At 55.8% G+C, this 103,467-nt stretch carries 104 protein-coding genes, 1 tRNA gene and 1 other RNA gene (1 of these 106 only partly in view); 42 read left to right on the top strand and 64 right to left on the bottom strand.

Annotated elements, in window-relative coordinates:
- Nucleotides 1-55 carry the end of a hypothetical protein gene (locus AC2FF7_RS06820; RefSeq protein ID WP_247742620.1) on the top strand. 200 nt of this gene lie to the left of the window's left edge, so the window shows 55 of its 255 coding nt (coding positions 201-255); the start codon falls outside the window, past its left edge; its stop codon occupies nucleotides 53-55.
- A 35-nt stretch (nucleotides 56-90) separates the two neighbouring features.
- Here the strand turns inward: AC2FF7_RS06820 and AC2FF7_RS06825 are convergent, their stop codons facing one another.
- On the bottom strand, nucleotides 91-1,632 hold the full coding sequence (locus AC2FF7_RS06825; protein ID WP_480865510.1) for a helicase HerA-like domain-containing protein: 1,542 nt from the start codon (nucleotides 1,630-1,632) through the stop codon (nucleotides 91-93).
- A gap of 437 nt (nucleotides 1,633-2,069) precedes the next feature.
- Here AC2FF7_RS06825 and AC2FF7_RS06830 point away from each other — a divergent pair, with 437 nt between their 5' ends.
- Complete coding sequence (locus AC2FF7_RS06830; protein ID WP_170751172.1) at nucleotides 2,070-2,666, top strand: invasion associated locus B family protein; 597 nt, start codon at nucleotides 2,070-2,072, stop codon at nucleotides 2,664-2,666.
- 57 nt (nucleotides 2,667-2,723) lie between these two features.
- Here the strand turns inward: AC2FF7_RS06830 and AC2FF7_RS06835 are convergent, their stop codons facing one another.
- From AC2FF7_RS06835 to AC2FF7_RS06850, 4 genes are read right to left on the bottom strand one after another with little or no spacing between them, the layout of a single operon-like run.
- The gene (locus AC2FF7_RS06835; RefSeq protein WP_480495711.1) at nucleotides 2,724-3,932 is read right to left on the bottom strand and encodes a beta-ketoacyl-[acyl-carrier-protein] synthase family protein; all 1,209 of its coding nucleotides are present in this window, start codon (nucleotides 3,930-3,932) and stop codon (nucleotides 2,724-2,726) included.
- A 9-nt stretch (nucleotides 3,933-3,941) separates the two neighbouring features.
- Complete coding sequence (locus AC2FF7_RS06840) at nucleotides 3,942-4,199, bottom strand: acyl carrier protein (protein ID WP_170354151.1); 258 nt, start codon at nucleotides 4,197-4,199, stop codon at nucleotides 3,942-3,944.
- 32 nt (nucleotides 4,200-4,231) lie between these two features.
- Nucleotides 4,232-5,323, bottom strand: coding sequence for a UDP-3-O-(3-hydroxymyristoyl)glucosamine N-acyltransferase (lpxD, locus tag AC2FF7_RS06845; RefSeq protein ID WP_496905408.1), 1,092 nt, complete (start codon nucleotides 5,321-5,323; stop codon nucleotides 4,232-4,234).
- Between the two features lie 33 nt (nucleotides 5,324-5,356).
- Nucleotides 5,357-6,958: a L,D-transpeptidase family protein gene (locus tag AC2FF7_RS06850; RefSeq protein ID WP_496905409.1), complete on the bottom strand. Its 1,602-nt coding sequence runs from the start codon at nucleotides 6,956-6,958 to the stop codon at nucleotides 5,357-5,359.
- Between the two features lie 356 nt (nucleotides 6,959-7,314).
- Here AC2FF7_RS06850 and mepK point away from each other — a divergent pair, with 356 nt between their 5' ends.
- Nucleotides 7,315-7,884 (top strand): peptidoglycan L,D-endopeptidase MepK, encoded by a 570-nt coding sequence (gene mepK / locus AC2FF7_RS06855; RefSeq protein ID WP_170354148.1) that lies wholly within the window; start codon nucleotides 7,315-7,317, stop codon nucleotides 7,882-7,884.
- A gap of 294 nt (nucleotides 7,885-8,178) precedes the next feature.
- On the opposite strand, the gene rpsI is transcribed toward mepK, so the two are convergent.
- From rpsI to AC2FF7_RS06870, 3 genes are all read right to left on the bottom strand, one after another.
- A complete protein-coding gene (gene rpsI / locus AC2FF7_RS06860; RefSeq protein WP_170388395.1) occupies nucleotides 8,179-8,664 on the bottom strand; it encodes a 30S ribosomal protein S9 in 486 nt (161 codons plus the stop codon).
- 6 nt (nucleotides 8,665-8,670) lie between these two features.
- The gene (rplM, locus tag AC2FF7_RS06865) at nucleotides 8,671-9,129 is read right to left on the bottom strand and encodes a 50S ribosomal protein L13 (RefSeq protein ID WP_170354147.1); all 459 of its coding nucleotides are present in this window, start codon (nucleotides 9,127-9,129) and stop codon (nucleotides 8,671-8,673) included.
- A gap of 162 nt (nucleotides 9,130-9,291) precedes the next feature.
- Nucleotides 9,292-10,695 carry an aminotransferase-like domain-containing protein gene (locus AC2FF7_RS06870; protein ID WP_496905410.1) on the bottom strand — a complete coding sequence of 468 codons (1,404 nt, stop codon included), beginning with the start codon at nucleotides 10,693-10,695 and terminating at the stop codon, nucleotides 9,292-9,294.
- Nucleotides 10,696-10,794: 99 nt separating this feature from the next.
- On the opposite strand from AC2FF7_RS06870, the gene AC2FF7_RS06875 reads away from it, so the two are divergent.
- A complete protein-coding gene (locus tag AC2FF7_RS06875; RefSeq protein ID WP_170751163.1) occupies nucleotides 10,795-11,022 on the top strand; it encodes a DUF1127 domain-containing protein in 228 nt (75 codons plus the stop codon).
- Between the two features lie 57 nt (nucleotides 11,023-11,079).
- Here the strand turns inward: AC2FF7_RS06875 and AC2FF7_RS06880 are convergent, their stop codons facing one another.
- Nucleotides 11,080-11,523 (bottom strand): PaaI family thioesterase, encoded by a 444-nt coding sequence (locus AC2FF7_RS06880; protein ID WP_480865504.1) that lies wholly within the window; start codon nucleotides 11,521-11,523, stop codon nucleotides 11,080-11,082.
- Nucleotides 11,524-11,581: 58 nt separating this feature from the next.
- Between AC2FF7_RS06880 and AC2FF7_RS06885 the strand changes: the two genes are divergently transcribed.
- The 4 genes from AC2FF7_RS06885 (at nucleotide 11,582) to gluQRS (ending at nucleotide 15,492) form a co-directional block, all read left to right on the top strand.
- On the top strand, nucleotides 11,582-12,367 hold the full coding sequence (locus tag AC2FF7_RS06885) for an enoyl-CoA hydratase (RefSeq protein ID WP_480865503.1): 786 nt from the start codon (nucleotides 11,582-11,584) through the stop codon (nucleotides 12,365-12,367).
- Between the two features lie 257 nt (nucleotides 12,368-12,624).
- Nucleotides 12,625-13,965, top strand: coding sequence for a methylenetetrahydrofolate--tRNA-(uracil(54)-C(5))-methyltransferase (FADH(2)-oxidizing) TrmFO (trmFO, locus tag AC2FF7_RS06890; protein WP_496905411.1), 1,341 nt, complete (start codon nucleotides 12,625-12,627; stop codon nucleotides 13,963-13,965).
- A 37-nt stretch (nucleotides 13,966-14,002) separates the two neighbouring features.
- Nucleotides 14,003-14,617, top strand: coding sequence for a class I SAM-dependent DNA methyltransferase (locus AC2FF7_RS06895; protein WP_353389689.1), 615 nt, complete (start codon nucleotides 14,003-14,005; stop codon nucleotides 14,615-14,617).
- Complete coding sequence (gene gluQRS, locus AC2FF7_RS06900; RefSeq protein WP_480865498.1) at nucleotides 14,614-15,492, top strand: tRNA glutamyl-Q(34) synthetase GluQRS; 879 nt, start codon at nucleotides 14,614-14,616, stop codon at nucleotides 15,490-15,492. Before AC2FF7_RS06895 ends, gluQRS begins: the two co-directional genes overlap by 4 nt.
- Here gluQRS and hisI read toward each other — a convergent pair.
- The gene (gene hisI / locus AC2FF7_RS06905) at nucleotides 15,478-15,867 is read right to left on the bottom strand and encodes a phosphoribosyl-AMP cyclohydrolase (protein WP_480865497.1); all 390 of its coding nucleotides are present in this window, start codon (nucleotides 15,865-15,867) and stop codon (nucleotides 15,478-15,480) included. The two genes, gluQRS and hisI, sit on opposite strands and share 15 nt — an antisense overlap.
- Nucleotides 15,868-15,915: 48 nt before the next feature.
- Between hisI and AC2FF7_RS06910 the strand changes: the two genes are divergently transcribed.
- Entirely contained in the window at nucleotides 15,916-16,368 is a 453-nt protein-coding gene (locus tag AC2FF7_RS06910) for an iron-sulfur cluster assembly scaffold protein (RefSeq protein ID WP_480865496.1), read from the top strand.
- A gap of 58 nt (nucleotides 16,369-16,426) precedes the next feature.
- Nucleotides 16,427-17,065 (top strand): MarC family protein, encoded by a 639-nt coding sequence (locus tag AC2FF7_RS06915; protein WP_170751151.1) that lies wholly within the window; start codon nucleotides 16,427-16,429, stop codon nucleotides 17,063-17,065.
- Between the two features lie 184 nt (nucleotides 17,066-17,249).
- On the opposite strand, the gene AC2FF7_RS06920 is transcribed toward AC2FF7_RS06915, so the two are convergent.
- From AC2FF7_RS06920 to sciP, 5 genes are all read right to left on the bottom strand, one after another.
- Nucleotides 17,250-17,372, bottom strand: a complete 123-nt coding sequence (locus AC2FF7_RS06920; protein WP_280635687.1) for a hypothetical protein — start codon at nucleotides 17,370-17,372, stop codon at nucleotides 17,250-17,252.
- A 101-nt stretch (nucleotides 17,373-17,473) separates the two neighbouring features.
- On the bottom strand, nucleotides 17,474-19,564 hold the full coding sequence (gene recG / locus AC2FF7_RS06925; protein WP_496905412.1) for an ATP-dependent DNA helicase RecG: 2,091 nt from the start codon (nucleotides 19,562-19,564) through the stop codon (nucleotides 17,474-17,476).
- Nucleotides 19,561-21,687: an NAD-dependent DNA ligase LigA gene (gene ligA / locus AC2FF7_RS06930; protein WP_496905413.1), complete on the bottom strand. Its 2,127-nt coding sequence runs from the start codon at nucleotides 21,685-21,687 to the stop codon at nucleotides 19,561-19,563. The genes recG and ligA overlap by 4 nt, the downstream gene beginning before the upstream one ends.
- A gap of 124 nt (nucleotides 21,688-21,811) precedes the next feature.
- Nucleotides 21,812-22,528, bottom strand: coding sequence for a response regulator transcription factor CtrA (gene ctrA, locus AC2FF7_RS06935; protein WP_170354134.1), 717 nt, complete (start codon nucleotides 22,526-22,528; stop codon nucleotides 21,812-21,814).
- Nucleotides 22,529-22,610: 82 nt separating this feature from the next.
- A complete protein-coding gene (gene sciP, locus AC2FF7_RS06940) occupies nucleotides 22,611-22,904 on the bottom strand; it encodes a CtrA inhibitor SciP (RefSeq protein ID WP_496905414.1) in 294 nt (97 codons plus the stop codon).
- A gap of 128 nt (nucleotides 22,905-23,032) precedes the next feature.
- Between sciP and mnmA the strand changes: the two genes are divergently transcribed.
- Complete coding sequence (gene mnmA / locus AC2FF7_RS06945; protein ID WP_496905415.1) at nucleotides 23,033-24,178, top strand: tRNA 2-thiouridine(34) synthase MnmA; 1,146 nt, start codon at nucleotides 23,033-23,035, stop codon at nucleotides 24,176-24,178.
- 3 nt (nucleotides 24,179-24,181) lie between these two features.
- Here the strand turns inward: mnmA and AC2FF7_RS06950 are convergent, their stop codons facing one another.
- From AC2FF7_RS06950 to AC2FF7_RS07025, 16 genes are all read right to left on the bottom strand, one after another.
- Nucleotides 24,182-24,757 (bottom strand): hypothetical protein, encoded by a 576-nt coding sequence (locus tag AC2FF7_RS06950; RefSeq protein WP_170354131.1) that lies wholly within the window; start codon nucleotides 24,755-24,757, stop codon nucleotides 24,182-24,184.
- Nucleotides 24,758-24,761: 4 nt separating this feature from the next.
- Nucleotides 24,762-25,916 (bottom strand): lipid-A-disaccharide synthase, encoded by a 1,155-nt coding sequence (gene lpxB / locus AC2FF7_RS06955; protein ID WP_496849212.1) that lies wholly within the window; start codon nucleotides 25,914-25,916, stop codon nucleotides 24,762-24,764.
- A complete protein-coding gene (locus AC2FF7_RS06960) occupies nucleotides 25,916-26,710 on the bottom strand; it encodes an LpxI family protein (RefSeq protein ID WP_496905416.1) in 795 nt (264 codons plus the stop codon). Before AC2FF7_RS06960 ends, lpxB begins: the two co-directional genes overlap by 1 nt.
- A gap of 4 nt (nucleotides 26,711-26,714) precedes the next feature.
- Complete coding sequence (gene lpxA / locus AC2FF7_RS06965; protein ID WP_209197038.1) at nucleotides 26,715-27,500, bottom strand: acyl-ACP--UDP-N-acetylglucosamine O-acyltransferase; 786 nt, start codon at nucleotides 27,498-27,500, stop codon at nucleotides 26,715-26,717.
- Entirely contained in the window at nucleotides 27,497-27,970 is a 474-nt protein-coding gene (gene fabZ, locus AC2FF7_RS06970) for a 3-hydroxyacyl-ACP dehydratase FabZ (RefSeq protein ID WP_170354127.1), read from the bottom strand. The genes lpxA and fabZ overlap by 4 nt, the downstream gene beginning before the upstream one ends.
- Nucleotides 27,971-28,042: 72 nt before the next feature.
- On the bottom strand, nucleotides 28,043-28,573 hold the full coding sequence (locus AC2FF7_RS06975) for an OmpH family outer membrane protein (RefSeq protein ID WP_269149602.1): 531 nt from the start codon (nucleotides 28,571-28,573) through the stop codon (nucleotides 28,043-28,045).
- 61 nt (nucleotides 28,574-28,634) lie between these two features.
- A complete protein-coding gene (gene bamA / locus AC2FF7_RS06980; protein WP_170751132.1) occupies nucleotides 28,635-30,995 on the bottom strand; it encodes an outer membrane protein assembly factor BamA in 2,361 nt (786 codons plus the stop codon).
- Between the two features lie 376 nt (nucleotides 30,996-31,371).
- Entirely contained in the window at nucleotides 31,372-32,724 is a 1,353-nt protein-coding gene (gene rseP / locus AC2FF7_RS06985) for an RIP metalloprotease RseP (protein ID WP_170354124.1), read from the bottom strand.
- A 4-nt stretch (nucleotides 32,725-32,728) separates the two neighbouring features.
- Nucleotides 32,729-33,901, bottom strand: a complete 1,173-nt coding sequence (gene dxr, locus AC2FF7_RS06990) for a 1-deoxy-D-xylulose-5-phosphate reductoisomerase (protein ID WP_496905417.1) — start codon at nucleotides 33,899-33,901, stop codon at nucleotides 32,729-32,731.
- Nucleotides 33,901-34,683, bottom strand: coding sequence for a phosphatidate cytidylyltransferase (locus AC2FF7_RS06995; RefSeq protein WP_170751126.1), 783 nt, complete (start codon nucleotides 34,681-34,683; stop codon nucleotides 33,901-33,903). Before AC2FF7_RS06995 ends, dxr begins: the two co-directional genes overlap by 1 nt.
- Nucleotides 34,680-35,411, bottom strand: a complete 732-nt coding sequence (gene uppS / locus AC2FF7_RS07000; protein WP_170354121.1) for an undecaprenyl pyrophosphate synthase — start codon at nucleotides 35,409-35,411, stop codon at nucleotides 34,680-34,682. The genes AC2FF7_RS06995 and uppS overlap by 4 nt, the downstream gene beginning before the upstream one ends.
- A 7-nt stretch (nucleotides 35,412-35,418) precedes the next feature.
- Nucleotides 35,419-35,982 carry a ribosome recycling factor gene (gene frr, locus AC2FF7_RS07005; protein ID WP_170354120.1) on the bottom strand — a complete coding sequence of 188 codons (564 nt, stop codon included), beginning with the start codon at nucleotides 35,980-35,982 and terminating at the stop codon, nucleotides 35,419-35,421.
- 186 nt (nucleotides 35,983-36,168) lie between these two features.
- Nucleotides 36,169-37,164 carry an acryloyl-CoA reductase gene (gene acuI, locus AC2FF7_RS07010; protein ID WP_170751122.1) on the bottom strand — a complete coding sequence of 332 codons (996 nt, stop codon included), beginning with the start codon at nucleotides 37,162-37,164 and terminating at the stop codon, nucleotides 36,169-36,171.
- Nucleotides 37,165-37,264: 100 nt separating this feature from the next.
- Nucleotides 37,265-38,368, bottom strand: coding sequence for a dimethylsulfoniopropionate demethylase (locus AC2FF7_RS07015; RefSeq protein WP_496849218.1), 1,104 nt, complete (start codon nucleotides 38,366-38,368; stop codon nucleotides 37,265-37,267).
- A 209-nt stretch (nucleotides 38,369-38,577) separates the two neighbouring features.
- The gene (locus tag AC2FF7_RS07020; protein WP_170354117.1) at nucleotides 38,578-39,282 is read right to left on the bottom strand and encodes a DUF1326 domain-containing protein; all 705 of its coding nucleotides are present in this window, start codon (nucleotides 39,280-39,282) and stop codon (nucleotides 38,578-38,580) included.
- Nucleotides 39,283-39,286: 4 nt separating this feature from the next.
- A complete protein-coding gene (locus AC2FF7_RS07025) occupies nucleotides 39,287-40,078 on the bottom strand; it encodes a DUF2182 domain-containing protein (RefSeq protein WP_496849219.1) in 792 nt (263 codons plus the stop codon).
- Between the two features lie 86 nt (nucleotides 40,079-40,164).
- Between AC2FF7_RS07025 and AC2FF7_RS07030 the strand changes: the two genes are divergently transcribed.
- The 6 genes from AC2FF7_RS07030 to AC2FF7_RS07055 all read left to right on the top strand — a co-directional run bounded on the left by AC2FF7_RS07030 (nucleotide 40,165) and on the right by AC2FF7_RS07055 (nucleotide 44,106).
- Complete coding sequence (locus AC2FF7_RS07030; protein WP_170354115.1) at nucleotides 40,165-40,896, top strand: FadR/GntR family transcriptional regulator; 732 nt, start codon at nucleotides 40,165-40,167, stop codon at nucleotides 40,894-40,896.
- A gap of 10 nt (nucleotides 40,897-40,906) precedes the next feature.
- Entirely contained in the window at nucleotides 40,907-41,269 is a 363-nt protein-coding gene (locus AC2FF7_RS07035; protein ID WP_170751115.1) for a DUF4345 family protein, read from the top strand.
- A gap of 35 nt (nucleotides 41,270-41,304) precedes the next feature.
- Nucleotides 41,305-41,651, top strand: a transfer-messenger RNA (tmRNA) gene (ssrA, locus tag AC2FF7_RS07040).
- Between the two features lie 91 nt (nucleotides 41,652-41,742).
- On the top strand, nucleotides 41,743-42,174 hold the full coding sequence (locus tag AC2FF7_RS07045; RefSeq protein WP_170751113.1) for an ester cyclase: 432 nt from the start codon (nucleotides 41,743-41,745) through the stop codon (nucleotides 42,172-42,174).
- A 147-nt stretch (nucleotides 42,175-42,321) separates the two neighbouring features.
- Nucleotides 42,322-43,575, top strand: a complete 1,254-nt coding sequence (gene chrA, locus AC2FF7_RS07050; RefSeq protein WP_496905418.1) for a chromate efflux transporter — start codon at nucleotides 42,322-42,324, stop codon at nucleotides 43,573-43,575.
- 75 nt (nucleotides 43,576-43,650) lie between these two features.
- Nucleotides 43,651-44,106 carry an SspB family protein gene (locus tag AC2FF7_RS07055; RefSeq protein ID WP_170354111.1) on the top strand — a complete coding sequence of 152 codons (456 nt, stop codon included), beginning with the start codon at nucleotides 43,651-43,653 and terminating at the stop codon, nucleotides 44,104-44,106.
- An 8-nt stretch (nucleotides 44,107-44,114) separates the two neighbouring features.
- Here AC2FF7_RS07055 and AC2FF7_RS07060 read toward each other — a convergent pair whose 3' ends face one another.
- Nucleotides 44,115-44,678, bottom strand: a complete 564-nt coding sequence (locus tag AC2FF7_RS07060; RefSeq protein ID WP_480865477.1) for a hypothetical protein — start codon at nucleotides 44,676-44,678, stop codon at nucleotides 44,115-44,117.
- A gap of 206 nt (nucleotides 44,679-44,884) precedes the next feature.
- Between AC2FF7_RS07060 and fumC the strand changes: the two genes are divergently transcribed.
- The 4 genes from fumC (at nucleotide 44,885) to AC2FF7_RS07080 (ending at nucleotide 47,335) form a co-directional block, all read left to right on the top strand.
- Entirely contained in the window at nucleotides 44,885-46,279 is a 1,395-nt protein-coding gene (gene fumC, locus AC2FF7_RS07065) for a class II fumarate hydratase (RefSeq protein ID WP_480865476.1), read from the top strand.
- Nucleotides 46,279-46,455, top strand: a complete 177-nt coding sequence (locus AC2FF7_RS07070) for a DUF4169 family protein (RefSeq protein WP_480865474.1) — start codon at nucleotides 46,279-46,281, stop codon at nucleotides 46,453-46,455. Before fumC ends, AC2FF7_RS07070 begins: the two co-directional genes overlap by 1 nt.
- Nucleotides 46,452-46,667, top strand: coding sequence for a ribbon-helix-helix domain-containing protein (locus tag AC2FF7_RS07075; RefSeq protein ID WP_170354108.1), 216 nt, complete (start codon nucleotides 46,452-46,454; stop codon nucleotides 46,665-46,667). Before AC2FF7_RS07070 ends, AC2FF7_RS07075 begins: the two co-directional genes overlap by 4 nt.
- Nucleotides 46,668-46,732: 65 nt before the next feature.
- Nucleotides 46,733-47,335: a DNA-3-methyladenine glycosylase I gene (locus AC2FF7_RS07080; RefSeq protein ID WP_496905419.1), complete on the top strand. Its 603-nt coding sequence runs from the start codon at nucleotides 46,733-46,735 to the stop codon at nucleotides 47,333-47,335.
- Between the two features lie 6 nt (nucleotides 47,336-47,341).
- Here AC2FF7_RS07080 and AC2FF7_RS07085 read toward each other — a convergent pair whose 3' ends face one another.
- The 4 genes from AC2FF7_RS07085 to AC2FF7_RS07100 form a co-directional block, all read right to left on the bottom strand.
- On the bottom strand, nucleotides 47,342-48,223 hold the full coding sequence (locus AC2FF7_RS07085; protein ID WP_496905420.1) for a fructose bisphosphate aldolase: 882 nt from the start codon (nucleotides 48,221-48,223) through the stop codon (nucleotides 47,342-47,344).
- A 72-nt stretch (nucleotides 48,224-48,295) separates the two neighbouring features.
- Entirely contained in the window at nucleotides 48,296-49,645 is a 1,350-nt protein-coding gene (locus tag AC2FF7_RS07090; RefSeq protein WP_496905421.1) for a cytochrome P450, read from the bottom strand.
- Nucleotides 49,642-50,856: a hypothetical protein gene (locus AC2FF7_RS07095; RefSeq protein WP_496905422.1), complete on the bottom strand. Its 1,215-nt coding sequence runs from the start codon at nucleotides 50,854-50,856 to the stop codon at nucleotides 49,642-49,644. Before AC2FF7_RS07095 ends, AC2FF7_RS07090 begins: the two co-directional genes overlap by 4 nt.
- A gap of 63 nt (nucleotides 50,857-50,919) precedes the next feature.
- Nucleotides 50,920-51,672: a cytochrome c biogenesis CcdA family protein gene (locus AC2FF7_RS07100; protein WP_496905423.1), complete on the bottom strand. Its 753-nt coding sequence runs from the start codon at nucleotides 51,670-51,672 to the stop codon at nucleotides 50,920-50,922.
- A gap of 105 nt (nucleotides 51,673-51,777) precedes the next feature.
- Between AC2FF7_RS07100 and AC2FF7_RS07105 the strand changes: the two genes are divergently transcribed.
- Nucleotides 51,778-52,011, top strand: coding sequence for a sulfurtransferase TusA family protein (locus AC2FF7_RS07105; RefSeq protein WP_170354103.1), 234 nt, complete (start codon nucleotides 51,778-51,780; stop codon nucleotides 52,009-52,011).
- Nucleotides 52,012-52,063: 52 nt separating this feature from the next.
- Here AC2FF7_RS07105 and AC2FF7_RS07110 read toward each other — a convergent pair whose 3' ends face one another.
- The 7 genes from AC2FF7_RS07110 to purC all read right to left on the bottom strand — a co-directional run bounded on the left by AC2FF7_RS07110 (nucleotide 52,064) and on the right by purC (nucleotide 61,107).
- Nucleotides 52,064-54,850 (bottom strand): Rne/Rng family ribonuclease, encoded by a 2,787-nt coding sequence (locus AC2FF7_RS07110; protein ID WP_496905424.1) that lies wholly within the window; start codon nucleotides 54,848-54,850, stop codon nucleotides 52,064-52,066.
- 515 nt (nucleotides 54,851-55,365) lie between these two features.
- Entirely contained in the window at nucleotides 55,366-56,700 is a 1,335-nt protein-coding gene (locus tag AC2FF7_RS07115; protein ID WP_170354101.1) for a sigma-54-dependent transcriptional regulator, read from the bottom strand.
- Nucleotides 56,701-56,712: 12 nt separating this feature from the next.
- The gene (locus tag AC2FF7_RS07120; RefSeq protein WP_496905425.1) at nucleotides 56,713-58,491 is read right to left on the bottom strand and encodes a sensor histidine kinase; all 1,779 of its coding nucleotides are present in this window, start codon (nucleotides 58,489-58,491) and stop codon (nucleotides 56,713-56,715) included.
- A 36-nt stretch (nucleotides 58,492-58,527) separates the two neighbouring features.
- A complete protein-coding gene (gene purQ, locus AC2FF7_RS07125) occupies nucleotides 58,528-59,196 on the bottom strand; it encodes a phosphoribosylformylglycinamidine synthase subunit PurQ (protein ID WP_480865466.1) in 669 nt (222 codons plus the stop codon).
- Between the two features lie 23 nt (nucleotides 59,197-59,219).
- Nucleotides 59,220-59,450, bottom strand: coding sequence for a phosphoribosylformylglycinamidine synthase subunit PurS (gene purS / locus AC2FF7_RS07130; protein ID WP_170374301.1), 231 nt, complete (start codon nucleotides 59,448-59,450; stop codon nucleotides 59,220-59,222).
- Nucleotides 59,451-59,563: 113 nt separating this feature from the next.
- Nucleotides 59,564-60,223 (bottom strand): MarC family protein, encoded by a 660-nt coding sequence (locus AC2FF7_RS07135; protein WP_496905426.1) that lies wholly within the window; start codon nucleotides 60,221-60,223, stop codon nucleotides 59,564-59,566.
- A 128-nt stretch (nucleotides 60,224-60,351) separates the two neighbouring features.
- A complete protein-coding gene (gene purC / locus AC2FF7_RS07140; RefSeq protein ID WP_353389633.1) occupies nucleotides 60,352-61,107 on the bottom strand; it encodes a phosphoribosylaminoimidazolesuccinocarboxamide synthase in 756 nt (251 codons plus the stop codon).
- 185 nt (nucleotides 61,108-61,292) lie between these two features.
- Between purC and AC2FF7_RS07145 the strand changes: the two genes are divergently transcribed.
- Together AC2FF7_RS07145 and bmt are read left to right on the top strand one after the other, a co-directional pair.
- Nucleotides 61,293-61,610 (top strand): DUF1476 domain-containing protein, encoded by a 318-nt coding sequence (locus AC2FF7_RS07145; RefSeq protein WP_480865464.1) that lies wholly within the window; start codon nucleotides 61,293-61,295, stop codon nucleotides 61,608-61,610.
- 117 nt (nucleotides 61,611-61,727) lie between these two features.
- The gene (bmt, locus tag AC2FF7_RS07150; protein ID WP_480865462.1) at nucleotides 61,728-62,741 is read left to right on the top strand and encodes a betaine--homocysteine S-methyltransferase; all 1,014 of its coding nucleotides are present in this window, start codon (nucleotides 61,728-61,730) and stop codon (nucleotides 62,739-62,741) included.
- A gap of 3 nt (nucleotides 62,742-62,744) precedes the next feature.
- Here bmt and AC2FF7_RS07155 read toward each other — a convergent pair whose 3' ends face one another.
- The 10 genes from AC2FF7_RS07155 to AC2FF7_RS07200 form a co-directional block, all read right to left on the bottom strand.
- A complete protein-coding gene (locus AC2FF7_RS07155) occupies nucleotides 62,745-63,521 on the bottom strand; it encodes an enoyl-CoA hydratase-related protein (RefSeq protein ID WP_170354093.1) in 777 nt (258 codons plus the stop codon).
- Between the two features lie 75 nt (nucleotides 63,522-63,596).
- Nucleotides 63,597-64,052 carry a cytochrome c-type biogenesis protein gene (locus AC2FF7_RS07160; protein WP_170751080.1) on the bottom strand — a complete coding sequence of 152 codons (456 nt, stop codon included), beginning with the start codon at nucleotides 64,050-64,052 and terminating at the stop codon, nucleotides 63,597-63,599.
- Nucleotides 64,049-66,013 (bottom strand): heme lyase CcmF/NrfE family subunit, encoded by a 1,965-nt coding sequence (locus tag AC2FF7_RS07165; RefSeq protein ID WP_480865461.1) that lies wholly within the window; start codon nucleotides 66,011-66,013, stop codon nucleotides 64,049-64,051. Before AC2FF7_RS07165 ends, AC2FF7_RS07160 begins: the two co-directional genes overlap by 4 nt.
- 75 nt (nucleotides 66,014-66,088) lie before the next feature.
- On the bottom strand, nucleotides 66,089-66,667 hold the full coding sequence (locus tag AC2FF7_RS07170) for a holin family protein (protein ID WP_496905427.1): 579 nt from the start codon (nucleotides 66,665-66,667) through the stop codon (nucleotides 66,089-66,091).
- Nucleotides 66,658-67,269: a holin-associated N-acetylmuramidase gene (locus AC2FF7_RS07175; protein WP_480865460.1), complete on the bottom strand. Its 612-nt coding sequence runs from the start codon at nucleotides 67,267-67,269 to the stop codon at nucleotides 66,658-66,660. The genes AC2FF7_RS07170 and AC2FF7_RS07175 overlap by 10 nt, the downstream gene beginning before the upstream one ends.
- 112 nt (nucleotides 67,270-67,381) lie before the next feature.
- Nucleotides 67,382-67,828 carry a cytochrome c maturation protein CcmE gene (gene ccmE, locus AC2FF7_RS07180; RefSeq protein ID WP_170354088.1) on the bottom strand — a complete coding sequence of 149 codons (447 nt, stop codon included), beginning with the start codon at nucleotides 67,826-67,828 and terminating at the stop codon, nucleotides 67,382-67,384.
- A 7-nt stretch (nucleotides 67,829-67,835) separates the two neighbouring features.
- On the bottom strand, nucleotides 67,836-68,864 hold the full coding sequence (gene argC, locus AC2FF7_RS07185; protein ID WP_480865458.1) for an N-acetyl-gamma-glutamyl-phosphate reductase: 1,029 nt from the start codon (nucleotides 68,862-68,864) through the stop codon (nucleotides 67,836-67,838).
- A 95-nt stretch (nucleotides 68,865-68,959) separates the two neighbouring features.
- Nucleotides 68,960-69,769: a glutamate racemase gene (gene murI, locus AC2FF7_RS07190; RefSeq protein WP_170751072.1), complete on the bottom strand. Its 810-nt coding sequence runs from the start codon at nucleotides 69,767-69,769 to the stop codon at nucleotides 68,960-68,962.
- Between the two features lie 8 nt (nucleotides 69,770-69,777).
- The gene (locus AC2FF7_RS07195) at nucleotides 69,778-70,656 is read right to left on the bottom strand and encodes a lysophospholipid acyltransferase family protein (RefSeq protein ID WP_170751071.1); all 879 of its coding nucleotides are present in this window, start codon (nucleotides 70,654-70,656) and stop codon (nucleotides 69,778-69,780) included.
- Nucleotides 70,657-70,736: 80 nt separating this feature from the next.
- Entirely contained in the window at nucleotides 70,737-74,156 is a 3,420-nt protein-coding gene (locus AC2FF7_RS07200) for an indolepyruvate ferredoxin oxidoreductase family protein (RefSeq protein WP_496905428.1), read from the bottom strand.
- A gap of 169 nt (nucleotides 74,157-74,325) precedes the next feature.
- Between AC2FF7_RS07200 and AC2FF7_RS07205 the strand changes: the two genes are divergently transcribed.
- The 5 genes from AC2FF7_RS07205 to grxD all read left to right on the top strand — a co-directional run bounded on the left by AC2FF7_RS07205 (nucleotide 74,326) and on the right by grxD (nucleotide 81,046).
- The gene (locus AC2FF7_RS07205; RefSeq protein WP_170354083.1) at nucleotides 74,326-75,231 is read left to right on the top strand and encodes a LysR family transcriptional regulator; all 906 of its coding nucleotides are present in this window, start codon (nucleotides 74,326-74,328) and stop codon (nucleotides 75,229-75,231) included.
- Between the two features lie 278 nt (nucleotides 75,232-75,509).
- The gene (locus AC2FF7_RS07210) at nucleotides 75,510-77,759 is read left to right on the top strand and encodes a mechanosensitive ion channel family protein (protein ID WP_480865454.1); all 2,250 of its coding nucleotides are present in this window, start codon (nucleotides 75,510-75,512) and stop codon (nucleotides 77,757-77,759) included.
- A gap of 153 nt (nucleotides 77,760-77,912) precedes the next feature.
- A complete protein-coding gene (purL, locus tag AC2FF7_RS07215) occupies nucleotides 77,913-80,072 on the top strand; it encodes a phosphoribosylformylglycinamidine synthase subunit PurL (RefSeq protein ID WP_496905429.1) in 2,160 nt (719 codons plus the stop codon).
- Nucleotides 80,073-80,197: 125 nt separating this feature from the next.
- Complete coding sequence (locus tag AC2FF7_RS07220; protein WP_170354080.1) at nucleotides 80,198-80,434, top strand: BolA/IbaG family iron-sulfur metabolism protein; 237 nt, start codon at nucleotides 80,198-80,200, stop codon at nucleotides 80,432-80,434.
- A 249-nt stretch (nucleotides 80,435-80,683) separates the two neighbouring features.
- Nucleotides 80,684-81,046 carry a Grx4 family monothiol glutaredoxin gene (gene grxD / locus AC2FF7_RS07225; protein WP_170354079.1) on the top strand — a complete coding sequence of 121 codons (363 nt, stop codon included), beginning with the start codon at nucleotides 80,684-80,686 and terminating at the stop codon, nucleotides 81,044-81,046.
- Here the strand turns inward: grxD and AC2FF7_RS07230 are convergent, their stop codons facing one another.
- The 3 genes from AC2FF7_RS07230 to AC2FF7_RS07240 are packed head-to-tail and all read right to left on the bottom strand — an operon-like array spanning nucleotide 81,047 to nucleotide 82,583.
- Nucleotides 81,047-81,394, bottom strand: a complete 348-nt coding sequence (locus tag AC2FF7_RS07230; RefSeq protein ID WP_170751063.1) for an MliC family protein — start codon at nucleotides 81,392-81,394, stop codon at nucleotides 81,047-81,049. It abuts the gene before it with no gap.
- On the bottom strand, nucleotides 81,391-81,786 hold the full coding sequence (locus tag AC2FF7_RS07235) for a cell division protein ZapA (RefSeq protein WP_170751061.1): 396 nt from the start codon (nucleotides 81,784-81,786) through the stop codon (nucleotides 81,391-81,393). The genes AC2FF7_RS07230 and AC2FF7_RS07235 overlap by 4 nt, the downstream gene beginning before the upstream one ends.
- Complete coding sequence (locus AC2FF7_RS07240) at nucleotides 81,786-82,583, bottom strand: hypothetical protein (RefSeq protein WP_496905430.1); 798 nt, start codon at nucleotides 82,581-82,583, stop codon at nucleotides 81,786-81,788. The genes AC2FF7_RS07235 and AC2FF7_RS07240 overlap by 1 nt, the downstream gene beginning before the upstream one ends.
- 234 nt (nucleotides 82,584-82,817) lie before the next feature.
- Here AC2FF7_RS07240 and tkt point away from each other — a divergent pair, with 234 nt between their 5' ends.
- A complete protein-coding gene (tkt, locus tag AC2FF7_RS07245) occupies nucleotides 82,818-84,839 on the top strand; it encodes a transketolase (protein ID WP_480865451.1) in 2,022 nt (673 codons plus the stop codon).
- 160 nt (nucleotides 84,840-84,999) lie between these two features.
- Nucleotides 85,000-85,350 (top strand): hypothetical protein, encoded by a 351-nt coding sequence (locus tag AC2FF7_RS07250; RefSeq protein ID WP_480865449.1) that lies wholly within the window; start codon nucleotides 85,000-85,002, stop codon nucleotides 85,348-85,350.
- A 42-nt stretch (nucleotides 85,351-85,392) separates the two neighbouring features.
- On the opposite strand, the gene AC2FF7_RS07255 is transcribed toward AC2FF7_RS07250, so the two are convergent.
- Entirely contained in the window at nucleotides 85,393-86,331 is a 939-nt protein-coding gene (locus AC2FF7_RS07255; RefSeq protein WP_496905431.1) for a DUF808 domain-containing protein, read from the bottom strand.
- Nucleotides 86,332-86,513: 182 nt separating this feature from the next.
- Here AC2FF7_RS07255 and gap (AC2FF7_RS07260) point away from each other — a divergent pair, with 182 nt between their 5' ends.
- The 3 genes from gap (AC2FF7_RS07260) to gap (AC2FF7_RS07270) all read left to right on the top strand — a co-directional run bounded on the left by gap (AC2FF7_RS07260) (nucleotide 86,514) and on the right by gap (AC2FF7_RS07270) (nucleotide 88,816).
- Nucleotides 86,514-87,515 (top strand): type I glyceraldehyde-3-phosphate dehydrogenase, encoded by a 1,002-nt coding sequence (gene gap, locus AC2FF7_RS07260; protein WP_480865445.1) that lies wholly within the window; start codon nucleotides 86,514-86,516, stop codon nucleotides 87,513-87,515.
- Nucleotides 87,516-87,586: 71 nt separating this feature from the next.
- Entirely contained in the window at nucleotides 87,587-87,730 is a 144-nt protein-coding gene (locus tag AC2FF7_RS07265) for a hypothetical protein (protein WP_170354071.1), read from the top strand.
- 81 nt (nucleotides 87,731-87,811) lie between these two features.
- Complete coding sequence (gene gap, locus AC2FF7_RS07270) at nucleotides 87,812-88,816, top strand: type I glyceraldehyde-3-phosphate dehydrogenase (protein ID WP_480865444.1); 1,005 nt, start codon at nucleotides 87,812-87,814, stop codon at nucleotides 88,814-88,816.
- Here gap (AC2FF7_RS07270) and coaD read toward each other — a convergent pair.
- The 3 genes from coaD to AC2FF7_RS07285 form a co-directional block, all read right to left on the bottom strand.
- Entirely contained in the window at nucleotides 88,808-89,299 is a 492-nt protein-coding gene (gene coaD / locus AC2FF7_RS07275; protein WP_480865442.1) for a pantetheine-phosphate adenylyltransferase, read from the bottom strand. The genes gap (AC2FF7_RS07270) and coaD overlap by 9 nt on opposite strands.
- 85 nt (nucleotides 89,300-89,384) lie before the next feature.
- Nucleotides 89,385-89,822, bottom strand: coding sequence for a CBS domain-containing protein (locus AC2FF7_RS07280; RefSeq protein WP_170354068.1), 438 nt, complete (start codon nucleotides 89,820-89,822; stop codon nucleotides 89,385-89,387).
- A 60-nt stretch (nucleotides 89,823-89,882) separates the two neighbouring features.
- Nucleotides 89,883-90,764, bottom strand: coding sequence for a LysR family transcriptional regulator (locus AC2FF7_RS07285; protein ID WP_174821799.1), 882 nt, complete (start codon nucleotides 90,762-90,764; stop codon nucleotides 89,883-89,885).
- Between the two features lie 125 nt (nucleotides 90,765-90,889).
- Here AC2FF7_RS07285 and AC2FF7_RS07290 point away from each other — a divergent pair, with 125 nt between their 5' ends.
- Complete coding sequence (locus tag AC2FF7_RS07290) at nucleotides 90,890-92,389, top strand: CoA-acylating methylmalonate-semialdehyde dehydrogenase (protein ID WP_170354066.1); 1,500 nt, start codon at nucleotides 90,890-90,892, stop codon at nucleotides 92,387-92,389.
- A gap of 162 nt (nucleotides 92,390-92,551) precedes the next feature.
- The gene (locus AC2FF7_RS07295; RefSeq protein WP_496849266.1) at nucleotides 92,552-93,136 is read left to right on the top strand and encodes a L,D-transpeptidase; all 585 of its coding nucleotides are present in this window, start codon (nucleotides 92,552-92,554) and stop codon (nucleotides 93,134-93,136) included.
- 53 nt (nucleotides 93,137-93,189) lie between these two features.
- Here the strand turns inward: AC2FF7_RS07295 and AC2FF7_RS07300 are convergent, their stop codons facing one another.
- Nucleotides 93,190-93,666 (bottom strand): fasciclin domain-containing protein, encoded by a 477-nt coding sequence (locus AC2FF7_RS07300; protein ID WP_170354064.1) that lies wholly within the window; start codon nucleotides 93,664-93,666, stop codon nucleotides 93,190-93,192.
- Between the two features lie 70 nt (nucleotides 93,667-93,736).
- A complete protein-coding gene (locus AC2FF7_RS07305; RefSeq protein ID WP_480865437.1) occupies nucleotides 93,737-94,588 on the bottom strand; it encodes a class I SAM-dependent methyltransferase in 852 nt (283 codons plus the stop codon).
- A 130-nt stretch (nucleotides 94,589-94,718) separates the two neighbouring features.
- Here AC2FF7_RS07305 and AC2FF7_RS07310 point away from each other — a divergent pair, with 130 nt between their 5' ends.
- The 6 genes from AC2FF7_RS07310 (at nucleotide 94,719) to AC2FF7_RS07335 (ending at nucleotide 100,230) form a co-directional block, all read left to right on the top strand.
- Complete coding sequence (locus AC2FF7_RS07310; RefSeq protein WP_480865435.1) at nucleotides 94,719-95,834, top strand: carboxylate-amine ligase; 1,116 nt, start codon at nucleotides 94,719-94,721, stop codon at nucleotides 95,832-95,834.
- A 103-nt stretch (nucleotides 95,835-95,937) separates the two neighbouring features.
- A complete protein-coding gene (locus AC2FF7_RS07315; protein WP_496905432.1) occupies nucleotides 95,938-97,080 on the top strand; it encodes an acyl-CoA dehydrogenase family protein in 1,143 nt (380 codons plus the stop codon).
- Nucleotides 97,081-97,087: 7 nt separating this feature from the next.
- Nucleotides 97,088-98,119, top strand: coding sequence for an enoyl-CoA hydratase/isomerase family protein (locus AC2FF7_RS07320; RefSeq protein WP_496905433.1), 1,032 nt, complete (start codon nucleotides 97,088-97,090; stop codon nucleotides 98,117-98,119).
- 12 nt (nucleotides 98,120-98,131) lie between these two features.
- On the top strand, nucleotides 98,132-99,004 hold the full coding sequence (mmsB, locus tag AC2FF7_RS07325) for a 3-hydroxyisobutyrate dehydrogenase (protein ID WP_353389588.1): 873 nt from the start codon (nucleotides 98,132-98,134) through the stop codon (nucleotides 99,002-99,004).
- A gap of 96 nt (nucleotides 99,005-99,100) precedes the next feature.
- Nucleotides 99,101-99,493 (top strand): hypothetical protein, encoded by a 393-nt coding sequence (locus AC2FF7_RS07330; RefSeq protein ID WP_170751036.1) that lies wholly within the window; start codon nucleotides 99,101-99,103, stop codon nucleotides 99,491-99,493.
- Nucleotides 99,494-99,573: 80 nt separating this feature from the next.
- Nucleotides 99,574-100,230, top strand: a complete 657-nt coding sequence (locus tag AC2FF7_RS07335; protein WP_480865430.1) for a site-2 protease family protein — start codon at nucleotides 99,574-99,576, stop codon at nucleotides 100,228-100,230.
- Between the two features lies 1 nt (nucleotide 100,231).
- Here AC2FF7_RS07335 and uvrA read toward each other — a convergent pair whose 3' ends face one another.
- Nucleotides 100,232-103,090, bottom strand: coding sequence for an excinuclease ABC subunit UvrA (gene uvrA / locus AC2FF7_RS07340; protein WP_496905434.1), 2,859 nt, complete (start codon nucleotides 103,088-103,090; stop codon nucleotides 100,232-100,234).
- 179 nt (nucleotides 103,091-103,269) lie between these two features.
- A tRNA-Asp gene (locus tag AC2FF7_RS07345) sits at nucleotides 103,270-103,346 on the bottom strand.
- Between the last annotated feature and the right edge of the window lie 121 nt (nucleotides 103,347-103,467).

Raw genomic sequence — 103,467 nt, forward strand, 5'->3', positions numbered from 1 at the left:
TCCTCAGGCCGATGCCTATTGCAAGCAGGAAGGCCAGCGCCGACTGAAAGGGTGACCCTTCGGCCGGGAAAGCAGCCTGTTTTCCCGGTTTTACCTGCTTTTGAATAAACCCCCAAGAATTCCGCGGACAATACGCCGGCCAGTGGTTCCTTTCAGCTCTTTGATGACAGCTTCACTCATGGCGGTCGCGAACGTGTCTTTCTTGCGCGATACTCGGGAAGATGAGCGTCCAACACGACTGCCTGAATATCTGCGGGCTGTTGCGAACTCTCGCTCGGCTACGGACTTGGTTTCGATCTCTTCCTCGGCCTGTTGAGCCGCCTCAGCAGCGGCATCCGCCCGTGACTGCAAAATCTCGAACGCCGACTTTCGGTCTTTCAAGTCGCGGTATTTCTGTTGCATGGGCGAAGCATCAATGAGCGTTTGCCGCTCGGCTGAGGTAATCGGCCCAAGGTGAGTCCCTGGCGGGCGGATCAGCGTGCGCTCGACAATTCCGGGCACGCCCTTTTTTTGCAGCATCGAGGTGACAGCTTCGCCGACGCCGACTTCACGAATTGCTGCCTCGGTGTCGAAGGCGGGGTTTTCTCGATATGTCTCTGCGGCCAGACGCAGATTTTTCCGATCCCGTGCAGTGAACGCACGCAGCGCATGTTGAACGCGGTTTCCAAGCTGCCCAAGAATATCCTCGGGGATGTCAGCAGGGTTCTGCGAGATGAAATACACTCCCACACCTTTGGATCTGATCAGGCGTGCGACTTGCTCGACCTTGTCGACAAGGATCTTTGGCGCGTCTTCAAACAGCAGATGCGCTTCGTCGAAAAAGAACACCAGCTTAGGCTTTTCGGGGTCGCCGACCTCGGGCAGTTCCTCGAACAACTCGCTGAGCAGCCACAGAAGGAATGTCGCATAAAGGCGGGGCGACCCCATCAGCTTGTCCGACGCCAGAATGTTGACCATCCCCTGCCCCTGTGCGTCGGTGCGCATTAAATCCGCCAACTCGAGCGCTGGTTCTCCGAACAGGTTGGTCCCGCCCTGATTTTCAAGCACCAAGAGGCGCCGCTGAATAGCTCCGATCGATGCCGTCGAGACATTTCCGAACCGAAGTGACAGTTGCGACCGGTTCTCGCCGATCCAAACCAGCAACGACTGCAGGTCCTTCAGGTCCAAAAGGGGCATTCCTTCATCGTCTGCCACTCGGAAAGCTATATTCAGGATGCCTTCCTGCGCCTCACTAAGATCCATCAGGCGGGACAAAAGCAGCGGGCCCATTTCAGTCACTGTTGTACGGACCGGGTGGCCCTGCTCGCCGAACAAATCCCAAAAGGTAACCGGGCAAGCGCCGTATACGTAATCCGTAAACCCAATACGCTCGGCGCGTTCCTGAAAAGCCCGTTGAAGCTTATGAGTTTCGCTTCCCGCCTTGGCCAACCCGGACAAATCCCCTTTGACGTCGGATAGGAAAACGGGAACGCCGGCTTGCGAAAATCCCTCGGCCAAAATCTGCAATGTCACTGTTTTGCCAGTTCCTGTCGCTCCGGCGATCAGGCCGTGCCGGTTGGCGTATTTCAATGCAAGGGCCTGCGGCTGCCCATAATCCTCACCACCACCGCCCAAGAAGATACTGTTTTCCATAGATTTTCAGCCTTGATTTGAACCGATCTGTCCTCACCATACAAATTTAACATTTGCCTGCGATAGTCTAATCGCTGCCTTCGCGTTTAAGCGCGTGGGTGGCAATCTTCCTCCCTGTCGACTGGCCGCGCCTTATGGCGCGGCTTTTTTGGACAAATCACGCTTTTGAGATTAAAATTTCAGGTTAGCAGTTGACCGTTGCGCTCCCCTTTCGTAACGTCTGCGCATAACTAAGTCGGCCAGTCCGACGGGGAGAAAATTCTATGAAAGGGAGCCGCTCCACCGGCTCCCTTTCTACATCTGGTGCTGGTTTCACGATATCGTATAAACCGGCAAAAATCCGACCAGATTATCGGCTTGGTCCACCTTAGCGACTGACACTGCCGATCAGGGATGCTAGACGAGAAAAAAAGATCAATCACCTGACCGAGGCATTCATGATCAAGAACACTCTATCTTATAGCTTGCTTGCGACCGCGCTCTGGTGCGGTGCTACTTTTGCACAGGAAGCCGCGCAAGACAGCGAAACGCCACAAACACAGGTCGGAAGCGATCTGGACCTGGGCGAAGCCGGCCCGCGCGTGGGCGAGCAATATGTCAAGGAACAATCCGGCGACTGGGATATCACTTGCCTGAAGACAGAAAACGGAGATGATCCCTGCTTGATGCGTCAGGTTCTGAACGGTCAAGAAGGGCAGCCCATTGCGGATATCACGGTCACCAAACTGCCCGAAGGTTCCGCCGCGATTGCCGGCGCAACCGTTCTTGTCCCTCTGGAAGTTCTTCTGCAGGCGCAGATTGCGCTATCAATAGATGGTGCCCCAGGCCGCCGCTATAATTACCACCACTGCAACCCTGTGGGTTGTCTGGCGCAGCTAGGGTTCACGCAAGGCGATGTCGACGCGATGAAAGCCGGAAGCAAGGCCGTGCTCTCGCTGGTATCTGTGGTAGCGCCGACGCAGTTGTTGGAACTAGAAGTTTCTCTGGCCGGGTTCACTGCCGGATTTGACGGACTGCAAGCGCAGCAGAATTGATACCCGATGCAAAAAAGAGGCGGCTTTTCAGATCAGCCGCCTCGAATGTTTAGGGCCTTAGACCTGCTTTAATGCCAGCACAGCGTTAAGACCGCCGAATGCAAACGCATTGCTGAGCGCGACATCAACCTTAGATTCTCGCGCCTCGTTTGGGACTACGTCCAGTGCGCATTCAGGATCGGGTTCTTCGTAGCCAATAGTCGGAGCAATGACGCCGTCGCGCAGCGCCATTATACAGGCCAACAACTCAACCGCACCGGTTCCGCCGATCAAATGGCCATGCATGGACTTGGTGGATGAGATCATCAGATCATCCGCATGTGGACCGAACACATCCGCAACCGCCGCGCATTCTGTTTTGTCATTGGCCGCCGTTCCGGTGCCGTGGGCGTTGATATATCCCACCTGATCCGCATTGATACCCGCATCAGACAAAGCACCCGAAATCGCACGTGCAGCCCCTTGTTTGCTGGGCATGACGATATCGGCCGCATCCGAGGTCATGGCAAAACCGACCACTTCGCACAGGATGTCAGCGCCGCGCGCACGTGCGTGTTCGTATTCTTCAAAGACAAAGACGCCCGCGCCTTCGCCTTGGACCATTCCGTTGCGATTGGCACTAAAAGGACGGCAGGCATCTTTGGACATCACCCGCAGCCCTTCCCATGCCTTGACCCCGCCAAAGCACAGCATGGATTCCGCGCCACCGGTCAACATTGCCGGGGCCGCTCCGCTGCGGACCATCTGAAACGCCAACGCCATGGCATGGTTGGACGATGCACAGGCTGTCGATACGGTAAAGCTGGGCCCCTTGAGGTTATGCTCCATCGAAACATGGCTGGCTGCCGCGTTGTTCATCAACTTTGGCACGACGAATGGATGAACCCGGTTCTTACCATCCTCATAGACCGAGCGGTAATTGTCGTCCCAAGTCGATACACCGCCCCCTGCGGTTCCCAGAACAACGCCTGAACGCGCGGCCAAGTCGCCGTGGAACTCGATGCCAGACTGTTCGATCGCCTCTTTCGCAGCGGTCAGAGTGAATTGCGTGAACCTGTCATACAGGCTCATTTGTTGACGGTTAAAACGGCCCTCGGCTTCGAACCCGCGGACTTGACCGCCAATTTTGATGGCCAGCCGTTCGACGTCACGAAACTCGAGGTCCGAAATGCCGCAACGCCCTTCGCGCATCGCCTCAAGCGTCGCGGGAACGGAATGGCCCAACGAGTTGATCGTTCCGGCCCCGGTAATAACAACGCGTTTCATGATCCTGTGTCAGACCTTTTCCGACACGAGTTTTTCAATGCCCGCGATGATTGCCGCCACGTTCGAGATGTCAAAATCGCTGGCCGACGGTTCGTTCGCATTGAACGGGACCGAGATGTCAAACTCTTCCTCGATGGCGAAAATGCTCTCGACCAGTCCAAGGCTGTCGATTCCCAGATCCTCGAGCGTACTATCGGGCGTCACATCCGAAGGTTCCAGCACGGCCTGCTCGGCGATGATGGCGATGACGCGATCGGTGATGCTCATGTCGATCCTCTGATTATCACATTGAGGATGATTTAATCGCTCGGCGACTGTTTGAAAACAGCCTTTTTCAGCGCCTCGACGTCACGCGCCATGCGCGGCAAACGCCGTTGAGCTTTGTATACGTCCGTATGAGTTTCCATCTTGATACCCGGATACCCCATGATCACACGGCCTGCTGGTACGTTGGACAAGATTTTTGTACCGCCGCCCGAAATCACCCCGTCACCGATAAATATGTTGTCGGCAACGCCGGTCTGACCGCCCAGAACAACATTATTTCCAATATCAACCGATCCAGATACGCCGGTCTGACCGCACAGAAGGCAATCGCGACCAACCCGCGTATTGTGGCCGACATGCACAAGGTTATCCAGTTTGGAGCCATCGCTGATCCGGGTGTTCCGGATTGTGCCATTGTCCACGGTGCAATTCGCTCCGACCTCGACATCATCCCCAATCTCGACGGCACCAAGCGAGTGGATGCGCAGCCAGCTTTGCGCGCGCGCATCGCCCTTGTCGCCCATAGTCTTGCGTACGTTTTCGACGTCCGAGACCTCGGGGGTCACAAAGCTGAACCCGTCCCCGCCAATCCGTGCGCCTGGTTGCGCGATAAAACGGTCCCCAATGACAGCACGGGCCCCTATGCTGACCATCTCGCGCAGCAAGGCGTTTTTGCCAAGAACAGCGTCCATACCAACGACGCAATGGCTGCCAATCACTGAACCATCGCCGATCTTCGCTCGCGCTCCGATCACTGCGAGAGGGCCAACCGATACATCTTCCCCTAGCTCTGCCGACGGGTCGACAACGGCTGAGGGGTGAATGCCCGGGTCAATCCCCTGCCCGCGATCCAACATCGCAGTAATACCAGCCATGGCCATACGAGGGCGTGGAACAAAGATCGCGGCGGACAATCCCAAAGCCTGCCAATCGGCCCCTTCCCACAACACCGCCGAACGGGCCGCTCCGCCGCCAAGTGCCTCGGCATATTTGGGTGACATTGCCATTGCCAGATCATTCGAGCCCGCATCTGCGGGTTCCGCGGCGCGTTGGATCGTCAGCGATGTGTCGCCCTCGCAGGTCGCGCCCAAAGCGTCGGAAATCTGCTGGATGGTATAGTTCATGTCGGGTTCCCCGGATTAAGGATAACCCGGTGATTACCCCTGAACGTCCGGCAGGGCTACCCCTGCTTTCTGCAGAGCCTCCCAGATTTTCTGATCGCGGCCGTAAACGTCACGGCGATACTGCACATCCCCTTTCGGGCCGATATAGGCTGTCCGGTAAATCAAGTGAACCGGCACATGCTGTTTGAGCGGAACAGTTATTTCCTTACCGGTGGACAAAACACGTTGAAAGAATGCTTTGGGATCTTCTTCCTGCTTGGCCAGCAACGCATAGGCAAACTCGAACGGTTGGGCCAGTCGGATGCACCCATGCGAGAACGCGCGCGTTTCCCGGGCAAACAGGCTTTTCTGCGGCGTATCATGAAGGTAGATGTTGTACTGGTTGGGGAACATGAACTTCACCAACCCCAACGCATTGCTTTTGCTGGGGGGTTGACGCATCGCGAATGGGAAGTTCCGTGCCGTGTATTGCGAAAAATCAACTGCTCCACGATCGATCTGACGACCACTGCGATCTGTAATGTGGATATGATTAACTGCATTCGGGTTGGATTGCAGTTGCGGTAAATATTCCTTGGTGATGATCGAGCGCGGCACATACCAGCTGGGGTTGATCACCATATGCTCCATCTTATCCGAGAATTCCGGGCTCCGACGATCGTGAACATTTTTGCCAATAACAGCGCGGGTTTCAAAGGTTACCAGCCCATCATCCACAATTTTGGCGGAAAAATCCGCCTGATTTACCAGGATATGACGCTCTCCCCGCTCGCGGGGCAACCAGCGTTCGCGTTCGAGCGCTACATATACGGATTTCAGACGGTCTGACGCGCTTCGGTTCAACTCGGTGATCGTGCCCTGCCCGGCCACCCCATCCGATGCGAGACCATGCGCGGTTTGGAAAGCCTTCACTGCTGCAAGTAGTTCTTTGTCAAACTTGGGGCTTGCCGACGGTTTCATATATCCCATCGTGATCAGCCGATTGCGCAGCTTGATGACGTTTGGCCCGGTGTCACCGAATTCCAACTTGTCGATGGGCACACCAGCGCCCCATCCGCCCTGATCCACCAATGTCTGCAGGGCTAGCTTTTGCTTCATCAATGCGCGGTATTGCGCAGTCTGGGGCGGCAAACCGTCTATATAGGACGCACCGCCAGCAATGACGCCGCGCAAATGATCTTTGGTTGATCTTCTCTGGACTTTACGCACCAGACCGTCGTCAATTTCGGAAGGGCGCAACGCCCCCGAGTACATGTCATTTGCATAGCGAACAAAAGCACGGGTCAACGAGATCTCGATTGCGCCGATTTCGCGCAGAGAACGAGCATTTTCCATTTTGGCCATAAGGCCCTGCGCGCCATATTTGTCTTCCGGCAACCCGTGTAAATGTACCGAAGTCAATGCCCGCATTAAATGCGCGCGGCGCGTTTGGTGTTCTTTCGACGTCCCTGTCCAGATTGGCGCGAACCCGGTTTCTCGATAGAAGTCCGCAATACCAGATCCCGCAGGTGCAAACTCGGCAACGGCCATTTGAAAGCTGGTCGCAGGCGCACGTTCCGCATGCGCAAAGCTGACAGATGCGGTCACACAAGCCGCGACTACAAAACCGGTATAAGCACGAAAAAACGTTCGCATGGGATGACCTTGACTAAACAATGACTTATGCGTCGCACTGGACGCGTTCAGACAATATGGTTTTCCTCATAACCTTATGTCCATTCACAAATACCTCAATTTGACGCTTCTTTATCCGCGTGATGCGCGTTTGCATCGGACACCCAAAAACCGAAGTAACCTGCCCTAAGTTTAAACAGAAAAGCGTCATCTGCGCAAAAAACTGCCGAAAATTCCCCCTTGAAAAGATGAATATGAAAGACTTCTTGGCGCTCTTCCGCGACTGTGCCATAAATTCGCCACCTGGGATGGGAAAAAATTAAGAACGCGCGCGTAACATCGTGTGCAGGCAGGAACAGTACGGGACGAAACATAAAATGACTACGAGCAGTTCCTCGGGCATGACCCGGCGGGCCCTATTGGGCGCATTTGCGGCAACAGCAGTGGTTGCAGCACCGACATATTCAAACGCAGCAGGTTTCCTCCGCGGTGGCGGCGATATTCGTCGTATCCGTATGTATTCCGGTCGCACAGGCGAGCGGATCGATATGATATATTGGGTTGATGGCAAGTACATCAAGGACGCTGTCAAAGAAGTGAACCACTTCATGCGTGACTGGCGGACGGACCAAGTCAAAGACATGGACCTGCGCACTATCGACATCATGGCCGCTTCGCATAATCTGCTGGACGCAAACGAACCTTATATGCTGCTGTCGGGATACCGGTCGCCACAGACAAATGCTATGCTGCGGTCTCGCTCGCGTCGCGTGGCAAAGAACTCCCTTCACATGAAAGGCCAGGCTGCAGATTTGCGTCTTGCTTCTCGGTCGGTTTCGCAGATGGCGAAGGCTGCGATTTCATGCCGTGCGGGCGGTGTCGGTAAATACTACCGTTCGAACTTTGTTCATATGGATTGCGGCGAGGTCAGGTCCTGGGGCGGTTGATACCTGCTAAAGACCATGTCTTCTCTAGCTGGCAGGCGCGATTCTTTCGCGCCTTTGTCTTTGCCGGGTCATCCAACCGAGATACCGACCAAGTGTTTGGCCTGAATTGTTCTGGTTGACGTAAAATCGGCCCCGTTGCGCCTTTTTCGACGCTACAAACAAGTTACTTGCCGATGATTCAGCGCGGGGGTGCTGTCATCTGCACATCGAAAACCGGCCACACCTCGCAAAAGGTTTCGACAAAAAAACGGCCGCAATTTCTTGCGACCGTTCGGAAATCGGAGTTCGAAACGATTAACGCTTCGAGAACTGGAACGAACGACGAGCTTTGCGCTTACCGTATTTCTTACGTTCCACAACGCGGCTGTCGCGGGTCAGGAAGCCAGCGGCTTTCAGAGCGCCACGCAGCGAGGGATCGTACAGTTGCAGCGCTTTCGAGATGCCGTGCTTGACCGCACCGGCCTGACCGGTCAGGCCACCGCCTTTGACGGTTGCAACAACGTCGAACTCACCTTCCACACCGGCAACCTGGAACGGTTGGCGCAGGATCAGCTGCAGAACGGGGCGAGCAAAGTACTTGTCCTGATCTTTGCCGTTCACGGTAACCTTACCGGAACCCGGCTTGATCCAAACGCGGGCAACAGCGTCTTTACGCTTGCCGGTGGCGTAGGAACGGCCCAGCTCGTCACGGACGGGCTCGCGCGCGATGACTTCTTCAGCCACGGTTTCAACGCCTGCGACGGCGCTCAGCTCTTCGAGAGTATTGATCTGATCAGCCATCGGTCATTAGCTCCGGGTGTTTTTCTTGTTCATGGACTTCACGTCCAGAACTTCGGGCGCTTGCGCCTCGTGGGGATGCTCGGCACCAGCGTAAACGCGCAGATTGGTCATCTGCTTGCGCGCCAGACGGTTGCCCGGCAGCATGCGCTTGACCGCTTGGGTTACGACGCGCTCGGGGTGTGCACCTTCCAGGATTTGCTGTTTGGTGCGCGACTTGATGCCGCCCGGGTGGCCAGTGTGCCAGTAGAAGTTCTCTTCGCGCTTCTTGCCGGTCATCTGGATTTTGTCAGCGTTGATCACGATGACATTGTCGCCCATGTCCATGTTCGGGGTGAACGACGCTTTGTGCTTGCCACGCAGGCGCATGGCGACGATCGAGGCAAGACGGCCCAGAACAACGCCCTCAGCGTCGATCAGGATCCATTTCTTGTCGATGTCTGCAGGTGTTGCAGAAAAGGTTTTCATGGCAGGATAGTCCTGTTTGATGTGAAAGACCGCCCCAAGTCAGAGCGGTCCGAATTCGATGGAGCGTATTTAGAGGGGAGTGTGGCGCAGGTCAACAACAGCAATGTCTTTTAAATCAAGCAATAACAGAGACTTATAAAATAGGTATTATTTTACCCCAATCTAAACGCTGATTTGCTCGGGCGGATTGTCTAGTAGGTTGCGCAGGCGTTGCATTGCGTCCTCGAACCTTTCCAATGAGACATGGCCGTTCATTGCAATACGCACTGCGTTCGGCGCACGACCATCCCGTAAAGCAAATTCATCAGCCGAACGCAGTTGGATGCCTTCCCGCTCCGCCGCACGACTGAACGCTGCGGCGCGCCAACCGGAGGGCAGGTTTAGCCAGACAAAAGGCACGTCCGGTGCCCAATTCAGGTCAAACCCTCCCAAAGCATTCACAGTCACGCGAACATATTCACCCATTTTCAGTCGAACATCGCGTGCAATGCGCCGCGTGCGGGGGTCGGACAACATTAACCGAGTTAACTCGGCAAGCGGCTGCGCAAGACCGAAATAACCGTATTCAGCCGACCGACGCAGATCTACACTTCGTTCGCGCGGCGCAATAGCGAAACCAACACGCAGCGCGGGCGTCAGCGTCTTGGAGATGGAGGACACGTGCCACCCCCGCTCTGGTGCAAGAGCGCGATAGCTGGGTTCACGCGCTTCGCCCATTCGGTAGCAATCATCCTCGATGATTTGTAGATCAAAGCGTCGCGCGATTTCGACAACCTCTTTCCTTCGCTCAAGTGGCGTATGCGCGCCGGTGGGATTTTGCACTTCAGGTGACACGCAAACAGCCTGGGCAGGGTTCTGGCGCAGAACGTGCTCCATTGCGCTGGGGTCGATTCCCCACTTGTCCATCTTTACGCCGACCACTTCAGAGCGCATGAGTTCCCCGGCTCTGCGGAATCCCGCGTAAGACAAGTCTTCCACCAAAACGATGGGCTTGGGTCCTCGCAGGATGGTTTGGAAGACAAGGCAAAGGCCGTTCTGCCCCCCGTGCGTAAGTACAATGTCATCATGGGACAATGCGCCCAAGGGCAGATCCGACAACCACTCGACCACCGCCTGACGCATGGGTTTGTAAGCATCTCGGGTGGGGTAGTTCAGAAACAATCCCGGATCCGCATGCGAAACTTTTTGCAAGCACTCGCGGATCAGGGCCACTTGCCCCACATCGGCTAAGCGTGGGCTGAACAGGCTGACATTTGCGCTATACTTGGCCTCGCGCAAATGCAGTTGCCGTGCCCAAACGTCGTCCAGTATCGGCGATTTTGGAGGGGCGACAAATGTACCACGCCCCACCTCGGCATGCAGCAACCCCTCATCGGTCAGAATAGTATAGGCGCGCGCCACAGTGCCCGGTGTGATTTGTAACCGATACGCCAGCTCCCGGACCGGAGGCAACTTGGCTCCGACTTCCAGTAAATTGTTATCAATAGCTTTTCGAATTGTATCGGCCACCAGAGTATACTTGGGGCATTTGGATTTCGGCAGTGATTCCGGCCAAATTGTATCCATTACAATTCTTCCTTTGATTTTAATACAATGTGGAATGTATCAATCACACATACCGAACATATTACGTTTGTGTCAATACAATTTGAAAGGATACCCAAGATGACACGCGCAATGCACACCCCTGCCCTTTTGTTGCTGAACGACAGCCCTCGGTTGCCGCTGATCGCATCGCTGGCCGTGCGGTTTGCGGCGACTGTCACCAAGTGGGAGCGACAGCGCCGCAGCAGGGTAAATTTGTCAAAGCTGGATGATCGGTTGCTGCGTGACGTCGGGTTGACCCGCCATCAGGCCGACCGCGAAATCAATCGCCCGTTCTGGCACGGGTAGCAAATCCCCAGTCCCATTTGGGACCTCTTCCTTGGCCGGGCTTGACCCGGCCAATTTTTATCCGAATGCTGCTGCAGCCGAGCCTTCTGGGGGCAGAGAATAAGTCATTGTCGCACGGGCCACAGGTTTATCTGAGCCCTCCGAAAACATCAGCACATCACCAACGGCCAAAGTTTTTCCAAGTTTCAGCAAGGTGCAATGTGCGATCATGTCCCGCGCTCCATCTGGTTTGCGCATAAAATCCATCGAGCAACCTGTGGTAACAGCCAGAGACTGTCGGCCTTTGCGTGCAAGAATAATCGCGTAAACGCAGACATCCGCCAGACCGAACATCGACGGACCCGACACAGTTCCCCCCGGCCGCAAATGACGGTCTTCAACGACCAGCCGCATGGTGATTTTGTCTTCGGTCAGATCTTCGACTACGAAATCGCGATGAACTTGCGGAAAGATCTGATGCATGTAGTCGCTTAACTCTGCCCGGTTCAGAACCAATGACATACTTCCCCTCCTCGATTTGCCGACCTAGAGTTGGCCCCACATCAGATCGGAGGGCAAGATGGGAATTCTGGAACGTCGCGACACGGGTGCGGTTGCAAGGTTGAAAATGAACGCACCAGAGCGGCTTAATGCCCTGAGCGACGAAATGCTGACCGCCTTGCAGGATGAGTTCGACACGTTGCGCGAAGACCAGACGATCCGCGCTGTTGTCCTGTCGGGCGAAGGCAAAGCGTTCTGCGCAGGGCATGACCTAAAACAAATGACTGCCGGTCGTCAGAGCGAAGACGGAGGCAAAGCGTATTTCCAGGATCTTTTTGCCAGATGCGCGCGAATGATGTTGTCGATCCAGTCCCTACCCCAACCCGTCATTGCGCAGGTTCATGGTATTGCGACCGCGGCCGGGTGCCAATTAGTGGCCACCTGCGATCTTGCCGTCGCCGCCGAAGGCACAAGGTTTGGCGTAAATGGGGTAAATATCGGGCTGTTCTGCTCGACGCCGATGGTGGCGCTCAGTCGCAACATTCCGCGAAAGAAGGCGTTTGAAATGCTGACCACAGGCGATTTCATATCCGCTGAGCGCGCAACAGAGCTTGGGCTGGTCAACCGCGTCGTCCCTGAAATGCTGCTTGAACACGAAAGTCAGGCACTGGCGGAAAAGTTGGCAGACAAGCTTGGGTCGGCGGTCAAGATCGGCAAACAAGCTTTTTACCAACAACTCGATATGCCAATCGAAAAAGCCTATGACTATGCCGGTGAGGTAATGGCGCAGAATATGCTGCATCGGGATACCGAGGAAGGAATATCAGCATTTATCGAAAAAAGACCGCCAAATTGGCAGCAATAACGCAAATGTTCTTAAGTATTTTATACACTGTTCGCATTTTTGGACTTTTCAAAAGGGCAACACTGTGGCAATGCTGAGACAAGGCTAAGGCCGAATTACGTATTTTGGGTCGCCGTAGGCGGAAGGTCCCTCCGAGCTGGTCTCTCTCACCAGCGTTGACATTCCCGCAGCGGCGACCCCAAAATTTCCCAGAAAATGTAAGAGTTCCGCCCCATGAGGGTTTGCGTTGCTTTGTGCTGTGCCCTATGTGGCAGCGCATGACACAGAAATTGCATATCGTGGGCGGCGGCATGGCCGGGTCCGAGGCAGCCTGGCAGGCTGCGGAAATGGGCGTTGACGTGGTGATCCATGAAATGCGACCCAAAGTGGGCACCTTTGCGCATCAGACTGGAAATCTGGCCGAAATGGTGTGTTCGAACTCGTTCCGATCCGACGATGATGAGCAGAACGCTGTGGGTCTGTTGCATTGGGAAATGCGGGCAGCCAACGGATTGATCATGACAACCGCAGACACTCATCGCTTGCCTGCGGGCGGAGCGTTGGCCGTGGACCGCGACCCTTTTGCCGAGTCTGTCACAGACAAGCTGCACGCCCATCCACGTGTCGAAGTGACCGGAGAAGAAGTTACTGCCCTGCCCGATGACGGCCATTGGATCATTGCAACCGGTCCACTGACCTCGGCCGCGCTTAGCGAGTCGATCCGTTCTGAGACAGGGGCCGAGTCACTGGCGTTTTTCGATGCCATTGCTCCTATCGTCTACGCGGACAGTATCGACATGAGCAAAGCCTGGATGCAGTCGCGATATGACAAGGGCGAGACCGAGGAAGAGCGGACCGCATATCTCAATTGCCCCATGGACCGAGACCAGTACGATGCATTCATCGACGCTCTGCTGGCTGCCGATAAGACCGAATTCCACGAGGGCGAAACGGCGGGCTATTTCGATGGATGTCTGCCGATCGAAGTCATGTCCGAGCGTGGCCGGGAAACGCTGCGCCATGGCCCGATGAAGCCGGTCGGTCTGACCAACCCGCATCAGCCCGAGGTCAAGCCGCATGCGGTTGTACAATTGCGTCGGGACAATGCGCTGGGGACGTTGTTTAACATCGTCGGCTTCCAGACCAAGATGAAATACGGCGCGCAAACGGACGTCTTTCGGATGATCCCCGGGCTTGAGAATGCCAGTTTTGCCCGTCTGGGCGGCATTCATCGCAACACGTTCATCAACTCTCCAACCCTTTTGGATGAGCAGATGCGTCTGAAATCACGCCCTAATATCCGGTTTGCGGGACAGATCACCGGTGTCGAAGGTTATGTCGAAAGTGCAGCCATGGGGTTGTTGGCAGGACGGCTCGCCGCAGCAGAGATGCTGGGTCGCACCCTTCCTGACGTTCCGCAGGACAGCGCCATGGGGGCCCTGATCCACCACATCACAGGTGGGGCCGACGCCAAGACGTTTCAGCCTATGAACGTGAACTTCGGCCTGTTCCGTCCTGTCGACGGTCTTAAGGGCGGACGTCGGGGGCGCAAAGATCGCTACAAGGCTTATACGGATCGCGCCAAGGCGGCTTGGACTGACTGGCTCACCCAATGCTGACTGGACGTGTGACGCTGAACAAGCCTAACATGGTGATATGAGCGATGATTATCTAAAGGACGTCTATGGCCTCGACACGCCCGAGGCCACGCGCGATCACTATCAGAAATGGGCCTCATCCTATGATTCAGAAGTCGAGGCGCACGGGTATGCAACCCCCGGCCGCGTGGCCGAGGCGCTCTGGTCCAAGCTTCCCGAACCTCAGACGCCAATTCTGGATTATGGATGTGGAACTGGCCTGTCTGGCGAGGCCCTGAACGCTGTCGGATTTCAGGTGATTGACGGCATCGACCCAACGCCGAAAATGCTAGAAGGCGCAAAGGCCAAAGGCGTTTACCGAACCCTAAGCACTTTTGATATCGCGGATCCAAACCCGTTGAAAGTCGGAGGCTACAAAGCCATCGCGGCAATCGGTGTAATAAGTGTAGGCGCCGCGCCGCCCGAGACGTTTGATATGCTGATGAATGCTTTGCCCACAGGCGGTCTACTCGCATTCTCCTTTAATGATCATACGCTTGAGGATCACACCTATACATGCCGCCTGAACGATTGGCTTGATATGGGGGCCGCGCGGCTGCTATTGCGCGAATATGGTCCGCACCTTCCTGGAATGGACCTTAAATCCGACGTCTACATTGTTGAAAAAGCGTGACATTCACAACCAGGTTTGCACCTTCTCCGACCGGCCCATTACATCTTGGGCATGCCTATTCGGCACTGCTGGCCAGCGATATGGCTACGGATCAGCAAGGCGTATTCCTGTTGCGGATCGAAGATATCGACCGATCCCGCTCTAGAACGCATTGGGAAGATCAGATTTATGATGATCTTGAGTGGCTTGGATTAAGCTGGCCAAGCCCGGTTCTGCGTCAGAGCGAACGCCTGCACGTATATGAAGCAGCACTTGAGGACCTCTGGTCGCAAGGCCTGCTGTATCCTTGCACATGTAACCGCAGGGATATCGCCGCAGCTGCCAGCGCACCGCAGGAGGGTGCTCCTCTCTTAGGGCCGGACGGGCTTGTCTATCCCGGAACCTGTCGTAACGCAGCCATTCGGACGGGTGCTATGCCGCGAAAGGTTCCTCTGCGATTGGATATGGAACAAGCCGGTCGGGTCGTCCCCCCCGAAATCGAGATGAGTTTCCTGGAAACCGGCTTTGGACCGAACCGTGAAACCGGGCAAATTTCATTCAGCCGGGCAGATTTGGTTAATACGATTGGAGATGTCGTTCTCTCGCGCCGAGATATGGGTACGTCTTATCACCTATCGGTGGTTCTGGATGATGCCGAACAGGGAGTAACGCGGGTCGTGCGTGGGCGCGATCTGTTCGAGGCAACTCGAATCCATATTCTTCTACAAATTCTTCTGGGGCTGCCGCGCCCCTCTTATCACCACCACAGCCTGATCCGCGACGATATCGGTAAAAGACTGGCCAAGCGGGATGATGCCCGCGCTATTTCCAAATACCGGGCTGATGGAGCCAGCCCGGAAGACATTCGTGAGATGGTGGGCCTACACCATCGGTGACATCAGCTCGACCTCGTCACCGTCACGAACTGCAGTGTAAAAACAGCTGCGCCTGTTCGTGTGGCAGGCCGGTCCTGATTGTCGCACGACGACCAGCAGGCAATCCCGATCACAGTCGACGCGAAAATCAACCAACTCCTGCACATGGCCCGAGCTTTCGCCCTTGATCCAGAAGGATTGCCGGGATCGAGACCAATAAGTTACGCGCCCGGAGGACAGCGTTTTTTCAACCGCCTGCATGTTCATCCAGGCCATCATCAACACCTCGCCCGAGTTTTCGTCCTGGGCAATGGCGGGGATTAAACCGGCCTCGTTGTATTTTAAGGTGGAAGGGTCGAAGGCGACTGTTCCTGTCATGGTAAAAACCTTTTGCATCCCGATGGATGCTGACTATGTATGGGGAACAGTCAATGAGGGAAAGCCATGTCCGGCGAAAATGACCTGATCAAGCTCTACTCCGGCCGCATTCTTGCTTTGGCTTCCGATATTCCGCATCTGGATCGGTTGGAAAACCCGGATGCCACAGTGAAAAAACGGTCGCCTTTGTGCGGGTCAACGGTAACGGTTGACGTCAAGCTAGAGAATGGGCGCGTCTCCGAATTCGGGCAGGATGTTAAAGCGTGTGCTTTGGGCCAAGCCTCGGCTGCTGTCGTCGGAGCTGGCGTTATCGGAGCCACACGGGCACAGGTCGAAACTGCGCGCGATCAGTTGTCGGCAATGTTGAAGCAAAACGGCCCTGCCCCAGACTCGCCATTTGATGCCCTTGAGGTTCTGATGCCCGCGCGAGACTATAAGAACCGACATGCCTCGATCTTACTGGCGCTGGATGCCACCGCCGAGGCAATGGAACAGGCCGAACAAGCCAATTGCGCCTAAGCGTAGCGTTTTCTTGTGATCCGGTCTAACTTCCTGTGAAATCAGCGGAGCGACCGATTTGAATAATCTGCTCGAACACTTTGTGACGCTTTGGGTCGTTATTGATCCCATCGGTACTATTCCCGTCTTCATCGCAGTCACCGCCGGGCTCGAGGCCGCGGCTCGGCGCAAAATGGCGCTGCTGGCGTCAGTTATCAGTGCCGGTGTTCTGCTGTTCTTTCTTGTCTTTGGCCAGTTGTTGATTGAGGCGCTGGATATCGGCCTTAATTCCTTCCAAGTGGCCGGAGGGATCATCCTGTTTCTATTCGCACTCACAATGATATTCGGCGAAAGTAAGCAAGACGTTGAACAGAAAGCGGCCGAGGACGACGAGCAGGACAAGTTACATCAGCACAATCCCGCGATATTTCCTCTGGCAGTTCCATCTTTGGCCTCGCCTGGCGCGATGTTGGCTATTGTCATTCTAACCGACAATAACCGCTACAGTGCCGCGGATCAGGGCATCACTGCGCTGGTCATGCTTTCAGTTGTCGCGGTCGCGTTTGTGCTGATGTTGTTGGCCGAGCCTATTATTCGCCTGATCGGACATTCCGGAGCAGCGATAATCAGCCGCGTAATGGGCATGATACTTGCTTCGGTCGCGGTGAATTCCGTCCTGTCGGCGATGTTGGAAATCATGAAAACCGGTCAGCTATAAAAAAGCCGCCGCACCTTCCGGGCGGAAAGGGCGGCGGCAGGCTGTGCGTGTCTCATGTGGGGTCCGGAGGTCCGCGCAGGGCCGAGGCATGGCCCTTCAAGGGAATTAGGACAGGCAGGTCACCCTTGATTCAGATGGGGATGACAGCGCGGGATATTCGGCACGAGATCGCAGGCAGAAAGGGTCAGAACACTGCAGGAAGGTGAAGAGCGACCATCAACATGACCACCAAAGACACCGCACCCACCGCATCTTGCAGTAAAGTTGTGTGCGAGCGGCTTATCGCGGTCTTGATCTGGGTCAGCATGGGTCACCTCCGGTCAGGGTTTTAATCCTTTGTTGACCTTTTGTTCTCATATTTCCCCGAGTCGGTAAAGAACTTTTTGAGAACATTTGCGAACTTTGTTGTTAACCCACTGAAATTAAACGGATCGCTTCATCCTGCTTCATTAACCACAATAGAACGCGAACGGCTTTGCCCCGTTTTGTCGTAAGTTTTGGATCCTTACCCAGTAAATTCCGGGCATCGCTTTGGGCGATCGCCATCAACCCGGCTTGCCGCTCAAGATCGGCAATTCTGAACTTAGGCAGACCAGACTGCGCCGTGCCGATCAGATCACCGGCGCCGCGCATTTGCAGATCGGTCTCGGAGATTCGAAACCCATCTTCTGTCTCGCGCAGTACCTCTAGCCGCTTGCGTCCCCCGTCGCTCAGCGGCGCTTGGTACATCAACAAGCAAGTCGAATCCGCCTCTCCTCGCCCGACTCGACCCCGCAACTGATGTAGCTGGGCGAGTCCAAAAATTTCCGCGCGCTCGATCACCATGATGGAGGCGTTCGGGACATTCACCCCGACTTCGATAACTGTCGTCGCCACAAGAACTTTGGTGTGACCCTCTTGAAAGGTTTTCATCGCGGCGTCTTTTTCGGCAGCGGGCATCTGGCCATGTACCAAACCGACCACATCTTCACCCAATATGGCGCGCAGCCGCTTGAACCTTTCTTCAGCCGCAGTCAGATCTGAGACCTCGGATTCGTCTACCAATGGACAAACCCAATAGCATTGACGACCTTCGTCGATGGCACGGCGCAGATGGCTGACAACTTCCTCCATCCGATCGGTGCTGACGATGGCGGTTTTGATGGGCTTTCGACCCGGTGGTTTTTCGTCAAGAACCGAAACGTCCATGTCGCCATATTGCGCCAAAGCAAGGCTGCGGGGGATAGGGGTGGCCGTCATGACCAATACATCCGCGCCCTTCCCTTTCTCAGACAGTTCCATTCGCTGACGCACCCCAAACCTGTGCTGTTCATCCACAATCGCCAACCGCAGCGCGTTGAACTCTACATCACTTTGAAACACCGCATGTGTACCAACAAGGATATGAATGTTCCCCTGTTGCAGCGCCGCCAACTTGGCGCGCCGCTCAGTCCCTTTGTCGCGTCCGGTCAGGATTTCAAGCACGATACCAGCCTGTTCGGCCAGCGGGCGCAAGCCTTCCAGATGCTGTCGCGCCAAGATTTCAGTCGGTGCCATCATGACACCCTGACCACCGGCTTCGACGGCAACCAACAACGCCATGAACGCCACCAGTGTCTTCCCGGCCCCGACATCGCCTTGCAGCAATCTGTTCATACGCGCATCAGAGGCCATATCGGCCGTGATTTCGTTGATCGCCCGCATCTGCGCACCAGTCGGAGTGTATGGCAGGTTTTGCAGGACCTTGGATTGTAATCGCCCTGTGCCGATGCTCACTATACCGCGGGCCTTGCGTTCGCGTTGCCGTGCCAGTGCCAGCGTTACCTGATGCGCAAACAGCTCATCATAAGCCAGCCTTTGCCGCGCGGGAGCATGCGCGGACACATCGTCGGCCCCGTTCGGTCCATGCGCGGCTGTTATTGCATCGATCCAACTTGGCCACTCCTGCTGTCCCACCTGAGCCGGGTCGATCCACTCGTCCAAAGCGGGAGCGCGGGACAAAGCACTACGGGTCGCCTTGAACGCGACTTTTTGCGTCACGCCTTGCGTCAAATGATACACCGGTTCGAATTCGGGGATGTCACCAGCGCTTTCGATGGGCAGGATATGGTCGGGATGAACCATCTGAGCCATTCCATCAAACAACTCCAACTTACCCGAAATGATCCTGCGCGCCCCCTCTGGAAGCATCTTTTTGAGGTAATCGCCACGTGCATGGAAAAAGACCAACTGGAATTCCGTTTGCGCATCCTCGACATGGATGCGGTAAGCACCGCCCTTGTTGCGCGATGGGCGGTGCACACCAATGGTTACCTCAACCGTCAGTGTAGATGGCAGATCGACACCCTGAATCGTGTTCCTTCTACGCCGGTCGACAACCGCATAAGGCAGCCCGAATAGAACATCGCGCGGAGTTTCGACACCAGATTGCGTGAGATTTTGCGCAATTTTGGGGCCGACGCCGTCTAAAGTTTCCAACCGGGCAAATAGGGGAAACAGAAGTTCAGGACGACCACTCATGCCGAACCAATCAGTTGCAACCAGCCATCTTCATCAAGGGTCTGAATGCCAAGTTCGGCAGCTTTCTGTGCCTTCGATCCGGCTCCTAGTCCCGCCACAAGAATATCGGTCTTTTTACTGACAGACCCAGATACTTTGGCACCCAATGCCTCTGCCCGGGCCTTGGCCTCGGCTCGGGTCATTTTTTCCAATGTCCCTGTGAAAACGACAGTTTTCCCGTCGACGGGGCTTCCACTTGTATCGGGGCGTTTTGCATCCTCAACGTCCAGCTGAGCAACGAGTGAATCAATCGTTTCACGTTCTGCCACTTGCGCGAAAGCCGAGACCAGAGCCCTGGCCATGACCTCACCCACGCCATCAATGGCCAACAGGTCTTCCCACTCAGGCCCGTCAAAGCTGCTGGCTGCCGTGATTGCAACTTCGAACTCATCCCAAGCGCCATAATGGTTCGCCACAAGGTTCGAGGCGGCCTCTCCCATATGTCGGATGCCGAGTGCAAATAGCAGGCGACCAAACGGAATGCGCCGCTTTTCATCAATGGCGTCCCATAGGTTACCGACGCTTTGTGCGCCCCAACCCTTTCTGTTTGCCAGCTTGTTAAGGTTCGCAGAATCCCGCAGTTGCAATGTAAAGATATCGACCGGAGTTTTGATCGGCAGATCCGGGTCATCATAGAACATTTCTATTTGCTTGGCGCCCAACCCCTCGATATCGAACGCCTTGCGAGATACAAAATGTTTCAATTTTTCCACGGCCTGCGCGGGACAAACGATTCCACCTGTGCAGCGCCGGACGGCATCCCCTTCCTCACGCACTGCATCACTGTCGCACTCGGGGCATCGTGTCGGGAAGATGAATTTTTCCGCGCTGGCTGGTCGTTTAGCTATATCAACGTCGGCCACTTTTGGAATGACGTCCCCAGCGCGATAGACCTGAACCCAATCTCCGACGCGAATATCCTTGCCGTCGCGAATTGTCCCGCCTTTGGCATCACGCCCAGCGATATAGTCTTCATTGTGCAAGGTCGCATTGGACACGACCACGCCGCCCACGGTGACCGGATGCAGCCGGGCAACGGGGCTAAGCGCTCCTGTGCGTCCAACCTGAATATCGATAGCCTCTAACCGGGTCCAAGCAAGTTCCGCCGGAAACTTATGCGCAATTGCCCATCTTGGTGTGGTGGATCTGAACCCAAGACGCGCTTGCAGCGAGAGGTCGTTTACCTTGTAGACAACTCCGTCAATGTCGTAGCCTAAAGTCGATCTCTGAGCCTCGATATCGCGATAGTGGTCCAGCATCTGCCGGGTTGTGTCGCATAACGCGGTCAATCGGTTTGTTGAAAAACCGTAAGCGGCCAGTTGCTCAATCGCCGCCATCTGCGTCGTCGCCAAAGGTTGAGATAGATCGCCCCACGCATAAGCAAAAAACCGCAACGGTCGTGCGCGCGTGATCGATGCATCCAACTGCCTGAGAGACCCGGCGGCCGCGTTCCGAGGATTGGCAAAAGTCTTGTCCCCTGCCTCGGACTGCCGTGCATTCAGAGCGTCAAAATCAGCGTGCGACATGTAAACTTCGCCGCGTACCTCCAGAATCTCTGGTGCATTTTTTAGAACATGCGGAATGTCTGCAATAGTACGCGCATTGGCCGTAACATTTTCACCAACCTCGCCGTCGCCACGCGTCGCCGCCTGAACCAATTCCCCATTCTCGTAGCGCAATGATAACGATAACCCGTCGATCTTCGGTTCGGCAGTAAATGCCACGGGTACAGCATCGTCGAGTCCGAGATATTTCCGAATCGAGCGTGTAAAATCAGCGACATCCCCGTCTTCGAAGGCATTTCCAAGGGACATCATGCGAACCGCATGTGTCACCTTTGAGAATCCATCAGCCGGGCGCGCACCGACTTGCTCTGATGGGCTGTCGGAACGTTTTAGATGTGGGAACCTCTGCTCAATGGCAGAGTTTTTTGCTTTGAGCGCGTCGTATTCCGCATCGGAAATATCCGGTGCATCTTCTGCATGATATTTTTGGTTTGCCTGTGCAATCAGCTCTGCCAACCGCGCAAGCTCTGCCTGCGCCTGACCTTCTGTCAGCTCTGAAACCGGAATTGAATTGCTCATGGCCTCGCCCCGTCACGTCTTCTTGGACCTCAGTGATAGGGCGAGGCCATGGTCAGGTCCAGATGTGCTGTTCAGTGAGTGAGCAGGCCGCCACGGACCAAAGCGGCTGTTGTTTTGGAAAAAGTCAGGCCCCGACGGCAAGTCGGCGGTCATCCATACTGTTGCTTTGCGGATCGCGAAGCACATAACCCCTGCCCCAGACGGTTTCGATGTAATTTTCTCCGCCGGTTGCATTGCTCAGCTTTTTGCGGAGTTTGCAGATGAAGACGTCAATAATCTTAAGTTCCGGCTCGTCCATTCCGCCGTACAGATGGTTCAGGAACATCTCCTTGGTTAACGTCGTGCCTTTACGAAGGCTCAGAAGCTCCAGCATTTGGTACTCTTTGCCTGTCAGGTGAACGGTTTGCCCCTCGACCTCTACCGTTTTCGCATCCAGGTTAACGGCGACACGTCCTGTATGGATAACGGATTGCGAATGCCCTTTTGAGCGCCGGATGATCGCGTGGATACGGGCCACCAGTTCTTCCCGATGGAATGGCTTGGTCATATAGTCGTCAGCACCAAATCCGAAGCCTTTGATTTTGCTTTCGGTATCGTCGGCACCCGAGAGGATTAGAATAGGCGTTTCCACCCGCGCAATGCGCAACTGCCGCAAGACTTCATGGCCATTCATGTCCGGTAGGTTCAGGTCCAGCAAAATCAGATCATAATCGTAAAGCTTGGCCAGATCGATCCCCTCTTCGCCCAGATCCGTCGCATAGACATTCAGGTTCGCGTGGGTCAGCATCAACTCGATGCTCTTCGATGTTGTGGGATCATCCTCGACAAGAAGTATACGCATTTACTGCTCCAATTCGGTTCAATTTACCAATTCAAATCAAACCTGCTCAAAAATGGTTAATCTGACGTTACCGTTGAATCATTTATTCACTTTCATCTTTAGGTTGTCGATATTTTTTTAATGCGGTCGCCTTCAAAGCTTCTGTTCCGTGTTCTGCGACCGCGGAAACCCACGAATTGAATTCTTCATCACTAAGCCCATAGCGTTTTTTGGCATCGGCCAAAGTGATCAACCCATAAAGGACGCCACGTACAACAATCACCTTTCGCGACGCCACCCAACGTGTGGTGGTTTCCGGAGGTAGGTCCGATCTGGATAAAACCGTTCCATCCGGCAGGGTTACGGAGCGTGGCCCTTCAACTTTGTGCAAATACATCTTTCCAACCTTTTCTGCTGCGACAAAGCTGACACCACCCTACTTAATGTGCGGTGAAACCGCCCCTTGAGAGTGTGTAGAATTTTCCTATATTCTGCCGGTCTTTCTTAACCCGCACTGGAATCGTCATGGCCCTCGATACCGAGACACCGCTGAACTCGCTTGGCTTTGCCAAACCGCCCTCGGAAACGCGGGTGGTTGTCGCTATGTCAGGTGGCGTGGACAGTTCCGTTGTGGCAGCGCATCTGGCCGATCAGGGCTATGACGTGGTCGGCGTCACCTTGCAGCTCTATGACCATGGCGCGGCCTTGGCCAAGAAAGGCGCCTGCTGTGCGGGTATCGACATCCACGATGCGCGGCGTGTGGCGGAAGAACGTGGCTTTCCCCACTACGTCCTGGACTATGAGAACATCTTCAAGGACGCGGTGATTGACGAATTCGCCGACAGTTATTTGGCCGGTGCCACCCCGGTGCCCTGCATCCGTTGCAATGAGCGGGTGAAGTTTAAGGACCTGCTGGAAACCGCCAAGGACCTTGAAGCCGACTGCATGGCCACCGGTCACTATATTCAGCGCAAGATGGGCCCCAACGGTCCCGAGTTGCACAGCGCCGAGGATGCGAACCGCGATCAGTCCTATTTCCTGTTCTCGACCACACCCGAACAGTTGTCGTTTCTTCGCTTTCCCTTGGGACACTTGCCGTCCAAGGACGCCACACGTGAAATGGCTGCGCAATATGGGCTGGCAGTAGCGGATAAGCCCGACAGTCAGGACATCTGCTTTGTGCCCAACGGCAATTACGCAAGCGTCATCGAAAAGCTGCGCCCGGGTGCGGCTGAACCCGGCGAGATTGTTCATGCCGATGGCCGCGTGTTGGCGCAGCATGACGGTGTGATCCATTATACGATCGGGCAGCGCCGCGGTCTGGGTATTGGTGGTCTGACTGAGCCGCTTTATGTGGTCAAGCTGGACGTGGATAAAAAGCAGGTCGTCGTTGGTCCAAAAGAAATGCTGGCCACCCGCACCATCCCCGTGCGCGAGATCAACTGGCTGGGGGATGAGCCCTTTACCTCGCGCGACGAATGGCACCTAAAGGTCAAAGTCCGCTCAACCCGTCCCTCGCGCGAAGCGATCCTCCGCCCGCTTTCGGACACGACGGCCGAGGTCGAGTTGCTGACCCCCGAAGAAGGTGTCTCGCCGGGGCAAGCCTGTGTGTTTTATGCGTCTGAAGGAAGCCGTATTTTCGGCGGCGGTTGGATCTGGCGTGGGTACTGATTGCTAAAGCACGTCGGTTGGCGTGTTAAGCAAAATATAGAGACCGACCAAGATCATGACATAGGGTGTGATCCTCTCTAGCCGTGCGAAACGTGGCGCAAGGCTTTGAGCATGCGGCGCCCCTATCACGGCGATTGCGGAAACCCCCAAAATGGCGACAACCGCTCCGATCAAGGCAGCAAGTCGAAACGTCGTGGTTGAATCGGCAAGTAACGGGGTCATTGCAGCCAATGTGTCGATGGACAGGCTGAGGAACAGGGCAATAATCGACGAGACGTGGCTGTAATCCTGCGTCTCAGTCGAGCCGTGTAGGGTGAATTGCCGCCAGAGACCGCGCAGGCCCAAAACCAAGGGAATGACGCCCAGATAGCCGATCCACGACAGTATGCCAGTTTGGCTCAGCCCGCTGGCAATGGCGAGCGACACGATCAGAATACCGAGTTGGGCGATGATAAAGCCCATCGCAGCGCGACGGGCGCTGACCACCACGATCAGACCAAGTAATACCGCCAGATTGTCCAGATTGGTCGACACTGTGACCAAAGCCGCGGAAATTGCGAATAGCAGATGCTCTAGCATCGGTTCAGCGCATTCTTTCTAAGACGGCACGGGCAGCGCGCAGGCCGGGTGCCTCGCCGCCTCGCCCAAGCCGGTCCATGGTCAAATCCATCGCATGTTTTTGCGCCTCCGGCGCATTGGCCACGCCTGACAATGCCGACGCAATTTTCTCTGGCTGACACTCGTCCAGCAGGCACTCAGGCACCGTGCGGGTTTCAGACACCAAGTTGACCAGCGTAACCGTGTCAAGTTTCACCATCCGTTCGGCCATTTTCTGCGTCAACCAACTGAGCCGGTAGGCGATAACCATAGGCGTCGCCTGTGCTGCCAGTTCCAACGATACGGTGCCCGACGCGGCCAATGCCAGATCGGCAGCGGCGAAAGCAGCCCGTTTCTGAGAGACCGCCTTGTCCGAAGGTATGTCACGCGGGTCGACAACGACCGGGTTGCCGGGCCAGTTCTGGATATGGGTTTGGACAGTATCAACCATATGCGCCACAGCCGGCACCACGACGCGCGTATCTGGGCGGTCCTGCAAGTACAGGGCCAAAGCCTGACCAAAGACCGGAGCCAGCCGGTCAACCTCACCGCGCCTGGAGCCGGGTAAAGCAAGCACCAGCGGCGAATTTGCTAAATCATAGGCGTTGCGAAACGCCGCGATCTCGTCGTTGGTTGCAACAGGTTCGCTGGCGACAGGGTGCCCGACGAAATCGCACTCCATACCCGCGCGCTTCATATAGGGCGGCTCGAACGGTAACAGCGCCAACACGTGGTCGATCACCTTGGCCATCTTGTCCGCGCGCCCCGGACGCCACGCCCAAACACTGGGGGCCACATAGTGGACCGTGCGGATGTTGCTTTGCGCTTTTACCAACTTGGCGACCCGTAGCGAAAAGTCTGGGCTGTCGATGGTGATCAGAACATCGGGTTTTGTATCCAGAACCGCCTGCGCAGTCTCGGCAATACGGCGTTTCAGATGGAAGAATTTGGGCAGCACTTCGACCAACCCCATCACCGACAGTTCCGACATTGGAAAACGGCTGTCCAAACCCTGCGCTTGCATCAAAGGGCCGCCAACCCCGTCAAACTGTACCTTAGGTTCAAGGGTGCGCAGCCCCTCCATCAAAGCGCCGCCCAAGCGATCGCCCGAGGGTTCACCGGCGACCACGAAAACACGCATCAGATGGTCCGCTCGCGCACGCAAAGGAACAGACCCAACCGGTCACATTCGGCAATGACCTGTTGGCGTCGCAGCACCATCACCCCACCCTTTTCGATGACAATCCCCGCTAAACCGGCGGCGACCGCGTCCGAAACAGTATCCGGCCCAATCGCGGGCAAATCCACACGACGGTCTTGATCGGGTTTTGGGGCCTTGAACAGAACACCCCCGCCTGCATCCGGTCGTTGCGTCAGAGATTGCAGCATCCAGGCTGTGCCGAAAATCCCCTCAACTGCGAGCGCCTGTCCCTTCGAGACAACGCAGGCTTGCCCAATATCCGCAGCGCCCATGGCACGCACAATGCCTGCTGCGCGATCGGCATCGGTTAGGTCCGCCTCTGATGGCCGGGCCTTGGTCAGTGACCCAAGTTCAGGCAGCAGATTGGGGGCTATTTCATGTGCGGCGCGGACCTTGAGGCCCGCCTCCTCGAAGATCCCTATCACGGCGCGCAACGCTCCATCATCGCCAGACATGATGGCCTGCTGCAAAATGGGTACCAAAGGCATGGTTGCAGCATCGATACGGCTGGGATCAATCGCTGGTCGTTGGACCGCGCCAGCCATACAGATTTGCGTTACGCCACGCGCTTTCAAATCTGCAATGAAAGTCCCCAACTGCTCGAGTGGAAAGGTGACGTCGGCATCCAGAACATCAGGGGGAAACCCCTCCATCGCACAGATGACAGGACGTTCAACCAGTTGGGCAACCACCTCGGCGGGCAAAGCCCCTGTTCCCGCGATCAATGCCAGCATCGGTTCATTTCCTCGGGGTTAGGAAGGATCGATCTGATTGCCCGGTTACGAAATCCACGATCCGCTGGACATATTCACTCTCATTTTCGGCACCGACGCGATGCGCGCGCTCCATGAACGTCCCGTCTCCGGTCGACAGCTCTTTGAACGCGGCACGCAGAGCCGAGATATCCTCGCGCGAGACGCCTTTTCGTTTCAGGCCGACCAAATTGAGCCCGTCCAGTTCGCCCCGCGGTGCCTGAACCAAACCGTAGGGAATGACGTCATTTGGCACCATGGTCAGAGCACCAATAATGGCCCCTCGCCCGACCCGCACCCATTGATGCAAGCCCGAGATACCGCCCACGATCACGTCATCCTCGATGATGCAATGTCCGGCGGCTCCTGCGTGGTTCACCATGATGACCCGATTGCCAATCTGCACGTCATGCGCAACATGCACACCGGCCATCAACAGGCAGTCATCGCCGATCCGGGTTACGCCGCCACCGCCCTCGGTTCCCGTGTTCACGGTCACATGTTCACGGATCCGGTTACGTTTCCCAATTTCCAGCCGCGTGTTCTCGCCGCCGAACTTCAGGTCCTGCGGGATCTCTCCAATGACCGAGAAATTGAACACAACGGTCTCATCACCGATAGCTGTGTCGCCTGTGACAACAACATGCGATTTCAATTCAACGCGCTCGCCCAGCTTGGCTTGCGCACCGACATAGCAGAACGGACCGATGATACAGCCTTCACCAATCTGCGCGCCGTCTTCGATAATTGCGCTTGGATGGATGCCGTTCATGTCGTCTTTTCCATGTCCCAGTCTACATAGGCCGAGAATTCAGCTTCGGCGGCCACTTCGCCATCTACAGTCGCGCGACCTGCAAACTTAAAGATCTTCCCGCCCTTTTTGCCCCGCACGGTTTCAACATGCATTTCCAGCACATCGCCTGGAACCACTTTGCGGCGGAATTTGCATTTGTCGATGTTCATGAAGTAGATCAACAGCTCGCTGTCGATCACATCCATACCCACCCCCAGCATTACACCTGCAGTCTGTGCCATCGCTTCAACAATGGTAACGCCGGGCATGATCGGAGTACCGGGAAAGTGACCCTGAAAATGGGGTTCGTTCATTGTGACATTCTTGATCCCAACAGCAGACTGATAGCCGGAAATATCAACGACTTTGTCAACCAGCAAAAACGGATAGCGATGCGGCAAGATCCGTTGGATCAGCTGTATGTCTGCGCTCTTGGTTTCCGTCGTCATCGTATCGTCGTCCCGTACTGGATTGCTGTTTGACGCGTGGTTAGCAACACCGCGCTTTGAGGGCAAGCAAACCTATTCGTCAGTTTGGCTTTCTAGCGCTTGACCGTCTCCGATCGCGGCGTTTATCCGCGCGATGGCTGTCTCGGTCACATCCGTACGGTCCGAGCTGAGAAAAACGCTCGACCGTTCGATGATGACCGTGGCCCCGGTCTCGCGCAACAGGTCGATCAGGACTGGTTGGATCGTCTCAAAGAACAATTGCTGCGCTTCTTCACTTCTGCGAGACAAAGCGTCCAGCTTGGCGCGTTGTCCATCGCGGTGTGTCTGAACCTTGTTGTCGAACGCCTCGGCCAAAGGACGGAACTCTTCTGGAGTCACTTGCGTGCGCAGTTCCGTCAGATCCTTTTCCTCTTTACTAAGTTCGACGACGATCCGCTCATTCTCCTCCGCCAGCAAAGTTCCTTCGGCCTCGATCTCACGCAAAACGCGCTGACCGAATTCCGAGTCCGCAAACAATCGTTCGCTTGAAATAGTCAAAACCGTCGACGATGGAACCGAGAGTTGCTGCGCCTGTGTCGCAGAAACGAAAAATGCACTCAGCAAAACGCACAGGGCCCATAAAGGGCCCTGTAACTTAGACTGTATCAAGTATGACATCGCCTGATCAGAACCGCGCCTGAATGGTCAGGTCAAAGTTCTGCTCTTGGTCAAAGTCCTCTTTCACCAGTGCCTTCGAGAAGTTGAAGCGCAGCGGACCAAACGGGGTGTCCCAAAGAAGGGACACACCGATGACATGACGGATCGACCCGTCCTCACCCACAATGTCAGCACCGGCTGTGTTCACGTCGTCAAGATTGTACAGGTTGCCCACGTCGTAGAATACACCACCCCGCAGACCTAGCTCTTCAGGTAGGCCAAGGGGAAAATCGGATTCAAACCGCGCGACCCAGTAATAGTTCCCACCGATCGCGTCGTCTTGACCATTGGACAGGTCACGCGGGCCAATACCCGACGGCTCGAAGCCACGGAACGTGCTTGGGCCCAAGACAAAGCGGTCAAGTGTTCGGCTGAAGTCATCTCCGGTCCAATGAAGCGCGCCCAGTTCAAGCGACGCCCGCAGCACCACTTCTTCACTCAAAACTCTGGTCTGCGCGATTGCACGTGCGGTGGATTTGAAGAACTCATTGTCTCCGCCCAATCCCGCGGCATCGACACCAACTTCAAACAGCACGCCCGCGTTGGGGTTCAAGCCACCAAGTCGGCTGTCATACACATAAGACACGCCCAAAGAACTGGTCGAACGCTCACCCTGAGCAATCTCCGACGCAATGACAGCTCCGTTTATTTCATCGTCCTGCTGCGTCATTTCGCTGTTTTCCCAATTATAGCGAAGGCGCAGCGACGACAGTTCACCGATTGCATAGCTTAGCTGAGGGGCAAAGAAGAGACGCTCGGTGTCAAAGCTGGCAAAGCTGGAATTGGTTGTTGCCAGACCAAGCCCCAAGTCAAAACGCAGCCTACGCCCCAGCAAGTAGGGTTCGGTAAAGTTGACAACGTATTGTTCCGAGTCCTGAGCCGTTGAAAGGGTAAGGCCAAGGTTTTGACCCCGTCCCAGAAAGTTAGACTCGTTCAAGCCAACGGCGATACCAAAACCATCCGAGACCGAGAAGCTACCACCGAGGCTAAGCGACCCGGTAGGCTGTTCCTCCACATCAACGTCGACAATGACCTGACTTGGAGTAGACCCTTCGCGGGGTTCAACATCAGCCACAGCAAAGAACCCAAGGGCACGGATACGTTCAGCGGCCTGCCGGATTTCACGGGGATTGAACGGATCACCTTCAACTGTGTCAAACTGGCGGCGGATAACCCGATCCAGCGTGGTTGTATTCCCTTCGATATCGATCCGTTCAACAAAAATGCGCGGCCCGCGGGTGAGTACAAATTGCACATCCAGGGTCAGATCGCTTGGATTGCGTGTGACGCGCGGTTCGACCCGCAAGAAATCAACACCCTGCTTGATCCCTAGACGCTCTTGCCGGGCAATCGAGTTTTCGATCAGTGAGGGCGAATAGGTGACACCCGGCTTGATCTTCAAAGCAGCCTGATAGTCTGCGGCGTCAACGCCGGGAATTTCACTGACTGTCGAAATCTGTCCAAACGAGAATTTTTGTCCTTCGGTGATATTCATCACCAGAAAAAACGCGTCCCGTTCCTGAGTGAATTCGACATTTGTGCTGTTGACGCGAAAATCGACATAGCCCCGCGACAGATAGAAATCCCGAATGACCTGCTGATCAAACTCGATGCGGTCCGCGATGAAGGTGTCTCCGCGCAGGAAGGTACGCAGGAAGTTTGCCTGTTTTGTTTCCAACACACGGCGCAACCTGCGGTCGGTATATGCCCGGTTGCCTACAAAACTGACGCGCTCGATCTCAATGGTTGTACCTTCAGCCACCTCGAACACCAGATCGACCCGGTTATCACTGCGGCGGATAATGCGCGGGATCACCGTGGCAGATACACGCCCTTGGGCTGAATAGATCTGAGCAATCAGGTCCGCATCTGCTTCGGCGACCTGCGGCGTAAACACCCGACGCGGCTCAGACGATATGGCTTCGATCAAAACGTCATCTTTGACGCGACGGTTCCCCTCGATGCTGATCTGATTAATGGTCGGATATTCCTCGACCTCAATCACCAGAGTATTGCCGCGCGGAGTCAGCTCGACTGTTTCAAAAACACCACTGTCAAGCAAACGCTGAAAGGCATCGTTCAGTTCTCCAGCAGTGACAGTCTGTCCGGGTTCGATTCCTGTCCTGGTGATAATCGTCGAGGTTTCGATGCGCCTGTTGCCCTCGACCTCGAACGAATTGATGGTAAAGCTTTGAGCGTGCGCGGACTGCGGTGCAGCCATCAAACCCAACAAAACACAAAAAGAAATTACGGATAGCGCTCGCCACAAAATGTTGTCTGCTTGCGTCTGCCCCCCGCAGGATGTGCCTGCGCCTCGCCTATCAGTCATATTTTTCTCTACCCAAAAATTTAGGACTTTAATGCTGAGTAGCGGGATTAATATTCCTTGTCAAAAGGCCAAAAAGCAAAGCGGCCCGATGGGCCGCTATGATATTAATTCTGATGCTGGTTAAGAATCACAACAGCGTGTCGCAGACCGCGCAAAGATTGGCTGCGAGAAGGAGATACCAGCATGCCAGCAACGCTAATGCAGTCGCTCCAAAGAACAAAATCGAATCCCAGTTCAGCGTGAACAGACAGCTGAAGCTTCTGTACGAATCTTTCAATACACGTGTCATGGCTACCTCTGCGGCATTCAAACTCGTCAGAAAGTTAGTCGCAAAATGAGGCAGGAATGGGGCTTTCGCAGGTCGGTTGCGCCTTATTTAGCAGAACAGATCATTGGTGACGGAAAAGACCATCAAGCCAAGGATCAAGGAAACGCCCACACCCATCAGTACACGCAAAGCACCGTCACTGGGCGGCTTGCCCGCCACGGCTTCGTATGCATAGAAAACCAGATGTCCGCCGTCCAAAGCAGGGATTGGGAACAGATTCAGCAATCCAACGGCCGTGGACAAAACCGCAATGAAGAATATGAAACTTTGCGCGCCCTGACTGGCCATCGCGCCAGATGTTTCGGCAATTCCGATAGGACCTGACATATTACAGGTGCTGATTGCGCCCGTAATCATGTGCCACAGTCCCGACAACGACCCGTCAATGATACGCAGTGTTTGCTGTACTCCGCCGCTAAGGGAGGTGATGAGTCCAGCCGGCTCGCGTTCGGGTTCCAACATCATGCCGCCGACAATTCCGATACGCCAATGAGTCACGAACCCGCCTTCTTCCTGCGGTTCGTCCGTTCTGCGCGGCGCCAAAGCAAATTCCAATTCGGCCCCGTCGCGCCACACATCCAGCAAGAGAACCTTGCCGTCGGACCGCTCCACGTGTTCTTTAAGTTGCTCAAAGGCATAGATGGGGTCGCCGTCGACTGCGTAGATGACGTCTCCGGCTTGCAGGTCGATATCCATGGCAGCACTGCGCGGTGCAACTTGCTGGATAAGGGGCGGATACAACCAAGGACCGACAACATCCAGCGTCTGATCATCCCGAAGGACTGTGTAATCCAGAACAGGTTTGACCGGCAATGTATCCGTAAAGTCCGTCCACGATTCACCCTCATCAAACGCAGGCAGTGGCTGACCTTCGATGGCCAAAATCTCATCGCCTTCACGCAGTTCCTGAACAGTGCCAGGAAGCGGGTAGAGCTTTCCGATGGTCAATGGGCTTTTGGTAACACCTTGTGACAGGAATATTAGCCCGAACACCAATATCGACATAACGAAATTGAACACCGGTCCGGCCGCAACGGTTGCCGATCGTGCCCAAAGCGGGGCGCCATGCATTGTGCGTCGAAGCTCTTCTGGGCTTTGTTCCCGGATTTCAGACATAGCAGTCTCGTCCTTGCCGGACGCCGCGTTGGCGTCCCCAAGGAATTTGACATAACCACCAAAGGGCAAAGCCGCGAATTGCCACCGAGTGCCGCGCTTGTCTACCCTGCTCCAAAGAACCGGACCAAAACCGATCGAGAAGACCTCGGCGTGTATTCCCGACCAGCGACCAACGATATAGTGGCCATATTCATGAACAGCGACAATCGCCGACAGAGCGATCACAAACGCACCGATGGTGTACAGCAAATTACCAAACTGAGGGATCAGCGAAAATACGTCCAAAATTCTATCCTGCTCTTTGGGTCACGGCTTCATCTACCCACTTACGTGCCAAATGGTCCGTTTGCTGTATGTTATCAAGTGTCATAGGGGCATCAATAAGGCCATTTTCGGCGTCAAACCGGTCCAGCACTGCAGCGACCATGTCTGCCATGGCCAGAAAACCGATATGACGCGCGATAAAGTGATCAAGCGCCCGCTCCTTCGCGGCGTTGAACACAGCACCCGCGAGGCCACCGCGTTCCATCACCTGTCGCGCCAATGACAGCGCGGGATACCGCGTTTCGTCCGGTTCAATAAATCTAAGCTGACCAAGTTTAGCGAGGTTCAGGCGATCCACCGGAAGGTGACGTCGGTCCGGCCAATGTAACGCATATCCGATGGCATGGCGCATGTCGGGCGCGCCCATATGCGCCATAACGGCCCCGTCATCGAAACCCACCAACGCGTGGACGATAGATTCCGGGTGCACAACTACTTCTATCTGATCAGGCGAGACGCCAAAAAATTCTTTGGTTTCTATCACCTCCAACGCCTTGTTGAACATCGAGGCGCTGTCGATCGTGATCCGTTGACCCATGTTCCAGTTGGGATGGCTTGATGCCTGTTCGACCGTGGCACCTGCAAGATCTGCGATCGGCCAATCCCGAAATGCACCACCGCTTGCTGTAATGACAATACGCTCGACCGTCGCCATGTCCTCGCCGACAAGAGCTTGAAAAACGGCTGAGTGCTCGCTGTCGACCGGCAACAAACGCGCGTTGTGGTTCTGGGCCGTCTGCATCACCAAAGACCCGGCACACACCAGAGTTTCTTTGTTCGCCAAAGCCAACGTAGCGCCTTGTTTCAGCGCCTCTAAACCCGGCGGCAAGCCTGCCGCCCCGACAATCGCCGACATCACCCAATCCGATTTTCGCGCAGCGGCTTCGATCAGAGCGGTCGCGCCTGCGGCGACTTCTACACCGCTTCCGTCCAGCGCGGCCCGCAAGTCGTCCAGTTTGTCTTCATGGGCGGTCACCGCAATATCGGCATTCAGTCGGCGCGCATCCTGCGCGAGACGCTCGATATTCGCGCCTCCGGTCATCGCCACGATATCGTAGGCTTCGGGGTTGCGGTTGATCAGATCAATTGTGTTCTGACCGATAGAACCGGTCGCCCCGAAAATGGAAATCTTGCGCATTACATGGCTCCTGGCGCGTAGAGCATCCCAGCAATCAAAACGAACAGCGCGGCGCCCATCATACCGTCAAAACGGTCCAGAAACCCTCCGTGACCCGGAATAAGGTTCGAGCTGTCCTTGACGCCAAATTTCCGCTTTGTGGCGCTTTCGATGATGTCTCCGGCCTGACTGGCCATCGAAGCCAAGACCGAGACAACCACAAACAACAAGCCAAACCCGGCATAGCTGGCAAAGATAACGCCGACAATAGCTGCTGCAACCCAGCCTCCAGCCGTGCCGGACCACGTCTTCTTTGGGCTAACTTTGGGCCAGAACTTGGGGCCACCTACAGCTTTGCCAACGAAGTACCCAGCCACATCCGTGGCAACGACAACGGCGATCAGCCAGATCATCCAACCAAAGCCCATATTCTCGCGGATCGAGATGAACCCAAGACCTGCTGCTGCAATCCAGAAAGCGAACAGCGCATAGGTTCCCTTGGATCGACTAACCTGCCCTGCCCCAACCAAGGCCGGCGCGGCCAAAAACGGCAATGTGTATAAGGGTGGTAAGTGATAGCTGAGAACGACCGCTGCGCCTGTCAGGACGCCAAGCTGTACCGCAACACCGGGTTTGCCGGGGTCAACCATACGGACCAGTTCCCACGTCATGAGACCACAGGCTACCGCGATGAAGGCTTCGAACCAAAGCCCGCCCAGCCAAACTTCGACAGCGCCTATGGCGACCAAAACAGCCGCCGACAGCACACGCGCGGTTAAATCAGACCATCGGCCTTCGCTCATGCTGGGATCGCTCCGAACCGGCGATCGCGTGCGCCATAACTGCGGCACAGCCGTTCCAGTTCTTCTGCCGTAAAATCCGGCCACAGAGTGTCAATGAACTCGTATTCGGAATAGGCAGACTGCCAGAGAAGAAAGTTAGAAATCCGAGCTTCTCCGCTGGTGCGGATGACAAGATCCGGATCAGGAAGAACGTGCGTATCCAAATACTTGGGTAGCGTCTCTTCATCCACGTCTTCAGGCTTCAGGCGCCCTTCGGCCACATCCAATGCCAGGCGTTTCGTTGCGCGCGCAACTTCATCCCGCCCACCGTAATTCAAAGCGATGGTCAGGTGTACCAGGTCGTTGTCCTTCGTTGCCTCTTCGAGCGTGTCCATCAAGTCGACCAACTTCGAATCCAACCGCAAACGGTCACCGATAAAGCGAACCCGAATCCCGTTTTGGGCCAACGTTTTGGTTTCTTTGATGATATACCGCTTGAACAAGCTCATCAGGCCAGCAACTTCGGCCTGCGTCCGTTTCCAGTTTTCGGTCGAAAAGGCAAAGACAGTCAAATATTTGATCCCGAGACCCGGGCAAGCTTCGACCACATCCCTCACACGTCGTGCACCTGCCTGATGCCCGAAAAGTCGCGGCCTACCCCGTGCCTGTGCCCAGCGTCCGTTGCCATCCATAATGATCGCAACGTGATGAGGGCCGTCAATCGGCGCTGTATGAGGGGTATCAGGCATAATTCCGTCAGACCTGCATGATCTCGGCTTGCTTGGTTTCAAGCGCAGCGTCGACGGCCTTGATCATCTCATCCGTCAGGTCCTGAACTTCACTTTCCCAAAGCTTCTGGTCATCTTCCGACATCCCATCCGATTTGGCTTTCTTGATCTGGTCCATCCCGTCACGGCGCACATTCCGAATAGAGACCCGTGCGTGCTCGGCGTATTGGCCGGCGACTTTACCCAACTCGCGGCGGCGTTCCTCGTTCAGTTCCGGAATAGGCAGCATGATGATCGTGCCGTTCAGTTGCGGATTGATCCCCAACCCGCTTTCGCGAATGGCTTTTTCAACTTTACCGACAAGGCCCTTGTCCCAAACGTTTACCGTAACCATCCGCGGTTCAGGAACGTTCACGGTCCCGACCTGATTGATCGGTGTCATCGAGCCATAAGCATCGACCATAACAGGTTCCAACATTGATGCTGATGCGCGCCCGGTACGCAAAGACGCAAATTCGGTCCTGAGGTTCGCCATCGCGCCGTCCATGCGGCGTTTCAGATCATCGGTGTCCAGTTCGAAATCGTCAGACATTCTGCTCACTCCCCGTCTTCTGGTGCTGTTTGAAAGGCTCATAAGCCATCACAATCGGGATGTATAGCAATGATGCTCGGGAATTGTGCCAATGACCAGAGGTGTTTCCGGCTTTTTCTCGGTCATTAAATGGCAGGTGGCCCGGCCAGTGGCGTGTCCGGCCGGGTCGCAGGATAAAGTTCCGGATCAGGCGTTTACGTCAATCACAACGCGGCCTTTGACCTGACCCTTGAGGATGTCAGCGCCCAATTGTGGCAGATCGCTCAGCGTCGCGGGGTGCACCATTGCCTCAAGCTTATCCATCGGCAGATCGGTTGCGACGCGTTGCCATGCACGAACACGGTTTTCGTAGGGCTGCATGACGCTGTCGATGCCCAGCAGGTTCACACCGCGCAGCAGGAACGGAATGACGGTTGCTGGAAGCCCGGCGCCCCCCGCCAGACCAACGGCCGAAACCGACGCACCGTATTTCATCTGCCCCAGAACGCGTGCCAGCATATCACCTCCAACGGCGTCAACACAGCCTGCCCAAGTCTCGCTTTCCAACGGGCGCTTGGTTGTCTCGTTCAAGTCATCACGGGGGACAATGGTCGTGGCCCCCAGAGATTTGAGATAGTCGCCCGCTTCAGCCCGGCCTGTAACTGCCGCGACCTCGTAACCCAGATTCGCCAGGATCGCCGTCGCGACCGAGCCAACGCCGCCCGCAGCACCGGTTACCAGAACCGGCCCGTTGCCAGGCTTAAGGCCGTGATCTTCAAGCGCCATAACGGCAAGCATCGCGGTGAAACCGGCGGTTCCGACTGCCATTGCCTGACGCGTATCCAGCCCGTCCGGCAGCGGCACCAGCCAGTCCGCTTTTGCGTTAGCCTTTTGGGTATACCCACCCCAATGGGCCTCACCCACACGCCAGCCGGTCAGCACAACCTTGTCGCCGGGCTTATAGCGATCGTCCGAGGACGCCTCGACCGTACCGGCATAGTCAATGCCGGGCACATGCGGGTAATTGCGCACCAGACCGCCACCCTTGGGCGACATGCACAGTCCGTCCTTGTAGTTGACCGTCGAATATTCGACAGCCACCGTGACCTCACCCGAAGGCAGATCATCGGTTGAAAGTTGTTTGACCACGGGGCTGGCCAGTCCGCTCTCGTCGTCTTTTTCCATCACCAATGCATTAAACATCTGATTTCCTCTCGTTTCAGAAAAGCCAGGCCCAATTCTTCACCTGGCGAAAAATATCTCGGGGGAGCCGCGTAGCGGCGGGGGCAGAGCCCCGACCCCTTTAGATCCAGAACTTTTCCTGCACCTTGGCGCGGCGCATTCCGTCCGGCGTTTCCACTTCAACAACCGAACCCGCGTCCCAGTGGCTCAGCCGCAACATGCCAATGGCGACGTTTGTCTGAAAGTCGGGGGACCACGCCGCCGAGGTCACCTGACCTACGCGCTTACCACCGGCCATCACCGACCACGGTTGATCGCAAGCAGGAACCGCATCGCCATCAATCGCAATGGGGCGAATTTGCTGAACGGGGCCTTCTTTCGCGACGCGTAGGAGCGCATCCCGCCCGATACAACCGATCGCCGTGTGCGTGTTGCAGAACTTGCCCAAACCGCACTCATGTGGCGTGTTGTCGTCTGTCATATCGTTACCATAAGACAGCAGCCCACCTTCGATCCTCTCGATCAGGTTCGGGCATCCTGCGCGCACGTTCAGGTCTTCTCCGGCTGCAAACAGTGCGTTCCAGAGGGGCATCCCGATATCCGAGCCCTCGACATAGATTTCGAAGCCGCCCTGCTTGGAATAGCCCGACCGCGCGACCGCCAGATCGCGGCCTTCGAATTCGAACATGTCAAACTTGAAGAAACGGATATCGCGCACGCGATCACCGAAGACACGCGACATCAGTTCATCCGCTTTGGGCCCCTGCACTGCGAGTGGCGACACATCGGGTTCATCCACCAGCACATCCAGCCGATACCCGTTGGCAATCCCCTTGACCCAGAGCAGCAGATCGCTGTCCGCAATGGAAATCCACCAGCGGTCATCAGACAGTTTCACCGCCACAGGGTCATTCAGCATACCACCTGTCTCATCGACGATTGGCACGTAATAGCACTGCCCTGGCAGCATCCCCCGCAGATCACGCGGGGTCAGCATTTGCATAAGCCGCGCCGCATCTGGCCCGCGCAGTTCAACCTGACGTTCGCAGGACACGTCCCAAACCTGAACATGTTCCTTCAGGTGGCGGTAATCTGCCTGGACACTTTCGAAAACCGTGGGCAAGCGCATACGGTTGTAGATGGTGTATGCTTTGACACCAGCTGCCTCGACACCTTCCGAAAACGGGGTGCGACGCAACCGGCGCGAGAGCGAAACTTGCGGCATTCAGGCCTCCTGCAAGATGGGGACCGGATCGTTGACAGGCCGCGTTGATCCATTTTCGGTCAACATCTTCTGGACCTGCCCGCGATGGTGGGTCTTGGGGTTAAGAGTGTAAGAATTCCATTGCCACCACAGCAATGTAGTGAAACATTCAGGACCCATTGGCGCTTGGGGGGATCAGCCTTGACCGCCCCGCTGCGCCATCAGGATCATCACTTTGGGCCAGTCCAATCAATCGGGCAAATTTCAGCCGACTTACCTCCGAAATCCCATACGCGTCCGTAGTCGCGCACCTTGGATTTCGTACCCCGCGCAACGATGATGTCAGGTCCCATCCAGTACTTCGAATTTGATACCATAACAGGGTGGTCAGCGTCTTTCCCGGCCAGCATCTCGACCTCGCCCTGAATCTTTCGACCAATCGAAATGCGGCGTTTATTTCCGTCGCGCTCGATCTGGACCGGCGCTTTTTCGGCGCCAATAATCTCGCTCACCAGCATGGTGAACAAACCCGTGGTTCCGCCAGCTTGACCGCTGAAGATCTGTAGTAGCCCGTTATAGGCCTTGCCGCTTGCTCTTTCGTCAACATACGCAGCAACTTTCCACTGACCTTCACCCATCCGTCCGGGAATATCGACCAAAAGCCCAACATTCAGCCCCGACAGATCTTCGCCCTCATAGTGCCCTTCGTCGATAATGATACCCATCCAAGCATGACAATGCCCTTCGGTCGGAGGGTGCGCGCCAAGCGACACAACACACGGACAAAACACATCGCAGGAACAATTCAGGATTAGCTCACCCTTGATCGCCCAGTTCGTTGGCGACATCTCACGCCGTTTGGGATTTGGCATACGACTGTCAATACGTTGACTGATCGGCAACCTATCAGCTTCGGGTTTTCTGTTTTTTGCCATTAGCTTATCCTCCGAAAATATAGGGATAGATCAACAGGATTATACCGCCCGTGATCAGTGCAAACCCCAGCGGACGCGTGATCGCGTGCCCGATTTGGGGAAGTTTTTCGAGTACCATGAAGAAGGTCGCAAGACCCATCCACAACAGGCTCATGACGCCGCCCACAAAACCAAGCGCCATAAAGCCCCAGCAACAGCCGACACAGAATGCGCCAAGACCCAGACCCATGCGCAAGCCGCCAGTAAAGCCGGTTTTCCAATGCCCAAGGAAATAGGTCATGGGGGCGTGACAGACGCCGTGACAGACCTCTTTCGCGCGGGTGAACTGAAAAGCTCCGACCGCAATCATCAAGCCGCCTGCCACAAGCCCGGATTTGGCAATGCCCAGCATGTCCACGACGCCGCCGAACAACAAAGCCAATTGCACCCCGGTGATCAGGGCGGCAAATCCGACCCAGACCACGAAATATCCGGTCAGGACACCCAACCACCCCGTGCGCGAGCCGTTTGCGCTGCGGATCAGATCGTCATAGCTGCGCAAGGTCGGGACCAAAGTTGGCAGCATCATCGCCGCCATCATGATTGCCCACATCCAGAACAAGGGGCCGAATTCGGCCATGGGCATATACATGTCCATTCGCGGGTCCATGGCGGCCATCGCCTGCCCCATCGGACCGGGGCGGCCGATAAAATCCAAATCCATATTGCGGCTCATGGTGAACATCATCCACCACGCCCACAGGATCAGAATGTAGAATCCCAGCCACAAGCCACTGCGAAGTACAGCGCGACTCATATGCTCCTCCCGACTCAGTTCTTGCTTTTCAAATGTCAGACTTTTAAATGTCAGACAAATAAAAAAACACAGGCGGTCACAGGATTATGAAAATCGACCCTCGGAAACCTGCAGATTTATCTGCACAAATCGCGCAAGCGATACGCGACGCCATCGTATCAGGCGAATTGATCGTTGATGAGCGTCTGCCGTCCGAAGCCGAACTTGCCGATCAGTTTGAGGTCTCGCGCCCCACGGTTCGTGAAGCGCTGAAAAGACTTGCTGCTCAGTCTCTTATTCGTACGCAACGTGGTGCTACCGGTGGCGCTTTTGTCAATCGCCTGAGTTTCGAAGACGCCTATTCCCAACAGATTACAACCTCAACCTTACTGTTGTCGATGAACACTGTCAGTTTCGATACTGCTTGCGAAGCGCGCTATGCACTGGAACGCGCCTGCGCTCGCCTTTCGTCGGAACGTCGGACGGCCGATCAGCTGGCCACGATGCGCGCCGAAATCTTCAGACAAGCACAGCCGGGCCTGACGGACGAAGCCTTCTGCGCCTCAGACGTGGCCTTCCACCGCGCTTTGGTCGACGGCGCCGGAAACCCCGTCCTGTCCTATCAGCTGGCCGGAGCAGTCGAGGCGATGCAACCGCTTATGAACATGATCACCTTTACGGCCAGATCCCGAGAAGAGATCATTTCGCTGCATACGCAGATCGCGGATGCCTTGGAGCGCGGTGATGTGGAAGAAGTTGACGATAGCCTTTTAAGGCTCGAGAAATACACAAGAAAACTGGCGCGCGATGTCGCCGAAAAAAAGCGTAAACCAGCTTGATGAGGAACAGATGGTACCGGTCCTTAATATTGTCGCAGCCTTACTAACTATTGCCTTTGGTCTGTTCGGCTTTCTTGCACCGGCGTGGACAGCAGCTTCGTTGGATTTAGCACCAACAAGCAGCACCATGGGCCTAAGTGAGATGCGCGCGTCGGTGGGAGGGCTTTTCGTCGTAACCGGGATAGCAGTTCTGTGGCTTAACGCGCCCATGGCTTATACGATGCTGGGTGTTGTTTACGCGGGCGCGGCACTCGGGCGGTTTGTGTCAGTCCTTTTGGACAACCCGCCTTTGATCAAAGCAGTGACATTCGGTGGAATCGAGGCTGTTCTGGCTATTTGGTTGATTTTGGCCAACCTAAACAAAACAACGTAAGTATCTGTTCTGGCGCGCTTCACCCGAAAAACTCGGGAATTGCATCCCGATAGCACCTCACCTATATAGAACAGGTCCTTCGGGACTATGGACATAAACGCGCTCGTAATAAGCGGATCGGACCCGGGGGCGGTACCCGGCGGCTCCACCATAAACCTTCGTTTGGGGTGTTTGGGGCCGAAATAGGATCGACGAACGTCTAAAGGGGTTAGCTTTGTCTCGGCTGTCTGCCACCGTTATCGGCGAAACTAGTACAATTGCAAACGACAATCGTGCTCCGGTTGCAGTTGCTGCGTAAGCAGTAGCAAGACCGAAACTTAAGCCCTTGCGCCTAGCCGCGTAAGGCGGGGTTCGCAGGTACCTGGCAACAGAAACCTGCATTTTCCCCAATATGTTTTTCTACTGTCTTTCGGGCGTTCAGACTTTTTTCACTCCTTTTGCGCATGCATGACCCACAATAAAGGAGAGCTGAGATGTCTCACGCAAAGGTGCTCAGAGAATGGTATTCCGAAGTCTGGGAAAAGGGGAATACCGATGCCATTGATACCTATTTTGCGCCGGAAACAATGGCCGAAGGGCTGATTCCTGAAATGCAGGTAGGTGCTGACGAATTCCGAGACCTCGTGATAGCTTTTCGGCATATCCTGGGCGAAATCGAAGTCGACATGCCCAAAATCGTTGAAGATGGGGATTGGGTGTCAGCTATCATTCATCTGCGTACCACACGCGCCGACAACGGCGCTCCGTTGCAGGCGACCGGTAGTATGATGGGCCGGATTAGAGATAATCGCGTGGTTGAGGTCTATAATCAGTTCGACTTCATCTCACTGTTTGAGCAGCTTGGCCAGTTTCCTCAGGATACCTTACCCATATGTATGACGGGTCAGAGGTTGGATTGGGCGTAAACCGCAGTTCCAATCTTTAAGCTGCGCTGTTTCCCCAACAACTCTGAACCCGCCCTGACAATTCTTGTCTGATCCCTGCTAAAAGCCTGTAAAGCATGACGGTATCCGGATAGAAGACCCGCATAACAGGTCAGCGGATCAAAAACCATGGCGCCAAACACAGCGGAAATGATCAAAGTGTTCGGGCGCATCGGTCTTTTATCTTTTGGCGGCCCTGCAGCGCAGATTTCCCTAATGCATCAGGAGTTGGTCGAGGAACGTTCATGGTTGGACGAGCAAACATTCTTGCGCGCGCTCTCGTTGTGTATGTTGCTTCCCGGCCCAGAGGCAATGCAGTTGGCAACCTACGCAGGCTGGCGGCTACGTGGCGTTTTGGGCGGGTTGATTGCCGGCTTTCTGTTCGTTCTGCCCGGAGCTCTGGTTATTGCAGTGCTGGTATCACTTTACGCGAGTTACGGCGCGCTTCCGCTTGTGCAATCCGGGTTCGTGGGGATCAAAGCTGCGGTGATCATCATTGTTTTGCATGCCCTTAGAAACCTGTCCCGAAAAGCGCTGAAAGATACCGAGCATATTGGCGTTGCCGCTCTGAGTTTTCTGTCGATCTTTCTTCTTAACCTGCCCTTTCCACTGATAATCGTGGCCGCCGCGGTTTGGGGTTTTATTAGGTTCCAGAGCGACAGCCCAACTCGGACAATGAATAAGGTCGACACTCCCACAGGATATATCCGCACCGGACTGACCTGGGTGACACTTTGGTTGGCGCCTTTGATTTTGCTTAGTCTGACGGGTCAGAAATTACTGGCGGACCTCGGCTGGTTCTTCGCACGTCTTGCAGTTGTGACCTTTGGCGGCGCTTACGCTGTGTTGGCGTATATGACCCAAACGGTCGTGGACAAGTACCAATGGATTAGCACACCGCAGATGATTGATGCACTTGGATTGGCCGAAACGACTCCAGGTCCTTTGATTTTAGTGACCCAATTCGTGGCTATGCTTACCGGTCAGGCGGATGGAGGGTTTCCACTTGCCCTCGCGGCCGGTGCAGTTGCGCTTTGGGCAACATTCGTCCCATGCTTTTTATGGATTTTCATTGCCGCACCTTATCTGGATCACCTCGCAAGCCGCCCAAGATTGTCAGCGGCTCTGAACGGAATCACAGCAGCGGTCGTAGGTGTGATTCTCAACTTGTCGGTGTGGTTTGGCTTAAATGTGCTGTTCCACAATGTCCCGCAGAAAACATGGGGTTTCTTTTCGTTTCCTTGGCCTGACTATGCATCCGCGAACCTGATCGCTTTGTGTCTTGTAGTGCTGGCTTGGGTGTTGATATTTAAATTCAAATTTGGCATGGGGCGAACATTGGCCATGATGGCGGCGGCCGGAATGGCCTCTCACTTCCTATGAACAATCCGCCCAATCGTGGTCTTTCGTTTCCGGCGAAATCGCTTATGCTTAGAACATCAATTTTGAGGAAGACACATGTCGCAGGACATTGATTACGGGAACCTTATGCACACGGCGATGCGTGGGCTAATCAAGAAGGTTCTGACAAGCGTTTCGAAAAACGGCCTGCCAGGGGCGCATCATTTCTTTATTACCTTCGACACCCAACAAGATGGGGTGGAATTAGCTGACTGGCTGCGCGACAGATATCCCGATGAAATGACAATCGTCGTGCAGCACTGGTTTGAAAACCTAGAGGTCGGCGACAAGGGGTTCGCGATCACACTGAATTTTGGCGACGCGCCTGAGCCGCTTTATATCCCTTATTCGTCCATCAAAACGTTTGTTGACCCCTCGGTCGAGTTTGGTTTGCGCTTCGAAAGCCCGGAAGAGGAAGAGGTTGCTCAATTCATCGAAGACGCTATCGAAGTTGAGGAAGAAGAAGAGCAACACGACGCCGACGTCGTTTCGCTCGACAGCTTTCGCAAATAACCGCTGGATTATTGACGCTTTAGAAAAGTCTCGACTGATCGGGACTTCACTCCGTTTCTGAACCGCGAAAACGACAGATTCAGACCGCCTTCAGTCAGCGTTCGATCGTATTGCTGCAGCTCGTAGCCACCGTTTTCGTCGATGAACAAGGAAAAAACTGTCATTGTTTGCCCATCGATCCGGCCCCATACGAACGGTTCGCCCTGCATCGGATCCAAAGGCACTTCGTGTCCAAAGACATTACGTCTCATTGCGGCAGAAAATACGTCTGTACGCTCGGACTCTTTGAAATCAATGGAAAACGATTGCTCTTTTATCCGACCGTCTGCTTTGTAGGTCGTTGTTTTCCAACTGACATTAAACCCATCTTTAAGTTCGTGGATCGAGACGCTCATGTCCCTGGGGACTTCACCTCCATCCGCGTCCACCATGTTTGCAGAGCCAACATAGTCACCAACAAAGGGGGCGATTTCGTCAGCAAGAACAGGTTGAGACGAAAGCGTAATGCACACGAGCGCAACAACAGAGAACGTGAGCATTTTTAGGGCAAGTAGCCGTTCTGAAAGTAACACGAGACTCTCCGCAACATTGACTAACTTATTCTAGCCCACCTGTTAGCACGCACAATGGGTCGAATTGTAATCCCCTAAATAAAATGAAGCATTTGTCGATCTATACCTTTGTGAACCATAAGTTTAAGGTGCGCGAAACTGCCCGATTGCACGGTGGCGTAGTGGCAGGTAAATGGCATACGACTGTATACAAGACGGAGTGACAGATGTCCCAGACCCGCACAGAATCCGACAGCTTTGGCCCGCTGGAGGTTCCTTCGGATAAATATTGGGGTGCGCAGACCCAGCGCTCCATCATGAATTTCCCCATTGGATGGGAGAAACAGCCTGTGGCCATCGTGCGGGCCTTGGGCGTTATCAAAAAAGCCTGCGCAATGGAGAACAAGGCGACTGGTAAACTGGACGCTCGGATCGCTGACGCCATCATTCAGGCAGCCGGAGAAGTCTTCGAAGGCAAGTTCGACGACAACTTCCCACTGGTCGTGTGGCAAACCGGGTCGGGAACTCAGTCCAACATGAACTCAAACGAGGTCATCGCGAACCGTGCGATCGAGATTCTGGGCGGCGTTATTGGATCCAAGGATCCCGTGCACCCCAATGACCATTGCAACATGGGACAATCTTCGAACGACACCTTCCCCACCGCCATGCACATCGCCACAGCCATGAGCGTGCGTGACGTTCTGTTGCCTGGGCTCGAAAAGCTAGCCTTGGGGTTGGAGCGGAAATCCGAGGAATTCAAAGATATTATCAAGATCGGGCGGACTCATACACAAGACGCAACGCCGCTGACTCTGGGTCAGGAATTCGGTGGCTACGCCCATCAGATCCGTCAGGGGATCGAGCGCGTAAAGGCCGCTATGCCTGGTATCTATGAGCTAGCTCAGGGTGGCACTGCCGTGGGCACCGGTTTGAACACTCAAAACGGCTGGGGCGAAGCCGTTGCAGCAAATATGGCCGAGATAACCGGCCTGCCCTTCGTGACCGCGCCTAACAAGTTTGAGGCGCTGGCCGCGCATGACGCCATGGTCTTTTTGTCGGGCGCTTTGGCGACAATCGCGGGTAGCTGTTATAAAATTGCCAACGATATCCGTCTGTTGGGATCGGGTCCTCGTTCAGGTCTGGGCGAATTGATCTTGCCGGAAAACGAACCGGGTTCGTCAATTATGCCCGGCAAAGTGAACCCCACACAGGCCGAGGCACTGACACAGGTCGCGGCGCATGTCATGGGCAATGACGCCGCAGTAAAGTTTGCCGGAAGTCAGGGCCACTTCGAGTTGAATGTTTACAACCCGATGATGTCCTACAACCTGTTGCAGTCAATCCAGCTTTTGGGCGATGCCGCCGATAGCTTTACCGAACGGATGCTACTGGGCATTCAGGCAAACGAGCCGCGCATTGAAAAGCTGATGAAGGAGTCGCTGATGCTGGTGACGGCTCTGGCGCCCACCATCGGCTATGACAACGCCACGACGGTTGCAAAGACTGCGCATAAGAACGGCACGACCCTCAAGGAAGAGGCCATCGCCCTGGGTTTTGTGGATGAAGCGACATTTGACGCCGTGGTCCGCCCCGAGCAAATGATCGGTCCAAAGGACTGATGAGTAAGCCGGTCAATCTGAACCGGTACCGAAAGGAAAAAGCGCGGGCTGAAAAGAAGGCCCGCGCCGACCAGAATGCTATTACCTTTGGGCGTAAAAAGCCTGAAAGAGATGCAGCCGAGAAAGTACTGAACAAACAACGCCGCGACTTGGACAACCATGAGTTGGAGGAATGAGCGGCCGCCCCGTCAAACGGTCCCTGACCCTGAAGGGACACCGTACTTCGGTATCGCTCGAGGATGAGTTCTGGCAGGCATTCCGTGACATTGCCAAAATAAAGGATATTCCAATCAATGCGCTAGCGGCTGAAATTGACGTGTCTCGTGATCCTGAAATCGGCTTGGCATCGGCAATTCGTGTGTACATTTTGAACTGGTATCGCGCCTGATATTGGGTGCTTGATTTAAAACTACCGGGCTGTGTATGCTCGACCGGAACAAAAGTGGTACATACATGAGCCAGACTACACAAGGACCGGACGGTCAGCCTCGCTGCAAATGGTGCCAGGCCGCGCCTGAGTTTTTCGATTATCATGACAACGAATGGGGATATCCCGTTGCGGATGACCAACGCTTGTTCGAAAAGCTATGTCTCGAAAGTTTTCAATCCGGGTTGAGCTGGCGGACAATCCTATCCAAGCGCGAGAATTTTCGGAGAGCGTTTAAACAATTCGAAATCAACGCTGTAGCGGCGTTTGATGATGCAGACATTGAACGTCTTTTGCACGATGAAGGAATTGTCCGACATCGCGGCAAAATTCAAGCCGTCATAAATAACGCCCAATGCGCACAATGTCTGATCACTGAGTACGGATCACTTGCTGCTTATGTCTGGCAGTATGAGGCAGATATGCCACCCGAACCTCAGACAGCGTCAACCTCGGCTGAGTCTGTGGCCATGTCCAAGGATCTTAAAAAGAGAGGTTGGAAATTCGTTGGGCCAACCACTGTTTTTGCGTTCATGCAAGCGATGGGGCTTGTAAATGATCACGCAAATGCATGCGTCATGCGCGAAAAAGCGGCGCAGATGCGCCGCAATTTCATTGCGCCAACGTAGATCTGTTTAAATCGACGCGCGGTAGATTTTCTCGATATTCCCACCCAGAGCTGCGTTGAACTCATCATTCGATTGCTTTTTCGACAGTCCCTCAGTCAAAGCACGCGAGAAAGATGCGATCATTTTACCGTTCTGTCCCAACAAATCGCAGGCTTGTTCTGTTGAATATCCGCCCGACAAAGCAACCACACGCACCACGCGTGGATGATCGGCAACGGCGTCATACAGGTTCGCATTGGTGGGGATCGTCAATTTCAGCATCACATCCTGTCCCTCGTCCAATTGATCAAGGTTTTTCAGGATCTCGGCCTTCAGAATGTCTTCGGCCTCGGCTTTGGATGCCGAATTGATGTTCACCTCAGGCTCGATGATCGGAACCATATCAGCCGCTATCACTTCCCGCGCAATGTCGAATTGTTGCGCAACTACAGCTGCGATGCCCTTGGCATTGGCTTCATGAATAACCGAGCGTTCTTTGGTTCCAAACACGCCCGACGCCTTCGCTAGGGTGTCGGCCAGACCAGGGATCGGCTTCATCATCTGAACACCATTCGCCTCGTCCTCTAACCCTTTGTCGATCTTGAGAAAAGGAACGATGCGCTTTTCCGACCAAAGGAAATCAGCGACTTTTCGGCCATTAATTTCTTCACCCAGAGTCCGTTCGAACAGGATGGCTCCGATAACTTTTTCATTGGTGAAATCATCTGCCAGGATAATCCGGGCGCGCATCTTCTGAATTTCCCCAAACATCTCCTCGTCCGAGGAATAGTCTGAAGCCTCAACCCCATAGAGTGCCAGCGCTTTGGGAGTCGAGCCGCCGCTTTGATCCAGTGCTGCAATAAAGCCAGCTCCATTGGACATTTGCTCGCGCTGTTCTGATTTGGACATATGATATTCCCGTTCGAAATGATTCCGCTGTTTTCAACCGCATACAGCATGGCGCATCGCGATGGTAGTTTGTTAGCGCTCAACGATGCGCAACCAAATTCCGTCTTTCGACCGGACAGTCAGATGCGCCACCGGAATCGGCGTTTTGCCCTCGATTAACTCGAACCGGAAGTGCTGCAGCAATTTGGACAGGATCAATGGGCCCTCGATCATGGCAAATCCAGCGCCCGAGCACACACGAGGACCAGCTGAGAACGGAATGAAGGCTTCTCGCTGGCAACGCTTGCCGTTTTCCGTGGCCCATCTGTTCGGATCAAACTCATCCGGATGATCCCAAAGGCGTTCGTGCCGGTGAACATGCCACGGGCTGATAACGATTTGAGCCCCTTTTGGAACGTCGCGGTCGCGAAAGCGTTCGGGGCACGTAGTTTCCCGCACCATCATAGGGACAGGCGGATAAAGTCGGAGCGTCTCGCGAAAGACATCTCTGCTCAGCTTTAGTTTCGACATCTCCGAGATATCGGAGAGATTTACAGCCTGAGCTTCGGCAGCAAGCTTATCTTGCCACTCTGGGTATAAGGCCATCAGGTACAACGCCCAAGCCAGAGCCGAGGCGCTTGTTTCATGGCCTGCCAGAAAGAAAATCGCAACTTGGTCGACCATCTCATTTGTGTCGAAACATGTCCCGGTCTCAGGGTCCGGAGTCGTCATGATTTTAGTTGCCAGATCGTTGGGCGCACATCCTCGCGCAATTAATTCAGCACGTTGTTGCGTCAGCTTCCCAATCAAAGCCCTTATTTCATTTGCGTTTTTTCGAGTTCTTGAAGAATGGAACCGAGGCATCCACCGTGGTAGCGGAACAAATGCGGCCAGGTTCAACAAGGGTTGCTGGCGTTGGTAATCCCTGAACTTCTGAAAGACTTGCGCTGCGACTTCATGTTCGATCGGCACTGAGAATAAGGTTCGAAAGATAACATCGGCGGCGGCATGGCTTGTTAACTCTTCACATTCGATATCGGTGCCGACCAGAGGGCGTATTCGTCGCACTGCTGCTTCCGCGGCCTGAAGCATCGCAGGGAACGTATCTTTAAGCCGTCCCCCCTCAAACGCCGGGTCGATGATCCTGCGTTGTCGTTTCCACGTTTCACCATTGGTTAAAAAAACAGACTCTCCTAAAAGTGGTCGTAAGCCTTCGCTGATGCGTTCAGATTTAGGAAAACCTTCCGCTCGTTTTTTCAAAACAGTTTCAACAAGTTCAGGCTGATTCATCATGTATGAACGGAAGAACGGAGTCCGAAACTCGGCCATCCATGCGCGATACAGGCGTTGCGGTTGTGCCGAAAGGATATCTTGACGAAACAGCTTGAGGTACCGCCACAGCGAAACATGGTTTGGGCGTGAGGGCGGCTTTGGCGGTATCACAGCATCACCGTCCGGTGCTTTGAGACTGCGATATCGATACGAGACTTAGACGAACTACATTCGCGGAATCTCTGGGCCAAAGACTGAGGTCCGGCCGTGATGCGGAAATAGTCGTACGCCCCGACACGATCAAAGGCGCACAAATACTGAAAATGAAGACGAAAGAAACGCCACCGCAAAGCCTGCCAACGCTCTGGCGAAAGTGTTTGCGTGAATGCAGCCGACAAGACCAAGGGCCATTTTTTACTTTCGGTTGCGACGCCGGAAACGCCGACAGGGTCGCAAAGAGCAAAAGAACATCCGTCACCCGGAGCCGATACGTCCACCCAGGTGAGATTGTACTGAACGGAAAGAAATTGAAGATCTGTCCGCAACTCTTTGGCATTTGGGAGAAACGACACCATTGGCACGACCTGACCCAAGGATAGGAAAGATAGAGCTGGTCGGAAACCTGTATCCGGTGCATTCCTGATTACATCAGCCAGAACTGAGACCCCGATATGTGCGCCGGAACTGTGGCCAACAACCAAGACTTCATCCACGTCCGTAACCAACGCCTGCTTAATAAGTTCGGTGAATTCGGTCATGCGTTTTCGCAAAGCAGCGGGCGTTTCACCCTTTAAGCTCGCCGAATAGGCGTAGTCGTGCATCAGATAATAAGCGAATAGCTTGTTGTCGATCTTTTGAAACCAACGCAAAAGCAGGCAGAACGTCAGAATGGCTGGAGCAATGGCAAAGAGGTCAAAAAATTGGCTGCCGCCTTTCCAGATGCCCCAAGCGATGGCCAGTGCTGCGGCCAGCTGGAATACAAGCATCGCAAACGGATAAAGTGCAGCGATTACAGGCCCCTTGCGTAAACGCATCAGTCGTCCAAATGTCCCATTCGCAAGGTAAATCCACGCGGTTCTAACCAGTTGCACATAAGTCGCAACAACCGAGTTGGACATGCTGTCCCTGACAATATCCGACCAGACCAACACCTGAATCTGTGTCTCAACCTCGGTTCCGTCTTGTTCCGAATGGACATGCCATCCAAAGGGACCGTCCCCCATTTTGGCTGAAACCGATATCTGATATCCTGACAACGCGGACTGCGCCGCCCCTTCCGAGCGGTACAGTTCGCGGTATCTGCGAGGATGTATAGGATCATAACCGGGAATGTAAAACACCCGGCGCCGTTTGACCTGCTCTTGGTTTTCGTGACTGTTCATAGTCTTACCTTCTGCTGAGCAGATTAGCGCAGCGTTATTATCAAGGTAAGTCAGATCAGTACTTTAGCCAAAATTTGCCAGCGCCGGGAAAGCTTCCAGCAACCACCAGCTAAACTCGGTGAACAACCCGGTGATCAACATGATGCCAACGAACAACAACAACCCACCCATCACTTTTTCGATTGTCGCCATATGAGGCTTGATCTTGTTCATAACGGTCATCGAGCGGTTAAGGAACATTGCAGCCAGCAAGAACGGTATGCCGAGTCCCGCAGCGTAAACACCCAAGAGCAACGTTCCACGGGCCACCGAGGCTTCAGACGCCGCCAAGGACAGGATCGCGCCAAGCTGAGGACCGATACACGGCGTCCATCCAAAAGCGAAAGCCAGTCCGAGGATGTAAGCTCCAAAAACAGAACCGCCCGAATCTCCGGTTTCGATCCGCGCTTCACGGTCCAGGAACGGGATGCGGAAGACATTCAGAAAGTGAAGACCGAACACAATCACCACAGCACCTGAAATCTTCGCGAAAAGCACTTGGTTTTGCAGGACAAACGCGCCAAAGGCCGAGGCCGTGAAGCCCAGTAACAGGAAGACAGTCGACAAGCCCAGCACAAAGAACAATGCGGTCAGCGTCGCTTTGCGCCGCGCCGCAGTCTGGTCCTGCATTTCGTTGATCGACACACCGCTCATATAGGCAAGATACGGTGGCACGATCGGCAAGACACACGGCGAAAGGAAACTAATCAGTCCGCCCAGCATCGCGATGAACATGGCAGGCAGCAGGCCCGCGTCGATGATATCTATTCCAAACATAATTCAGCACATATGGTATGATGTGGCGAACGTCACGAGGCCATTCAGTCACATCCTCGTGGTTGCACGCTGGACACCCGGTCAAAGTGGAAATATTTCATCTCTATGTCAAACCCAACTGAAACTCTCGACGCATTGGGCCTGCTTTGTCCCCTGCCCGTTCTGAAAGCTAGAAAACGTTTGAAATCAATGCCCTCCGGGGCAGTTCTGCGTGTTCTGGCCGACGATCCTGCTGCGATTATTGACGTCCCGCATTTCTGCAGCGAAAGCGGTCACCACTTGCTGGCGCAAGAAGAAACCGAAGGCCATCAAGTCTACCTGATCCAGAAAAAAGGCTAAGTTTAAGTCGCGAATGTTACAAAAAAGGCGGGTCTTTCGCCCGCCTTTTTGTTTATTGCCCCAGTGACCACCATCCGCGCCGCTTGGGCTTCGTAGGTTCTGCAGGTTCCTCGGCAACGACCTCAAGTACCGGCTCTTCTGTTACTGGTTCCGGTTCCGGCGCTACCTCCGGTTCCTGACTTTCCTCTGCGACTGCTGCTACAGGCTCTTCCGCCTCCGCCTCGGGTGACTCAGTGCTTTCAGCAACAATATCGTCAGCGAGTTCGACTTCATTCGATTCCGCTGGTGCAGCCGATTCCTTTACGGTTTCTTCGACCACTTCAGTTTGCACCTCAGCAGTCTCAACTGACTCGCCTTCGGCATCAACCGGTGTGGTTTCCTTCTTTTTACGACGTGGCGCTCGGCGGCGTTTAGGCTTAGCCTCTTCCTCGCCGCTTTCCGCCGGAACGGACTCTGCAGCGTCGGTTTCGTCTACTTCGACCGGTGCTTCTTCTCCAGTGGGCGCCTCTGCGGCCTCAACGTCATCTGCGCTCACCTCAGCCGTTTCGCCATTTCCATTGCCCTTCTTGCGGCGGCGGCGGCGGCGCTTGCGCTTGGGCTTGGCTTCTTCGTCTGTCTGAGGCGTTTCGTCTTCGACCTTTTCCTCTTCATCCGCGTCGACAAGATCCATCAGCGATGCATCTACGGAAACGACCGGCGCTGTCGCTTCGGGTACAATCCGGCTTGCAGTCTTGAACTTCTCCATCGAGAAATCCGGACTGACCAGATGGATATCCCCTTCCACACGAACTGAAAGACCATAGCGCGACTCGATTTGGGCGATATGCTCACGTTTCTGGTTCATCAGGAAATTCGCGATGCTGACGGGGCAGCGCACCAAAACCTCGCGCGAGCGGCGCCGCGTACCTTCTTCTTCGATCTGACGCAAAATGGTCAACGCCATGTTGTCGTCCGAACGGATCAGCCCAGTTCCATGACAGGATGGGCAAGGCTGCGTCGTTGCTTCCAGCATACCCGGGCGCAACCGCTGGCGACTCATCTCAAGCAGGCCGAAGCCGGAAATACGACCAACCTGAATGCGTGCCCGATCCGTTTTCAACTTATCCTTAAGGCGCTTTTCGACGGCCGAGTTATTCTTGCGCTCGTCCATGTCGATAAAGTCGATGACAATCAGACCGGCCAAGTCGCGCAGGCGCAACTGGCGCGCCACTTCTTCGGCCGCTTCGAGATTTGTCTTGAGCGCGGTTTCCTCGATCGAGCCTTCCTTGGTCGCCCGTCCCGAGTTGACGTCGATCGCTACCAATGCCTCAGTCACACCGATTACGATGTAGCCACCCGATTTCAACTGCACAGTCGGGTTGAACATCCCGGCCAGATAGCTTTCCACCTGATAACGCGCAAACAGCGGCAGAGCATCCTCGTACCGTTTCACGTTCTTGGCATGGGACGGCATGATCATCTTCATGAAGTCCTTGGCGATGCGGTACCCGCCCTCGCCTTCGACCAGCACCTCGTCGATATCGCGATTGTACAAATCGCGGATCGAGCGTTTGATCAGGTCGCCCTCTTCATAGATCTTGGCCGGCGCTATGGACTTGAGCGTCAACTCGCGGATCTGCTCCCACATACGCTGCAGGTATTCGTAGTCACGTTTGATCTCGGATTTGGTCCGTTTGGCCCCAGCGGTCCGAATGATCAGGCCGGCACCTGTCGGCACGTCAATATCGGCAGCGATCTCTTTCAGTTTCTTGCGGTCCGGCGCGTTAGTGATCTTGCGGCTGATACCGCCCCCCCGCGCTGTGTTTGGCATCAAGACGCAATAGCGACCGGCCAACGAGAGATACGTGGTCAGCGCTGCGCCCTTGTTGCCACGCTCTTCTTTGACGACCTGAACCAGCAAAACCTGCCGGACCTTGATCACCTCTTGGATTTTGTACCGGCGCGGGCGCGGCTTGCGCGGAGGGCGAATGTCTTCGCTATCATCCTCATCCGCAACAGATTCGATCGTGTCGTCTTTTGCGGTAGCATCCGCGCGGGCTTCGGTATCGTCCGGCTCATCGGAGTCAGCCTTGTTTTCAGCTTGCTCAGTGTCGGCATCCGCCGGCGCGTCTTCCGACGCAACAGCGTCGGCGTCGGGTTGAGCATCAACCTGACCCGCCTCGTCGGCGGAGGATGTTTCCAAGTCCTCTGTTTGGGTCTCTTCACCCGCCGAATCCGAGGCCACTTCTTCCTCTACAGTGGGGTCGGCACTTTCCGGTTCGTCTGCTGCTGCTACAGTTTCCGCATCCAGTGCTTCCACGTCGTCGAGCGGTTCCTCGACAGGAGTGTCCGCCACGTGATCCGCTGGGGAAGTCCCTTCGGGCACAGCCATCTCGGGTTGTTCGTCGCCCTCATCCAGATCAATCGTTTCCATACCCGAGGGTTCCGAAGACACCTCAAGCGTCTCGACTGCATCATCCGTTTTGACGTCGGCAGCCTTAATCCGCAACCGCGAACGGCGTTTCTTGGGCTTGGATTCTTCCGCCTCATCCCGAGCCCTCATGGCCTCGGCATAAGCGCGTTCTTCCTCCATCAGCGCTTCACGATCGGCAACTGGGATTTGGTAGTAGTCGGGATGAATTTCGGAAAACGCCAGAAAACCGTGCCGGTTTCCGCCGTAATCCACAAAAGCCGCCTGCAAAGACGGCTCAACCCGCGTTACTTTTGCTAGATAGATGTTGCCAGCAAGCTGGCGTTTGTTTTCGGACTCAAAATCGAACTCTTCGACCTTGTTTCCATCGACCACCACAACCCGAGTCTCCTCGGTGTGGGTGGCATCGATAAGCATTTTCTTAGCCATGTGTCCTTGGTGCACCGCGCCAAACGCGTTGTCCTGACCCGTCCAGGCGGACAGGCACTTTTGGGGAGGTGTCTTGTACGGGCGATTTCGGACGGCGCGCGGCAGGGTCTGGCACTGTGGCCCCCTGCCCGTATAGTCAATCGTTGCGCGCGCGTCATCGCGGTTCTTCTCCGACAGACGCGCCTTGACGCTGTCTGCCCATTATATTCCTTTCGCCCGCATCCACGGGCTCAGGCGTTCAACTGCCCCGGTTCGGGGCACAATCGGTCTGCGCGGCCTGTGTGGGATTAGGTCACCACCTGCGGCGTTGCAGCGAAACTCAAAGATTCGGGACTTTTGGGCACCAAAAACGGCCCGGCCCGTTCAGGTACAATAAAAGCAGTCCTGTGGAAAAGACAATGGGCAAACTGCAATCCCTGCACTTCTGACAACAGGGATCGCTTCATCTGGCCAAAAATATCTCGGGGGTGAATTGAGCTGAAGGCTCAAGAGGGGGCTGGCCCCCCTCTCTTCCGTCACAAGTAGTCCGAACGTTGCAGCCCGTATTTGGCCATCTTTTCGTTCAACGTTCGCCGCGGCAAACACAGCTCGTCCATCACAGACGCGATCGAGCCTTTATGACGGCGCATAGTATTGTCGATCAGCATCCGTTCGAACGCCTCAACATATTCCTTCAGGGGCTTGCCTTCCGTTGTCATGACGGGTTGCATTTCTTCATGATCCGACATGAGCAAAGAGGCAATCGTTCCAGAGCCGCGACGCGATTGCAAAACTGCGCGCTCGGCGATGTTGATCAGTTGTCGCACATTCCCCGGCCAAGGCGCCTGCAACAACTGCGCGGCCTCTTGTGCACTGACTTGCGGCGCATCACAGCCATATTCTTCGGCGAATTGTTCGCTCAGGCGGGTGAACAATGTCAGGATATCTTCGCCGCGCTGGCGCAGCGGCGGCATGGTGATACGCAACGCCGCCAGCCGATAGAACAAGTCCGGCCGCAGAACATCTTCAGAGGTCTTACCGGCTTCCTGAAGGTTCGAGATCGCGATAATCCGCGTCTCGGCAGGCGTACCCTGATCATTCATCACGCTCAGCAAGCGCGCTTGCAGCGTATCGCTTAGCGCTTCAACGTCTTCCAGAACCAAGGTACCGCCGCGCGCTTCTTCAACGGCAGGCAGTTGCGCGTCCTCGGGCATCATGGGGCCGAACAACCGTTTGGAAAGCGCCTCTTCTTCCAGGGCCGCACAAGAAATCAGAACGAATTTCTTACCGGCCCGACTGCCCACCGCATGCAGGGCGTGCGCCACCAAGGTCTTGCCGGTACCGGTTTCACCGTCGATCAGCACATGACCATCGGCCTGCCCCAGATCCAGAATATCCTCACGCAGGCGTTCCATGACCGGGCTGGCCCCGATCAGCTTGCTCATGATTTGCGTGCCATCCGACAGCTCTCGCCGCAGTGCCCGGTTGTCCAAGGTTAGGCGCCGAGCGTTACTGGCACGTTTAGCCAATTCCGACATCCGGTCGGGATTGAAGGGCTTTTCCAGAAAATCGAACGCGCCCACGCGCATGGCTTCCACAGCCATCGGCACATCCCCGTGCCCGGTAATCATGATCACCGGCAGCGTACTGTCCGCTCCCATGAGTTTTTTCAGCAACTGGATACCGTCCATTCCCGGCATCTTGATATCCGAAATAACGATCCCTGGATAATCCGGCCCCAGAACTTTGAGCGCATCTTCGGCGCTGGCAAACGTTTCCGTGTCATATCCTGACAGTGCCAGCCATTGACTGATTGACTGCCGCATATCCTGTTCGTCGTCCACAATGGCGATCTTCATGGCCTGTGCCATAGTCTTTCCCCGTTATTCCGCGGCCTCTAGGCCATCGCTTCCAAGTATAGGCAGCTGCATCTCGAACACCGCGCCCCCGTTGGGGCTGTTGCGGGCAGTCAGCCGTCCCCCATGGTCGTTCACGATCCCGGAGGAGATGGCAAGCCCCAGCCCGACGCCATCGCCCGGCTGCTTGGTGGTATAGAAAGGCTCGAACAGGTTTTCGATATCCTCGATTCCATGGCCATTGTCCCGCACCGTCAGCACCGCCATATCCCCTGCGGCCAGAATGATTTCTACATCCGGTTCAGATACTGATTTGGTGGCGTCCAGTGCATTACGCAAGAGGTTGACCATTACCTGCTCAATCCGCATTCGGTCCCCCAGTGCAAACACCGGTTCTTCGGGCAGAATCTGAGTGATCTTGACGTGTCGCTGACGCAATTGCGGCTCCATCATCGACAGGGCAGAAGCCAGCGCTTCGCCAAGATTTACAGGGGAAAACGCATCCGCGCCCTTCCGAGCATAGGATTTGAGCTGACGGGTTATCGCACCCATCCGCTCGATCAGTCCATCGATACGACCAAAGCTGGCCAGTGCTTCTTCCGGACGGTTCCTGCGCAGCAGCAGGCGCGCGCCTGCCAGGTAAGTTTTCATTGCAGCCAGAGGTTGATTAAGCTCGTGACTGACAGCGGCCGACATCTCGCCCAACGCGGCCAGTTTCGAGCTTTGCGCCAGCGTCTGTTCAGCAACTTCCAGCGTCTTTTCAACCCGTTCTCTCTCAGCGATTTCCCGCTGCAGGCGCGCATTCAATGCGCGAAGCTCTGCCGACTCGCGCTGAAACAGCGCCATGCGGAACGTCGCCCGGCGGCTGAGAGCGTAGAAAGCCAAAGCAAGAAGAATCGCAAACCCCATGATTTCCAGCGCAATTACACTGTTCACCTTTTCCCGGATGGACGAGTAAGTTGTGAAAGACGTGATCGTCCAACCACGGAACGGTATGCGTGAGTCCATACGCATAACAGCTTCGCCCTGCAGATAAGCATCCGGCGGCAGCGCGGTCCAATCAGCGGTTGCGCGGATCGCCCGCTCAATGGCGTTTTCGGGCGGTTGCCGCTGAATGGCAGTGCTTTCCTCCAATCCGCGCCACCGCGGTTCGGTCGACAGAATGACCGTACCCGTACTATCTACAACCATCACAGCATCAGAAATACCCGCCCAGGCGCGTTCGAATTTCTGCAAATCGACTTCAACGACGATGACGCCCAGAATATCTGCTCCAGAGTCCATGCGGCGCGAATAGACAAAACTGTATCCCCCCGCCTCATTCTCAATGACCGAAAAAATCGTGGCATTGGAACGAACAGCATCCACATAGTAAGGCGAGTTTCGATGCGCTTCGCCTAAGCGGTTCCTGTCGGTTGCAGCCACGGTCCGCCCGTCGCTGTCCAACAACATCAATGATGCGGCGCCGATCTCCTCGACAAACGAGATAAGGCGCTGAGTGGATAGGGTATAGTCGCTGGACTGAAGCGCCGATATCAGTGTCGGATCACGAGCCAGTAGTTGCGGAACAATCGCGTTCCGCCGCAGTTCGCTCAGCAAGTTTCCCGAATACAGCGCAAGGCGTACTTCGGCTCTGTTTCGGGTCGATTCAGTAAAACGATCCGTCAGCAAACGGTTGGTCACCCAAATCGTTCCAACGGTTGCAATCAAAAGGATCGAAACCGCGACACGCAGGCGCCACCCCAAAGGAGCGCCCCGGAACGGATTTTTGATAGAAGACCAGCCAGATTGGGTGTCGGAGCTCATGCCCGGAAACTACGCGGGCTTGAGTGCAACCTCAAGTCACGCCGGTGCTAAAACACCCGACAATGCGCGGAACAATGCCGTGCCGTCTGTGCCGCCGTGACCTTCGTCTGCAGCGCGCTCGGGGTGTGGCATCATGCCAAGAACGCGACGGTTTTCCGACAAGATGCCCGCGATATCGCCAACCGACCCATTGGGATTCTCGGTATAGGTGAACGCGATCCTGTCTTGATCACGAAGTGTGGACAGTGTTGCGTCATCGGCGAAATAGTTTCCATCATGGTGCGCAATCGGAATACCAATGACATCGCCGGCATTATAAGCGTTGGTGAAAGCACTGTCGCTGGTCTCTACCTTCAAGCCTACAGTCCGACAGATATATTTGAGCCCGGCATTGCGCAGCAAAGCGCCCGGAAGGATGCCGGTCTCGGTCAGGATTTGGAAGCCGTTACAAACACCAACCGCATAGCCACCGCGTTCAGTGTGTTCCACAACAGCTTTGCAGATCGGCGATTGCGCCGCGATAGCGCCACATCGCAGGTAGTCACCGTACGAGAAACCGCCGGGGACTCCGATGATATCGACGCCCTCAGGCAGAGACGCGTCTTTGTGCCAGACCATGTCGACCTGAAAACCGGCTTGTTCAAAAGCGACGGCCAAATCCCGGTCACAGTTGGAACCGGGGAATACGATGACTGCAGCGCGCATGGCGGGGCCTCCGGAGGTAAGGGTCAGACCAGTTCGATCTCGTAGCGTTCGATGACCGTATTGGCCAACAGCTTTTCGCACATCTCGGTTACGTCTGCCTCGGTTGCACCTTCGGCCAATTCAAGGTCAATCACCTTGCCCTGACGTACGCCTTCGACCTGGTCAAAGCCCATGGCACCCAATGCGTGACGCACGGCCTCGCCCTGTGGGTCGAGAACCCCATTCTTGAGCATCACATGCACACGTGCTTTCATTCCTGCAACTCCAGCTAAGGGCCAGCGGATACGGCCCGTTCCGTTGCGCGGGGGATAGCGCGCCTTTTGCCATTCGACAACCCTTGTCCGCACGCAGTTTGCCGCAGGCCGCGTCAGTTCTTGCCTGAAAGCCCGGGGTAATGGGCATCAATCGCGTTGAATGTCCCTGTCAGCACCATTTCAACGGCAACCGCGACAAGAATAATAGCCATGACCCGAGTGACCACATTTATCATCGTCGGCCCAAGAACGCGCGAAATCGGATCGGCGAACAACAAACCAAGCCCCACAATTGCGCAGGCTATAAGGACCGCTGAACCCAATGTTACAATCTCGGCCCCGTCTGGTAGGCTATGCGCAAACACGATGGTGGTTGCGATTGTACCGGGGCCAATAGTCAGGGGGATCGCCAAAGGCACAACGGCTATGTTGCTTTTCTTCGCCCCATCTTGCACGGCCTGCTGATCCCCCTTTGGCCGGTCCGATGCATTCAGCATAGACATGCCGACCCCGAGGATGATCAACCCGCCCGCAATACGAAATGACGGGATGTCGATCCCGAAAACGGCCAGAATTTCTTCGCCAATCAAAACGGCAATCAATGCGACAGCGACAACCGTGGCAGTCACGATCAGCGCGACCCGTTTGCGCTCGGGTGCCGTGTAGCCATCGGTCATACCCAGGAAAATCGGGATACCGTACAACGGGTTGAAAATCGCGAGCAAAGCCGCAAGAAATTTCAGAAAAACTGCCTGGTCAAATAGTTCAGCCATTTCACGCCTAGCTTACAATTACCTCGGCAGACAATGCGAGACAATCCATGGCACTGTCAAACGCCACCAACAAAAGAAAAAACGCCGCTTGACTAAGCGGCGTTTCGACTTGTCCTGAGGGCAGAGATTCAGTTGATCAGCGTCGGCTTGGTTACATTGCTTTTTGGCAAAACACCCAAACGACGGGCAACTTCGGAATAGGCATCTGTAAGATTGCCCAAATCTCTCCGAAACACATCTTTATCCAACTTTTGGCCACTTTCGATATCCCAAAGGCGACAGCTGTCAGGGCTGATTTCATCTGCAACGATCAAACGTTGATAATCGCCTTCGAAAACACGCCCGATCTCGATCTTGAAGTCGACCAGACGAATGCCAACGGCCAACATAATGCCGCTCATGAAATCATTTACGCGCAGCGCAAGGCTTAGAATATCGTCCATATCCTGCTGGCTGGCCCAGCCAAAAGCAGCGATGTGCTCTTCGGTCACCAGCGGATCACCCAGCGAGTCATCCTTATAGCAGTACTCGACGATGGGGCGCGGCAATTGAGTACCTTCGGCAATACCCAAACGTTTGGACATCGACCCTGCAGCATAGTTACGCACGATGACTTCTAGCGGCACGATTTCACAGCTGCGCACCAATTGCTCACGCATATTCAGGCGGCGAATAAAATGTGTGGGCACGCCGATCTGGTTCAGGCCGTTCATGAAATACTCGCTCAGGCGGTTGTTCAGCACGCCTTTACCGTCGATCACGTCCTTCTTTTCCGCATTGAATGCGGTCGCGTCGTCCTTGAAGTACTGAACGATCGTACCCGGTTCGGGACCTTCATACAGAATTTTGGCCTTGCCTTCGTAGATTTTCTTGCGACGCGCCATAAGCGACCCTTCCAGACTGTGAAGCGAGAGATTTCCCACTTTGTTGCGCCCTCATAGTCCAAGCCCCCCTTTCCCGCAAGTTCAGTAAGCCGAGGGCCTTTGACGCAGCGCAAATCCCTTGCGTCGAAGCCTTGCTATGGTCATATCTGCAAAAGACAAGATGTAATCCAAGGGGTCCCCAACCAATGACCACATTTGACGAACGCGAAAACGCCTTTGAAGCGAAGTTTGCCCATGACGAAGAAATGCAGTTCAAAGCACAAGCACGCTGCAACAAACTGCTGGGTCTTTGGGCCGCAGAAAAGTTGGGAAAAACCGGCGAAGAGGCTGAAGCTTATGCTAAAACTGTCGTGATCGCCGATATGGAAGAGGCAGGCCACGAAGACGTCGTCCGCAAAGTGTCGGGTGACTTGGGATCACTGTCGTCTGACGACGAAATCCGCGCCAAAATGACTGAACTTCTACCCGAAGCCAAATCGCAAATCCTGAGCGAGGCGAATTAACGCTCTGCCCTTGAACTCATGATCTTCATGAGTTTTATGAATTTGATTTGAAGCCCCGGTCATGAGACACGGGGCTTCTTATTTTTTTCGGCTCCGCCGACTTTTCGGGAACGCCCAATGACAAACGCGCTGACTGATCTTCTTGCCGCAAATGATGCCATCCTTGCCGACGGTGCAACCGGCACAAACTTGTTCAATATGGGATTGCAGTCCGGGGACGCACCAGAATTGTGGAATGTGGACGCGCCAGACAAGATACGGGCTTTGTATCAGGGATCAGTTGATGCGGGCAGCGACCTGTTTCTGACCAACACGTTCGGTGGTACGTCAGCACGGCTTAAATTGCACGACGCCCAGAACCGTGTGGGTGAATTGAACCGTATTGGCGCCGAGCTTGGTCGCGAAGTTGCTGACAAGGCGGGCCGGACGGTCGTTGTGGCTGGTTCGGTCGGTCCGACCGGTGAGATAATGGAACCTGTCGGAGCTCTGTCCCATGCCGGGGCGGTCGAAATGCTCCACGAACAAGCTGAAGCGTTGAAAGCGGGCGGCGCGGACGTCCTGTGGCTGGAAACGATCAGCGCCCCCGAGGAATTCCGCGCGGCGGCCGAGGCGTTTGCTCTTGCTGATATGCCTTGGTGTGGCACCATGAGCTTTGACACCGCCGGTCGCACCATGATGGGCGTCACGTCGGCCGACCTGGCGCAGCTGGTTGAGACCCTGCCAAACCCGCCCGTCGCCTTTGGTGCAAATTGCGGAACCGGCGCATCGGACATCCTGCGCACGGTTCTGGGTTTTGCCGCGCAAGGCACCGAACGTCCCGTGATCTCGAAAGGGAATGCGGGCATTCCTAAATATGTGAATGGGCATATCCATTACGACGGTACACCCGAACTGATGGCGCAATACGCCGCAATGGCGCGTGATGCGGGTGCGACGATTGTTGGCGGTTGTTGCGGTACGATGCCCGACCACCTGCGCAAAATGCGCGAGGCGTTGGATAGCACGCCCCGTGGAGCGCGCCCAACACTGGATCAGATCACTAATGCGCTGGGGCCGTTTTCGTCCGCCTCTGATGGCACCGGTGACGACGCGGTGCCAGAGCGCCGGACCCGCCGCCGCCGCCGCGCGTGAAGCTCAACGCCCTTCGAATTTCGGGGGGCGTTTTTGCATGAAGGCTACGACGCCCTCGGCAAAATCCCGAGACCGTCCGCATTCACCCTGAAGGTGGGCTTCGATCTCAAGCTGTTCACCCAGCGTCTTTTCGTAAGTCCCGCGGATCGCCTTTTTGATCGCGCCAAACCCAGCGGTCGGACCGCTGGCCAGATAGGCGGCTCGGCGTCGCCAATGGGCGTCGAAATCGGCATCCGGGACGGCCTCCCAGATCATGCCCCACTCATCGGCTTGCCGCGCGCTGATCTTGTCCGCAAACAGAGCGGCCCCCATCGCTTTGGCAAAGCCCATTTGGCGCGGGGTAAACCATGTCCCGCCAGCATCCGGCAACAAGCCGATCCGGGCAAAAGCCTGCAGGAAATAGGCGCTTTCCGTTGCAATCACTACATCCGCGCACAAGGCCATATTGCAACCAGCCCCCGCAGCCGGGCCGTTCACAGCGGCAATGGTGGGAACCGGACAGTTGTAGATCGTTTCGAGCATCGGCTCGTATTCATCCCGCAACGTGCGTTCGAGGTCGATTTTTCCTGTGGTCGAGGAATCGCCCAAGTCCTGTCCGGAACAGAACGCGGCCCCTGCCCCAGTAAGCACTACGGCGCGTGCATTGGCTGCCGCCTCTTTCATGGCATATGCAACTTCGGCCCGCATCTGGGCGGTCATCGCATTCATCTTGTCCGGTCGATTCAGGGTCACTACCGCCAAATCGTCCGAGATGTTCAGCAGCACGGTTTCATAATCCATCAGGTTCCCCCCCAAGCACTATTCTTGAGGACAAGCCTGACTTAATTCACAATCAAGGGAAAGACCGACCAAGGGTCAGTCCTTCAGAATTTGCTCTAACCGCTTCTTTTCAGCGTCGCTAAGCCCGTCAGTGTCCGCGGTCGCGTGCGCATCTGCGCGCTTTCGAAGGAAACTCCAACCCACCGCTGCAGCAATCAACAACATGATCGGTCCCGCAAGCCACAGCAGCAGGTTTGAACCAGTTATGGTAGGCTTCAACAGCACGTATTCCCCATAACGGTCTACAATGAAGCTGATTGCTTCTTCGTCGCTATCGCCCGCAACAAGCCGTTCCCGCAACAACAGGCGCAAATCCCGCGCCAGCCCGGCATTGCTTTCGTCAATACTTTCATTGCGACATACCAAACAGCGCAAACCGGTACTCAGGTCACGTGCACGTTGCTCCAAGACCGGATCGTCCAGTACCTCGTCTGGCTGCACGGCGTATAAAGGCGACGCGATAATCGCCAGGATCAGGATCAGGCGTTTCATTCTGCTGGCACTCCGCCTGTTGGGGCCTTGCGTGCGCCTGCAGCCACGCGGAACCTTCTGTCGGACAGGCTAAGGAACCCACCCAAAGCCATCAGGATACAACCACCCCAGATCCAGTTTGCCAGAGGCTTGATGTAGGTTCGCATCACCCAGCCTCCGTCAGCCTGCTGATCGCCGATCACAACGTACAGGTCCCCTAAGAACCGGTAGTCGATCGCCGCTTCGGTCGTTGGCATTCTGGCAACAGGATAGTCCCGTTTTTCCGGGTGCAACATACCCATGGGGCGGCCGTTCTTTTCCACCCGAACATCGGCGGTGGTCGAGAAGTAGTTGGGCCCTTGCACGCGGCGGACATCGTCCAGTGTCAGGGTGAATTGACCAACCTCAAAAGGCTGACCAGGCTGCGCCACTCGGATATCCTCAACCTCCCACGCGGTCAGACCGGCAATGGCAAACATGGTCACGCCAAGCCCGGTATGCGCAACGGCTTTGCCCCAATCGGCTCCGGGCAGCCGGAACAGGCGACTTAGGCTTCCGTTGCGGCCTGTACGGCTCCACAAATCAACCGCAGCGCCAAAAGTGACCCACGCCCCAAGGAACAGACCAATAGGGCCAAGCGCGCTACGCCCCGTTTGCATGACCCAGACCAGTATCGCCAAAGCCACGGCCAATACAAAGGCGTAGCGAAGCGAATACGCCGCCTTGCCAATCTTGCCGCGTTTCCACGGCATCATTGCGCCCACAGGTAGAACGATCCCCAAAACGATCATGAAGGGTGTAAAGGCCGCATTGAAAAACGGTGCCCCGACCGAGAGTTTCCGGTCAAAAGCCATCTCGGCCACCATCGGCCACATGGTCCCGAAGAACACCACAAAGCAACTGACAGCCAACAAAATATTATTCAGTACCAGTGCGCTTTCACGGCTGACCATGCCAAAGACGCCCTTGGCCTCCATCGCTTGCGCGCGTGCGGCAAACAGCGTCAGCGCACCACCGATGAAGATGACCAAAATGAACAGGATAAAAACGCCGCGTTCCGGGTCGTTGGCGAAGGCATGAACCGAGGTCAGCAAACCCGAGCGCACGATGAACGTGCCAATCAACGAGAACCCGAACGCGATGATCGCCAACAGGATCGTCCAGCTTTTCAGCGCCTCGCGTTTTTCGACAACGATGGCGGAATGCAGCAACGCAGCAGCCAGAAGCCAAGGCATGAACGACGCATTCTCGACGGGATCCCAGAACCAGAAACCACCCCAACCCAGTTCATAGTAGGCCCACCAAGACCCAAGCGCGATCCCAATAGTCAGAAAAACCCACGCGGCCAGTGTCCACGGGCGCACCCACCGACCCCACGCCGCGTCGACACGGCCTTCGATCAAGGCAGCAACGGCAAAGCTGAACGCCATGCTGAGACCCACGTAACCCAAGTACAAGAACGGAGGGTGGAACGCCAAACCGGGATCTTGCAGCAATGGGTTCAGGTCCCGCCCATCAAAGGGTGCAACAACAAGCCGGTCAAAGGGGTTCGATGTGAACAGGATAAAGGCATAGAACGCCACGCCAATCGCGGCTTGAACAGCCAGCACGCGCGCCTTCAGTGTAGGTGGCAAACCCGCCCCGAAAACCGCAGCCATCCCACCGAATATGGCCACGATATAAACCCACAACAACATGGACCCTTCATGGTTTCCCCATGTCCCGCTGATCTTGTAAAGCATTGGTTTAGCCGAATGACTGTTCTCGACCACGATGCGCAGCGAAAAATCCGAAGTGGCAAAGGCCCAAACCAGCGCACTGAAAGAAAACGTCATGAGCACCAATTGGGCTACCGCGGCGGTTTCCCCAAAAGTCATCCAACCCGTCCACCTTTTGGACGCGCCAACCAGCGGAATGACGGACTGCACGATCGCCACGAGAAAGGCGAGGATGAGGGCGTAGTGACCAAGCTCTGTAATCATGGCCCTGCATATAATCCTGTTGCACAGAAAGCACCAATAACTTTCGCGTCCTGAAGGCGCACATAGTGTCGCGGCTCATGCCGTGCGGGCGCGCCTCCAATCGTCCAGTGCCCGGTTTTCGTCAGGGTTCAGCGCGTGCTCGGCAAGGGTTACATCGGTCCCCGGATCAGCCGCGCCGACGGAATTCGCCCGCGTATGTCTGAGTTTCGCGATATTCTGCGCAACCACAGGCGCGCGCCGCACGGTCGCCGAAATCTCGCGTTGCCAGTCCTGCATTTTGGCTTGGTGCCGCGCGCCGAAATAGAACGAAACAATAACCCCCAAAAGCCACCACAGCGGTTCAGGAACAAGGGCGATGCCCTGCATCCGCGCCGCAAACCAAAGGGGGTCCACCATTGCCGCCACAAATAGCGCAAGCGTACCAAGCGCCAGAGCAGGACGCGGCAATCGGTTCAGGCCGTCCATAAAACGGTCGAAACCACCCTTGCGCGGCACAGTATATTCAGCACCGAACTGAACCATTGCCTGCTGTTGAAGCGACAGGTCGCGTTCGGCACCTTTTTCCGCATTTTCACGAAACACTTCGGCAGTTTCGCGAACAACATTCCTTCCGTCCCCAAAAAGGAACGACAAAAAACCCGAGATCAATCCCATCCCGCAACCCTCTGCTGAAATTCCGCATCGCTCAGGTGGTACCCCGGAGAGACAAATTCTTCTGCTCTGCGAATCCATCCACCCTTGTGTCCAGTTTGCGTGCGCGCGTATTTCCGCGAAGCAACGCGCCCATCGGCAATCCGGAAATAATAGTTCCGACGCGCCACACCATACGCGTCTCGCAGGGCAATCGGGTCGGGCAGCGCGGCAGTCTTGCTGGCCTTCGCAGTTTGTGGGCCGACAACACCGTCAACTGTGATCTTAAAATCCATTTTCCTCAGAAGATATTGAAGTATTTTAACCGCTTGCGCGCCTGCGTTGACATACATGTCAAAGACAGAAGGTTGCAGTACCTCTGGCAACATGCCCAGTCTTGGGCCCTTGAAATAGTGAGACACGAAAATATCTACAGCCTGCGTTTTTGAGAGACGCTTAACGTCTTGGCGTGTAATGAATCCATCGCCGGTCAAGTCCAGCCCCAAGCGCCGCATTGTGTGGATCGTGACACCGTATTTTGTCACTCCGCCCGGATCATCCGGGTCGTCTACAAAGCCACCTTCGCGCGATACGATATCAGTCGCGATCTCTTGAACCGTCTGCATTGAATCCTCCGCTTGAATTCGCACAAAGGCTGCAGTCTCTGGGTTAAGAGCGATCTACGAAAAAGGGCGCTGCTACCGCAACGCCCAATAACATTCCTATCTATTCGAGGGGTCAGCCTTCGCTCGGCTCCACATACACGCCTTGCTCCTTCAGCGCGTCCACAACCTCTTTGGGCATGTAGGTTTCATCGTGTTTGGCAAGAATCTCGGTCGCCTCGAATACGCCATTCACATAAGAACCAGTCCCGATCATGCCCTGGTTTTCTTCGAACAAGTCCGGTAATACGCCTGTGAAAGCGACTGGTACACTTTCCCCGCCATCGGTTACGACAAACGTCACCGTTTCACCCTGCCCGCGAACGATCGAGCCCTCTTCGACCAAACCACCAATCCGGAACACTTCGGTGGACTTTGGCGGCTCTGCGATTACCTCGCTAGGCGAGCGGAAAAAGTTGATACCGTCCTGCAAAGCCCAGCCGATCAATGCTGTAGATGACACAAGGGCCACGACTGCCAGCAGTATGATCTGTACGCGGCGGCGTTTCTTGAGCGACTTCATGATATCCTCATGGGAACAGAGGGGCCATCATCAGGCCCGTTGTTTCAGCTTCACCTAACATCAGGTTGGCGTTCTGCAAGGCTTGGCCACTGCTACCTTTTGTCAGGTTATCCAGAGCACCGATCACGATCGCGCGACGTTCGATCCGGTCGCCAACTACACCGATATGGCAAAAATTTGAGCCCCGCACGTGGTGGGTCGATGGCGTCTCGCCAAAGGGTAGCATCTGGATAAAGGGTTCGTTTTCATAGGTCTTGGTCAACGCCTCGTACACGCTGGCCGGATCGCCTTTGACATAGGTGGTGGCCAGAATCCCGCGGTTCGCGGGCACCAGATGCGGCGTGAACTGGACCTTGACCGGACGGCCTGCCAACGCCGAGAATTCTTGATCGAACTCACCCAGATGGCGGTGGGTGCCGCCGACGGCATAGGCGTTGTACCCCTCGCTAAGTTCGGCGTGCAGGAGGTTTTCCTTGAGCGACCGCCCCGCGCCGGACACTGCGCACTTAAGATCCAGAATGATGTCATCCAGATCGATCACGTTGGCTGAGATCAGCGGGCGCAGCACATATTGCCCCGTCGCCGCGTTACAGCCAGTGCCCGCCACCAGACGGGCGCTGCGGATGTCGTCGCGGTAAAACTCGGTCAAGCCGTAGACTGCCTCGTCCTGCTGCGCCAGAGCGGCATGTGGGTTGCCGTACCATTTTTCATATTCCGCCGGATCACGCAGACGGAAATCGGCGGACAAGTCGATGATCTTGAGGGTCTTGGGCAGATCGCGGATCACTTCCTGACTGGTCTTGTGAGGCAAGGCACAGAAACACAGGTCGATCTGCGAAAAGTCGATTTCGGAAATCTTGCACAGGGTCGGCAGGTCCATGTGGCGCAGATGCGGAAAGACCTGCGCTATGGTCATCCCGGCCTTCCGCTCGGCGGCCAGTGCGGCGATCTCCATGTTGGGGTGTTCGGCAATCAGCCGTACCAGTTCAGCGCCTGTATAGCCCGAAGCCCCTAGAATTGCGATTTTATGGGTCATGTCAGACCTCTTGTTTGCGTGGTGTCACATGTCACGACCGCCGATGCGACGGTCCGGGAATAAATCAGCACAAGGCTGGGCGTCCTTGACCTAAGTCAGACAGCCTCGAACGTGATTTGTCGTCGCAGGAACTGTGTTGCGCGGTCGCTGACCGTGTCGGGCTTGCCGGTTGTCAGGAATCCGCCCTGCCCCCCGCCCCGCATGTTTGGATGACGTTCCAGATAATCCGCAAGGCTTTCGGCGACCAATGCGCCCTGGCTGAATACCTGCACATCCTCACCCAGCGCGGCCTGAAACTCGTCAGCCATCAGCGGATAATGGGTGCAGCCCAGAATGGCCGCCTGCGGTTCGGGCATTTTACGTTTGAGCGCGTCCACATGGCTGCGCACCAGCGCCTCGGCCAGGATCATATCGCCGTCTTCGATGGCATCGACCACACCGCCACAGGCTTGCGCCTCGACATCCACACCGATGGCGCGGAAAGCCAGTTCGCGTTGGAACGCTCGGCTAGAGACCGTCGCAGGCGTTGCAAACAGGGCCACATGCTTGACCGCAACCTCGCGCGGAGGGCTGTTGTCTCCCCATTGCCGTTCGGTCAGCGCCTCGATCAAAGGCACAAAGACGCCGAGCACTCGCTTGCCCTCGGGCACGCCCTCTTCCTGCATCCGGCGCAGAGCCGCGGCGCTGGCCGTGTTGCAGGCCAGAATCACCAGATCACAGCCCCGGTTCCAAAGCTCATTAACCGCGCCGCGTGTAAGCTCATAGATGTTCTGTGCATCCCGCACGCCGTACGGAGCGTGCGCACTGTCCGCGTAGTACAGGAAATCCAAGTCCGGCAGACGTTTCTGCGCGGCGTCCAGAACGGTCAGACCGCCCAAACCAGAATCAAAAATACCTACTGCCATTAGCCCCTTCAGGCGCGATGCCGTTCCTCAAACTCATAGCCGTAGTCATAGGACTCCAACGGCGTTGGAGACAGCTCATACGTGGCTTTGCGCAGGAAATCCATCATCTTGCGCGTGTCCTTGGCAAGAGGGTCCAAAACGTCGCGGCCAATGGGCTCTCCGACCACCACTTTGACCGGAGTGTCGACGCGCTTTTTGAACTCTTTGATCAGCAAGCCCATGCGCAAAGTGTTGTGCAGATGGCTGGCGACCTGAAACAGGCGCGAGGTGTGGCCCTCAAAGAATACCGGCACCACCGTTGCGTTCGACTTGGCGACCATGCGCGCCGTAAACCCGCGCCAACCCGGATCCATGGGGTATGAGAACGGTTTGACCCCGGTGCTAACCGTGCCACCGGGGAAAATCCCGATCGCTCCACCCTCATCCAAATAATTCAGCGCGGTTTTGCGGGTATCCAGATTCAGCTTCATCGCCTCTTTCGTCTCATCGAACGAGATCGGCAGGATGATGCGGTTCAAATCTTCGGCTTTGCGGAATACGCGATGGGCCAGTATGCGGAAATCGCCCCGAGCCTGAGACAGGATGTGGCCCATCATCATCCCATCCAGAATGCCGTAAGGATGGTTGGCGATCAGGATCAGCGGACCGGTCTGAGGGATGTTGGATAACGCGCCACCGACTACATCCAGCGACAAACCATACCGGTCCACCATAACCGACCAGAAATCGCGCCCCTGCGCGACCTCGTGCTCGTACCCATCCGCACGCTTGATCAGGCGCATGCGGCCTGTGGTATTCTCCATCAGTTTGATCACCATCCGTCCGCCTTTCGTTTCGGCGGAATGGGCATAAGAAATGTCACGAGCGACGTGGCGGCGCGAGGGCATGGTTGTCTCCGAAACTTGCTGCCTGCAATCTATGTGCGGCTAACAATCTTGCCTAGTGACCGTGACAGTGTTGTGACGATTTACTCGGCCGCTGCGCGCAAATTGGGCCCTCCGCTACGGATCGTTGACAAAAGTTCCTCTCGGCGTTTCGCTGCCTTGGCTTCGTTTTCCTGAAGCACCGGGCCGAAGCCGCGAATATCCAGTGGCAGTTCGGCCAAAGCGATGACGGCATCGCGGGTCTCAGAACTGATCAGCGGAGTGATCTCTTTGAGATCACGCTCGTATTGCTTGATCAGAGCTCGTTCCATTCGGCGTTCTGCGCTGTACCCGAATATATCCAGGGGCGTCCCACGCAAGGCTTTCAACCGGGTCATCAGCTTCAATGGCCCCAGCATCCACTCGCCATAAGTTCTTTTGCGCGGCCGACCATCCGGGCCTGTACCACCAAGGATCGGCGGCGCGAGGTGGAACGTCATCTTGAAGTCACCATCAAATTCGGTCTCCGCTTTTTCGCGGCTGGACAACAAAAGACGCGCGACCTCGTATTCATCCTTATAAGACAGCAGCTTATGATACCCTTTTGCAACGGCTTCACGGATACCCTTATCTTCGAATGTTTCGACCAGTCTGCGGTACCGTTTCGCGAGCCGCGCACTTTGATAAGCGGTCAGGTGATCGGCGCGAAAACTGATCATTTGATCCAGCGTCTTGGGTAGTTCAGCCACACTGGGCCGCAGAATCTCCGCGACTTTTTCCGGATACAGAACCGCCCAGCGACCGATATCAAAAGCCCGCTTGTTTCGCTCTACAGCCGTTCCGTTCAGTTCGATCGCCTGAAGGACAGCCGAATGTTTGATCGGAAGCAAACCACGCTGCCAAGCGGCCCCGAACACCATCATGTTGGAATAGATCGAGTCGCCCATCACTGCCCGCGCCAGATCAGTTGCGTCGAACAGCCAGACATCCTCTTTCAACCGCGCCTGTAAAGCCAGCTCGAGACGATCACCCGGAATCCGGAACTTGGTGTCGCGTGTGAAATCACCAGTGACCGTTTCGTGGCTGTTGACGACGGCACCAGTTTGCCCCGACCGGGTCAATCCCAGTGTCTTGGCCCCGGCAGAGACCACCAGATCACCACCTATCAACGCATCGGCTTCTCCTGTGGCGACGCGGATCGCGCTGATATCTTCAGGCCGGTTGGCCAGACGGCAATGGATGTGTACGGCACCCCCTTTTTGCGCCAGCCCGGCCATCTCCATCATCCCGGCTCCTTTGCCGTCGATCTGAGCGGCCTGAGCCAAAACAGCACCAAGCGTGACAACACCCGTACCGCCGATACCCGTGATGACCACGTTATGCGTGCCTTTGATCTTAGGCAGTGTCGGCATCGGAAGGTCTGGCAGGTCGATCTCGGTGGTTGCCTCCTTGCGGATTTTCGCACCTTCCAGCGTCACGAAGGACGGGCAGAACCCCTTGAGGCAGGAAAAGTCTTTGTTGCAACTGGACTGGTCGATCGCGCGCTTCCGGCCGAGTTCAGTCTCTTTGGGCACAATCGACACACAGTTCGACTGAACGCCGCAATCGCCGCAACCTTCGCAGATATCGGTGTTTATGAATACCCGCTTGTCGGGGTCAGGAAAGGTACCGCGCTTACGACGGCGGCGCTTTTCGGCGGCACAGGTCTGTACATAAACCAGGACCGAGACACCTTCGACACCGCGCAATTTTTCCTGGACCTGCATCAGCTCGGCGCGTTCGTGTGTTTCGACACCTGCAGGCAAGGCTTTGAAGTTCACATCTTCCTTTTCATCATAGACCAGCGCGACGTCTTTGACGCCCATAGCCTTAACCTCTGCCACGATCCGTTCCGCGGTCAGATCGCCTTCATTTCCCTGACCACCAGTCATCGCGACGGCATCGTTGAACAGAATTTTGAACGTGATGTTGGTGCCAGCCGACAGGGCCGCGCGGATCGCTTGAACGCCCGAGTGGTTATAAGTTCCGTCACCAAGGTTCTGGAAAACGTGATCCGTGGTCGAGAACGGCTCTTCCCCGATCCAGTTGGCCCCTTCTCCACCCATCTGCGTAAAGCCCGAGGTGCTGCGGTCCATCCACTGGACCATGTAGTGGCAACCGATCCCGGCATAGGCCCGGCTTCCATCCGGCACCTTGGTCGAACTGTTATGCGGGCATCCCGAACAGAAATACGGCAGACGCGTTGCGATCTCCTCCGCGTTGTCGGCACGCCGGGCCTCGGACAGCTTGGTTAATCCGGCGCGAACTCCATCGGTGTCTCGGCCTTCCTCAATCAGAATTTCGCCAAGCTTTTCAGCGATCATGTTGGGGTCCAATGCCCCTCGGGTCGGGAACAGTTCTTCGCGATGCAGAGTACCCGCACCGCCCTTATACCAGCCATACACACGACGCCCCCGACGGTCGTCAAAGATTGCCTCTTTAACCTGAACCTCGATCAGCTTGCGCTTTTCCTCGACGATTACGATCAGATCCAGACCTTCTGCCCAATCGTGGAACCCGGCCATGTCCAATGGGAATGTCTGCCCGACCTTGTACGTCGTGATGCCCAAACGCTCGGCCTCGGCTTCATCGATGTTCAGAAGAGACAGCGCATGGGCCAAATCCAACCAGTTCTTGCCTGCGGCAACAAACCCGATTTTTGCGCCGGGTTTGCCCCAGACACGTTTGTCCATCTTGTTGGCGTGCGAGAACGTCTCGGCCGCGAAGCGTTTGAAGTCTATCAGTCGTGCCTCTTGCAGGTGCGGCGTGTCCACCAGCCTGATGTTCAACCCGTCCTGAGGCGTATCAAAGTCAGGGACGACAACGGACATCCGATCTGCGCTGCCATCCACGACCGAGGTGACCTCGATCGTGTCCTTCATGGTCTTTAGACCGACCCAAACCCCGGCAAACCGGCTAAGGGCAAATCCATAAACACCATAATCCAGAATTTCCTGTACGCCTGCGGGGCTGACGATCGGCATATACATGTCAACCAGCGACCATTCTGACTGATGCAGCACGGTCGAGCTTTCACCGGTATGGTCATCCCCCATAGCCATCAATACGCCGCCATGGGTCGCAGTGCCCGCCATGTTGGCGTGGCGCATCACGTCGCCGGAACGGTCTACTCCGGGCCCTTTTCCGTACCAAAGACCGAAAACCCCATCAAACTTGCCATCCCCTCGAAGACCCGCCTGCTGACTGCCCCACAAAGCAGTTGCAGCCAAATCTTCGTTTAGACCGTATTGAAAGGTGACATCGCTTTCGGCCAATTGCTTTTGAGCGCGCATCATCTGTTGATCAACCGCCCCAAGCGGAGAACCACGGTAGCCGGTTACAAGCCCGGCAGTATTCAGCCCGGCCTGACGATCCCGTGCCTTTTGCATAAGCATCAGACGCACCAGCGCTTGGGTGCCATTCAACAAAACCTGGTTCTTTTCCAAATCGAACCGGTCATTCAAAGTTACTTGTGGCTTACTCATCAAACGCCTCCCCACGTCAGATCAGTGTGCTTTCTTTAATTGCATATTAGGTCATAAACTATGACCTGTATAGGGATTTTCCCATAAAACATAAGGATTTCACCGTTTGAATGTAGAAGTTGTTACCTATTTCATATAGGCGTTCCGAAGGATAACGAAAGTTGCGGCGATGGATTGGGATAAGCTTAGGATATTTCACGCGGTTGCAGATGCGGGCAGCCTGACCCATGCGGGCGATAGGCTGAACCTGTCGCAATCCGCCGTCAGTCGACAAATCCGAGCGCTGGAAGAGTCTCTTGATTCGACTCTTTTTCATCGCCACGCGCGTGGTCTGATCCTGACCGAACAGGGTGAGTTGTTGTTTGACGCCACCTCGGCCATGTCTAAACGCCTGGACGCAGCGGCAGCGCGCATTCGCGACAGCGAAGAAGAAGTCTTTGGTGTTCTTCGCGTCACCACAACTTTCGGTTTTGGAACCCTATGGTTGGCCCCGCGTCTGCCAAAGCTGTACGAACAGTATCCCGACCTCAACATTGACCTGATGTTGGAAGAGCGGGTTCTGGATCTTCCTATGCGCGAAGCCGACGTGGCCATTCGGATGAAAGAACCCAGCCAGGCAGATCTGGTGCGCAAAAGACTGATGACAGTTCAGATGCAGCTATACGCGACACAGGAGTACATTGAGGAAAACGGCACCCCTCAAACGTTGGAAGACATTTCCAACCATCGACTGATCTGCCAGACCCCCGCTGCCCCACAAGCTGGGGCAAGCGCTGCCATGGTGCGGCATCTTATGACTTATAATCCGGGGTCCTTGCTAACGGTGAACAACTATTTCGGTGTTCTACAAGGCGTACTGCACAATTTGGGCATCGGCGTGTTGCCAGACTACGTGACACAAGATTTCCCCCACCTCGTTCCGCTTCTGGCAGATATCGAAACTGCGGATGTCCCCGTTTATCTCGCCTACCCAGAAGAACTGCGGCACTCCAAGCGCGTGGCCGCGTTCCGCGATTTCGTTCAGGACGAAATTATTGCGCAACGTAAACAGTTGAAGCAGTTGGGAAAGCTGTAGCTATGCGCCTTAAGCATAGCGGGCATGATCACTCAACAGCATGAAACATCTTGATCGTTCATAAACTGATCCCTAAATGAGCACTCGAAGACGGTGATGCTGAAACGCTCATCATCTTCATACCTCCCTGTTGGACTACGGCCGAGCTTAGTGCTCGGCCTTTTTTTTGTTCGAACTTTAGATTTTCGCACGCCACAGGGGAAACATCTGGGAAAATCTGACACTTATCCCTATTATCACGAAAAAATCATCAAGACGTGAGTTCGAGGACAGATTCGATGTTTCACCCCATTCGCCTCATTTTGGCGATCATTTCCGTCATTTGCCTGTCGGGGCCAGTGCTGTCACAAGAAAGCAGTACAACCAGTCCGACTACGCCTATCGCTATTCCCGAAGACCTCACACCTGAACAGGTGGATGATCTGGTCGCGCGGATGTCTGACGACCAGGTTCGCGCCATTTTGCTGGACCGGCTGGACGCCGTAGCAGAGGAACGCGCCGCCGAGGCCGCTGACCGCGAAGACCCCATCAAGGAATTAAATGCCATCTGGGAGGCAATGGTTGCCTCGTGGACGCATGTGTTGACGACCATTCCGAACCTGATCAGCGCTCAGGTTCATGCTACCGAGAACTTTATCGGCACATTTGGTTCAACAGGCGCCCTGACCCTGATGGGTATTGTTCTTAGCGTATTGGTCGTTGGTTTCATTGCTGAAAAGCTGTTCTACCTTTTGACGCGAAAATGGCACGAAAAGTCGGGCATGCACCAAGACAACGACCTGCGGGGAGCTGTTCGTTTTCTATTCCGCCGCTTTTGCCGAGAAATCGCCGGACTGGTAGTGTTTTACGTAGTCATCCGAGCAGTTGGGCGTGGATTGATGACGCCAGAACAGATCACTTATGCCGCACCTTTCGTCTTCTATCTGATCTGGGTTCCCCGTCTAGGTGCTGCTGCGTCGCGTTTCGTACTGGCGCCCAACCAGCCGCATTACCGACTGGTCAACATTGACGATCATTGGGCAAAGTTCCTGCACCGCAACCTGATTGGGTTGCTGATCCTGATCGGTTTGACGCTGTTTACAGTGCACTTCAACGCGCTTAACGGCATCACCCCCGGCGAAACCCGTATCGGTTTCTGGCTGAACGCAGGCATTCACATCTATATTGGTGTCATCGCCTGGAAAGCTCGCGAAGGCCTGACGCAGATGATGCTGGGCACTGACCCGGATCACACCAAGTTTGACGAGGAAGTTGCCTACTATTACCCCTATTTCGCCATTGGCGTTTCAGCGGTGATCTGGCTGCTGGTTGAATTCCTAGCTGCACAGCGAGATCCAGTTCTTCGATCGCTGTTGCTGCAAGGTGCGCATTTCACCACTATGTTCTGGCTGCTGATAGCGCCCGCACTGGATACGCTGATCCGCGGTCTGGTGCGTCACTTGCAACCTCCGATGCTAGGTGAAGGTCCGGTGGCCGAACGCGCGTATAAATCGACCAAGCGCAGCTACATCCGTATCGGGCGCGTTTTGGCCGGTATTCTGGTCATCTTGATGATTTCACGCGCGTGGGATCTGAACCTTCAGGAAATCGCTGGTGGCGGAGATGAGTCCGGCAGCAAACTGGTGCAGTTTTTCATTATTATCGCCATCGGCTATATACTTAATGAGATCATATCGCTGTGGATCAACCGCCGTCTGGCCAAAGAACACACCGCCAATGGCCAAAGTCCTGATGAAGAGGCTGGCGAAGGTGGCGGTGCCGGTGGCTCGCGTCTGGCGACGGTGCTGCCGCTGCTACGAGTCACCGCGCAGGTCGCGATTGCAGTGATCTTTGTGTTGTTGGCGTTGGGCGCGTTGGGCATCAACATCACACCACTGCTGGCCGGTGCTGGTGTTCTGGGTCTGGCCATCGGCTTTGGGGCACAGAAGCTGGTAGCAGATATCGTTGGTGGGATTTTCTTCCTGGTCGATGACGCTTTCCGCGTGGGCGAATACGTCGATGTGGGCGGCACCACCGGCACGGTCGAAAAGATCTCGATCCGGTCCATGCAGCTGCGTCACCACCGAGGCCCAGTCCACACCATCCCCTATGGTGAGATCCAGAAGCTGACCAACTACAGCCGTGACTGGGTCATCATGAAGCTGAAATTCACCGTGCCTTTCGATACTGATCCCAACAAGGTCAAGAAGATCTTCAAGAAGATCGGAGCCGAGATGATGGCCGACGAAACCCATAAAGACGGGTTCCTGCAGCCCTTCAAATCACAAGGCGTATTCGATTTCGACGATGTGGGCATGATCATCAGGGGCAAGTTTATGGCCAAACCAGGCAAGCAGTTCACGCTGCGCAAAGAAATCTTCAACCGGGTGAAGGCCTCGTTCAAGGAAAACGGCATCGACTTTGCCCGCCGTGAGGTGCGTGTTGCCATTCCGGGCCTGGAAGACGCCGACCACCTGACTGAAGAGCAGAAGGCCGCCGTTGGCGCCGCGGCTGCCGACGCAGCGAACCAACAGCAGAACCCGGCCTAAGCCAAAACCTGACTGCAAAATAGGCGGAACCGGCCTCTGGTCGGTTCCGTTTTACTTTGGCGCGTAACGCCTGCGCTGACTTGACCCTTCCCACGGGCGCATCCTTGCCCTACAAGGCGCGCAATCTCGGCCCATTTGGACACAGGACAGAAGATGCAAGAGCCCGCAATCACACCCGATCTGATCGCCGCACACGGGCTGAAGCCCGATGAATATGACATGATCCTCGAGATCATCGGGCGCGAGCCGACCTTCACCGAACTGGGCATCTTCTCGGCCATGTGGAACGAGCATTGCTCGTACAAGTCCTCCAAGAAATGGTTGCGCACCCTGCCCACCTCTGGTCCGCAGGTGATCTGCGGTCCGGGTGAAAATGCGGGTGTGGTCGATATCGGCGACGGTCAGGCCGTGGTGTTCAAGATGGAAAGCCACAACCACCCCTCGTATATCGAACCCTATCAGGGCGCGGCGACCGGCGTGGGCGGCATCCTGCGTGACGTCTTCACCATGGGCGCGCGGCCCATCGCGTCGATGAACGCCCTGTCCTTTGGCGAACCTGCACACCACAAGACCCGCCAGCTTGTGAATGGCGTGGTTGAAGGTATCGGCGGTTATGGCAACTGCTTCGGTGTGCCCTGCGTGGGTGGCGAAGTGCGGTTCCACCCCGCCTATAACGGCAACTGCCTTGTGAACGCCTTTGCTGCCGGTCTGGCCGACAGCGACAAGATTTTCTACTCAGCCGCGTCTGGCGTCGGTATGCCCGTCGTTTATCTGGGTGCCAAAACCGGCCGTGATGGTGTTGGTGGTGCGACCATGGCCTCAGCCGAATTCGACGATACAATCGAAGAAAAACGCCCCACCGTTCAGGTCGGCGACCCCTTCACCGAAAAGCGCCTGATGGAGGCGACGCTGGAACTGATGCAGACTGGTGCTGTGATCTCGATTCAGGATATGGGTGCAGCTGGCCTGACCTGTTCCGCCGTAGAAATGGGCGACAAGGGCGGCCTTGGCGTGCGTCTGGATCTGGAAAACGTACCCCAGCGCGAAGAAAACATGACCGCCTATGAGATGATGCTGTCGGAATCTCAGGAACGGATGCTGATGGTCCTAAAGCCCGAGCTGGAAGCCGAGGCCCGCGCCGTGTTCGAGAAATGGGATCTGGACTTTGCCATCGTCGGCGAAACGATTGCCGAGGACCGTTTCCTCATCGTCCACAATGGTGAGGTCAAAGCCGATCTGGTGTTGTCGAAACTGTCCTCGACCGCGCCGGAATATGACCGCCCGTGGGTCGAAACACCTGCGGCCGAGGAATTGGCCGAGGTCCCTCAGATCGACCCGATTGACGGTCTGCGCGCCCTGCTCGCCTCGCCCAACTATGCAGGCAAGCAATGGGTGTACGAACAGTACGACACAATGGTGATGGCCGACACCGCCCGCACCCCCGGCCTCGGCGCGGGCATGGTTCGCGTGCATGGAACTGACAAGGCGCTAGCCTTCACCAGCGACGTGACGCCGCGTTACGTGCGCGCCAACCCGATTGAGGGCGGCAAGCAGGCAGTGGCCGAAGCCTATCGCAATCTGACCTCCGTTGGGGCCACTCCGCTGGCGACCACCGACAACCTGAATTTCGGCAACCCCGAAAAGCCCGAGATCATGGGCCAGTTCGTCGGCGCGATCAAAGGCATTGGCGAGGCTGTCGCCGCGCTGGATATGCCGATCGTATCGGGCAACGTCTCGCTCTATAACGAGACCGACGGCCAGGCGATCCTGCCGACCCCCACCATCGGCGCGGTTGGTCTGCTAAACCACACTGATGAGATTATCGGCAATGAGGTTCGCGAAGGCCATGTTGCGCTGGTCATCGGCGAAACCAAAGGCCATCTGGGTCAATCCGCCCTGCTTGCTGAGGTGTTCAACCGCGAAGACGGTGACGCGCCCCATGTCGATCTGGACGCCGAAAAACGCAACGGCGACTTTATCCGCGCCAACCGCGAGATGATCAAAGCCTGCACCGATCTGGGCGACGGCGGCCTTGCGCTGGCCGCGTTCGAACTGGCCGAGGCGGCTGGCGTGGGGGTCTGCCTCGATGATGCTTCGACCGAGTTCCTGTTCGGCGAGGATCAGGCGCGCTATCTGGTCGCCTGTAACTTTGATCAGGCCGAGGCACTGATGATCGCCGCCGGTCAAGCAGGTGTTCCGCTGGTCTCGGTTGGTCGTTTCACCGGCGAGACAGTCAAGATCGGAGGATCCGAGGCCGCTCTGAACGAATTGACCGCCACCTTCCGCAGCAGCTTTGCCGACGCTGTGGCCTGATATCGCCTTCGCAAACCAAGATGAAACCCGCGCTTGGACCGGCGCGGGTTTTGTCGTCTCAGGACCACTTGCGCGCCCCGCTTTGGCGCTCTACATCTTGGGAAAGACCTTCAGGAGTGACCTACATGCCGATGAGCGCCCACGAAATCGAACACCTGCTGCGCGAAGCCTTTCCCGATGCGGAAATTCAGGTCGGCGGCAGCGACGGCGTGCATATGTCAGCCATGGTCGTGGACGAAAGCTTTCGCGGCAAAAACCGGGTTCAACAACAGCGGGCGGTCTATGCGGCCTTGAAAGGTAAGATGGACGGCCCAGATGGAGAGTTGCACGCGCTGGCGCTGACTACAAAAGTGCCGGAGTAACATGGAGCATTTGATCGCACTCACAATTGCGATTTCTGTCTTTGTCCTGCTAATCGGACTGTTAGCGTGGAACCACTCAAAGACCGGCCGCAAAACAGGACGAGGATCTCTGCCTGCGCAGGACAAACACATTCTGCACTCGTCTTACAAGTCGCATGACGGTGCAATTCGTTCAACGCAGACCCATATTCCAAAAGACCCCCAAGACTTCGCCAAAGCGATGATGCCGAAGAGCAAAGGAAACGCGAAATGACTGACGTGAAAACCCAGATCGACGAAACCGTCAAAGCCAACGATGTGGTGCTTTATATGAAGGGCACCAAGGAAATGCCTCAGTGTGGGTTTTCGTCCCGCGTGGCTGGTGTGCTGAACTATATGGGCGTCGACTATGCCGACGTGAACGTTCTAGCGGATGAAGAGGTCCGTCAGGGCATCAAGGATTATTCCGACTGGCCGACCGTGCCGCAGCTTTACGTCAAAGGCGAATTCGTCGGCGGTTGCGACATCATCACCGAGATGACCCTGTCGGGTGAGCTGGACACGCTGTTTGATGACAACGGCGTTGGTTACAACAAAGAAGCCGCCGACAAGATCCGCGAAGCAAACGCCTGATCACCGGCTGGAGCAATTCTCTAATATAACCTGCTCGCTGGCGGCATCCCCTGTCGCCAGAAAGCTGACCGTTGCATCCCAACCTTTAGACCGCAGAATATAGGTGCCGCCGTTGCCTTCGGATCTGTACTGGATTCCCGATCCACTTATACTCTGCTCTAACGCGATCAGTTGATTGTCGACCAGCATGGCCGCGGCGCTCGAGCCGTCCGAGGCATTAAAGAACACCACCTCAAGCGGAACGGCATTGTCGCAGGTGAAGGTAACAGGGAGAACGTCGAGTTCCGCCCAAGCGGTGTTTCCCAACACCGTCGCCACGAAAACAGCAGATATCCGACGCAACATCATCCCGCAGTCTTTTCTTCCACAACCGAGGCAAGCGCTTCGGCCCGAGCCGCCAATTCAGCTAGCGTGTCTGTCACGGAAGGCGGCACAACCGCTACCTCGACCCTTTCGGGTTCAGGCTGCGGTTTGTTGCGCAAAGCCTGAATTTCGGCCTCGGCCTCGGCCAATTTTGCTTGCAGGGAACTAATCTGATCTTCCGACGCGGCCGTTTTGTCAGCAAGCATGAGGCCGGCCATCAGCAGCATTCTGGACTCGGGCATTCGTCCTATTTGATCAGAAAGAACCTGTGCTTCGTCGTCCAACATCTTAGCGGCGGCTTGCAGGAACACTTCTTCCCCGTCCTGACATGAGACGTCAAAACCCCGCCCACCGATTTGAATGGTTACCTCGGGCATTACTCCACCTCTCCTTCAGCCAGCTTGGCTTGCGACAAAAGCGGCTCCAGTCGCGCCAGCACAGCATGCGCTTCGGCCGCGTCCGTGGCCTGAGCGGCTCGGGTCGCTTCCAGTTCGGCTACTGTTGCGCGGTTTAGAAGTTCGGCATCCGGCAAACCGCCCTCGGACGCAACGCGCAGTTCATCGACCGAATTGCGCAACTGTTCATTAGCCTTGCGCATACGCTGCAGATCGTCATCCAAACGGGACATAGCCGCGCCATGACTACTGCGTTCAGCGCGCAACATCTCAAGCTCGGCACTTAACTCAGCGACCCGCTCGCTATCAGCCAGTTCCGATTTCAAACGCGCATTCTCGGCCTTCAACTCCTCTGCCATGCTTGCAGTTGCCTTCAACCGATCGTTCTCCGCCTTCAAAACGGCAAGCTCGTCCTGATCTTCCAGGGCCGCTTTGGCGTCCGCAAGCTCTGCACGGGCGGCTTCCACCGCGGCCAGTTTCGCGGTTGCTTCAGCCAATTGCTCGCGCAAAGCTCCATTTTCTGGGTGTTCAGCAGGAACCGAACGCAAGCTCTCCATATCGGCGCGCATTGCGTCGACTTCCTGTTCATGACGTTGCTTGAGGGCTCTAAGACGCTCTTCCAATTGCGCATTTGCTACACGTTCGTCATCCAGCGCGGCACGCAACGTTTCATCTTGCGCGCGCGAAGGTTCTGACATTGCACCCATGGCGTCCACGCTTGCACCGATACGTTCCATCGCGACAACAATACGGCGCTGTAATTCTTCGATCTGGCTCATGCCCCTGCCACCTCTTCATCAAGGTTCCGTGTGCTGCGGTTCATCCGAATCAACTTAATTCACGAATTGGTCTAGTCTAACCGAATGGCGCGGAAAATACCCACTGTTTGCTTTCAAATACTTGAGCCGCGTTCTTGAAGCAGTTCGCCCTTGTAACCCCCGGTTCTGCTTGCACTTTGAGGACTGAGTGGTATTCAGCGCGCAATCTGCCTGTAATCCAAAGGAATAACGCCCGTGGACCTGACTGCGCTGCGCAATGCAAACCCCGAACATTGGGACAAGGCTGCGGCCATCCGCACATTGACCCTTGATGCCGTCGCCGCCGCCAATTCCGGCCATTCCGGCATGCCGATGGGCATGGCCGACGTCGCGACCGTGCTGTTCGAAAAGCACCTGAAATTTGACGCCTCGGCGCCGAACTGGCCCGATCGCGACCGGTTTATCCTGTCTGCAGGTCACGGCTCGATGCTGATCTATTCCTTGCTCTATCTCACAGGCCACGCTGACGTCACTCTGGACGAGATCAAAAACTTCCGCCAGCTGGGCGCAAAAACCGCGGGCCACCCCGAGAACTTCTTGGTCAATGGCATCGAGACCACCACCGGCCCATTGGGTCAGGGCATCTCGAACGCTGTAGGCTTTGCAATGGCCGAGGAAATCCAGCGCGCGCAATACGGTAAGAAGGTCGTTGACCACTATACCTATGTGATCGCGGGCGACGGCTGCCTGATGGAAGGGGTCAGCCAAGAAGCCATCACCCTTGCCGGACGTCATGAGCTGAGCAAGCTGATTGTTTTCTGGGACAACAACAACATCACCATCGACGGCACCGTGGACATCGCAGACCGCACCGATCAGGTGCGCCGTTTCGCGGCCTCAGGCTGGCATGTGATCGAGATTGACGGACACGATCCGCAGGCCATCGACGCGGCCATTGTGCAGGCGAAAAAGTCGAACAAGCCGACCATGATTGCCTGCGAAAGCCACATCGCATTGGGTCACGCAGCGCAGGACACTTCGAAAGGCCACGGTGCGCTGACCGATCAGGATCAGTTGAAAGCCGCCAAAGAAGGCTATGGCTGGCCGCATGGCGCGTTTGAAATCCCCGCCGATGTGAAATCCGCATGGGAAGCCATCGGTGCACGCGGTGCCGCAGAGCGCGCGGCATGGGAAGACCGTTTCGCACAAATCTCGGAACGCAAGCAGGCAGATTTCAACCGCGCCTACGCATTTGAAGCGCCCAAGAAACTGGCCGGCGCGATCCGCGCGTTCAAGAAACAAGCCTCAGAAGACCAACCGAAACTGGCCACCCGCGCCTCATCGGAGAAAGTTCTGAACGTCGTCAACCCGATCCTGACCGAGACCGTGGGCGGTTCGGCCGACCTGACGGGCTCGAACAACACCAAATCTGCTGACATGGGCGTGTTCCTGCCGGAAAATCGCAAGGGCCGTTACATCCACTACGGTATACGTGAACACGGCATGGCCGCTGCGATGAACGGCATGGCGCTACATGGTGGCATCCGCCCGTATGGCGGCACGTTCATGGCCTTCACCGACTATGCGCGTCCGTCGATGCGTCTGGCAGCGTTGATGAAAATCCCTTCGGTCTTCGTGATGACTCACGATTCGATCGGTCTGGGCGAAGACGGCCCGACCCACCAGCCGGTCGAACATCTGGCCATCAGCCGCGCGACGCCCAACACCTATGTGTTCCGCCCCGCCGACACGGTTGAAACAGCAGAAGCCTGGGAACTGGCGCTGACCTTCAAGGAAAGCCCCTCGGTCTTGTCGCTGACTCGTCAGGGCGTACCGACCGTGCGAAAGGATCACAAAACCAAGAACCTGTCCGCGCAAGGCGCCTATGTTCTGGCCGAGGCCGAGGGCAAACGTCAGGCCATCCTGATTGCCACCGGCTCTGAAGTGTCGCTGGCGATGGAAGCCAAGGCGATGCTTGAGGCCGAAGGCATCGGCACCCGTGTCGTCTCCATGCCCTGTATGGAGCTGTTCGCCGAGCAGGACGAAGCCTATCGCAAGCGCGTGCTGCCCGCTGGTGCCGTCCGCGTCGGCATCGAGGCCGCTGTGCGCGCCGGTGGCTGGGATCGCTGGCTGCTGGGCGAGCGTGGCCGTGAAGCCAAAGCCGGGTTCATCGGCATGTCGGGCTTTGGTGCGTCGGCCCCTGCGGGTGAGCTGTATAAGCATTTCGGCATCACTGCCGAGGCCGCCGTTGCCAAAGTCAAGGAACTGCTGGGTTAAATCCCGACATCAGTCCATAGGAAACAGGCGGTCCGCATGGGCCGCCTTTTTTGCGCCCCACCCTCACAGACTGGTGAGTCGTCGTGATCCCACCTGCCCTATTTCGTAGGCCGTAACGTCTTAAGTGCTGGAGGCAATGCAGTTACAGGGAAGTTTAGAAATGAAGAAACACGCCGTACTGAGCGCCATAGCAGTGATCCTGGCTGCCCCAGCATTCGCGGGGGATTTCGCCAGCAAGGAAGAAATTCAAAAAACGATGGCCGACCACACCTATGCAGGCGGTATGCTGTCAGGCGCGTTTACAGAGTATTATGCAGCCGACGGTACCATCAAAGGCGAAGGCTATTCGGGCAAGTGGGAAGCAACAGATAATGGGATGTGCTTTCAGTATGGCGATGATCCCAAAAACTGCTGGGACCTGAAAATTGACGGAGCCGCCGTTACCCTGGTCAAAGATGGTAAGATTGACGGGTCTGGCGTCGTGGTAAAAGGCAACACTAACGGGTTCTAACTCCAATCCGCGCCGCCGAAACTGCGGCGCGGATTTTATTGTTCAGTGGGATTTTAACAGTTTCGTCGCCGGTGGGATTAGTACCATCCCCCAAGCCAGTCCGAATACTCCGTCCATGGCGGCCTTGACGATCCACTCGACTGCGCCTTCATATTGCGCCGAAACCATATGGCCGACCGCATAAGCCCAGTCGTGAATGTGGTGGCCCAGCCAGCCAAAGCCCAAAACCTCGAGCCCGTGGATGATGATCGACCCGCCGACCCACAGCATCGCGGCGGTCCCGACGATAGAGAGTACTTTCATTACAATCGGCATGGCTCTGACCAAGCCTCGCCCGGTTCCGCGCCCGATCGGGGTTGGTGCGTTCTGCGCCAGAAACAGGCCCACATCGTCCATCTTCACGATCAACGCCACCGAGCCATAGACCGCCACCGTCACACCTATCCCGACAACAGCCAACGTTGCCGCCTGCATCCAGATGTTCGGCGCCTCGATGGCGGCAAGCGCGATGGTCATGATTTCGGCTGACAGGATGAAATCGGTCTTTATTGCACCTTTGACTTTTTGCTCTTCCAGATGGCCCGGATCACGGATTTTCATATCCTCGTCGATGACGTGGCTGCCATGGGGGAAGAGGACATGGAAAATTTTCTCAGCCCCCTCGAAACATAAATATGATCCGCCCAGCATCAGCAAAGGCGTGATCAGCCAAGGTGCGAAATTAGCCAGCAACAGCGCAACGGGCAGCAGCAGCACGATCTTGTTGAAAACCGACCCGCGCGCGATGCGCCAGATGATCGGCAACTCGCGCGCCGGGGCGAAACCTTGCACGTATTTCGGCGTCACGGCTGCATCGTCAATGATTACACCCGCCGTTTTGGCCCCCGCCTTGCCAGCCGCTGCAACAACATCATCAACCGACGATGCCGCAACTTTTGCAATTCCGGCAACATCGTCCAGCAATGCCAAAAGACCGCTCATGCCTAGTTCCTTCCTGTAACCAGCCGCAGGTGGACCCTACCTGATCTTTCAGCTAGCGCAAGCGTTAGCGATACCGGCCAAGGTTTGCGCTAACACGTTAAAAATATGTCACTTTTACTCTTTTGAGAACGCGCTAGGGCCGCTATATCGCCTGCAACGCAAGCGCATTTTGGAGACGTCATATGACCATCAAGGTCGGCATCAATGGTTTTGGCCGTATCGGCCGCTGCACCCTGTCACACATCGCGGCATCAGCGCGCAACGACATCGAAGTGATCAAGGTCAACGCAACCGGCCCGCTGGAAACCACGGCGCATCTGCTGAAATATGACAGCGTCCACGGGCGCTTCCCCCGCGACGTCTCGATCGAGGGCAACACCATGGATCTGGGCCGCGGCCCCATGGAGATGTTCTCGACCTACGACATGAACGACCTGGACTGGGAAGGCTGCGACGTCGTTCTGGAGTGCACCGGCAAATTCAATGACGGCCTGAAAGCCAAGACGCATCTTGAGCGTGGTGCGCAAAAGGTTCTGCTGTCCGCACCGGGCAAGAATGTAGATAAAACCATCGTCTATGGCGTGAATCACAACAGTCTGGCTGCTGACGATAAAATGGTCTCGAACGGGTCTTGCACCACGAACTGCCTTGCTCCGCTTGCCAAGGTTCTGGACGAAGGCGTCGGGATCGAACATGGCATCATGACCACGATCCACGCCTATACTGGCGACCAGCCTACGCTGGACCGTCGCCACAGCGACCTGTACCGCGCTCGCGCTGCCGCTATGTCGATGATCCCGACTTCTACCGGTGCTGCCAAGGCGCTGGGTGAGGTTCTGCCGAACCTCAAAGGTCGTCTGGATGGCTCGGCAATCCGGGTTCCGACCCCGAATGTATCCGCTGTTGACCTAACATTCCGCGCCGGTCGCGATGTGACTGTGGATGAGGTGAACGCGATTGTCCGTGAAGCCTCGCAAGGTCACATGCAGCGCGTTCTGGGTTACGAACCTGCTCCACTGGTCTCGACAGATTTCAACCACACCGAGGAAAGCTCGATCTTCGCTCCGGACCAGACCCGTGTTGTCAATGACCGCATGGTGCGCGTTCTGGCATGGTACGACAACGAATGGGCCTTCTCAGTTCGCATGGCCGATGTTGCTGTGGCAATGGGTCGCCTTAACTAAGACCCGTTTGAATTCTTGAACCTTTTTGCCCGCTCAGGTTATCTGGGCGGGCATTTCTGTTCGGGGCCTTGATGACCAATCAAATCGCTATCTGGCTGGGTTTTTTGATTCTGGGCATCATGATTGCCGATGTCGCCGTCTATGGAACCGAGCATCTGCTTTTCCTGGGCAAAAAACTCTACGACTTTTTGGATTGGATCGCATTCTGGCGATGAGATAGGTTTTGCTTGACTTTTTGACCAATTTAGCTTTGTTAGCGCTAACCTTTTATTGGACGACACGCGACGGAGCGGATCATGACACTCAAGCTTGCAATCAATGGATTTGGACGGATCGGACGTGGCGTCTTGCGCGCCGTGATGGAAAGTGGCCGGACAGACGTTGAAATCGTCGCGATCAATGATCTCGCCAAACCCGAGATGAACGCCCACATGTTTGAATTCGACAGCGTCCATGGCCGGTATTTCAAACCTGTAAAGCTCACCGAAGCTGGCTTGGATGTGGGCGCTGGCCCTATTCGCCTGACAAGCGAGCGTGAGCCTGAAAAACTGGACTGGTCAGATATTGATGTCGTGTTGGAGTGCACTGGAGTGTTTCGCACGCGCGAAGCCGCAGCTCGTCATCTTGAAAACGGGGCAAGCAAGGTGCTGATTTCAGCCCCCGCACGCGGGGATGGCGGCGTCAAAACCGTAGTTTACGGAGTGAATGATCACGAACTGACAGCCGATGATATTATCGTGTCAAATGCATCATGCACGACGAACTGCCTTTCGCCAGTTGCAGCCGCGTTGGACGATGGCCTGGGAATTGTGCATGGCAACATGACAACCGTCCATGCTTATACCGCCAGCCAACCCGTCCATGATACCGCCGGCAAAGACCCCTACCTTTCCCGCGCTGCGGCATTATCGATGATTCCTACGACAACCGGCGCAGCCGCCGCAGTGGGCTTGGTGCTTCCACAACTTCAGGGGAAACTGACGGGACAAGCCATTAGGGTTCCAACCCCGAATGTTTCGGTTGTTGATCTTGTTGCCGAGGTTTCACGCCCAACGACGGAGGATGAGGTAAATGCCTTGTTTGTCGCTGCTGCCGAGAAGATTCCGGGTGTTCTGGCGGCTGAGAAACGCCCCTTGATATCGGTCGACTTCAATCACGATTCCCACAGCTCGACCGTGTCACTTGCAGAAACAAAGGTAACCGACGGGACATTGGTCCGGGTTCTGGCTTGGTATGACAACGAATGGGGTTTCTCGAACCGCATGCTGGATACTGCAAAGGCAATGGGTGCGTCAGCTTAAGCGGTTCTGTAAGGCTGTAGCAACACGGGGCGTAACGAATTTGGATACGTCCCCGCCCAGCCGTGAAATTTCCTTGACCAGCTTGGACGCGATCGCCTGATGGCGCGCCTCGGCCATCAGAAAGACCGTTTCGATCGAATCATCCAGCGCGCGATTCATTCCAACCATTTGAAATTCGTACTCAAAATCAGCCACGGCCCGCAATCCGCGCACAATGGTTTGCGCTCCAACGTCGCGTGCGCAATCGATCAGCAGGTTTTCGAAGGGATGCGCGACAATCACTGTACCGGTCTGCTCGGATAGTTGGGCGCACTCGGCTTCGATCATCGATACGCGCTCTTCCAAAGAAAACAACGGGCCCTTGTCTCGGTTGATAGCCACACCAATCACAAGCTTGTCGACCATCGCAGCAGCGCGGCGAATAATGTCGATATGGCCCAGTGTGATCGGATCAAAAGTTCCGGGATATAATGCGACCCGCATCGCGCCCTCCTGCGCAATAAAATTTCGGCGCAAGCAAACACAACTCTGCCGCGGGTGCAATAGGGCGCTTTGGCCCTGTCTGAAATTAGTGGCCCATGATCATTGTCTGGAGCGCCTCTTTCTCCATCGCCAATTCCGAAAGCTGTGCTTTGACCACATCCCCAAGTGTTACGATACCGATCAGCTTCCCATCTTCGACGACAGGCATATGGCGGAAACGCCCTTCGGTCATGCGGCTGAGGACATCCTGAACCGAGTCCTGACGCGTCGCAGTTACAAGGTCGCTGGTCATGTAAGCGCTGACCGGTTTCGCCAGACAACCACTTCCACTTGCAGCCAACTCTCGCACGATGTCACGTTCCGACAAAATTCCAGATGCCGTTTCCCCCCCGTCTTCAGAGACCACAACCGTCCCGATCCGCTTTTCTGCAAGGATTTTTGCCGCATCGGACACAGTGAGATCGGGCGTAACCGTTTCGACCCCTTCCGTAGCCTTTGATTTCAGAATGGCCTGAACCAGCATGTGCGAAACCTCCGAAATAACTCGCTGTTTTACAAAGCGTTGCCGGAATGCCCATATGTGTCAAGGTGAAGCTTCAGCTTCCAGACGCACGACTTCCTCGCGGATTCCGGCAGTCAAAGCCTGTGCGAACCTGTTCAAGCGTTCATTTCGTTGATCGCCCTGATGTCGGATTAGAAAATACCTGCGGGTCAGACTAAGCTGATCCGTTAGGATTTTCCGCAGGTTTGGATGGAATGGCAGCGCAAAATCGTGCCCCACACAAACCCCTGACCCGAGCGATGCTTGCCCTAGCTGAACCGATATCGAATTCGATGCAAGGGCAACTCGTTCAACCCCGATATCGACCAGATAGTCGAGTTCCCGGTCAAAAATCATATCCGGGATATAGCCAATAAATCGATGCCTTCTAAGAGCTTCCAGGTTCTCAATTTTGGCTTGCGCATTCAGGTATTCCTGACTGGCAACCAGATGTAGCCGGTAGTCCGTGATCTTTTGCACCAGAAACCGACCAGCCGTGGGCGCGCTGACCGTTATGGCCATATCCGCCTCACGGCGGGACAGGTTAATCACACGGGGCAAAGACAGAATCTGAATATCCAATTCGGGATTCGCGTCGCAGATTTTCGCGCAGACTTGTGGCAAAAGATACGTAGCGCAGCCATCCGGAGCACCGATCCTGATTTGGCCACTCAGTGTCTTGGATGATCCAGAGACAGAACCGGATGCGGCCCGCATGGCTTCTTCGGCCTTCAAGCCGTGATCAAGCAAGCGTTCCCCGATTGGCGTCAGAACATAACCTTGCTGCGACTTGGTAAACAAAGGCGCATCCAGCGATGCCTCAAGCCGTGCGACCCTGCGCCCTACCGTCGCCGGGTCGATCTTAAGACGCCGACCTGCGGCTGATAGACTTTCCTCACGCGCGACGGCCAAAAACACCCGCATGTCATCCCAGTTTGGAACCACCGCTCCTCCTTTTGCATTTTTGCAAAATATTTTTGAATTATTGCCTCTGTTCACGCGATTTATGCAAGCCTATTCTGCGCCGAAACAACCCGGAGGAATTCGCAATGACCGAACTGTCCCATTTCATCAACGGTGAGAATGTCGCCGGCACATCCGGTCGCTTTGACGATGTGTTCAACCCGGCCACTGGTGAAGTTCAATACAAATGCCCGATGGCCAGCGCTGCCGAAACCACAGCCGCCATCGAAAGCGCAGCTGCAGCGCAACCCGCTTGGGGCGCAACCAACCCACAAAAACGCGCGCGCGTGATGATGGCCATGGTTGGGCTGATCAACCGTGACATGGACAAGCTGGCCGAAGTCCTAAGCCGCGAGCACGGCAAGACTATTCCGGACGCCAAGGGCGACCTGCAACGCGGTTTGGAAGTGATCGAATACTGTGTCGGTGCCCCACATATGCTGAAGGGTGAGTACACAGACAGCGCCGGCCCCGGCATTGACATCTATTCGATGCGTCAGCCCCTTGGCGTCGTGGCTTCGATCATGCCGTTCAATTTCCCGGCCATGATGCCTTTGTGGCACGTTGGCCCCGCGCTGGCGTGCGGCAACGCCATTGTTCTGAAACCTTCAGAACGTGATCCGTCGGTCCCGTTGATGCTGGCCGAGCTGTTCATCGAAGCGGGTCTTCCGAAAGGTGTGTTCCAGGTTGTGAATGGCGACAAGGAAGCAGTCGACACCCTTCTGGACAGCGAGATCATCCAAGGTGTTTCGTTTGTGGGTTCGACTCCGATTGCGCAGTATATCTACAGCCGCGCCTCTGCGAATGGTAAGCGTGCGCAGTGTTTCGGTGGGGCCAAGAACCACATGATCGTCATGCCCGATGCCGATATGGATAAGGCTGCCGACGCGCTTGTTGGCGCCGGTTTCGGTGCCGCTGGCGAACGCTGCATGGCCGTTTCGGTTGCTGTTCCGGTCGGTGACGACACTGCAGACGCGCTTGTCGAAAAGCTGATCCCGCGCATCGAGAAACTGAAGGTCGGTCCCTATACTGCAGGTGATGACGTGGATATGGGCCCCGTCGTGACGGCCGCCGCAAAAGAACGCATTCTGGGTCTGATCAACTCTGGCGTGGAACAAGGTGCCAAGTTGGTCGTCGACAACCGTGATTTCAGCCTGCAAGGCTATGAAGATGGCTTTTTTGTTGGCCCGCACCTGTTCGATCACGTGACGCCGGAAATGGATATCTACAAGCAAGAGATCTTCGGCCCGGTTTTGTCCACCGTGCGTGCAGGTTCGTACGAAGAGGCGATTGGTCTGGCAATGGACCACGAATACGGCAACGGTACTGCGATATTCACGCGTGATGGTGACACTGCACGTGACTTTGCCAGCCGGATCAACATCGGCATGGTCGGCGTCAACGTTCCGATCCCGGTGCCGTTGGCCTACCACACCTTTGGCGGCTGGAAGAAATCCATGTTCGGTGATCTGAACCAGCACGGCCCTGACAGCTTCAAATTCTACACCCGCACCAAAACCGTCACGGCCCGTTGGCCGTCGGGCATCAAAGAAGGTGGCGAGTTTAACTTCAAAGCGATGGACTAAGTCACCTGCCTACGATACCGGCCCCAAGCGGGCCGGTTTTTTAACGCTTCACGATAAATTCAGACCTCTATATCTGGAAAAACCCGATCAACAGGAATATTTTCAGCACAAACTATTGTTTGAGCAGTTCCTGATCCGGAGGCAAAATTGTCGAAATCCAGAATGACCCGTCGCTCTGCGGTGCTGGGCGTAGCGACCCTAGTGGCCACACCTGCTTTGGTGCGCGCGCAAAGTTTGGATGCGTTCCCGCAAAACGAAGATGCAATCAGCACTCAGCTTCCGGTTCGTAGAAACGTCTCATCTTTCTCACAACAAAACTGGCAGGATCACTTCGATGAACTCGGAGTAGGTGCATTGTTGGCGGATATCACAAGCCGCGCGGTGCACTACTGGGGGCCTGATGGGACTTACAAACTGTACCCCAGTTCGGTTCCCATGAGCGAAGAATTGACCAAGCGCGGCTATACCGAAGTCGTACGCAAGCGCGAAAATCCAAGCTGGACGCCCACCGCTTCGATGCGCGAGCGTGATCCTGATCTGCCTGTTCGAATGGAAGGCGGAGAACCGGGGAACCCACTTGGAACGCGCGCGATGTATTTGGGTTGGCCCGCCTATCTGGTACATGGCACCCATGATACGCGAAAGATTGGTCGACAAAGTTCGTCTGGTTGTATTGGCCTATACAATCAACATGTCGAAGAATTGTACCCTCTGGTCCAGGTCGGAACCCAAGTCCGTCTGGTCTGACAAAGAGCCCCGGACCGTCAAGGACCGGGGCTTTTTGTTAATGCTTGGCTTTATTATTCAGGCAGGATCACAGCGTCGACGACGTGGATCACACCGTTGCTGGTTTCGATGTCTGCCTGGATGACTTCGGCATCATTCACCTTGACGCCACGCTTGGCATTCACGCTCAGACGGTCACCCTGTACGGTTAGAACCTTGGCGCGTTTTCCGGCAATGTCACCAGACATGACCTTAGCAGGAACAACGTGGTATGTCAGGATTTCAACAAGTTGGTCCTTGTTCTCGGGCAGAAGCAGTGTTTCGACCGTACCCTCAGGCAAAGCTGCGAAAGCTTCGTCAGTCGGAGCGAAGACAGTAAACGGGCCGTCACCTTTCAACGTTTCAACAAGACCTGCGGCCTGTACGGCGGCAACGAGAGTTTCGAACGAACCGGCCGAAACGGCGGTGTCCACAATGTCAGCGGCTTGTGCTTTGACGGGCAAAGTCAGTGCAAGTGCGGCGGCAGCGCCCATCAGTGTTTGGCGGAACATGGCTGTATCTCCTCTCCAGCGTGTTATGGAAAGGGGTACGGGGCCTCAGCCACAGCGGATCACTTTGAGTTCAATTTTCTTTGATCTGCACCCAGATACTTTGCGCACGACCATCGCCCAGGAACGGCAAAGCCTCGACCGCATCGGGGCGATCCTGTTGCAGGTAATACCCCGGCCAAAGCATTGAAAACGAACCAGATTGCAGCAATGCGTGCAGCATGTACTGCTCGCCCCACCCTGGGCAGTCATAGAAGAATCGCTTGGGATATTCATAAGGTAGAAAAACATCATGCACGTGAATCACCACACCGGGTTTCAGTGCAGGGATGATGCGGCAAAACAAATGCGCGACGTCATTGCTCATCCGGACTACATGGCTGGAATCGATGAACAGAACGTCGCCCGCCTCCAACTGATCGAACAGCGCGGGATCCACTTCTTCCAGCCGTCTCTGCTCGAAATGATCTACCACATGAGCGATATCAGCACGCGGATAGGGATCAATCGCGGTGATCTGCGTCTCAAGCCCGCCGTCGATGATGGCCTGCCGAGTAACGCGCGTGGAGTTTCCGCAGCCAACCTCAATCACACGCCGGGGTTTGAATCGGCGGATCATCAAATACAGCGCGTCGGCATCGGGACTATCGTAGTAACCGTTACCGACCCGATACCCCGTCTGATTGCGCTCGGGGTCCTTGAGGGCCGCAAGCGCATCCGCATGTTCGGTGTATTCTGCGACGAGAGGCGCGATATCAAACCCCTCCATTCCCGGTGACAACGCATAAGCGGGACGGGTCAAGCCACCTGCCCGTTCAAATGCCTCAAGCCGGGCGCGCTCGTCGTCTTCTGGTCCTTTGTCGACCAATTTAACTCCAAGCTCCGAAAGCGTGTCGTTGATCTTTGGGAATTTCCTGGGTTTCACGCGAACGCTCCGGGGTTTGGACAGTTTACTGAAGGGTTCTTATCGCCGGCGCCGGGGGCTTCGCAAGCCAAACACTTGGCAAGGCGGTCATTTCCGTATTCACTGTTTGGAATAACCGACGAGGGCGACCATGCAGCAGGAATACACGCTGGGCATTGAAGAAGAGTATCTTCTGGTCAATCGGGACACGTTCGAGCTTGCCGAAGCGCCCGAAGCTTTGATGGAGGCCTGTCAGGCCGATTTCCAAGGTCAGGTCAGCCCCGAATTCCTGCAATGTCAGATCGAGGTCGGCACCCGCCCCCATGCGACCATTGCCGGCGCGCGCGAGGATCTGAAACGCTTACGGTCTTGCGTGGCCAAACGCGCAGCGGACTACAACCTCGCCCCAATCGCGGTATCGTGTCATCCGTTTGCCGATTGGAAAAAGCAAAGCCATACGCGAAAAGATCGCTATGACGCCCTGCACCATGCACTTGGCGGCGTAGCGCGACGAATGCTGATCTGTGGAATGCATGTCCATATCGGAATTGATGACCCTGCCCTGCGCGCCGACCTTATGCCGCAGATTTCGTATTTTCTGCCCCACCTTTTGGCCCTTTCGACCTCATCCCCCTATTGGAACGGCGAGGATACGGGGCTGTCGTCCTACCGCCTGACAGTCTTCGACAACCTACCCCGAACTGGCTTGCCCCCGACCTTGGCCAGTTGGGCCGACTATGAGCGCACCACGGGCATTTTGGTCGAACTAGGTGTGATCGAGGATACGTCGAAAATCTGGTGGGACCTGCGCCCATCACACCGCTTCCCAACGCTTGAGACGCGCATAATGGACGTGCAGCCCCGACTGGAACACGCCTTGTCTTTGGCTGCGATGGTCCAGGCGCTGACCCGGATGCTATGCCGGTTGAAAGCCAGAAACTTACGCTGGCGCAACTATGACCAGTTCCTGATCGGAGAAAACCGTTGGCGCGCGCAGCGCTATGGGGTTGGTGAGGGCATGATCGACTTTGGCGACCGCTCGATCAAACCCATGCCCGAATTGATGGGCGAACTGATGGGACTACTGGCCGAAGACACCGAGGCACTTGGTACAATGACCGAACTGGCGCGGTTGCAACAAATCGCGCAGAACGGAACATCGGCCACACGTCAGCGACGCGTTTATGCCGAGGCATCCGCCCGTGGCGAAGATCCGGGAAAAGCGGTTGTCCAACACCTGATCGAGGAATTTCACCACGACCTTTAATCCCCAAGAGACAGATGCTGGGAATTGCTGGCCGTGAAAAATTTCTGTAAGGATTAGGAAATAAACACTCGTTCAATTCATCCGTCGGCGTGGGAGGGAAGCCATGGATTTCGCTTTGACCGAAGAGCAGACTGCGATCTTCGACATGGCCTATGAGTTCGGGCAGGAGAACATCGCCCCCTATGCTCGACAGTGGGAGGCCGAAGGCACCATCCCCAAAGACCTGTGGCCCCGTGTCGGAGAGCTTGGGTTCGGCGGCCTCTACGTCTCTGAAGACAGCGGTGGTTCTGGTCTGACGCGTCTGGATGCCACCATGGTTTTCGAGGCGTTGTCGATGGCCTGCCCGTCCGTTGCAGCGTTTTTGTCGATTCACAACATGTGCGCCAAGATGCTGGACAGTTTCGCCGGGGATGCGCTGAAAGCGCGCATTATGCCCGATGTTCTCAGCCTGAATACCGTTCTCAGCTATTGTCTGACCGAACCGGGCTCGGGCTCGGATGCTGCTGCGTTGAAAACCCGCGCGGACCGCAGCAATGAAGGATACACCCTGAACGGGACCAAGGCATTTATCTCGGGCGGCGGGTATTCCGATGCTTATGTCTGCATGGTGCGCACCGGACAGGACGGCCCCAAGGGAATCTCAACGGTCTATGTCGAAGACGGTGCGCCCGGCCTGTCCTTCGGCGCCTTGGAGCAGAAGATGGGGTGGAAAAGCCAACCCACAGCACAAGTGCAGTTCGATGATTGCAAAATCCCGGCCGAGAACCTTGTCGGCGTCGAAGGCGATGGATTCAAATACGCCATGATGGGGCTGGATGGCGGACGGCTGAACATCGCCTCATGCTCGTTAGGGGCCGCGCAAGCGGGGCTGAATATGACGTTGCAATATATGTCCGAGCGGCAGGCGTTCGGTCAGTCCATCGACCAGTTTCAGGCGCTGCAATTCCGTCTGGCCGATATGGAGATCGAGTTGCAGGCAGCCCGAACGTTCTTACGGCAGGCGGCCTGGAAACTGGATCAGGGCGCGCCGGATGCCACCAAGTTCTGCGCCATGGCCAAGAAATTCGTGACCGAGACCGGATCAAAAGTTGTGGATCAATGCCTGCAACTGCATGGCGGCTATGGCTATCTGGCAGATTACGGGATCGAGAAACTGGTCCGCGACTTGCGCGTGCATCAGATCTTGGAAGGCACGAATGAAATCATGCGCGTGATCGTGTCGCGCCAGATGCTTGCCAATCGCTGAGGGGGCCATGGCTGATATCGACATTCGCACCACTGGTCGCGCCGGACGGATCACACTGACCCGGACCAAAGCCCTGAACGCGCTCAGCTATGACATGTGCATGGCCATAGACACTGCTTTGCGCAACTGGCGTGAAGATGACTCGGTTGAACTTATTGTTATGGACGCCGAGGGCGACAAGGCATTCTGCGCTGGCGGCGACATTGCGGAACTGTACGAGACCGGCAAGAACGGTGACTATGCTTACGGCCAGACGTTTTGGCGCGATGAGTACCGCCTGAACGCGCTGATATTTGAATTCCCAAAGCCCGTCGTCAGCTTTCTGCAAGGGTTCACCATGGGCGGTGGCGTTGGCATTGGCTGTCACGGCAGCCACAGGATTGTAGGCGAAAGTAGCCAGATCGCCCTGCCCGAATGCGGGATCGGATTGGTTCCGGATGTCGGTAGCTCGCTGATGCTGGCGCTCGCACCGGGACGGGTCGGCGAATACCTTGGCATGACCGGTCATCGGATGGGCCCGGATGATGCCATTTTCGCAGGTTTCGCGGATCACTTCATCCCCATGGCTCATTGGTCGGACTTGATCGAACTGTTGGAAGCATCCGGAGACGCCAGCCTTCTGACCACCCACGCCCAAACACCCCCGGAGGGCGTGTTGACCGGATTGCAAACCAAGATCGACGCGCATTTTGACGGCGAAAGGCTGCAAGACATCCTCAATAGCCTCAAAGGCAGCGAAACGGACTTCGCGACCGCCGCGCTTAAATTGATCAACCGGGGTTCGCCGCTGGCTATGGCCTGCTGTATCGAGATTCTGCATCGCTTGCGCACCCCCAGCCTCACCATCCAGAAGGCGCTGGAACACGAGTTCCGCTTTACAAGTCGTGCGATGGAACACGGTGACTTTCTGGAAGGTATTCGCGCACAGATTATCGACAAAGACCGCACTCCGCGCTGGAGGCACCCCGACCAGAACGTACCCATTGTCGAGGTATCGAGGATGCTTCAACCAATGGGCGCTAAAGCACTGACATTCTAGGAGGATTGAGGAATGAAGATCGGATTTATCGGGCTTGGGAACATGGGGAATCCGATGGCTGCCAATCTGGCGAAAGCCGGTCATGACGTGGTCGGGTTTGACATGGCGGATGTGGATGTTGCAGGCGTGACCCTTGCCTCATCGGGCGCTGAGGCTGCAGGCGGTGCCGACATTGTTATCACCATGCTTCCGAACGGCCAGATCCTGCGGGCCGTGGCGGATGATATTTTACCAGCGATGAATTCCGGTTCGGTTTGGATTGATTGCTCGACCGTGGATGTCGACAGCGCCCGCGCCGTGGCCGAGCAGGCTGCACAAGTCGGTGTCTTGGCAGTGGACGCACCCGTATCCGGCGGGATCGGAGGGGCTGCGGCCGGTACCTTGACCTTTATGGCAGGTGGCAGTGATGTCGCCTTTGGCAAGGCTGCCCCCCTGTTCGAAATCATGGGACAAAAGGCCGTGCATTGCGGCGGATCAGGCGCAGGTCAAGCCGCCAAAATATGCAATAACATGATTCTGGGCGTGACCATGATTGCCACCTGTGAAGCGTTTGCATTAGCAGACAAGCTGGGTCTGGACCGACAGAAAATGTTTGACGTAGTCAGCACATCCTCGGGATATAGCTGGACAATGAACGCTTATTGCCCCGCACCGGGGGTCGGCCCCTCCAGCCCTTCGGACAATGACTACCAGCCCGGCTTTGCCGCCGAACTGATGCTCAAAGACTTGCGCCTAAGCCAACAGGCCGCGGAAAGTTCAGATGCGGATACGCCACTTGGTCAGGCGGCTACGGCTCTTTATGAGCAATTCGTGGAATCCGAAGACGGTTTGGGCAAAGATTTCTCTGCCATGCTGCCCCGTTTTGAAAAACGAGGAAGAAGTTAACCTTCGTCCGTGGGCGACAAACTGCCCACGGGGTTGACCCGCTCTGATCGGACCGCCATCTATCGGCGTAGATCAATTCGTGTGCCGGAGGTTTCTATGTCCCGTGTTTTGAAAGTAATAATGGTTGCTTCCATGTTTGTCGCAGCGCCCGCAGCGGTGATGGCAGGCAATGGTAAAGGCAACGGTCAAAACGCCGACAAGGTCTTTCGCGTGCCCTCGCAACCTGTGATTCAAACCAAAGGCAAGGCTGGGCATTGCCCTCCGGGATTGGCCAAGAAAAATGTCCCCTGCGTTCCACCTGGACAGGCAAAAAAGCTGTATCGCAACGGTGACTTCATCAACAACGATTACCGCTGGATCAATGATCCGTACCGCTATGGCTTGAACCGAGGGTCATATGTCCGCGCCGGGGACTATGTCTACCGGGTCGATCCCGAGACCCGCAAAGTGCTGAACTTGATCGGCGCCGTTGCGGATATCCTTAACTAAGTCACACAACCTCTGCGTTAGCTCCCTACTTTTGACGCAATTCAGCGTCATTTCAATTCTCATTATTGCGAGGATTGAATATGCATAGTGACAATTCGATTTTTGAGTTCCGCGGACCGTGGAACGTACCCATTCAGTTAAACCAAAGTCTGATTTTTCTAGTTTTGCTCATAGTGGGGTTCAGTTTTGATCCCGAATCCCTGCCCTATGCGCTTGGTTTTGTGGCCATTTTATTGACCTCAATCCTGCTGCATGAGCTCGGACACGCCTGGGGGTGCTTGATACAGGGTATCCCCGTCAATCGCGTCGTCCTGTATGGAGGTGGCGGGTTTTGCGAACATCGCCGCTCGACCTCATCCTACGAAGACGAATTGATCGTCGCTATGGGGCCGATCGTCAACCTGACGCTGTGGGCATTGTGTTCACTGCTGGAACCCTTCGTCACCTCGCCCGAACTGGGCTGGGTTCTAGTCGTGACCGCCCAATTGAACCTGTTTTTGGCGGTATTCAACATGTTGCCCCTGATGCCGTTGGACGGTGGCCGTCTGTTTCACGCTGTCCTTAACCGCATGGTCAAACCTGTGACTGCGACACGAATTGCCGGGCTTGTCGGACTGATCGGGGTCGCACTTTGGTTACCTATGATAGTATTCGCCTACGTAAACTTCGGCTTTGTGTTCCTGTTCTTTCCACCCTTGCTGCGTCATTGGCACATGCTCAGACACGCACAATACTAGCTTATTCAGCCGCAACCTGTTCCGGGTTCAACATCTGTTTTAGGTACCGACCGGTATGACTGCGGTCAACAGCGGCCACATCTTCGGGTGTGCCGGTGGCCACGATCTCACCGCCACCATCACCGCCTTCAGGGCCAATGTCGATGATATGATCGGCGGTTTTCACCACGTCCAGATTATGTTCGATCACTACAACTGTATTGCCCTGATCGACCAGTTCATGCAGCACTTCCAACAGCTTGCGCACGTCTTCGAAATGAAGACCCGTGGTCGGCTCGTCCAGAATATAAAGCGTCCGCCCGGTCGAGCGTTTGGACAATTCTTTTGACAGCTTCACCCGCTGCGCCTCGCCCCCTGACAGGGTCGTGGCCTGCTGGCCCACCTTGATATAGCCCAGCCCAACACGCGCCAGCGCATCCATCTTGTCGCGGATTGAAGGCACGGCCTTAAAGAACTCCTGCGCGTCTTCCACTGTCATATCAAGGACGTCGGCAATGGACTTGCCCTTGAACTTGATTTCAAGCGTCTCACGATTGTACCGCGCGCCTTTGCAGGTCTCGCAGGTCACGTAGACGTCGGGGAGAAAGTGCATCTCAATCTTGATAACGCCGTCGCCCTGACACGCCTCGCACCGGCCACCTTTGACGTTAAAGCTGAACCGACCGGGCTTGTACCCCCGGGTCTTGGCCTCGGGCAGGCCGGCGAACCAATCGCGGATCGGGGTGAAGGCCCCGGTGTAAGTCGCTGGATTCGAACGCGGAGTTCGCCCGATAGGCCGCTGGTCAATGTCGATGACTTTGTCCAGATGCTCCAGCCCTTTGATCGTCTCGCAGGGCGCAGGCGTCTGGCGCGCGCCGTTCAACCGCATCGAAGCCGTCTTGAACAGCGTCTCAATCGTCAGGGTCGATTTACCGCCGCCGGACACGCCAGTCACGCAGACGAACTTGCCCAGAGGGAACTCGGCCGTGACATTCTTTAGGTTGTTTCCAGTGGCTTTGACGACCTTGAGCTTGTTCTTGTTACCCTTGCGTCGGTCACCCGGCACAGCAATCTCGCGCGTGCCCGACAGGTACTGCCCGGTCATCGAGGCCGCATCCGCCGCGATATGTTCAGGCGTACCGTGGCTGACCACCTGCCCGCCATGCACACCCGCGCCGGGGCCGATATCGAACACATAATCGGCCTCGCGGATGGCCTCTTCGTCATGCTCAACGACGATCACCGTATTACCCTGATCGCGCAGGTTCTTGAGCGTCCCCAGCAGCCTGTCATTGTCGCGTTGGTGCAGACCAATCGAAGGTTCGTCCAATACGTAAAGCACCCCGGTCAGGCCCGAGCCGATCTGGCTGGCCAGACGAATACGCTGGCTTTCGCCGCCCGACAGCGTACCACTTGAGCGCGAAAGCGTAAGATATTCCAAACCCACATTATTCAGGAATCCAAGGCGTTCACGGATCTCTTTCAGGATCGCCCGCGCGATCTCATTATTCTGTACGCTCAGATGGTTCGGCGCGTCCTCGACCCAAGCTAAGGCCTCACGGATCGACATCTGCACGACCTGCCCCACATGCAGACCCGCGATCTTGACGGCGAGCGCTTCGGGCCGCAAGCGGTAGCCTTCGCAGGCCCCGCAAGGACGGTTGTTCTGATAGCGTTCGAACTCTTCACGGATCCACGCGCTGTCGGTTTCGCGATAGCGGCGTTCCATGTTTGGAATCACGCCCTCAAAGCTGCGCGTCACCTGATAGACACGGCCGCCCTCGTCATAACGGAACTGGATTTCCTCATCACCAGAGCCGCGCAGGAACACCTGTTGCACCTTGGCGGGAAGGTCTTTCCACGGGGTGTTCTTGTCGAACTCAAAATGCCGCGCAATGGCTTCGATGGTTTGCAAGAAATAGGGCGACTTACCCTTGCGCCACGGGGCCAAGGCACCGTCATACAGCTTGAGCGTCTGGTCCGGCACCACGAGGCGTTCATCAAAGAACAGCTCGACCCCTAACCCGTCGCAATCGGGGCACGCCCCAAATGGCGCGTTGAAGGAAAACAGGCGCGGTTCTATCTCGGGGATGGTGAAACCGCTGACCGGACACGCAAAATTCTCACTGAAGGTGATGCGCTCGGCGTCGCCTTCCTTCGGCGCAGTTTCCAGAATCGCGATGCCATCCGCCAAATCCAATGCGGTGCGCAGGCTGTCGGCCAGCCGTGTCTCCATCCCTTCGCGCACGACAAGGCGGTCCACCACCACGTCGATGTCATGGCGGAATTTTTTGTCCAGCGTCGGCGGCGAGTCGAGCTCATAGAACTCTCCATCCACCTTCACACGCTGAAAGCCCTGTTTGCGCAGTTCCAAAAACTCTTTCTTATATTCACCTTTCCGGTCGCGCACGATGGGAGCCAGCAGGTAGCCGCGTGTGCCCTCCTCCATCGTCATGATGCGGTCAACCATATCCTGTACCTGCTGCGCTTCGATCGGCTGGCCTGTGGCGGGGCTATACGGCGTGCCTGCGCGGGCGAACAAAAGGCGCAGATAGTCGTAGATCTCAGTCACGGTACCGACGGTCGAACGCGGGTTCTTCGAGGTCGTCTTCTGTTCGATCGAAATCGCCGGGGACAGCCCGCTGATGTGATCCACATCCGGCTTTTCCATCATGTCCAGAAACTGCCGCGCATAGGCCGACAGGCTTTCGACGTAGCGACGCTGACCCTCGGCATAAATCGTATCAAAAGCCAGCGACGACTTGCCCGAGCCAGACAGCCCCGTGATCACCACAAGCTGATCCCGCGGAATATCCACATCAATGCTTTTGAGGTTATGTTCGCGCGCGCCGCGCACCTCGATATTCTTCAGCTCAGCCATTTTGGCCCCCAAAACGTAAGTGTCCTAGAGATAGGCGAGCGGCGCTGAGTCTCCAACACAAAAATTAGAACAAAGTGAGAACGAACGAATTATTGCCGAACTCTCCTGACAGAACGCACGCACGGTTTGTAGTGGATGGTTGTTATCTGACCGATCAGGGAAGATTTTGATGAAATAAATGGCGCGGTTGACGGGGCTCGAACCCGCGACCCCCGGCGTGACAGGCCGGTACTCTAACCAACTGAGCTACAACCGCGCATCTATTTTAGTGGCCTTTAACCTGGACCAAGGATGGCAGCGATGGCGCGGTTGACGGGGCTCGAACCCGCGACCCCCGGCGTGACAGGCCGGTACTCTAACCAACTGAGCTACAACCG

The organism is Ruegeria sp. YTSC325 (genome assembly GCF_059609525.1).

Excerpts from the sequence above, each read along its gene's own strand:
- AC2FF7_RS07035 (WP_170751115.1), top strand. The coding sequence starts at position 40,907 with ATGGTACCGGTCCTTAATATTGTCGCAGCCTTACTAACTATTGCCTTT.
- mmsB (WP_353389588.1), top strand. The coding sequence starts at position 98,132 with ATGAAGATCGGATTTATCGGGCTTGGGAACATGGGGAATCCGATGGCT.
- AC2FF7_RS07030 (WP_170354115.1), top strand. The coding sequence starts at position 40,165 with ATGAAAATCGACCCTCGGAAACCTGCAGATTTATCTGCACAAATCGCG.
- acuI (WP_170751122.1), bottom strand. The coding sequence starts at position 37,164 with ATGTTTAATGCATTGGTGATGGAAAAAGACGACGAGAGCGGACTGGCC.
- AC2FF7_RS07315 (WP_496905432.1), top strand. The coding sequence starts at position 95,938 with ATGGATTTCGCTTTGACCGAAGAGCAGACTGCGATCTTCGACATGGCC.
- AC2FF7_RS07145 (WP_480865464.1), top strand. The coding sequence starts at position 61,293 with ATGACCACATTTGACGAACGCGAAAACGCCTTTGAAGCGAAGTTTGCC.
- AC2FF7_RS07230 (WP_170751063.1), bottom strand. The coding sequence starts at position 81,394 with ATGATGTTGCGTCGGATATCTGCTGTTTTCGTGGCGACGGTGTTGGGA.
- AC2FF7_RS07265 (WP_170354071.1), top strand. The coding sequence starts at position 87,587 with ATGACCAATCAAATCGCTATCTGGCTGGGTTTTTTGATTCTGGGCATC.
- AC2FF7_RS07160 (WP_170751080.1), bottom strand. The coding sequence starts at position 64,052 with ATGAAACGCCTGATCCTGATCCTGGCGATTATCGCGTCGCCTTTATAC.
- mnmA (WP_496905415.1), top strand. The coding sequence starts at position 23,033 with ATGGCCCTCGATACCGAGACACCGCTGAACTCGCTTGGCTTTGCCAAA.
- AC2FF7_RS07020 (WP_170354117.1), bottom strand. The coding sequence starts at position 39,282 with ATGGCAAAAAACAGAAAACCCGAAGCTGATAGGTTGCCGATCAGTCAA.
- AC2FF7_RS07105 (WP_170354103.1), top strand. The coding sequence starts at position 51,778 with ATGTCAAACCCAACTGAAACTCTCGACGCATTGGGCCTGCTTTGTCCC.
- bamA (WP_170751132.1), bottom strand. The coding sequence starts at position 30,995 with ATGACTGATAGGCGAGGCGCAGGCACATCCTGCGGGGGGCAGACGCAA.
- AC2FF7_RS06960 (WP_496905416.1), bottom strand. The coding sequence starts at position 26,710 with ATGCTGGCATTGATCGCGGGAACAGGGGCTTTGCCCGCCGAGGTGGTT.
- AC2FF7_RS07200 (WP_496905428.1), bottom strand. The coding sequence starts at position 74,156 with ATGAGTAAGCCACAAGTAACTTTGAATGACCGGTTCGATTTGGAAAAG.
- gap (WP_480865444.1), top strand. The coding sequence starts at position 87,812 with ATGACACTCAAGCTTGCAATCAATGGATTTGGACGGATCGGACGTGGC.
- AC2FF7_RS06825 (WP_480865510.1), bottom strand. The coding sequence starts at position 1,632 with ATGGAAAACAGTATCTTCTTGGGCGGTGGTGGTGAGGATTATGGGCAG.
- AC2FF7_RS07175 (WP_480865460.1), bottom strand. The coding sequence starts at position 67,269 with ATGCAGACGGTTCAAGAGATCGCGACTGATATCGTATCGCGCGAAGGT.
- AC2FF7_RS07205 (WP_170354083.1), top strand. The coding sequence starts at position 74,326 with ATGGATTGGGATAAGCTTAGGATATTTCACGCGGTTGCAGATGCGGGC.
- uppS (WP_170354121.1), bottom strand. The coding sequence starts at position 35,411 with ATGCCTGATACCCCTCATACAGCGCCGATTGACGGCCCTCATCACGTT.
- ctrA (WP_170354134.1), bottom strand. The coding sequence starts at position 22,528 with ATGCGTATACTTCTTGTCGAGGATGATCCCACAACATCGAAGAGCATC.
- AC2FF7_RS07110 (WP_496905424.1), bottom strand. The coding sequence starts at position 54,850 with ATGGCTAAGAAAATGCTTATCGATGCCACCCACACCGAGGAGACTCGG.
- AC2FF7_RS07055 (WP_170354111.1), top strand. The coding sequence starts at position 43,651 with ATGTCGCAGGACATTGATTACGGGAACCTTATGCACACGGCGATGCGT.
- AC2FF7_RS07280 (WP_170354068.1), bottom strand. The coding sequence starts at position 89,822 with ATGCTGGTTCAGGCCATTCTGAAATCAAAGGCTACGGAAGGGGTCGAA.
- purQ (WP_480865466.1), bottom strand. The coding sequence starts at position 59,196 with ATGCGCGCTGCAGTCATCGTATTCCCCGGTTCCAACTGTGACCGGGAT.
- AC2FF7_RS06895 (WP_353389689.1), top strand. The coding sequence starts at position 14,003 with ATGAGCGATGATTATCTAAAGGACGTCTATGGCCTCGACACGCCCGAG.
- AC2FF7_RS06910 (WP_480865496.1), top strand. The coding sequence starts at position 15,916 with ATGTCCGGCGAAAATGACCTGATCAAGCTCTACTCCGGCCGCATTCTT.
- AC2FF7_RS06950 (WP_170354131.1), bottom strand. The coding sequence starts at position 24,757 with ATGCTAGAGCATCTGCTATTCGCAATTTCCGCGGCTTTGGTCACAGTG.
- mepK (WP_170354148.1), top strand. The coding sequence starts at position 7,315 with ATGACTACGAGCAGTTCCTCGGGCATGACCCGGCGGGCCCTATTGGGC.
- grxD (WP_170354079.1), top strand. The coding sequence starts at position 80,684 with ATGACTGACGTGAAAACCCAGATCGACGAAACCGTCAAAGCCAACGAT.
- AC2FF7_RS07155 (WP_170354093.1), bottom strand. The coding sequence starts at position 63,521 with ATGGATTATGAAACCGTGCTGCTGAACATCTCGGACGATTTGGCGGTA.
- AC2FF7_RS06885 (WP_480865503.1), top strand. The coding sequence starts at position 11,582 with ATGGGAATTCTGGAACGTCGCGACACGGGTGCGGTTGCAAGGTTGAAA.
- AC2FF7_RS07095 (WP_496905422.1), bottom strand. The coding sequence starts at position 50,856 with ATGAACAGTCACGAAAACCAAGAGCAGGTCAAACGGCGCCGGGTGTTT.
- lpxA (WP_209197038.1), bottom strand. The coding sequence starts at position 27,500 with ATGAACGGCATCCATCCAAGCGCAATTATCGAAGACGGCGCGCAGATT.
- AC2FF7_RS07080 (WP_496905419.1), top strand. The coding sequence starts at position 46,733 with ATGAGCCAGACTACACAAGGACCGGACGGTCAGCCTCGCTGCAAATGG.
- AC2FF7_RS07120 (WP_496905425.1), bottom strand. The coding sequence starts at position 58,491 with ATGAGCTCCGACACCCAATCTGGCTGGTCTTCTATCAAAAATCCGTTC.
- AC2FF7_RS07235 (WP_170751061.1), bottom strand. The coding sequence starts at position 81,786 with ATGCCCGAGGTAACCATTCAAATCGGTGGGCGGGGTTTTGACGTCTCA.
- AC2FF7_RS07135 (WP_496905426.1), bottom strand. The coding sequence starts at position 60,223 with ATGGCTGAACTATTTGACCAGGCAGTTTTTCTGAAATTTCTTGCGGCT.
- murI (WP_170751072.1), bottom strand. The coding sequence starts at position 69,769 with ATGGCAGTAGGTATTTTTGATTCTGGTTTGGGCGGTCTGACCGTTCTG.
- AC2FF7_RS06870 (WP_496905410.1), bottom strand. The coding sequence starts at position 10,695 with ATGGATACAATTTGGCCGGAATCACTGCCGAAATCCAAATGCCCCAAG.
- AC2FF7_RS07075 (WP_170354108.1), top strand. The coding sequence starts at position 46,452 with ATGAGCGGCCGCCCCGTCAAACGGTCCCTGACCCTGAAGGGACACCGT.
- AC2FF7_RS06995 (WP_170751126.1), bottom strand. The coding sequence starts at position 34,683 with ATGAGCGAAGGCCGATGGTCTGATTTAACCGCGCGTGTGCTGTCGGCG.
- gap (WP_480865445.1), top strand. The coding sequence starts at position 86,514 with ATGACCATCAAGGTCGGCATCAATGGTTTTGGCCGTATCGGCCGCTGC.
- fabZ (WP_170354127.1), bottom strand. The coding sequence starts at position 27,970 with ATGACGACGGAAACCAAGAGCGCAGACATACAGCTGATCCAACGGATC.
- AC2FF7_RS07255 (WP_496905431.1), bottom strand. The coding sequence starts at position 86,331 with ATGAGCGGTCTTTTGGCATTGCTGGACGATGTTGCCGGAATTGCAAAA.
- AC2FF7_RS07100 (WP_496905423.1), bottom strand. The coding sequence starts at position 51,672 with ATGTTTGGAATAGATATCATCGACGCGGGCCTGCTGCCTGCCATGTTC.
- rplM (WP_170354147.1), bottom strand. The coding sequence starts at position 9,129 with ATGAAAACCTTTTCTGCAACACCTGCAGACATCGACAAGAAATGGATC.
- AC2FF7_RS07240 (WP_496905430.1), bottom strand. The coding sequence starts at position 82,583 with ATGAGCCAGATCGAAGAATTACAGCGCCGTATTGTTGTCGCGATGGAA.
- purS (WP_170374301.1), bottom strand. The coding sequence starts at position 59,450 with ATGAAAGCACGTGTGCATGTGATGCTCAAGAATGGGGTTCTCGACCCA.
- AC2FF7_RS07330 (WP_170751036.1), top strand. The coding sequence starts at position 99,101 with ATGTCCCGTGTTTTGAAAGTAATAATGGTTGCTTCCATGTTTGTCGCA.
- frr (WP_170354120.1), bottom strand. The coding sequence starts at position 35,982 with ATGTCTGACGATTTCGAACTGGACACCGATGATCTGAAACGCCGCATG.
- bmt (WP_480865462.1), top strand. The coding sequence starts at position 61,728 with ATGACAAACGCGCTGACTGATCTTCTTGCCGCAAATGATGCCATCCTT.
- AC2FF7_RS07115 (WP_170354101.1), bottom strand. The coding sequence starts at position 56,700 with ATGGCACAGGCCATGAAGATCGCCATTGTGGACGACGAACAGGATATG.
- dxr (WP_496905417.1), bottom strand. The coding sequence starts at position 33,901 with ATGCGCAAGATTTCCATTTTCGGGGCGACCGGTTCTATCGGTCAGAAC.
- AC2FF7_RS07220 (WP_170354080.1), top strand. The coding sequence starts at position 80,198 with ATGCCGATGAGCGCCCACGAAATCGAACACCTGCTGCGCGAAGCCTTT.
- uvrA (WP_496905434.1), bottom strand. The coding sequence starts at position 103,090 with ATGGCTGAGCTGAAGAATATCGAGGTGCGCGGCGCGCGCGAACATAAC.
- AC2FF7_RS07290 (WP_170354066.1), top strand. The coding sequence starts at position 90,890 with ATGACCGAACTGTCCCATTTCATCAACGGTGAGAATGTCGCCGGCACA.
- AC2FF7_RS07285 (WP_174821799.1), bottom strand. The coding sequence starts at position 90,764 with ATGCGGGTGTTTTTGGCCGTCGCGCGTGAGGAAAGTCTATCAGCCGCA.
- AC2FF7_RS07320 (WP_496905433.1), top strand. The coding sequence starts at position 97,088 with ATGGCTGATATCGACATTCGCACCACTGGTCGCGCCGGACGGATCACA.
- fumC (WP_480865476.1), top strand. The coding sequence starts at position 44,885 with ATGTCCCAGACCCGCACAGAATCCGACAGCTTTGGCCCGCTGGAGGTT.
- AC2FF7_RS07195 (WP_170751071.1), bottom strand. The coding sequence starts at position 70,656 with ATGCCCTCGCGCCGCCACGTCGCTCGTGACATTTCTTATGCCCATTCC.
- hisI (WP_480865497.1), bottom strand. The coding sequence starts at position 15,867 with ATGCAAAAGGTTTTTACCATGACAGGAACAGTCGCCTTCGACCCTTCC.
- purC (WP_353389633.1), bottom strand. The coding sequence starts at position 61,107 with ATGGCGCGTCGCAAGAAAATCTACGAAGGCAAGGCCAAAATTCTGTAT.
- AC2FF7_RS06840 (WP_170354151.1), bottom strand. The coding sequence starts at position 4,199 with ATGAGCATCACCGATCGCGTCATCGCCATCATCGCCGAGCAGGCCGTG.
- AC2FF7_RS06920 (WP_280635687.1), bottom strand. The coding sequence starts at position 17,372 with ATGCTGACCCAGATCAAGACCGCGATAAGCCGCTCGCACACAACTTTA.
- AC2FF7_RS07165 (WP_480865461.1), bottom strand. The coding sequence starts at position 66,013 with ATGATTACAGAGCTTGGTCACTACGCCCTCATCCTCGCCTTTCTCGTG.
- AC2FF7_RS06880 (WP_480865504.1), bottom strand. The coding sequence starts at position 11,523 with ATGTCATTGGTTCTGAACCGGGCAGAGTTAAGCGACTACATGCATCAG.
- argC (WP_480865458.1), bottom strand. The coding sequence starts at position 68,864 with ATGACCCATAAAATCGCAATTCTAGGGGCTTCGGGCTATACAGGCGCT.
- AC2FF7_RS07335 (WP_480865430.1), top strand. The coding sequence starts at position 99,574 with ATGCATAGTGACAATTCGATTTTTGAGTTCCGCGGACCGTGGAACGTA.
- AC2FF7_RS07250 (WP_480865449.1), top strand. The coding sequence starts at position 85,000 with ATGAAGAAACACGCCGTACTGAGCGCCATAGCAGTGATCCTGGCTGCC.
- ccmE (WP_170354088.1), bottom strand. The coding sequence starts at position 67,828 with ATGAAGTCGCTCAAGAAACGCCGCCGCGTACAGATCATACTGCTGGCA.
- lpxD (WP_496905408.1), bottom strand. The coding sequence starts at position 5,323 with ATGAACTATACCATCCAGCAGATTTCCGACGCTTTGGGCGCGACCTGC.
- purL (WP_496905429.1), top strand. The coding sequence starts at position 77,913 with ATGCAAGAGCCCGCAATCACACCCGATCTGATCGCCGCACACGGGCTG.
- rpsI (WP_170388395.1), bottom strand. The coding sequence starts at position 8,664 with ATGGCTGATCAGATCAATACTCTCGAAGAGCTGAGCGCCGTCGCAGGC.
- AC2FF7_RS06835 (WP_480495711.1), bottom strand. The coding sequence starts at position 3,932 with ATGAAACGCGTTGTTATTACCGGGGCCGGAACGATCAACTCGTTGGGC.
- recG (WP_496905412.1), bottom strand. The coding sequence starts at position 19,564 with ATGAGTGGTCGTCCTGAACTTCTGTTTCCCCTATTTGCCCGGTTGGAA.
- AC2FF7_RS07170 (WP_496905427.1), bottom strand. The coding sequence starts at position 66,667 with ATGGGATTGATCTCGGGTTTTTTGTCGTTCCTTTTTGGGGACGGAAGG.
- AC2FF7_RS07070 (WP_480865474.1), top strand. The coding sequence starts at position 46,279 with ATGAGTAAGCCGGTCAATCTGAACCGGTACCGAAAGGAAAAAGCGCGG.
- trmFO (WP_496905411.1), top strand. The coding sequence starts at position 12,625 with ATGACACAGAAATTGCATATCGTGGGCGGCGGCATGGCCGGGTCCGAG.
- lpxB (WP_496849212.1), bottom strand. The coding sequence starts at position 25,916 with ATGCGTGTTTTCGTGGTCGCCGGTGAACCCTCGGGCGATCGCTTGGGC.
- chrA (WP_496905418.1), top strand. The coding sequence starts at position 42,322 with ATGGCGCCAAACACAGCGGAAATGATCAAAGTGTTCGGGCGCATCGGT.
- AC2FF7_RS06830 (WP_170751172.1), top strand. The coding sequence starts at position 2,070 with ATGATCAAGAACACTCTATCTTATAGCTTGCTTGCGACCGCGCTCTGG.
- AC2FF7_RS07300 (WP_170354064.1), bottom strand. The coding sequence starts at position 93,666 with ATGTTCCGCCAAACACTGATGGGCGCTGCCGCCGCACTTGCACTGACT.
- AC2FF7_RS07025 (WP_496849219.1), bottom strand. The coding sequence starts at position 40,078 with ATGAGTCGCGCTGTACTTCGCAGTGGCTTGTGGCTGGGATTCTACATT.
- AC2FF7_RS07295 (WP_496849266.1), top strand. The coding sequence starts at position 92,552 with ATGACCCGTCGCTCTGCGGTGCTGGGCGTAGCGACCCTAGTGGCCACA.
- AC2FF7_RS06875 (WP_170751163.1), top strand. The coding sequence starts at position 10,795 with ATGACACGCGCAATGCACACCCCTGCCCTTTTGTTGCTGAACGACAGC.
- AC2FF7_RS06850 (WP_496905409.1), bottom strand. The coding sequence starts at position 6,958 with ATGCGAACGTTTTTTCGTGCTTATACCGGTTTTGTAGTCGCGGCTTGT.
- AC2FF7_RS07310 (WP_480865435.1), top strand. The coding sequence starts at position 94,719 with ATGCAGCAGGAATACACGCTGGGCATTGAAGAAGAGTATCTTCTGGTC.
- sciP (WP_496905414.1), bottom strand. The coding sequence starts at position 22,904 with ATGTATTTGCACAAAGTTGAAGGGCCACGCTCCGTAACCCTGCCGGAT.
- AC2FF7_RS07085 (WP_496905420.1), bottom strand. The coding sequence starts at position 48,223 with ATGTCCAAATCAGAACAGCGCGAGCAAATGTCCAATGGAGCTGGCTTT.
- ligA (WP_496905413.1), bottom strand. The coding sequence starts at position 21,687 with ATGAGCAATTCAATTCCGGTTTCAGAGCTGACAGAAGGTCAGGCGCAG.
- AC2FF7_RS07045 (WP_170751113.1), top strand. The coding sequence starts at position 41,743 with ATGTCTCACGCAAAGGTGCTCAGAGAATGGTATTCCGAAGTCTGGGAA.
- AC2FF7_RS07015 (WP_496849218.1), bottom strand. The coding sequence starts at position 38,368 with ATGCCGCAAGTTTCGCTCTCGCGCCGGTTGCGTCGCACCCCGTTTTCG.
- AC2FF7_RS07210 (WP_480865454.1), top strand. The coding sequence starts at position 75,510 with ATGTTTCACCCCATTCGCCTCATTTTGGCGATCATTTCCGTCATTTGC.
- coaD (WP_480865442.1), bottom strand. The coding sequence starts at position 89,299 with ATGCGGGTCGCATTATATCCCGGAACTTTTGATCCGATCACACTGGGC.